We start from the raw sequence: 115,343 nt of genomic DNA on the forward strand, positions 1-115,343 counted from the left end.
GGCAGGAAGGCGAAATCGATAGCTTGCAACAGTGTGGCGAGATATGCAATCGGGCTGGATGTGACCCGGAATCATATCGGCATTGTAATCATTGACCTGAGCGGTGCAATCGTCAAGCATGTCAGGAACCACTTTCCCTTTGCTAACACGGAAGTCTACTTTCAAAGCGTGGGCAAGCTGGTGGATGATTGTGTGGAAGAATGCCGGATCGACAGCAGCAGAATTCTGGGGGTCGGGATTGCGCTGCCCGCTATCCTGTCCGATGACCGCCAAACGGTGAGTTATGCCACCGTCATTGATTTCAAGGGGGGGAGCGTACAGCGATTCGCCGAATTTATCCGCTATCCCTGTATTCTCAGCAATGAAGCGAACGCAGCCGGCTTCACCGAATTGTGGGGAGAAAAAGACATACACAATGCAGTCTATTTATCCCTTAACAATAGTGTTGGCGGCTCCATTATAGTCAATAATCAGATCTATGCCGGGCAGAATCACCGGGGCGGGGAATTCGGCCATATGACGATCATGCCTGAAGGCCGTACCTGCTACTGTGGCCAGAAGGGCTGTGTGGATGCCTATTGCTCAGCGAGAATTCTCTCGGACAGCACACAGGGAAGCATTTCTGAATTTTTCCGGCTGCTGCGGGAGGGGCATGAGCCGCAAAAGTCGATTTGGCGGGAGTACATCGGCTATCTGGTAATTACGGTTAACAACCTCCGCATGCTGTACGATTGCGATGTGATTCTAGGCGGCTATGCCGGCGCTTATATGGAGGAGTATATGGATATCCTTCAAGGGCTGGCGGCCCGGAAGAACACCTTCGAGCTGGACGGCACATACCTCCGGATTTGCAAATACAAGCTGGAGGCTACTGCCGTGGGCGCCGCCCTGGAACTGGTAACCGAATTTATTGACCGTATCTAGATTGCTGCCGGATAGGATAGCCGGCAATAACCCTAGCGTAATAATCCTAAGCGTAAATCTAACGGAATTGTATACTGCTCCTCCGGAAGAGGGACGATGCTGCCTTTGCGGCTTCGCCCTCTTCCGGGGGAGTTTTTAGTTTATTTGTTGACTTCAAAGCAAAACGGACTATAATCTTATTTAGATTGTTTTATAAAAGTGTTTTATAAATAACTGAACGCTATTGTCCCTGAGGAGGAGTATCTGATGAAGATTATGAAGAACAGAGCTTTTTACATGACGGATCTGAAGAAATTGGAAATGAATGAAATCGGCATGCCCGTGGCCAAAGAGGGCGAGATTATTGTCAAACTGGAGTATGTCGGCATTTGCGGTTCTGATGTCCACTATCTGGAGCATGGCCGGATCGGTGATTTCGTTGTCGAAGGCGATTTTATTCTAGGACATGAATGTGCCGGAGCAGTAGTCGGGCTTGGTCCCGGGGTGAAGAAGCTGAAGGTGGGAGACAGGGTCGCACTGGAGCCTGGAGTCACCTGCGGCCAGTGTGAATTCTGCAAGAGCGGAAAGTACAATCTCTGTCCGGAGGTGAAGTTTCTGGCTACTCCGCCTTACCATGGCTGCCTGATGGACTATATCGCCTTTCCGGAGAACATGGCCTTCAAGCTGCCGGACAGCGTATCTTCAGAAGAGGGAGCGCTGGTGGAGCCGCTGGCAGTGGGACTGCATGCTGCGGCCCAAGGCGGAGTCAAGCTGGGTGACCGTGTCGTTATTCTGGGGGCCGGCTGCATCGGGCTTGTAACGCTCCTGGCCTGCAAGGCTTACGGGGCAACAGATATTGTGGTCGTTGATATCATTGAAAAGCGGCTGGAAGCAGCGAAGCAGCTGGGAGCGAGCCGGGTAATCAACGCCAAGCAAGAGAATGTCCGGGATGTAATATCCCTGCTAACGGACGGCCAGGGCATGGACAAGGTGATTGAAACTGCGGGGAGCGAGCATACCGTTAAGCAGACGCCCTATCTGGTCAAAAGAGGCGGAACGATTGTGCTTGTGGGCCTGGCGGCCAAGGATATCATCGATTTCGACTTTATGCAGATCATGTTCAAGGAGGCTGACATCCAATCGGTGTTCCGTTACCGCAATCTGTATCCTGCCGCCATTGGAGCAATCGCAGATGGCAAAATTGACGTCAAGGGGATCGTGACGCATGAATTCAGCTTTGAGGATACCCAGAAGGCCTTTGACTTTGTGATTGATAATAAGGAAGAAGTGGTGAAGGCTGTGATCCGGATGGGGTGACGCACCAACTTACGCTCACAAGATTCCATAATATCTAAACGATTATGATCAATTTGACACTGAGGGTAGAACCCTAGCACCGTTAAGATAAATTTACTGGCCGCTTTAATCTATTACGCTGGTTAACCCTTTTTATCATTTGAAGCAGAGGTAGAAATCCCTCACTTCCTAAACATCCACCCCGCGTCATCCCTTAACAGCTCTTGGGATTTTATATTGATCATTAGTTCTTCTATGGCCGAGCAGCTGGCTAATCCGCAAATTACAATGGAGGCTGTGGTGAGTCCGAATATACTGTACAGCAGCGGGAAACTGAATAGCGCTAATCCTGTTGCCTTGTTGGCATAGGTGTGAAGAAAAGATAATGCGCGGTATTTTACATATCCGACCAGTAATGAGCTCAAGCGAACCAGAGCAATAGCGGCTATCCAGCAGATGACCCACAGGGAGAGCTGAAGGATCGGAAGGAAGACAGCCAGCAGCGCTGTTATGTAAACAACATCCGCGACACTGTCTATACTGGCGCCTAAAGGACTGGTGCTGTTGGTCTTTCTTGCGACATATCCATCGAGCACATCACTTGCCCCGCATACGAGATAGAGGCCAAAAAATATGGCGGATAACGGTTGCACCACGAGCAGCAGCAGCGCGCACAGTATCCTCAGGGCAGAGAGTATATTGGGTATATGTTTCATCTGTCCCACCTCATCACACTTGGATTCAAGGTATCGGTCAGCAATTAATGCTGCATAGGCGTTCATATTATATCATAGGCGTTATCGTTCATGAGGAAGAAATCCCCATTTTGCAGTATAATCGGAAAGGGAAATGGAGGGGAAAAGCCAATGAACGACACGATATTGATCATAGAAGATGAAGCAGGCATTGCCTGCATGCTGGAGCTGCTGCTGTCCAGGGAAGGGTATTCTTCCGTCCTTACCGCTTCTACCGGGGCGGAGGCGATGAGCCTGCTGGACAGCCGGGAGCCGGATATTATTTTGCTGGATGTGATGCTTCCGGACTGTAACGGCTTCGAGCTGTGTCTGGAGCTGCGCAAAAAAACAAACGCCCCGGTCTTATTTCTGACCTCGAGGGCTGCCGATTACGACAAGCTGACCGGATTTGCGATGGGCGGGGACGATTATATTACAAAACCGTTCAACTCCCTGGAGGTGGTGGCGCGGATCAAAGCCCAGCTTGCCAGAAAAAGGCTGTATCAGCAGGAGGCTCCGGCCGCCAGTTACGCTTTTGCTGATTTTGAGATCAGCAAGGATACCGGGGGGCTTACGGTGCGCGGCCAGCAGCTTCATTGTACGGCTAAGGAATTCGCGCTGCTGCTATTTTTTGCCGAGCATCCGGGGCGGCTTTTTACAACGTCCCAGCTCTATGAACAGGTCTGGGGTCAAATGCAGCTGGGCGATGAAAAAACGGTTGTGATTTATATTTCCAAAATCAGAAACAAAATAGAGCGGGACCCGAAGCAGCCCCGTTACATTGTTAACTTCCGCGGGTTAGGCTACAAATTTATTCCGGACCCCGTACCGGCTGGACAAGCATGAAAGGGGTTCTTCGTGTTGGCTTGCGGCTGCTGCTCTTTCTGCTGGCGCTGCTCGTAGGTGCTGTTGCCATCTGGCTCGTACTGTTTGTTCTTTTTCTTTTTTTGCGTGATCTGGTTCCATGGCTGAAGGGGCTCCGGTTCATGCAGTTTCAAATCTGGAGCTTCCTGGCTGTGTGCATGGCTGCGCTTGCCTTCTATCTGTGGAGCCTGACGAAGCCGGTTATTTATATGCTGACCTGGCTGAAGCAGCTGGCACAAGGCCACTATGACGAACCTTTGCGGAGCAATTGGCGCGGCCGCCCCCTTTCCGGAGATCAGCTCAAGCTGCCTTATGCTCTCTTTAGGGAAATCATCGGGCAGTTGTCCACGTTGACCCTTGCACTGCAGCGAACAGAAGAAGAAAGACGCGAATTGGATGAGAAGCGCAAAAGCTGGATTGCGGGCGTGCGGCATGATCTGAAAACCCCGCTCGCCTATATTCGCGGCTACAGCTCCATGATTGCGGCTGCCGACCAATATTCGTGGTCCCCTGCGGAAATCATCCAGTTCGGCTCCTTAATGGAGCAAAAAACGATCCAGGTGGAGCAGCTGATTGAAGATATGAATGCTTCCTACCAGTTGGACGGCAGCGGGGTTCTGCTCTCGCGGGAGACAACGGAGATGGCAGGATTTATCAGGCAGATCGTTACCGATGTCGCTGATCATCCGCTGGCTGCACAGCATACCTTTGCCTTCCATACCGCCGGGGAGAAATGCCTGGATATCGACCAGCGCATGATCCGGCGGGCACTGCACAATTTGCTGTGGAATGCAGTGGTTCACAATCCCGGTGGGTGCCATATTGAAACTGAAGTATACTGGGATCAGCACGGACTGACGGTTGAGATCCGCGATAATGGGACGGGAATCAATGCGGAGACGCTGGAGCGGCTGAACGCTGCTGAAGACAATGTGCTGTCGGCGCGGACCAGATTGGCGGGCTCCGGTCTGGGCATGGTGCTGTCAAAAGATTTTGTAACACGGCATGGCGGCACAATGACGGTACATAGCAAACCGCAGCAAGGAACACGCATCACTCTTTTTTTTCTGTTTTAAAAGCAGGCCGGACCCAGCTTTGGGGTGCTGGCCTGTTTTTTTACTTGTTTTTTACTTTTCTTTACCCCGCTGCTACTTCCAGCGGCTATGATAGTCTCCATACTACAGATATGAGGTGACAGGAGATGCCGCAACTTATAGTGGAGACCAAAGGGCTGACCCGCCGCTTCGGCGAACAGGTGCCGGTGAATGAAGTGAACCTGGAGGTTCCCGAGGGGAAAATCTACGGTTTTCTGGGGCCGAACGGTGCAGGAAAGACAACAACGATCAAAATGCTGCTGGGCTTGCTCCGCGCGGATGCCGGGACGATCCGCATGTTTGGACAAGAGATGCCGGAGAGAAGCCTGGACATTTTGCGCAAGGTAGGCTCACTGGTAGAGAATCCATCCTATTACGGTCATCTGACCGGGTACAAAAATTTAAAAATACTGAGCACCCTGCTGAAGCTGCCTGACCGGCGCATCGGTGAGGTATTGGAAATTGTACGGCTGACGTCAAGCGCGAACCGCAAGGTAAGCGGATATTCCCTTGGCATGAAGCAGCGGCTCGGCATAGCAGCAGCCTTGCTGCGGGGGCCGCAGCTACTGATTCTGGATGAGCCGACCAACGGCCTGGACCCCGCGGGCATCCAGGAAATACGGCATCTGCTGCTGTCCCTGGCCCATGATCAGGGAATGACGATCCTGCTGTCCAGCCATCTGCTGAGCGAGGTGGATACGATTGCAGATGAGATCGGGATTATCAGCAGCGGTAGGCTCGTCTATCAGGGGGCTTTGGAATTGCTGGAGCGGCGGAGGGGCAAAGTGCTGGAATTTGCCGTGGAGCGCCCGCAGGAAGCACTTCGCACGTTATTGCTGCAAGGATTCGCCGTGGAGCGGAAAGGCAATGTGCTGTCAGTTTCGGCAGAGAAGGTCAGTATGCCGCAGGCAGAATTGTTCAAACTGCTGGGCCCTTACGGGATTATGAATGTACGGGAGATCAGCAAATCGCTGGAAGAGCTGTTCATGGAGCTGACCGGAAAAGGAGTCAGCTTATGATGTGGCGGGCCCTGCGGGCCGAAGGCATGCGGCTCAAACCTGCGGCCCGCTGGCTGCCGGTGATCAGCTCCGGGCTGTTCATCGCATTTATGGCGCTGGAATGGTACCTCTATTTCAAAGGCCCGGCAGGGGTATACAGCGTGTTTAATGTGATGTATATGTTTCTAGGGTTCGTAATGCTGCTAAACACCGCGTTATTCGCTGGCATGATTACCGGTTTGGAACACGAATCCAACAGCTGGAAGCAGCTGCTGACCCTGCCTGTATCCCGCGCTGTTTTTTATTGGGCCAAGGCCTTGTGGGTTCTGATCCTGCTCTTATGTACCGTCTTACTGATTATTGCCGGCCTGTCCCTGCTCTGGATCTGCTACACATCCGAACCGCTGCCGTTCCAGTTCCTAATCAAGCAGATCGTGTACAGCTTTCTCGCCTCAACTGCGGTGCTGGGGCTGCAGATGTGGCTGTCTATCCAGTTCCCGAACCAGGCCATTCCGATGTCCATCGGCTTGCTGGGCGCCGTTTCCGGCCTATTCATCGCGCGGGACAGCGGCGCAGCATTGTGGACCTGGCTATGGCCATGGGCCTATCCGACCCTGTCCAGTCCGTTCATGGCACATCCCGGGAGGTGGATTGGCATCAGTGCAGGCCTGGGAACGGTGCTGCTGGCCGCCGGGGCCCTGCATTTCAAAAACAAACAATTTTAATTAACAGAGGTGTGATTATGGAAGATTTGATGAAAGCTGAACGAATGAAGCTGCAGTATCCAGTCCTCTTCATCCTGTTCCTCATCGGTGCGCTGGGAACGGTGATGCTCGGTATCAATAGTTTGAATTCAGAAAATTTCGCCGGTTTTTATGTGCGGGGCTGGAAAACCTTTTATCTGCATATGGCCAGCTTTCACGGCTTGTTTTTATATCCTCTTTATGCCGGGGTGCTGGCTTCTTTTCTCTGCCGTTATGAGCATATTAACGGGGGGTGGAAACAACTGTTTTGTCTGCCTATTCCCCGTTCCCGTGTCTATTATGCCAAATTGGGGACGCTCATGCTGCTGTTAGGTTTAATTCAATTGCTTTTTGCCGGATCATATCTGCTCGCGGGAGAACTGCTTCAATTGGGGAATGACTTGGATTTTACCGGATTAATCATCGGTACGGTTGGAGGGTGGCTGGCCCTGCTGCCGTTTGCGGCGCTGCAGTTATGGGTTTCCATGCGCTTGAAGTCGTTTGTGTCCTCTCTGATTTTATCGGCTTCGATTGTGATCGCCAATATTGTGCTTACCGGGCTTCATGCTTCGGTCGGCGCCTGGTTTCCTTCCACAACGGCCTACTACGCGATGTATCCAAGGGGGACCGCATTGTCGCCCCGGCTGGATGTGATCCCGTTCATTCTCATTGTGGCCGCAACCTCTGCTGCTTACATCTGGGCGGGCCGCCGGTCGCTTATGCGTGGAGCCCAGCTGTAGAGAAGTGTTGAGAAACCCCGCTGCTTTCGAGAAACGGAGCAAAAAAGAGCAAATCACCGGCCGCTTAAGAGCGAAACCAAAGAATGCGCCTTCATTCGTGAAGTGGAGGCATTTTTGGCTTCTTTTGTCATCCGCAACGTTTTACATTAAACGGCTACAGGCGTAAGATTCAAATCAACAACCGAAAGAAATATAACTGTTCTCAAATGGCTGAATTCCAGTAATGGGAACGGGGGAACCAATGGTGAATGCGGCTTTTGCTCAGATAGCTTCCGCTCACCTGGGGTGAATCCTTGCAGCGTGCTGATAAGCCGCTTCTTACAAGGTAGGGCAATCTCGCTGCCCGAATCCGTCAGCTAACCCCGTAAGCCTCGAAGAGAGAGGATGAGCGCCATGATCGATTGACCGACCACGGAGAGCCCTGCCGCTCCTGTGGTCTTTTTGCTGTGCCTGCAGTAAGGAAAGGCGGTATCTATAAGGAAGCTAAAATCTTATAACAACGAAAATTAGAGTGTTGGATGTGATCTGAAATGCTTAAAAAGGGGGGGGTAATATCGTTACGGTATTTATCGTGTGCTTCTGGGTTGGACTATTGCTCCTCCTCAGCGGCGGATTTCATGGGCATGGCCTGGCGGGTCATCTGCATATGGGAGGCGGCGATGCTGGTGGTCCGGGCTTTGTGCCCATACTCCCTCTGATGGTGTTTGTCACGGTCTGGGGGGGCACCGGTTATGTGCTTACCCGGTTCAGCGGAATGAATAGGCTTGCAGTGGTGCTGATTGGCACCGTGGTTGCTTTGCTGGTCGGCTGTCTGATGTATGCAGTGCTGGCCCGGGTGATGACCCGGTATGACAACAGCATGAATGAATTGGATTATGAGCAGGCGGGGCAACTTGGGTACATCAGCATTGCTGCAGCGGATGGCGCAGTTGGAGAAATGAAATATGTGCTGCATGGAACGATGCGCTCCATTGGAGTGCGGGCCGAAACCGGCCAGCAGCTTGTGAGGGGCGACAGGGTGATTATTCTGAAGGTGGATAAAGGAATAGCGTCTGTAACCCTCTTCGAGAGGGAAAGTGGACAATTATAAATAACGGGGAGTGTCGAACCGGATGGTTATGCTCTATTTAATTGCAGGAATTGTTGTTGTTATTCTGCTGGCTTTGTTCAGTATCGTGAACGCTTATAAAAAAGTTCCGCCCAATCAGGCAATGATTGTGTACGGCCTCGGCGGAAAAAGAGTGGTTCAGGGCGGCGGGACGTTCGTCATTCCCGGCTTCCAGAACAATAAGACCATCTCCATGATGCTGATGAGCTTCGATGTGATCCCGGCGCAGGCGATGTTCTCCCAGCAGGGCATCAAGCTCAACCTGGAAGCGGTAGCCCAGATTAAGATTAAAAGCGATCCTACCGCTATTCTGACTGCCAGTGAGCAGTTTATCGACCGGCCGGAAGAAGACCGCGAGACAATTATCCTGCATTCGGTGGAAGGGCATTTGCGCGGCTTGATCGGACAATTAACGGTAGAATCCATTCTGAAGACCCCTGACGAAATCAACAGCAAGATGCGGGAGACCTGCTCGGAAGACCTGGACAAGATGGGGCTGGAGGTAGTCAGCTTCACCATTAAGAAAATTACGGATGACAAAGGGTATATCGACAACATGGGGGTTCCGGAAATTGAGCGCATCCGCCGCGATGCCAGCATCGCTAAGGCGGAGGCGGAACGCGACATTCAGATCAAGCAGGCCGAAGCGGAGAAGGAGTCCTCCATCGCCAAAGCCAATGCGCATCAGGCCACCATTGAAGCGGGAACCGCCGCCCGCGCCAAGGAATCTCAGTTCGAGAAGGAATTGAACATTAAGCAGGCGGACTTTAAGCTGGAGACAGAAGTGAAGAAAGCACAGGCGGATCTTGCATACGAATTGCAGCAGAACAAAATCAAACAGTCGCTGGTTACCGAGCAGGTCAAGATCACGCAGATGGAAGCAGAGGCTAACCGGACTGTCCGGGAAATCGAAGTAGAGCTGAGACAGAAGGAGCTGGAGGCAACGGTGATTAAGCCTGCCCAGGCGGAGAACCAGGCTACCATTATGAGAGCGGAAGCAGCCAAGCAGCGGCAAATTCTTGAGGCGGAAGCAGAGGCGGCCACGACGACCAAGCGGGGGCTGGCCACAGCGGAAGCCGAGCTGGCGAAGGGGAGAGCCAACGCGGAAATTGTTCAATTGGCCGGAGCGGCGGAAGCGGGAGCGCTGGAGAAGAAAGCCGAGGCATACAAACAGTTCACGCAGGCTGCGCTTACCGTGGAATTCCTGAAAGTCCTGCCTGAATTGGCCGAGAAAATCGCTGCTCCGCTGGCCAAGGTCGATAAGATTACAGTGATTTCCCAGGATGGAGCTTCATCCGGCGTGAACAAAATTACCAGCGATATCGCCAAAATCATGGCCCAGGTTCCTGAATTGACCCAGACGCTTACCGGTATGAACGTGACTGAGGCGCTCAGCGGGCTGCTCGGGCGGGATAAAGAGCAGTAATCTGCAGCTTCGTAAGGTGTTAATTGTCACCGATAACATTAAGGAATAGGAAAAATAGATTGAAGGTTTTAAAACAGTTAAGAAGCTCAAGTATGCGGACATACTGCCGATACTTGGGCTTTTTGTTATTGTTCAGGAAATTATGTTTTCTTTCGCCTGTGAATAAAATTCGCATAAAGTTGGGGATAAAGACGTGATGCTGCGGATTAGTATAAAAGTTCTTTCTTTGAGAAGATCGCATAGCTGATTTTGTACATCATCAAGTTCCATGCCAGCGCTATCACCGGGGAACAGCACAGCAGGATAAATTTAAGCTGATCTGTGAAAGAAACACCAAAGAAGATAAGAATCTCATATACACCAAAGCAAATTACAGCGGGTATTATAAAGGAAACAAGTGATAATGTACGAGCCTTTTCTGTACCGAACTTAAATAAGAGAGGGATAGACATACTGCCTAAGATTTCCGCAATCACTAAACCAGCCATAGCCACAACCGGCAGGGTGAGGACGTCGCTCATGTTGCTGTAATCAACTTTACGGACGATGATGCCGCCAATGAAACCAATCACTAGACCGATGACAACACCGGTAATCGAGAAAATCAGCAGAACGATAAACTTGCTAGCCACTAAGTCTTTTTTGGTAACCGGGGTAACCATAGCATATTTCATCCACTTGGAGTTGTCATCAAAGCTGAACGTAGTCATAACCATCATGCTGCATAGAATCCCACTCGCGATAATATAGGCTTCCGGTCCACTGAAAGGGACAAAGATGAAGGCAAAAACCAGCAGCATAAAAAACATGGATTTTGCGTTGTGTCCAATGTTATATAAATCTTTTAAAATCAAGCTTTTCATTACACCTGCTCCCCCTTTACATAGAGAAGAAGAATATCGTCAATAGAAGCGTCGTCCACTACTGCCGTCTTATGCTTGCGGCGCGCTTGTTCCTTATCGGCAACCAGCACATCCCACTGATAGTCGCACTTCCGGTAGGCAAGGACCTCCGATTTGTCAATCTGTTCAAACAGCGCTGCCCCACAACGAATAATACCGTAGTTGTAACGCAGTTCGTCCTTTGCCTTACAGAACAGAACCTTTCCCCCGTGAATAAAGGTGATGTAATCAGCCACTTTCTCCAAATCCGTTGTGATGTGGGAAGACATCAGGATGGAGTGGTTTTCGTCCTGTACAAAATCCAGAAAAACATCCAACATATCGTCACGCATGATAGGATCAAGGCCGCTAGTCGCTTCGTCCAGGATCAGGAGCTTTGGCTTATGGGAGAGTGCCACAGCAATACAAAGCTTCATCTTCATGCCTTTGGAAAATGTTTTGATCTCCTTGTCGGGAGAGAGCTGGAACTTTTTTAAATAACTGTGGTATAAGGCTTCGTCCCATTGTTTATAGGCAGCCGCTGAAATTTTGCCGACCTTGGCCGGTGTGAGGGTTTCATAGAAGTTGATACCGTCAAACACAACGCCGATGTCCTCTTTGATTTGCTTGGGATTAGAGGACAGATCCTGGCCCCAAAATGTGACGGTACCTTCATCCTTTCGGATGAGTTCAAGAATGGCGTTAATGGTGGTGCTTTTGCCGGCACCGTTCTCACCAATCAGCCCCATGATCGTGCCTCTCGGAATAGAAAAGGACACCTGATCCAGCTTGAAATCAGGATATTGTTTGGTTAGGTTCTCAACCTGCAAAATAGATTCCATAGTTATTCCTCCTCTTGGTAAAACATAGTCAAAAGCTCAATCAGCTTGCTGAGTGGTATACCGCTGGTACGTGCAATATCTGCAGCCTCCTGCAAATGTCCTTCTGCTTTTCGCTGTTGTTCTTCTTGGAAAAAATCTTTGTTTTGCGAGGATACAAAACTCCCTCGCCCTACAGTCGTTTCAATAAAGCCATCCCGCTGCAAATCCTCATAAGCCTTTTGTACGGTAATGACACTGACATGAATAGATTTGGCCAATGCACGCATTGACGGAATAGGGTCGCCTGTCTGTAATTCTCCGCCCATAATCATTGCTTTAATCTGTGAGGTGATTTGTTCATATATAGGCTTGCTCGTATTACTGCTGATGATGATTTCCACAAGGCCCCTCCCTTATAGTGTGTTGCAATGTACTTATTGGATAAGTACATTATAGTTAGGTAGATTGCATTTTGTCAAAGGAGTTTCTAGCGGCCCTTTTTAAAAGTCTTAGGCCACCCCATGTTATTATTAGATAAGTTAGTCTATAAATCCCATTGGAGGATTGCCTGTATGGTCAAAATTCTTATCGTGGACGACGATCCGCATATTCGCGCCCTGATGCGCCTCTACCTGAAGAATGAAGGGTTCGATCTGGCTGAGGCGGACAACGGCATCGATGCGCATGCCATCGTCAAAGGTTCAGGAACCGATCTGGTGATCCTCGATATTATGATGCCGCAGATGGACGGATGGGAGCTGTGCCAGGAGATCCGGATAAGCGATCCCGACCTTCCGCTCCTGATGGTAACGGCCAAGGGCGAAGCGGGTCAGAAGATCAAAGGCTTCCAGCTCGGGACCGACGACTATATGACGAAGCCGTTCGATCCGGTGGAGCTTGTGATGAGGGTAAAAGCATTACTGCGGCGCTCCCGGATTGCCTCTTCCCAGGTCATTGTGCTGGGGGAAATCGTATTGAACCGGAAAACGTATAAAGTGACGCGGGGAGACGAGGAACTGACTTTGCCTCTGAAAGAATTCGAGCTGTTATTTGTGCTTGCCGGCCACCCGGGGCAGATTTTCACCCGGGAGCAGCTGATCACCCAGATTTGGGGCATGGATTACGAAGGAGACGACCGGACTGTCGACGTTCATATCAAGCGGCTGCGGGAACGTTTTGCCGGGGACGCCCGCCATTTCCGCATTGAAACGGCAAGGAGTGTAGGCTACCGTCTGGCGGTGAATCCGGGATGAAGACGTTATATGTCCGCGTCGTACTGACTTTTCTGGCCGTCATCGTCATCAGCTTAATCTCATCCCTGCTCATCTCCCTTGCTCTTTTTCAGAAGGCTCTTAACACTACGGGGAAAAACGATATGATCGCGGCCGGAAACCGCATTATACGTGTGTATGAACAAACGAATCCTCCGGATTTGGATACTTTAATGGATAACATGGCTGAATTGGTTTCCTATACCCTGCAGCTCTACGACAGCAATGGCGGGGTGAACTCCTATGTACCGGCCAAAGGCAGGAAGGCCGGGAAGATTAACCCGGAATCTGTCCGCAAGGTGCTGCAGGGAGAACTGTACCGTTCGCAGGGAAAAGATAACGGAACGTTCGTCGGCCTTCCCTTTCTATCTGAAGGGAACCGTTATGCCTTATTTGTGCATAGCTCTTTCAAGAACGAAGCCGCGCTCATCCGTTTGTTCTTTACCATCCTGCTTCTTATGCTCGGGCTCGGAAGTTTGGGCATTCTCGTTGCCGGCAGATACGTGGTGAAGCCTCTCCAAGCGATGACGGATGCGACTAAGCGGCTGGCTAAAGGCGACTTCGAGGTTGAGCTGAAAATAAACCGCAGAGACGAACTGGGAACGCTCTCGCGGAGCATTAACGATATGGCCCGGGAAATCAGGCAAATGGAGCGGATGCGGCAGGATTTTGTATCAAACGTGTCTCATGAAATCCAGTCCCCGTTAACTTCCATTTCCGGTTTTGCGAAGGCGTTGAAGGATGGCACGCTTGTTATCGGGGAGACCGAACGCCTTCAGTACTTGGATATTATTGTTACTGAGAGCGACAGGTTGTCCAGACTCAGCGATAATCTGCTGAAGCTCGCTTCCCTCGAATCGGAGCATCATCCCTTCAAGACGGAAACCTATAACCTGGATGAGCAGATTCGGCGGGTGATTGTCGCTTGCGAGCCCCAGTGGTCGGCCAAAAACATCCGCGTCGACATGGAGTCCCTTTCAGATGCTGCTGTCCGGATAACGGCCGACAAGGATCAACTCAATCAAGTATGGATGAATTTGCTCGGCAATGCCGTCAAGTTCACGCCTTGCGCCGGGCAGGTCTTCATCGCGATCAGCCAGCCCCAGCCGGGTGAGGTTGCCGTGGCAGTAAGCGATTCCGGGATCGGCATTGCGCCGGAGGAGGTAGGCTTTATTTTTGAGCGCTTCTACAAAGCGGACAAGTCGCGGGCTGAAGACCGGAGCGGCAATGGCCTTGGTCTTGCCATCTCCCACAAGATTGTTGCACTTCATCATGGAAGCCTAGCGGTGAAGAGTACGGCCGGACTGGGCACAACGTTCACGGTGACACTCCCCGTTGTTTTCCCTTCTGATTCTATCCTTTAAGCCTTTAAGTTCATGCTCCGTTCATATTTCTCCCATAAGCTCATTGCGAAAACATTGAACCGATTGGAGGAATATGAATGATGAGCTTTATGCTGAATATGTTCGATTCATTGAAATGGCTGACTGGCTGGGAAATGATTTTGTGCGCGCTGTACTTGTTTGTCCTGCTGGGGTATGCTTTTCTCAAGAATCACCGGTGGTTTTATTTTATTCCCGTCGCGGGTGTATTGATTGCGGTTATAAGTCTCATCACAGGTGATGACTCTATACTGGCTCTATTGATTTACTCCTCAACGGCCATACTGTTTTTATGCACTGTTAGAAGAATTTTTAAGCCGGCTATTAAGCCGCTTTCCCCAAAATTTCAGACTGTCATGGTTATCGTTTTCGTCCTCGGGTCCCTGCCAACGCTGCTGGCTTTAACTATTGCGGGTGAAGTCCGGTACAATCCGGTGAGCGATTTAAGCCATAAGAGCTATACCCAAGCTTTCAACGCGATGAACGAAAGATTGTCCACAGAATATCCCTTTGGTGACTGGAAACAAATCGATTGGGAAGCGAAAAAGAATAAATACGGGCCTATATTCCGCCAAGCCGAAATTAACCAAGATCCGAACCTCTACTATAAAACTTTAAGGGACTACCTCTTTTCTTTCCGTGACGGTCATATCCAAATCGTGAACGAACATCTGTATGATGATAATAGCGTATTTAAGCATGAAGTTGGCGGCGGAGTCGGAATCAGCACGATTCAATTGGATGACGGCAAGGTGCTGGTTAGCTTGCTGATACCCGGCAGCCCGGCTGACCAATGCGGCATCAAGCCCGGAGCCGAAATCATTTCATGGGCTGGGAAAGACGTTCAGAAAGCATTGGACGGTGTCTCTTGGAGTGAGAACCCGCCGGCAACGGAAGGGGACCGGATACAAAATCAAGGACGTTTCTTAGCAAGAGCCCCGGTCGGCCAAAACATCCAAGTTAAATTCCGGAATCAGGACGATCCGGCGGTCATAACTGCGACGCTTACAGCCTATGACGATCAGTACGAAACCTTGAAGAAAACGAGGGTCAAGCTGAAGAAAGAAGATCCGCCGGTGGAAGGCCAGATTCTTAAGGAGAAATACGGCTACGTAAAAATCAGATATTACCTTCCTGGTACCAAGCAATCCGATCCCGCGAAAGCGCTGGAAGATATAATAAAAGAGTTTCAGGAGAAACTAGTAAAGGGAATAATCATCGATCTGCGGGATAATCCGGGCGGGGATGATGACCTTGTTGCCCAAATGGCGGGACTTTTCGTGAACGGGAAAAGGATCTTTGAATACGTCAGTTACTACAACCGGAATACAGGACGTTTCGAAATCAACCGTGCCGAAACCAGAACCGTTCAACCTTCGCGGGTTTACTTTCCAGGAAAAATAGCCATTCTCATTAATCATAATACTGCGAGCTCGGGGGAAGGCTTACCTTTGTTTTTACAAGGAATGCCCAATGTCAAGATTATAGGCTTTACATCTACAAATGGTTCGTTCGGTGTCGTATCTGCTCCTATAGAAATGAACATGCCGGAAGGGTATGTCGTGCGGTTCCCGGATGGCAGATCCCTTGATCAAAATCAACAGATTCAAGGCGACAGCGATGAACGCGGACACGGAGGCGTGACTCCTGACATTAAGGTTCCCATGAACGGGCAAACATTTAAAATGAAGGTTATTGAAGGGCAGGACGTGGAATTGAATTATGCGTTAGCTTCCCTCAATGACTAAAAGGAGTGTTAACAATGAACTTGGAAATGGTTATGCAGGAGCTTGAAGCGCTAGGCAAGGAACGGACCAAAAAAATCTATCAATCCAATGGCGCACATGAGCCGCTTTTTGGTGTAGCTACCGGTCAAATGAAGCCGATTGCCAAAAAAATAAAAATAAACCAGCCTTTGGCTGAGCAGCTCTACGCTACAGGAAACTACGATGCCATGTATTTTGCCGGAATTATTGCTGATCCGCAATCGATGACTGAAGCGGATTTTGAGCGTTGGATAGATGGGGCGTATTTTTATATGCTGTCCGATTATGTGGTTGCGGTAACCCTGGCAGAAGCGGATATTGCGCAAGAAGTAGCGGATAAATGGATCGCAAGCGGCGAAGAACTGAGAATGTCTGCGGGCTGGAGCTGTTACTGCTGGCTTTTGGGGAACCGTCCGGACGATGAATTTTCCGAAACTAAGCTTGCCCATATGCTTGAGATTGTGAAGAATACGATTCATGATTCTCCCGAGCGGACGAAGTACGCTATGAATAATTTTATCTACACCGTTGGGGTATCCTATGTGCCGCTTCATGAGGCAGCGGTCGAAACCGCAAAGACAGTAGGTCCTGTTGAAGTTCAAAAAGACAAGAAAAAAAGCAGCTTTCTGCTCGCTTCGGAACGTATTCAAAAGGCGGCAAGTAAAGGGGAGCTGGGGTTCAAACGCAAACATGTAAGATGTTGAGCGGCCATAAAGACTCTGGGAAGTTGAGAATGTCCAAGGCTTGTTAAGCTATTGCAAAAAGGGCTAGGTGCCATCTTCCAAAAGGAGGATGCATTCTAGCCCATTTTGTACTCCGGTTAAATTAATCATCATCATACTTACATTCTATATACCGGTCTGTTCAGTCATGAGTCCCCAGCGAAAGCCAAACTTATCAATAAGTGAAACCATACAGGAGCTGTATGTCGTACTGCGCAACGGATGAATGATTGTCCCCCCGGCCTTCAAAACTTCGTAGGCTTTTTTTACTTGGCTGGCGGTATCAAAGGTGACCGTAAGAAATAAAGACGTGCTATCCGTTGGATGCAGCTCTAATTCATCGGCAAGCATAATGCGCTGTTCCCCGATATAAGCCTCCGCATGATACACATAGCCTTTTTGTTCTTCAGATAATTCGATATTCCAGTCGCGTTGGTTCGCGTCGTTATAATGCAATATGAAGTCAATTCTGATGTCAAAGGCTTGCTGATATAGACCGAGTGCCTCTTCGCATTGTCCATGAAAGTGCAGCGTAGGTGTTACGATCATCTCTTCATCCCAATCTTTAGTGACCGGCAGTGAATACTGCATTGGTTTAATCTTATATTATAGCGATATCATTCAATGGTAAATACTGGTCACCTGACTATTTTTGGCCTATAAGTTGTCTATGCCACGCTACAGCCTTCTCAATAGATCCTTTTTCTTCAGCCCGTTTTTCTTGGCGGTCGCGTTCCAGAAGGAATGGGTGGCTGTGAACTTCCAGGCGAAGCGCGGGAAATTGGGGCTCAGCAGCAAGGGTTCATCCACGCTACGCGAATGTATATTGCCTGCGAGGCCTTGCAGGGCATGGCCCAGATTCTTAAGCGGACCCCGGCCAACGGGAACCTTCTCCAGAAAGCCCATCATTTCACCGGCCCCCTGGCCGAGTCCCTGCCCGAAATGTAGGCCACAGCGGCTGCACCAGTGTTGAATGATTTCAAGCGCAAGGTGATTTTGCTGCCCCTCGAAAAAACCGTTGTTGACGATGGCGTATATGTAAATGTCCTGCTCACGCTCTGCTTTCATGTATTCCTCTAGGGCAACCAGCATCCTGAACAAATGTGACGGTATCCCGTCTACATACAGCGGGAAGGCGATAACCAGTACATCCATGCGGCACAGTTCGCTGTATTGCTCCGGGGTAAGCGGTTTTTTGTTCAGGTGATAGGTGGTGATCTCATGCCCGGTGCGGATAAGCGGCTCGAGTATGCCAAGCATTATGGCTGAGTTGCTTTTTTTCAGCTTCGGGCTTCCGTTGATCAGGGCGATCTTCATGCCAATACCTCCTTGACCGCTTGCAGGCTGTTATGGAAATACACCGTATTCCCTATCGAATACAAATTCATACTGTTCGCCGCGACCAGCGTTCTGGCCGTTTCCATCTCCGCTTCCGTAAGGTCTTCTCCATAAAAATGTACGGACAGGACGAATTGATGATCATAACGTTTCCGATGATGGGTTTCTCCATTCTTGGTAACAAAATAAGGAAGAACGTAGGAGATGCTCCGGTTTAATACATTGAGGATGAAGGGGCTGTAGCTTCCGTATACACATTTGCTGATAACCGTCAGTTCGTCGCATTTCGAGAGAAGTTCACCCATATTGTGATAGCCGTCTTTGAGAACACACACTCCGGGTGTCCTGATCCAGCATCCGAAGCAGCCCGTACAATGGCGGATAGTGCCATTATCGGATATGACCGTTACGTCCTCCTGGGGAGCCTCCACCCATGCTGCATATTCCTGCTGATCCAAGTCGTGAATGATCATTTTCATTTGTCATCCTCCTTATCGAGTACCGTTATGATCGAGAAAGAATCGCGCCAGTTGCCGGAATACCGGACACCGTTATTGGTGAGCAGCGAGGCGATGCCATGCACCATGGACCACAGCGCAAGCAATTGATGCGAATAAGAGGCTTCCGGCAGACCGGTGCTGCGGAACATGTGATATGCCGTTGTCCGGAACAAAGCGAATGGCGGGTAATTATCGGAATTGTAGTTATCCAGATCAATGGTTATGCCTGAGTGATAGAAGAGGAATTGAAAGTACTGTGGATTCTCTATGAAGAAGTCTATGTATGCCTGCCCCAGCAAAGAAATAGCCTCGCTGCTGTCCTCCTTTCCCATAATGGATATGCGCAATCTCTCCATAAATTGCTCTGTGACATGCTCGCCCATGGCGGCAATCAGTTCATCGACATTCTTGAAATGGCTGTAGGGGGCAGTGTGGCTGACATTACACTGTGAAGCGACCCTGCGCAGGGAAAAGCTTTTTATACCTTCATCGTTAATCAGGCTAATGCCAGTTTCGATGAGCTGCTTGCGTAAATTGCCGTGGTGATAGGGTTTTTCTCTCATCGTATGAGTGCTTCCTTCCATGAATCTTAACACTGTAAAGATTTTAACATGAAATCTTAACGGTGTAAATATTTGTTAATTTAAGGATGAAGGCTGTTAGCTATCTGGTATAGTTCCTGCCAGTTCTAAGTTATTCATAGGGGTATGTTATAATACCCTTAAAAAATTATTGAAGGAATCAGGGAGGAAATAATGAAAGTAGGCAGAAATGATCCTTGCCCTTGCGGCAGCGGGAAAAAGTATAAAAAGTGCTGCTCTCCGAAGTATGACCAGCCGGGTTCCACAGCTAAAACATTGTTTGAGCGCGCCTGGACGGCTGATAAGCTGGCAGCCATGAGTGAGGCGGATATTGTGGACAAGCTGGATGAAATGGGCATCCGAACGGATCAGGCGCAATTTGTGAAAGACGCTCGGGGACATATTAGTGCCTGCGAAATTAGCGACAAATGGATGAGCCGGATACCGCCAGCCCCCCATGTTCTTGATGAGGAGTTCCCTTTGCTGGCTGCAACCGAGCTTTGGAACCGGTGGCTGCCGGATCAATTTGCCATGCACCATTTGGAGGCCAAGCTGAAGAAGTATTTGTATGAGGAGCTAGACGGGGCAATTCTGGAACAGTTCTGGGGCATTTGGACGGCGATCCGGGATCATATTCTCATTCCCTTCAAATACCGTTCCTTTGTGCAATTTGTTGAGCCATATGATTTTCCTTATGAAATGGACGCTGTCTTCTTCGACACGGAAGGTAAGATGGTCCGGGAGTGCCGGAAACGGAAGGATCCCGAAGCTTGGGACCGGTTGATCCAGCTATACCGGGAGATGATGGAGTATTTGCCGGATATGGACGAGCACAACAGATTGAACCTGCGCCGCTCGTATGCCGAAGCGCACTTTTATAAGGGCGAAGCCGGTACGGCTGATACGCTTTTTGAGCAGTTGACAGAAGAGCATCCGGAATGGGTCTGGGGATATGTAGGCTGGGGAGATTTGTATAATCCCCAATTTGACTCTTCTTCAGCAGGCAGTAAGGACAAGGCTTTGCGCTTGTATCAATCGGGGTTGGACAAGGCTTCGTCCGATAAGGATGTTCTGGAAGAGCGGATCGTGGAGCTGATAATGCAATAAATAGCAGAAACCGGCCGTTGCCAGAGCCTGAATTAAGGCTATTCTGCGGGCTGCCGATGAGATCATTGCCCAAGACGGGCGGACGCTTCTTTCCAAGATATTAAAAGGCTCAAAAGACCGGAGCAGGAATTGGATTCAGATACCGGATGTGTAAGGGATTACGAGTTATGACTCAAATGGATATAAGAAGCCCCCGGTTCCAAGAACCGGGGGCTTCTTTCTGCTCATGGAGCTTTCCTGTATTCAAGCTTCCATCTTCTGCGCTGTATAGAGCCTGTGGTAAAGGCCCTGGCGTGCAATCAGCTCCTCATGCGAGCCGCTTTCGGCAATGCCTTTGTTCGAGACATACATGATGCGGTCGCAGTTCTTAACGGTGGAGAGCCGGTGCGCGATGATGAAGGAAGTACGCCCCTTGAGCAGTTCGTTTAAGCCTTTCTGCAGCAGACGTTCTGTCTTCGCATCAATGGACGAAGTGGCTTCGTCCAGGATGAGAATCCGCGGGTCGGCCAGAAGGGTTCTGGCAAAAGAAATGAGCTGCCGCTGTCCCTGTGACAGCTTGGAGCCGCGCTCATTGACCTCGGTCAGGTAACCCTGATCAAATTCACGGATGAAATCGTCGGCACAGACTGCCTTGGCGGCGGCAATGACCTCTTCCTCTGTAGCATCGAGCTTCCCGTAGCGGATATTGTCCAGAATGGTACCGGAGAAAATGAAGCTGTCCTGAAGCATAATCCCCATTTGGCTGCGCAGGGACTTCAGCGTAATCTCCGAGATATCCTGGCCGTCAATTAGAATTCTGCCCCTGGTCAGGTCATAGAAGCGCGAGATCAGATTGACGACGGTTGTTTTGCCTGCGCCTGTCGGTCCTACCAGGGCAATGCTCTCCCCGGGCTTAACATCGAAGGAGATATTCTCCAGGATGTTGAGCCCCGGATCATAGGCGAAGGTTACATTGTCAAAAGTAACCCGGCCTTGAACGGACGGAAGCTCCCGCGCACCCGGAATATCACTGACAGTAACCGGTTCATCCAGCGTTTCAAAGATGCGCTCCAGGTAGGCTACAGCATTGATGAAGCTGTTATACAGGTTCGACAGATTCAGAATCGGCTGCCAGAAGCGGGCGGCGTAGCTGCTCATGGCCAGAATGACACCAAGGGTTGCATCCACGGGGTCCAGAGTCAGCAGTCCCACAAGGAAAATCAGAGCCGTAACGATGGTGGAAAGGTTGTCTACCGAAAAAGGAATCAGCATGTTATAAGACACCGCCCGCATCCATTCCTTGCGGAAGTTGCCGGCCAGGCGTGTGAAAATCCCTGCATTCTGCTGCTCGCGGGAAAAAATTTGGGTCACACCAATACCGGTGATGCTCTCCTGCATGTAGGCGTTCAGATTGGAGCTTTTATTGGACACGGCCTGCCATGCGCGCCGCTGCCGGGTTTTGATCAGCAGCATGATGCCGAAGAAAACAGGCAGTCCGGCAAGAATGACGAAGGACAGCCTTACATCCACAGCGAACATAAATGCGGCGATAAAGATTAAATTGACAATTTCCAGAATAAAGTTGATGATCCCGTTCGATAACACATCCGAAACGGAGTTGACATAGTTTACGACCCGGATCAGAATCTTGCCCTGCGGACGGTCGTCGTAGTATTTAAAGGGAAGCTGCTGCAAATGCGCAAACAAATCTGTACGGATGTCAAAAATAATATCCTGTCCGACGCTTGTCATGATGCGCGAGCGGATGGTAGCGAGAATGACGCTGACCACAATGGTCAGCAGCATCAGCAGCGACCAGCCAAGCAAGGCCAGCTTCTCCTTGGAGGGAATGGTAACGTCAACGACATGCTGTATGATTAGCGGCGCCGACAAGGCGATGGCTGCCGAAAGAGCGCTTAGGATAAACGCGATAATCATCGGTTTCTTTTTCCGCTTGATATAGATCATTGCCCGGCGGAAATGCCTGATGTCAAAAGGCGATTCCAGATTCTCGTCGACGTCGAATTTATTTCTGGCCATGAGCCATCACCTGCCTTCCAATACCCTCGTTCTGCAGCATAAACACATCGTAATAATAACCCCGCTTAGCCAGCAGCTCGGCATGGGTGCCTTCTTCGATCAGCCGTCCGTTATCCAGAATCAGGATGCGGTCAGCCTCTGCCGTAGTGGATACCCGCTGCGCAATAATCAGCTTCGTGCAGGGATAATCCAGCCCGCGCAGACTGTTCTGAATGTGCTCCTCAGTCTCCAAATCGACGGCAGAGGTAGTATCATCCAGAATCAGGATGGAACGGTGGACCGCCAGGGCGCGTGCGAGCGCGATACGCTGCTTCTGGCCGCCTGACAGGCCGACCCCGCGTTCTCCGACCACCGTGTCATAGCCTTCAGGCATTTTGACTATGAAATCGTGGGCGGCTGCAAGCCCGGCATAGGCCACAACCTCTTCTTCCGGTAGCTCAGGGTCGCCATAGGCGATGTTTCCGTCGATAGTGTCGGAGAACAGGAGAACATCCTGGGTGGCCATCCCGATGTTGCCGCGCAGCTCGTCAAGCTCCAGCTCGCGGACATCAATCCCGTCTACCAGCACACGTCCGCCGGATACATCATAGAAGCGCGGAATCAGATTAATCAGTGTTGTTTTCCCTGCTCCGGTTGAGCCCATAATGGCAATCGTTTCGCCGGGTTCCACCGTAAAGCTGACATCGTCGAGTACTGTAGCGCTGTCATATTTGAAGGTGACATGCTCGAACGTGAGCCGGCCCTCGTAACGCCGCTTGGTCGTGGCCTGATGCTCATTGACAATAGCCGGCCGGGCGTAATAGATTTCGACGATCTTAGTCAAGCTGGCAAAAAAACGCTGAATGTCGTTGATAATGATGCCGATGTTGCGCATCGGGTTCGATACAGCCCAGACGAGCGAAGAAAAGGCTGCGAATTCACCAAAGGTGATCCGGCCTTCCATCAGGTACAGCCCGCCCGCCAGCATCAGAATAACGTTGAAGGCCTGAGCGAAGGTTTCGAGATAAGGAAAGTAATCAAGCCACACAAGTGCGGCTTTTTTATTCGCTGTCGAGTAGTTGACGTTCTTTTCCGTGAATTTCTCGATTTCGTACGCTTCGCGGGCAAAAGCCTTGACCACCCGGTTGCCGGAAATGTTCTCCTGTGTGGTTGTATTGAGCTGGGACAGCCGCTCGCGGAGATCCACATACATGGGGCGGACATGCTTGGCAAATATGTAGGCCACGACAAAAATAAGCGGGGACAGGGTAAGCATCCATAACGTCAGGCCGGTATCGATACTGAAGAAATAGATCACGGCCGCCGCAAAAATCGTAAATGATTCAATGATCGTTTTGAAAATCCACGCCATTGAGTGGCGGACCATGTCCAGATCCCCTGTCATCTTGGTCATGAGGTCGCCGGTGCGGTTATGATCGTAATATTCCCTGTCCTGCCCTTGAATCTTGTTGTACAGATAAATACGGATACGGTACAGCATGTTCTGGGAAGACCGCTCATACTGCATGGTCGTAAAATAGGCCAGACCTGTGCGCAGCAGCGAAAAGCCGATCATTCCCAGACAGAGTGCGATGAGCAGCCCCCGTTTGTCCGTCAGATTCTGCACGGCATTGTCTCCGGCAATAAACGTATCCACAATACGCTGGCTGAGGTACGGATTCACAATCGTCAGAGAGGAGCCAACCACCGATAGGCATAGCGCCAGAATGTACCGCGCCCGGTTTCCCTCCAGATTCTGCCACAGCCATTTTAGTTCAAACATCTGATCACCTGTTTCTGCGTGTTCTTTCACCCTGCCATACAGGAAGGAGTGAACAAATCAACGTGATTATATCACTTACAGGCAGCCAGCAACTGGAATTCCAATATTTTTTGTTACAATCGATTGAACTTTTGAATGCGTAACCATAGTTGTCAGCCAGAGGAAGAAGCCGCTGCAGCCGATGCCGCAGCAGCAGCGGCAATGGCGGCCTGCTGTGCGATTACAATGTTAGTAATACTGGTCGAGAGCGTCGTGGTGACTACACCGCTTTTGGTTTCATCTACATAGTTGAAGGCCACCAGGGCAGCCGACAGCAGCAGCAGCTCCTGCTTCGTAACGGACCAATTGCCGAAGCCTTTTTGAGTACGCAAAAATTCATAAGTTTCTGACACATCATTCACGATGTCTTCTTGAACGCAGGGCAGCAGCGACAGCACGCCGAGCGAGGATAAGGTATATTCTTTATCCATCCGTAGGACTCTTGCCCGGAAGGCATCCCGAAGGGCAAGCACGCGGGACGCTGTTTCTGAAGCATTGTCCCCAACCACCAGCACCTGTGTCAGCGCCTGCACGCTGTTTCCGGACAGAAACTCAGGTTTGAGTGCAGCATAAAGCTCCTCCATGCGCAGAAGTCCGCTCTCAACAGGAATACCGGAAAGGCCGAGCAGGGCAGCAAAGATATAGTCGTCCCGTCCTGTAAGGAAAGGATGTCTGGCTTTCATGCCGTCATAGAATGCTTTTGCCCGTTCTACTGTCTGCAGGTATTGATCCGATGCTGTATTCACAGCAATCTGATAGGCGGCAATTACAAGATAATCTGATCCTCTGAACTTGGCGTCCTTAAGCAGCTCATAGACAGCCAATGTGTCCACCAGCTGCTTCTCGTGATTAGCAGACAGGGAGAGCAGGGCAGCAAGGCCAATTGCGGAAGTGCCCCGAAAGGAAGAAAAACCTCCGGTATGCTCCTTAATCAGCTCATGGCTGGAGCGGATTGCATCGCAATCGGCTATTTTGTTCCCGGCAGTATACAGCAATGCCGCCAGGCGGTTGACCTGCGCATTTTTCCAGGCAAAATCTTTTTTGACCCTCTGTGCATTTTCAGCAAACAATTCCAGTCTGGCTGTGTAGGACTCTTTCATGGGATACCCTCCTTAATCGGCTGTATTGAACATCATATCATCTCTTACGTAAGTTCCTTCTTCGCCGTTCCTGTTCATTCCTGCGTAATTTTCATCAAATTTTCAGATTGGACCCTTATACTGCTGTTAAATAGTCAGGCATGTGATGATCCGAACGAAGCACTGCCGTATGGAGGTTTGTCCATGGTAAAGGGAATCCAACGAACACTGTATGTGATATTGGCTTTTTTCATCGGGCTTTTTATTGCTTCGTCTTTTTTTCTCCGGGCGGAGTATAACTATTTCGCTTACGGCGACACACCGGTTCTGGAAAAGCAAAACCTGCTTCTTTTTATTGTGCTGATCGCCGCCGTCCTCGCCTTAAGCGCCGTTCTGTACAGAATGTGCCTGAAGCTGGATAAGTACAGCCCCAGGATTGTTATTCCGGCTACGCTGCTTTTGTCTTCGGCTATCCAGATCGTAATCATCTTCCTGTTCACCCGCTTGCCGACGGATGATTCACAGACGGTGCTGTCGCTGGCCAGGGATATGCTGTACCGGAACGATTACTCCTCCTTTGACACCAGTGGTTATCTTCACATGTTCCCGTTCCAATTCTCAATCGTCCTGTACTTGAAGACGCTGCTGTACCTGTTCCCGGATAATTATCTGGTGATCAAAAGCTTCAATATCCTGTTTTCGCTCATCACTACACTGATGATCTACTTGCTGTACAAAGAGCTCAACACTACATCCAAGCGGCAGGACTATGGGGTCCTGGTCTTTGCTGCCACTTACCTTCCTTCGTTGTTCATGAGTAATCTCATCTATAATGATGTGATTGCTACCGCTTTTCTGACCAGTGCATTATATTTTGCGGTAAGATTTATCAGAACTACTTCATTTAAAGATATCGTGTTTGCAGCCATTCTGCTGGCGGCCGGGAATTATTTCCGCAGCATCGGCGTTATTTTTCTGATAACGGTTCTGCTTACCCTTCTATTTCATATGCGGACTCTCGGACTCCAAAAATTCATCATCTCAGTGCTCCTAACGGCTCTGCTGTTCAATGTTCCGGGCTGGACGCAAAATGCTGTGCTGCAGGGAACGCATGCCGTGGAGGAGTCCGTCAACCAAAATTCAGCACCTGTCTACATGTGGCTCAACATGGGGGTCAACCTGGAGACGTTCGGGTTCTGGGACAACCGGGAGAGCTACAGCATCTATCAGCAGGATGCGGGCTATAACAAGGCGGAGAGCACCAGGCTGTTCAAGGCGTCGATTGCCGATAAGCTCTCCGGGGCCACCGTAGGCGAATTAGTGAATATGTATTATAAAAAGCTCATATGGACCTGGACGGAAGGCACGTACCAGATGGAGAGATATGGTATAGGAAATGACAGTTCGTCCGGCAGCGGAGGCAGAATGGGCTTTGTCCTGGACCGCTATGTCTACCCTACATTTGCTTCGGACTGGTTCAAGGGAGATTCGAATGCCAGAAGCGGGCTGCTCTGGATGCTGTATGTCCTGAATATCCTGATGTATGCCTGTATTCTCGTGCGGTTAATCGGTGGCATAAAAGCAAAACGGTATGCGGAAACCCCGCTGATTCTGGTCATTCTGGGGTTCATCGGATTCTATTTGTTATGGGAGATCAAATCCCGCTACATTTACCCGGTGTATCCGCTGCTGATCGTATTTTCCTATATGGGATTTAAGGACGTATATGATTATACGTTGGGAAAGAGGGGGGCTTAGGATGCGGACTCCAAAAGGGTATATCTCATTGCTGGCCGCAGTGCTCAGCTGTTCCATGCTGCTGGCCTCCTGTGACGCCATCACCTCCCAGAAAATTACGGATACAGACTCCGGCTCCAGGATGAACGGATTTCCGGGAAGAAATGGCGGCATGAACTTTAACGGTGGAGGCAGAGGCAACGGAAACGGCGGCTTTCCCGAGATGAATGACGGGACGCAAAGGAACGGCGGCTTACCGGGCATGAATGAAGGGAGCCAAAGGGATGGCGGCTTACCGGGCATGAATGGCGGAACGCAAAGGGATGGAGGTCAAGGGACAGGCAGCAGTCAGGGAACTGGCAGCGGCCAAGGGACGGACGGCGGTCAAGGACCTGACGGCGGGTCCAGTGGCACAAGATGAAGGTTTTTCTTCCACTTTCTGATTTTGGCCCGGAAGCTTGAGAACGGGGCCGCCGAATTGATATGAATCCACCGGGCCATCGGCCAGTTCTCCTTGCTGCCTGTCCATTTGCGGATTCCCTGAATGAACAGCTCTTCTTCCGTCAGCGCGCCCACCCAATCCAGCCACTGCTGTTCCTTGAGCCGGAATAAATCCCGCAGCTCGAGGAGGGATAACGCTGCATATTGGTCATAAAAGGATTGATACAATCCGCCGAGCTGGTTCCACTTGTAACCGGGCGCTGGCATTTGTACCTCCCGGCCTTCCCGCTCATCCTTGTCCCAACCCATCACAAGCTGAAGCCAGCCCAGCTGGTAGGCGATAATCTCGGCGGGCGTTTTGTCCACCCCGGGGAGCCTCACATCTTTTTGACTCGTATCGACGTCTTCAAATTCCGCATCCAGCAGCACATACTTGCTGTGGATGGCCTCCAATAAATCCTTCTTGGACGAATATTCATAGCTCGCCATAGCGGTGCACCTCGTTTTTATTTTTGTTATATCATAGAGCAGTGACAGCTGTATGTCATATTTCTTGGTTTATCCTATAACCCGTATATAATTATTTTTACTTTATAAAACGTATTATGGTATAGTGTGGGTAGAAAAGACGTACAATGCAAAGAGAGCCGTGCGGCTAACACGACTCTCGGAGCAATAGCCGCTTTTAAGGGCGGCGGCTTTTAAAAGGCTTACCTACCGAAATAGGACCGCTACCTTTGACCAGGGCGGCCTATTTCTTTTTGTGGAAAGAAAGAATCAGCACAACCAGAGTCGCGAATGAAATCATCAGCGTCAATGCTTGGTATACCTCCACAGGCTTCACCTCCCTTCCGGGAGATTAGCCGACCGCCCTTGCAAGCCTTCCATTGCTGATGTGATTATATCACGTAGTTGTACAACCTGGATATACTTACCTATTTGATGGAAAGACGTTTAGGATTCAGAATTAGAGCAGCCATGGCTAGATATTAAAGTCCGCAGACCCTGGTCTATCCTCATAAACAGTATAATACTCTGCGATTACGAGTCCCCCGTCTTCAACCGCGAAGGTCAGGCTCTCTTGTGTTTTTCCCTTAATACGGATTTCGTAATCGGCCGCCCAGGGGCTGGATACGCCGATGTTATAGTTCCAATTCTCTCCGCTTCTGGCGGCTTGCTCTTGCTTGAATTGTTCCTTCATGGCTGCCGAAATCATCTCATAGCGGGGATGACCGTCACGGGAGATGAGGGCATCGGCCCAGATGGAAGCAAGCTTGTTGATTGAGCCACTGCCCCCTCTATTTACCGACCGGATTAGCCATAAATCCCTCCACAATTGAAGTAGACCTGTTTTGTCAAGCCCGGGGAGTAAGAACCTGGACTGTGAAAATAAAAGGAGGGTGTAACAATGAATCAGCAAGAACCATGGAAACAACTTGAGGCAGAGTCCTCAGAGTTTCTGGATATCTCCATCCGGGAAATGACGGCTGAGGATCTGGGCTGCTGGACGGACATGGATGATTCCTTTATCGTAGATTCGGCTCTTGTTCTCTCCTATATAGAGAATCAGTTCACATATACCGTAAAAGACATCCCAAGCTATGAGAAAAGTTACTCAGAAGAACCCACCGAGCAGGCGGATGACATAGACGATTCTGAGTACATCAATAACCCTGATCAAGTGGTTTATTTGGCTTTTGCGGAACAACAGGCGGTGGGGCGAATCGTATTGAAAAAGAATTGGAACCGTTATGCCCTTATCGACATGATTCAGGTAGACAAGCAATTCAGAAGGCATGGGATCGGCCGGCAATTGATGGAACAGGCCAGGCGCTGGGCGCTGGAGCGGGGATTACCAGGAGTGATGCTGGAAACGCAGAGTATTAATGTGAGGGCATGCAAGTTCTATGAACGCTGCGGATTTGTAATAGGCGGGTTTGATCAATATGTGTATAAAGGAATCCCTGCCGTCAGTGGAGAGGTTGCGGTGTACTGGTATCTGCATTTTGAATAATGAGGTTCGCGGTATGCTTTCGGATGGCTCCAGGGGAGTGAAGTGGAATTAGTGAACCTAAATAGGCTCATTAAGCGTTCCATAGAGGGTTATGTTGGAAAAAGTAAACTTAAAATGGAGCAAATCCACCTGTAAGCTGTTTATCGGCTGAATTAGGTTTACTTTCTTTCTCCCACTAATTCTGAAGAAGAGTGGTATAGTGGTGATTTAAGTTCACTTTTTCCACTAGCGTTTGGCCCCATTGCTCAAAGCAGCTAGAATCACTGGTGCAGCAAAGTTCAATCGCCGAGCAGCGATTCAGCAATTCTAGGCATATTCGAGCCCCGAGCGCTCAAGCATAAGACGGCTGCGCTGTCCAATTAAGGACGGAGCAGCCGTCTGCTTACAATCGCCCTACTTCGTAAGCTCAATGAACTTGCTGGCCGCAGTTGTCAGCGGCATGTTGCGCATGGTCATCATGCCCACCTGGGCAGGTGGAAGCTGTACGTCGAGCTTAATCTCGAAAAGCGAGCCTTCTTCCAGCTCCTTGGACACGAATTCCCGCGTGACGAAGGAGATGCCGAGTCCTTTGCGGGCAAACTCGATCAGCAGGCCCACGCTGCCTACCTCGAATTCCGGCTTCAGCTCGTAGCCGTAGCCCCGGAACAAGTCCGTGATAGCCATACGTGCACGGCTGCTGCGGGAGAAGAGGATGATGGGATATTGAAGCAGCTCTTCAATAGAAAGGACCTTCTGGTTCAGCCCGGCATAGTGGCTGCCCGCAATGAAGCAGTCCTGGAGCTGAAGCCCCTGCCGCACTTCAAGCTGGGGATCGGAGATAGGCATACGCACAACGCCCAGATCAACGAGGCCTTCTTTTAAATAAGAGATGACTTCGGGTGTAGTCCCATGGATCAGATGCAGGCGGATGCCGGGGTAGCGCTGGTGAAAGACTTCAATGAAGGGCAGCAGATAATGCTTGAACAGGGAATCACTGCCGCCAATCCGCAGCTCGCCGTTGTCGAGGTTTTTGAGTTCGGCCATCTTCTTCTCGGCCTGGGTGATGAGAATGTGCGACTGCTCGATATAGGAGTACAAGGTGGCCCCCTCCGGTGTCAGTACCACGCCTTTGGAATTCCGGGTAAACAGGGTCAGGCCAAAGCTGTCTTCCAGCTGCTTGATCGCATGGCTGACGCTGGGCTGGGTAATATAGAGGGATTTGGCAGCCTGGGTCAGGCTTCCGGTCTTCGCTGCCCAGTAAAAAACCTTATATAGCTCAAAGTTGTTCATAGACATGGTCTATAGCTCCTGTGAAATATATTAATTACTTGTATGGATCGTATTTGTATTATAGTGTACTCAGGAAAGATAAACCAGAGCAGAAGGAGAATGGAGATGGAGGCAACTACATTTGTTTTGTTTGGAGCGACAGGAGATTTGGCCCGAAGAAAGATCTATCCTGCGCTGTATAATTTATATCTCGACCACAAGCTGCACCATTCATTCTCTGTGATTGGTCTTGGCAGAAGAGAAGTGGCTGATGAAGCCTTTCAGGCTATGGTGGAGCGGTCGATCCGGGACTTTTCCCGGCGGGAAGTGAATGATTCTGCGTCCGTGCGCGGCTTCCTGAAGGCCTTCCGATATAATGTGCTGGATGTGGGGCACACAGAGGATTATCTTAAGCTGCTGCAGCGGGTGGAACAGCAGGAAGAGAGCATGGGCGGCTCCCCGAACCGGATGTTCTATTTATCCGTCGGGCCTGAGTTTTTTGAACCGATTGCTTTGAATATTAAGGAAAGCGGACTGGGCAGCGCCAAAGGCTGGAAACGTCTGGTGATTGAAAAGCCCTTCGGCCATGATCTGCAGTCGGCCCAGGAGCTGAATTTGAAGCTGAGCGAGGCTTTTACCGAGGATGAAATTTTCCGGATCGACCATTACCTGGGCAAACCGATGGTGCAGGAGCTGGATGTGTTCCAGCAGACGAATCCGGTGCTTCATGCCCTGTGGAACAACCGCTACATTGCCAATGTGCAGATTACCGCAGGCGAAACGGTGGGTGTGGAAGAAAGAGCGGGCTACTACGATCATGTGGGTGCGCTTAGAGACATGTTCCAGAATCATATGCTGCAGCTGCTGATGATGCTGGCGATCCGCCTGCCGAAAGACAGCACCGCAGAAGAAGTGCGCTTCAAAAAGAAAGAGGTTATGGAGTCCCTTGAGCCGCTGGAAGAAGCTGATGTCCGGTTCAATGTAATCCGCGGGCAGTATACCGCAGGTACTATTCAAGGTAAGCCGGCCGCAGGCTATACCGCTGAACCGGGAATTTCCGCCGATTCGCAGAACGACACCTTCATTGCTGCCAGACTTACGATTGATGATCCCTTCTGGAAGGGTGTGCCCTTCTATATCCGGACCGGGAAGAGAATGAAGGAGAAATCGACGCGCATTGTCATTGAGTTCAAAGAGCCGCTCAAACAGAACTCGTCAGCCGCCGAGGATGATATCCCTAATCTGCTGGTGTTCGAGATCAGCCCGAACGAAGGGATTACCCTGCAGCTCAAGGCCAGAGATCCTCAGCACAAAGGGAAGTTCAAAGCGATGCACATTGATTTTCATACCAACCATATTGATGTGCCGGAGGCTTATGAGAATCTGATTTATGATGCGCTGCACGGAGATCCGTCGTTCTTTGCGCACTGGAATGAGGTAGAGCTGTCCTGGAAATGGGTGCAGCCGATCCTGAATGCTTTTGCCAAGAATAGTGTTCCTCTTCATTACTATGCCTCCGGTACGTTTGGACCTGCCGAAGCAGACCAGCTGCTCGCGGAGAATGGGCATCACTGGTGGCTCGACTCTGCCGTGGAAGAAGAAAGCGGGCTTATCCTGCCCGTTGCTTCAAATTTTTAATACTGCAATTAGTTCAACTAAAAATGGAGGTTTATGCATATGAAATTTTTTATCGATACCGCTAATGTGGAAGACATCAAAAAAGCATACCAAATCGGCGTTCTGTCCGGAGTCACAACGAATCCGTCCCTGGTTGCCAAAGAAGGCGTGAAATTCGAAGACCGTATTGCAGAAATTCTGCGCACCGTGCCTGAGGTAGAGTCAGTGTCTGCCGAAGTTACGCCGGATGCGGTTACCGCTGAAGAGATGATTGCCCAGGCCAATGAGCTGATCAAGATCAACAACTATGACAAAAACATCACGATCAAGCTCCCGATGACGCTCGCGGGTCTGGAGGCCTGCCGCTACCTCACTCAAAAAGGTGTAAAAACCAACGTGACGCTGATCTTCACTGTGAACCAGGCGCTGCTTGCTGCCCGTGCAGGAGCTACCTATGTATCGCCGTTCCTGGGCCGTCTGGATGATATCTCCGAGGATGGCGTCCAATTGATCGTAAAAGTTGCCGAGCTGTTCCGCATTCACAACCTGGACGCACAGATCATTGCCGCTTCGGTCCGCCATCCGGACCACGTAACCCGTGTAGCCATGGCCGGTGCGCATATTGCCACCATTCCGTTCAGCGTGATCGAGCAAATCTCCAAGCATCCGCTGACCGACCAGGGGCTGGAGAAATTCGCCGCCGACTGGAAAAAGGCGCCGCAGGTTTAATACGCTAAATTAAACAAAAAGTGATCAAGGGGCTGAAGTGACGGAGGAGAAGTTTGAAACTGGGGGAGGTCTCTTGATCACAGATTTGGTTCAGCACATATCATTGGGAGGGTATTGAACAATGGGTAAACAGCAGATTGGTGTGGTCGGCTTAGCTGTCATGGGTAAGAATCTGGCCTTAAATATGGAGAGCAAAGGGTTCTCGGTAGCCCTCTACAACCGTTCCCGGGAGAAGACAGATGAACTGCTTGCAGAAGCAGCAGGCAAAAATTTTGCAGGTGCCTACAGCATCGAAGAATTTGTGCAATCGCTGGAGACGCCGCGCAAAATCATGATTATGGTCAAGGCCGGCAAGCCGACAGATGATACAATTCAGCAGCTGGTGCCGCATCTGTCGCCAGGGGATATCCTGATTGACGGCGGCAACGCCTTTTTTCCGGATACACAAAGACGGAACAAGGAGCTTCAGGCGCAAGGCTTCCGCTTCATCGGCGCCGGGGTATCCGGCGGTGAAGAAGGGGCGCTAAAAGGACCGGCCATTATGCCAGGGGGACAAAAGGATGCCTACGAGCTGGTGGAACCGATCCTGACCGCCATTTCGGCCAAAGTGGACGGAGACCCTTGTTCGACCTACATCGGCGAAGATGGGGCAGGGCACTATGTCAAAATGGTGCACAACGGCATTGAATACGGCGACATGCAGCTCATTGGCGAAGCATATCAACTGCTGAAGGATGTCCTCGGCCTGGATACCGCTGAACTGCATGAGATTTTCTCGGAATGGAACCGCGGGGAGCTGAGCAGCTATCTGATTGAGATCACGGCTGATATTTTCGCCAAGGCTGACCCGGATACAGGCAAACCGATGGTTGATGTGATCCTGGATTCCGCCGGACAAAAGGGAACAGGCAAATGGACGAGCCAAAATGCCCTTGATCTGGGTGTTCCATTGTCCATCATTACCGAATCCGTCTTTGCCCGGTTCATCTCAGCGATGAAGGAAGAACGTGTGGCTGCAAGCAAACGCCTGAAGGGTCCTGAAGTCAAAGGCTATGACGGCGATGCTAAGGAGTTTATCGAAGCGGTCCGCAAAGCGCTGTATGCGAGCAAAATCGCCTCCTACGCCCAGGGCTTTGCCCAAATGAGAGTGGCTTCCGACGAATATAACTGGAACCTGAGCTATGGCAGCATTGCGATGATTTTCCGCGGGGGCTGCATTATCCGCGCAGGTTTCCTGCAGAATATCAAGGACGCCTATGACCGTGATCCGGAGCTGAAGAACCTGTTCCTGGACGAATACTTCAGCAGCGTGGTGCACAACTACCAGGAAGCCTGGAGAGATGTGGTGGCGATTGCCGTCAAAAGAGGAATTCCGGTTCCGGCGTTTGCCTCCGGCCTGGCCTATTATGACAGCTACCGTTCCGAACGTCTTCCGGCCAACCTGCTGCAGGCGCAAAGAGATTATTTTGGAGCGCATACCTTTGAGCGGCTGGATCAGCCGGGAAGCTTCCATTTTCAATGGATGGACCAGAATTAATCAGATAGGATTAAACCATGAAGTCCGGGCGCAGCCCGGGCTTTTTTGAAATAGGAGCATTTATATATTTTTGGGGTCCCTTTTTTTAGCAATCCATAAGAAATTATGCCGGCTCCTTGGTCTATAATGAAGAGGAGCGTCTGACAGCGGAGCATTCCAGCTCTGCAAAAACATTCAGGAGGGATCTGTTATGCCGAAAATTGTTACGAATCTGTGGTTCGATACGGAAGCGGAAGAAGCGGCGAAATATTACACCTCTGTTTTCAACAACTCCAGGATCATCCATACCGCTTATTATGGAGAAGGCGGCAGGCGTCCGGCCGGGACGGTGCTGACGGTGACGTTTGAACTGGACGGACAAGTATACACCGCGCTGAACGGCGGCCCCGAGTACAAATTTACGGAAGCGATTTCCCTATTGGTGAACTGTGAGGGGCAGGAGGAAGTCGACGAGCTGTGGGAGAAGCTGTCCGAAGGCGGCACGGAAGGGCCGTGCGGATGGCTGAAAGACAGATACGGCTTATCGTGGCAGATTTTCCCCACCGTTCTGGGGAAGCTGCTTAGCGATCCTGATCCTGTCAAAGCGCAAAGAGTCATGGAGGCTATGCTGCAGATGAACAAGCTGGACATTGCCGCTCTAAAGCGGGCGCATGAGGGCAGTGATTTGCACTAATCAACCGTCGAACCGGGACTTTCCTGACCCTGGGCCTTCCCGCCCAGCCGGCTCACTACATGTTTACCGTACGGATTACACCGGAAGTACCAAAACTACCCCTTTACCTTCTTTTTTACAAAGAAATAGTTTATCATTGCTTCATTCCAAATTCTAGGAGGATTCATGATGCGGGGGTTAGTAAGTAAGGTAAGCCGGTTGTGCGCGGGTCTCATGTTGATAGGTGTTGTATCTTATGTGGAGGGACAGCAGGCGCTGGCCTTGCCTATCCAGGAAGAGCAGATTGCCGCTGTGGCTCCGGACGTTAGTTCATCCATGGCGGTGCTGGGCAGCCCGTTCAAGAAAGCGCCTTATGCGCGCAACGTCTGGGATATGCAGCTTTTTAACGGGAAAATCTATCTGGGTCACGGCAACAGCAGCAATGAAACACCTTCGCCCAATGCTGGACCAGTCCCGATCTATTACTGGGACCTTGCCCAAAACAAGTTTTCAGTTCAGGATGTTACGTATACCAACCCGTCCACGGGCAGGGTAACCACTAATGTCTATGTCATGGACGAGCAGATCGACAACTTCAAGGTGCTGAATGGAGAGCTGTATATCCCCGGGAATGACTCCAGAGTGCCTGGTTGGGCCTATGGGAATTTTTATCGCCTGAACGGGGATCACTGGGACCAATACATGAACATTCCCGGCGGCATCCATGTATATGATATGGCCTACTATAAAGGCAAGCTGTACGCTGCACTCGGGGCTATTGAAGGCCCCATGATCTATGTATCCTCTAACAGAGGCAATACCTGGACCCGATTGGATTCCGTCTCCCAATTCGGTATTATGCGTGCCTACAATCTGTTCGAGCTGGGCGATACGCTCTATGCTTCTTCAGCCACGGCGGGGAAGACACAGGGGGTTGCGAATGAAAAAGGCTACATGATATCCATTAAGCAGAACAGCAGTGGGACAATTCAGACCTCCAAGCTGACCTTTACCAGCACCCAGTTGTTCCCCGGACTTAGCTTTGTCACCAAACCCGGTGAAGTGAACGTTCCCGGTGTCAGCGGGCAGCCGTGGCTGAAGCTCCTCCGCACGACGCCGGTTAACGACCGGCTGCTCTATATTCCAGGCGTTATCTATAATGACCATCAATCCATTCCGCAAGGCCTGTTCTCGGCCGGGGCCAATTTCCAGAATGTGCGCAAGGAGCAGCTGCCTAACCCTACTGTAGTGCCTATCGACATTCTGGAGCGCGGGGAGACGGTGTATGTGCTGGGTTATATCAAAGAAGCCCCGGGCAAATATACGAATTACGTCTACCGCAAAAGCACCGGCAGCTTCGGAGCCAGCGGGGAGGGCTGGAGTGAGGTTTTCCACTTCGGCCGGGATACGTTCGCCCGTTCTTTCGAGGAACAGAACGGTGATTTTTATTTTGGACTCGGCAGCTATGCGGACGTGGTCCCGGCTTCAACCGGCACAATTCTGAAGCTGAGCGCAGGAGCTTATTAAACAATATACCGGCAAACGTAATCTAGATACTGAGAATAATGAAGACCCGAGTCCTCCGCTTATCGGAGGGCTTTTCGAATTTCCATAATCATCTAAGTTCTCCCGGTAAAAGGAGTATTGTATTTCCTTGAAGATTCCCGTACAATTTTGTGGGGTAATTCTGCATTGCGTTAATGTATATCACAGCAGCCGGATATACTCACATATTATGATAGGTATGCGTAACGAAGGTGGAGGCGTTCTGCCTACATCATTACGGACTGCAAGGAACACATATGAAGGGGAGCGTTCTTGTTGGAAGCAAAGCAATTGAACAGAGGACTTAAGACAAGGCATATTGAGCTGATCGCACTCGGGGGGACGATTGGTGTAGGACTCTTCATGGGGTCGGCAAGCACGATTAAATGGGCGGGGCCTTCTGTGCTGCTGGCTTATCTGCTGGCGGGAATCATCATGTTTTTTGTTATGCGCATTATGGGGGAAATGCTGGTCCTGGAACCGGTGACCGGTTCATTCGCTACGTTCGCCCATAAGTATATACATCCGCTTGCAGGCTTCATGACCGCTTGGAGCTACTGGTTCCTGTGGGTTACGGTAGGCATGGCGGAAGTTACGGCGATTGGGATCTATGTAGGCTACTGGTTCCCGGGGATTCCGCAATGGCTCCCGGCCTTGGCGGGTGTAGGGATTATTGCGGCGGCAAATCTGGCAGCGGTGAAGTTCTATGGGGAATTTGAATTCTGGTTTGCCATGATCAAGGTGGTGGCCATTGCGGTAATGCTCGTGCTGGGCACGGGGATGATCTTTTTTGGTCTGGGCAATGGGGGGCAGCCCATAGGCCTTTCCAATCTATACAGCCACGGTGGTTTTTTTGCCGGGGGCTTGAAGGGTTTTCTGTTTGCGCTCTGCATCGTCACAGCCGCCTATCAAGGAATTGAACTGGTGGGGATTACGGCCGGAGAAGCAGAAAACCCGAAATATACCCTGCAAAAAGCGATCAAAAATATCATCTGGCGCATTCTGATTTTTTACGTGGGCGCGATCTTTGTGATTGTCACGATCTATCCTTGGGATGAGGTGGGTGAGATCGGCAGTCCGTTCGTTTTGACCTTTGCCAAGGTGGGCATTGTGGCTGCGGCGGGCATCATCAATTTTGTAGTGCTGACCGCTGCCATGTCCGGCTGCAACAGCGGAATCTACAGTGCGGGAAGAATGCTGTATACACTGGCTAAGAACGGACAGGCTCCGAAATTTTTTGGCAAAGTCTCGAAGAGCGGAGTGCCCAGGAACAGTATTATCACGACGATATCCCTGCTGCTGCTGGGGGTGCTGTTCAACTATCTGATGCCTGACTCCAAACTGTTTCTGTATATATACAGTGCCAGTATTCTTCCGGGAATGGTGCCGTGGTTTGCGCTTGCAGTCAGCCAGTTCAGATTCCGGGCGAATTGGAAAAGCGAAATGGGCGCTCATCCGTTCAAGTCACTGTTCTTTCCGTTCAGCAACTATATCACGGTAATCTTTCTGTCGCTGGTGCTGGTAGGCATGTGGTTTAATCCGGATACGCGGACCTCGCTGATTGTCGGCGCAGTCTTTATTCTGACCGTTATTGCCGGTTATTTTGTGTTCGGGCTTGGCAGGGACAGGGAACGTTAACAGGGAATACCATGAAATTCAATAATAAATCCCGATTGACTGGTTCGCTTTATTTAGCAGCTCAATACAACCGATATTAATATGGAGCCTTAGAAAACTCCATGAAAGGAATTATTGAGCTTGAAGACTACGATGAAAGCAGCCTTTTCCAGAACATTGCCATTTTTAGTGGTGGCAGCAGCCTACTTTTTGTACACAAAAATCAATACAATGTCCAATCCGCAGGTAGAGGCCATAGGTTTATCACCGTATGCGATTTTTTTTGTAGGGGCCGTATTATCCTGGAAATTTAACCGGAGCCGGGAATTTTACATTCTGCTGATTCTTGCGATTTGTATAGCGTCCATGGCCTATTTGCCGGAGATTTCAGGTACAGCTCTGCGGAGTGGGGATATTTATTCCATTATCTGTCTGGCGATTCCGTTGAACATTGCGCTGTTTTCCTTTTTTAAGGAGAGGGGCATCATCAGCTTATGGGGAAGCCTCCGGATGGCTCTGATCCTGGGGCAATGCCTGTTTCTGTTCTGGCAGGTGAAGTCGGGAGAAAGAGAATGGCTTCATCTCTTGAATAAAGAGGTAGTACCTGTAGATCTCCACACCGTAACTCCCGTACCGCAGCTGTCTGTGATTGCGTTTGTGGTCACCTTTGTGATCCTGATAGTCAGGGGAATTGTATACCGTTCCTCTTCGCAGGAGATTTCATTCATAAGTGTCTTATTAGCCATATTTTACGTGCTGCACCAGAACAATAGTCCGCTGCTGTATTCGATCATTTTTGCTGCTTCAGGGCTTGTTTTCATTATTTCGATCATTCAGGATTCGTACTCGATGGCTTTTTCCGATGAGCTAACGGGTCTGCCTTCCCGGCGGGCGCTTAAGCAGGACATGATGAAGCTGGGCTTTAACTATGCCATCGCTATGCTGGACATTGATTTTTTCAAAAAATTCAATGATACCTATGGACATGACACGGGAGATGAAGTGCTGAGACTGGTGGCTTCCAACATAAAGGAGGTTACGGGCGGAGGGAGAGCCTTCCGCTATGGCGGGGAGGAGTTTACTATTCTTTTTCCGGGTAAAAACATAAATGATGTGCTTCCCCATCTCGAAGAACTGCGGGAGAAAATATCCAAACAGGCCTTCACCATACGCGCCAAAGGCAGATCCAAAAACAAGTCTTCAAAAAGGTCCTCCAGTGCCAGGACCTCCAAGCAAATATACATAACCGTAAGCATCGGTGTCTCCCAAAAGAATGAGAAGTACAAAACCACAGAAAGCGTAATGAAATCGGCAGACACTGCTTTATACCGCGCGAAGAAAAAGGGCAGGAATTGTGTGAGCAAATAAAAGGGGATACGGCAATGGAAGATAACCGCTATAAACTAGACTTTGCAAAGCTATACCAGTAGAAGCATACATATTATTAAGAAGCGAACAGCAGAGAAGGTAGAGATACCCTAGCGGCTGTTCGCTTCTTTTTTATGCGTAATATGAATATATATATACCAATAAAAATATCACATGTAATTAACATGGTTAAATCAAACGGCTGTTATCAAAACTCTCTTTATTTTAACTTTTAATGGTATTAATGATTGAGCCCGGAAATACATTGGAATGAAAAGGGATTATACTACATTATATTGAAATAAGACAAGGTAGAAAACGCATAAAAAAGATATTGACGTAAGAAAATTTAACATGTAATATAAACCATAATTTATATGGGAAAGCTAGTTTCCCGACATGAGTTGTTTCTGTTGGTAATTGACCTTTGGTCTATTTCAGGGGATGACGACTTAATAGTAAAAGGTTTTTTTGTGAGGTATTGTTACATACCTTGAAGGCTGTTGGACTGTTTTGATTTGCACAAGGGAGGTTGAAAGCTTCAGCAGAGAGATCATGATAGAACCCGGCAACGCTGGCGGTTCACCGTACACGAACCTAACTAAGGAGGAGTAAATCGAATGGCAAAAAAGAGAAAATGGTGGTCTGGGTTACTGGTTTTATCTCTAGTAGGGGTTTTATTTACAGGTTGCAGTACAAATAACAACGCAACTAAATCACCTAATGCTACGGCAGAGAGCTCTGCTTCAGCCGCAAGCGAAGCTCCCGCAGCTTCAGAACCGGCTGCAGGCGCCCCTGTTGATGGCGGGACGCTGGTTATGAGCACATTCTCCGATATCGTCAATCTTAATCCTCTTATGATCAACGATACTTCTTCCGGTGATTTGGCAGAATTCGTATTTGCCAAACTTTACAATTTGGACCGCGAAGGAAATGTAAAGGCAGAACCTTGGTCTCTGGCAGCGGATGTGCCGGAAATCTCTGCGGATGGATTAACTTATACTGTGAAGTTGAAAGACGGCATCAAATGGAGCGATGGCCAGCCGGTCACTGCAGACGATGTGGTATTTACGGTTGATATGGCGAAGAATCCGGAAACCGGATCGCCGCTTACAAGTCTATTCGACAAGGTAAAGACCGTTGAGAAAGTCGATGACAAGACAGTGAAGTTCACAATGAAGCAAGTGTACGCGCCATTCTTGTACTCCTTGGTTCAAGCTGTAGTACCTTCCCATGTTCTGAAGGATGTCAAGCCTAAAGAAATGCAAACTAATCCATATGGTACCGACCCGGCCAAAACCGTTACAAACGGACCCTGGAAGTGGACCTCCTGGAAACAGGGCGACAGCCATACCCTTGATGCTGATCCAAACTATTGGGGCGAAGTTAAACCTCACATTGCACAATTGGTTTATAAAATCTATGCTGACCAGAATACCGAGGTTCAAGCTCTCCTGAAGGGCGACACGGACCATATCAGTGCTATTCCGGTTACACAGGTTGAGGCAGTCAAAGCCAACAAAGACATTCATATCATTCAAAAGCCGGGCGCCCAGTATGAATATGTAATGTTCAACTTCGATGCCAAGAACTTCAAAGACAAATACGGTTTATTCACGGGACAGAAGACCAGACAGGCCATTGCTCATGCACTGAACCGTCAAGGGATGGTCGATAACATTCTGAAGGGTGTCGGTGCGGTGATGAATGCACCGTTCCTGCCGGATACCTGGGCTGATCCTGGCGATGCAGCCGTTAACTATGATTACAATGCAGAAACGGCCAAGAAACTGTTGGCGGAAGACGGATGGGTTGCCGGGAAAGATGGCATCCTGACCAAAGACGGACACCGGTTCTCCTTCGAACTGCAATATAATGCGGGCAACAGCCGCCGTGAGCAGGTTGCTGCAGTCATTCAGCAGAACCTGAAGGAAGTCGGCATTGAAGTTACACCGAAGGCCATTGACTTTGCGGCCTGGATTGACCAGAACGTAACGCCGGGTAAATTCCAAGCCCTGCTGTTAGCGTGGTCCCTGAACACTCCTGACCCGGATTCAGAGAGTGTCTTCTCCTCCAAGTACTTCCCGCCTGCCGGACAGAACAGCGGCTGGTATAAGAATGAGAAGCTGGATCAGCTGTGGGTAGACGGATATTCTACGGTTGACCAGGCCAAGCGTAAAGAAATTTATAAAGAAGTAGGTAAAGAAATCTCTACCGACCTGCCTTACGTGTTCCTGTATCAATATGGGCAAGCCATTGGTACGGGGCCTAGAGTTCACTGGGCAGAGGAAGACGCTCCTGAACCTTCACTGGGTTATGGACAGTACTTCCATGCGATCAAATGGTGGGTAACCGACTAATTGAACAGACACAGGAAATAGAATTGCGGGGGAGGAAAGAGAATTCTCTTTCCTCTTCTCCTTTTGTCATGAAGGAGGCCCGTGATCCTATGCCTTACCATCTCTAGGAGGACGACTTTTGATGACAGAATATCTGATCCGCCGCGTACTGCAATCGGTGCTGGTGATCTTTTTGATTACTATACTTACCTTTCTTCTAATTCATGCGGCTCCCGGAGGGCCGACCCAGATGATGCTGTCTCCGGGACTTTCACCGGAAGTCTTCAAGCAGCAGGCGCATAATCTCGGCCTGGACCAGCCTGTCCCTGTGCAGTATGTGCGCTGGATTAGCGGCTTGCTGCAGGGAGACCTCGGTTATACTTTTAAAAATCATCTGCCGGTTGCGGATTTGCTATGGCCCCGTATCGGCAATACCTTCATTCTCATGGGAGCAGCCTGGCTGTTATCTCTAATCATTGCAATTCCCTGGGGGATTTATAACAGCACCAAAGTATATGGATTGTCCGATCAGTCGGCCTCCTTCATCTCTTATCTCGGCTTTGCGATGCCGACGTTCTGGTTCGGAATCCTGTTGCAGCAGTGGTTTTCCCTGAAGCTGCGCTGGTTTCCTCTGTCCGATATGCATACAAGGGGCAAAGAAGGGGATATCGGCGACTTGTTCATGCACCTTGTGCTGCCGGTAACGGTGCTGTCACTGGGTTTTCTTGCATCCTATATGAAGTATGCACGCGCAAGCATGCTTGAAGTGCTGGATCAGGATTATATCCGTACCGCACGCGCCAAGGGTGTCAAAGAACGCAGGGTTGTCTTCCACCATGCGCTGCGGAACGCGCTTATTCCGATTATCACCATTCTGGGGCTGGATCTTCCTATTCTGGTGGCCGGGGCCGCGCTAACGGAGAGTGTGTTCAACTGGCCGGGTATGGGACGCTGGTTCGTACAAATGGCGACCCAGCGCGAGTATTCTGTACTCATGGCTATAACTATCGTAACGGCGGTTATGGTTGTGCTGGGCAATCTGCTTGCGGATATTTTGTATGCGATAGTAGATCCCCGCGTCAAGCTCGGCAAGCAGGGAGGTAAAGCAGCATGAGTACTAATCCTTCACCATTGCCCGCTGATGCCATGTCTTCAACGAAAACGAAAAAAGCGGCTGAATTGAAAAAACCTCCGGGTCCCTGGGCCATCTTGTGGAAAAAGTTCTCGCACAACCCCTACGCCATGGGCGGACTTGTCGTGCTGCTTTTTTTCATAGTGATTGCTGCACTCGCTCCTCTTCTCACTAAGTATAAGCCGGAGGCCATTGATTTGATGTTTGCCAACCTGAAGCCTGGAGTGGACGGGCATCTGCTGGGAACAGACGAGCTGGGCCGGGACATACTCACCAGACTGCTCTACAGTGCGAGAATCTCCCTGATGATCGGGTTTTCAGTAGCCTTTGCTTCAGTGGCTATCGGTTCGATTATCGGTGCGATTTCAGGCTATTTTGGCGGCTGGGTGGATACCGTCTTCATGCGTATTGTGGACGTGATGAACTCCGTTCCTACGCTGTTCCTGAATATACTCGTGCTGGCGATATTCGGCTCCAGGATTGAGTATATGATCCTGATTCTGGCCTTGACCAGTTGGATGAGTATTGCGCGGCTGGTGCGGGGGAACTTCCTGCAGCTTAGGGAAATGCAATATGTCGAGGCGGCCAAAGCGATCGGGGTATCGAGCTGGGGGATTATTTTCCGGCATCTGCTCCGAAATGCAAGCTTCCCGATTATTGTGAATGCGACTCTGATGGTTGGCGGTGCGATTCTAAGTGAATCGGCATTGTCCTATCTGGGCCTTGGCATCCAGGCTCCGGCCACAAGCTGGGGACTGATGCTCAGCAACGCGCAGGAGTTCATGCTGGTAGATCCGCTGCAGGCCGTATATCCCGGTCTGTGCATCCTGCTGGTGGTGCTTGCGGTTAACTTTATCGGCGATGGTATCCGGGATGGACTGGATCCCAGACAGCAATTGACCAAATCCCGGAGGAGGCTGGACAAATGGCGGAAAAATTACTCGAAATCCGGAAACTGACCACCGGCTTTGTAACGGAAAAGGGGCTCGTGAAGGCGACCGACCAAATCTCCATCCGTGTGGATAAAGGGCAGACGGTGTGTCTTGTCGGTGAGTCCGGCAGCGGAAAAAGTGTGACCTCGCTTGCCATAATGCGGCTGATTGATTACGCCGGCGGAATGATTCTTGAAGGCAATATTAACTTTCATGGACAGGATCTGGCTGTGAAAAAGCAGGAAGAGATGCGGGATATCCGCGGCAATCAGATTGCGATGATTTTTCAGGACCCGATGTCCTCGCTGAATCCGGTATTCACGGTTGGCGAGCAGATCGCCGAAAGTCTGCAGCTGCACCAGAATAAAAGTTCCAAAGAGGCTATGCAAATGGCCATTGATCTGCTGAAGCTGGTCGGGATTCCCGCACCGGAGATCCGGGCAAGACAGTATCCGCATGAGCTCTCCGGCGGGATGTGCCAGCGGATTGTTATTGCTATTGCTCTGGCCTGCAATCCCGAGCTGCTGATCGCCGATGAGCCGACAACTGCCCTTGATGTTACGGTTCAGGCGCAGATTCTGGATTTGCTGCGCAAGCTTCAGGCGGAGCTAGGCATGTCCATTCTGCTGATCACCCATGATATGGGCGTGGCTGCCGAGATTGCGGACCGCATCGCTGTTATGTATGCGGGAGCTATTGTAGAAGAAGGTACAGTAGAAGAGATTTTTGATCATCCCAGCCATCCGTATACGATTGGCCTGCTGCAATCCATTCCCGGCTTTGCGGGAGGGCGTGGCGGAGAACTGTATACTATTAAAGGAACGATTCCGCCCATCGGCCAGCTTCCGCCGGGCTGCCGCTTTCATCCGCGCTGTCCGCATGCGATGGAGGTCTGCAGCATGAAGGAGCCGCCGGATTTCATGATTACGGATGATCACCGTACCGCCTGCTGGCTGTTTCAGGATAAGCCGGTCCAAGCTGACAACAAAGATGGGGTGAGACAGGCATGACCAATGAGACAGCAGCCAAACCGTTAAATAATACAACCTCCGCCGAAGTTTTGGTGGAAGTGAAGGATATCAAAAAATATTTCCCGATCACCAAAGGCCTGCTTAACCGGACGGTTGGCCAGGTGAAGGCCGTTGATGGTGTTTCTCTGTCTATTCGCAGAGGGGAAACGTTTGGCCTGGTTGGTGAATCCGGCTGCGGCAAATCCACTTTTGGACGGGTTCTGCTCCGGCTGCAAAGCGCCACCGGGGGGGAGGTGCTGTTTGGCGGCCGGGATATCCATTCGCTGGGCCATCAGGAGCTCAGGAAGCTGCGTGAGGAGATGCAGATTATTTTTCAGGACCCGTTCGGTTCTTTGAATCCGCGGTTTCTGGTTAAGGATATTATTGGCGAGCCGCTGAAGATTCACCGGAACATGACGGCAAATGAGATCGATGCCAGAGTTGTGGAGCTGATGGAGCTGGTTGGTCTGGATGCTACGCGGAGAAACCGCTACCCGCATGAATTCTCGGGCGGACAACGCCAGCGCATAGGGATCGCGCGTGCGATTGCGCTGAATCCGCAGTTCATTGTCGCCGACGAAGCAGTATCCGCGCTCGACGTATCCGTGCAGTCCCAAGTGATTAACCTGCTGATGAAGCTGCAGAAGGAGCTTGGGCTGACGTTTCTGTTCATTGCGCATGGGCTGAATGTCGTCCGCCATATCTCGGACCGTGTAGGCGTCATGTATCTGGGCAAGCTGGTTGAGGTCGCGGAGACGGAGGCGTTGTTTGCCGCCCCGCTGCATCCGTATACGGCAGCGCTGCTCTCGGCGATTCCCAAGCCGACGCCAAGACGGAAGCAGGACCGGATTGTACTGCAAGGTGATGTTCCTTCACCGGCGAATCCGCCGTCCGGCTGCCGGTTTCATACCCGTTGTCCGCTGGCCCAGGAGAGATGCCGCCAGCAGGAGCCGCTGCTTGAAGAACTGCATCCCGGACGAATGGTGGCCTGCCATTTTCCGCTGGCATCATCGTAGTACCGGTTTACTCTATCTGAAGCATAAATAATGTGAAAAAGGGATGCTCCTGAAGCCGCTGGCCGGCTGCGGGAGCATCCCTTTTTGGCCGTTTCTACTTCTACAGCGGAAACCGGAAGTGTACAGCAGTTGTTAACCTAAGTGAAATTCCGGGCCGTTTTAAAAGTAAGCAAACCTGCGTTCGGCCGCGCCCTTGAATTGGCTGGAGCTTTCTTAGGGGCTGGGCTATTTGGCATCGGTGAATCCGTGTTAAACTTAAGGGAATTCATCAACCTTACAGAAACGATGGTGGCTATGCAGATTCAACTCGGGGATCAGACCCTGCAGCTTCATGTTCAATATGCCAAACGGAAAAAAATCTCCCTGCAGATCGATATGGTAGGGCTTATTACAGTCAAGGCGCCAACGGGTACAAGCGAAGAGATGATCCGCAGCGCAGTACAGCGGCATGGTGAATGGATTCTGGAGAGCCTGCGCAGGAATGCGGCGGCCCGGCAGCTCCCGGCTCCCAAGGAATACCAGGGGGAGGGCAGGTTCCTGTACCTTGGGAAGGAGTATCTGCTGCACGAATTAATTAATACCGGTGAGCAGGATGCGGAGAAGCTGAAGCTTGAGCTGAAAAAGTTTTATTTTGCCAGCCTGAAAAAGATTGCCGCCGAGCGGATCACCCGTTATCAAACGATGCTGAAGGTGAAGCCCAAATCCATTGAAATCGTTGAATCCCGAACCAAATGGGGGAGCTGCAGTGCGGATAAAAAGCTGACCTTCAATTACCGGCTCGCCATGGCGCCGCCTGAGGTCATCGATTATGTAATCATTCATGAGCTGTGTCATCTGCTGCATATGAATCATGACCGGTCCTTTTGGCGCCGTCTCGGAAGTGTGATGCCGGACTACAAGGAGAAGGAAGCTTTTCTCGCCCGGCAGGGGCAGTTTATGACGCTTTAAGCAATGGATGTAGCCGGGTGCTTAACGTGATGAGGGAATATATTATCACCGCCCGCCCGTATGAATAAGCCGCTGTGATGCGGGGTGCTTGTGACAGGAATCCCTTCGTAATCCGGAGTAAAGTGGAAAAGTACTTTTTCAGTATCCCTGCCTGCCAGCTTAGTTAGAATCTCTTCAAGGTTGATCTCTCTGTGGCTAATGATATCAAAAAGCTCCAGCTGTTTGCCTTCGTTTTTATATATAACGATAACGTCCTCGTTCTCCAGATAATAAATGTCTTCATTAAAGACCTCCAAGCAATAAAACATAAGCAAGCCTTGCGTACGTCCGGTTCCGAAGCGCTTGGATACCGGGAGCCTGCCCTCTGCAAATTTGGCAATGAAGGCTAAATCCTCAAGGCTATTTATATCTAATTTTCGAATCCCCCCTGCCCCCGAAAGGGGGGCGCTAAAGTCCATACTGAAAAGATGCTCCTCTTCTGGAATAAAACCAAACCGTGGATAGAAATCGAGAACCGTATCGTTGGCGAAAAGGTACATAAAGTCCGCGCTGTCCCCATACTCTGCCAGCACAGCATGCATTAACCGGGCGGATAAGCCCCTATGCCGGTAACCGGGATGTGTCATCACTGTACCGATTTGCACGGCGCTTTTCTTCACGCCATTAATAATCCAATCAAGCAGGGTCACCGATACATTGGCAATTACCTGATCTTCCTGAACGTAAGAAAAAGGGATATACCGCTCACTCCAGAAGCCTTCCCGGTACCAGCGTTCAAAGCTTATGCCAAAAGTGCTTTCGGCAAGCCCGGACAGGCTTTTACGGAGGGGGTCATTATGTTTGTAATCCTTCATTAAGGTTAGCTGCTGCATGTAACCGCTCCTTAGTAAATATTTTTTCGTGTGGGGCTAAAATAACTTGTGACGCTTAGCTACCCGTGTAATTGGCTCCATCTGATCTGGTTCCATGGTCTCAATTCCTGGAAAGGGTCTTCAATTCAATAGATTATAGTCTTTCTGCCTATGTTCATAACAAATATAAAATATATTGTCAATACGCTAAAGGATACCAAAAAGTAGTCGGTGGTGTTATTCACAATTAATGGGAAGGGCGTTATCTTATATATAAAGAAACGTTCTTAATTAAGAACCAGTAAAAAAGCTCCAATCGGTGCTTTCCAGAAGCACGAGGGAGGCTTTTGAACCAGGTGGGGGCTTGCCATGAGCGCGATTGCGGGAATCTATCATTTACAGCATCAACCTCTGGACCCTAAGCAGGGGCCTGATCTTATGCAGCAGCTCAGCCGCTATCCGGCCGATGAGATCAGGACATGGCAGAGCACAGATGTATTCCTGGGCTGTCTGTCGCAGTGGATTACGCCGGAATCCCTTGGGGAGACGCTTCCTTATTATGATTCCCTGCGGAAGCTGGCCATTACGGCTGACGCCATTATTGATAACCGTGAAGAGTTGTTCGAGCGGCTTCAGGTGCCGCGCGGGGATAGAGTCTCTATGCCGGACAGTCTGCTTATTCTGCTGGCTTATGAGAAATGGGGCGAGCAGGCACCGGTTTATCTTGTCGGTGACTTTGCCTTTATGATCTGGGATGAACGGAAGCGGGCACTGTTCGGGGCCAGAGATTTCTCCGGGAACCGGACGTTGTACTTCCTGCGGTCCAGGGGGCTGTTATCTTTCTGTACCGTCATTCATCCGCTCCTGTCGATGCCGGGGGCAGACCGGACTCTGAATGAGGGTTGGGCCTCCGAGTTCCTGGCGATTCATACACGGACCGATGTTTCGGACCAGTATTCCACAGTCTATCAGTCCATCGAACAACTGCCGCCGTCCCATTCTATTTCCGTAAAGGACGGGAATATCTTCTTCTCCCGGTACTGCACCCTGCAGGCTCCACCCGAGCTGCGGCTGCGGTCAGACCAGGAGTACGAGGAAGCGTTTCGTGAGGTGTTCGGGCAAGCGGTCCGGGACAGGCTCCGGACGCATCGCGCGGTTGGAGCCAACCTAAGCGGAGGCCTCGATTCCGGATCGGTAGTCAGCTTCGCCGCTAGAGAGCTTCGCCGCCAGGGCCAGCCGCTGCATACCTTCAGTTCCTATCCGGTGGATCACTTTGTCGATTTCAACATCGGCAAACGTATCGCCGACGAGCGTCCCTATATCCAGGAAACCATCGATTATGTCGGGAATGTCCGGCCTAACTTTCTGAACTTTCCCGATCTGAGTCCGTACAGTGAAATTGATGACTGGCTGGATATTATGGAGATGCCTTATAAATTTATCGAGAATTCCTATTGGCTCAAAGGGATCTTTGAGCAGGCGCAAATGAAGAACATCGGCGTGCTGCTCAGCGGGCAGAGAGGCAACTGGACCATTTCCTGGGGTCCTGCACTGGATTATCAGGCTAAGCTGATTCGTGAATTCCGCTGGATCTCCTTTTACCGGGAAAACCGGAAGTACAATGAGTCGATGGGGGCAAACCGCAGAAAGGTATTTCAAATTGTCGGCAAAAAAGCCTTCCCGTCGCTGACTGGACTGCTGCCGGCTAAGCACGAAGCTCCGCCTGATCTCATCCACCCTGATTTCGCAAGGCGCACAGAAGTGGACGAACGGCTTAAGGCGCTGGGGATTAACAGTGGCTCTTCCCAGACCATCTACGATATCCGGCGCAAGCATTTTGAACAGCCGCATGTCTGGAATGTGAACGGGACGATAGCAACGAAGCTGTCACTGAAATACCGGGTGTGGGATCGTGATCCTACGAATGATCTGCGGGTTATCCGCTTCTGCCTGTCCGTGCCGGAAAGCCAGTATGTGCAAAATGGGGTGGACCGCTCGCTGATCCGCAGAGCGATGAAAGGACTGCTGCCGGACGAGGTGCGTTTGAACCGGAAACGGCGCGGCGTTCAGGGGGCGGACGGGATTTACCGTATGCTACCGAAGTGGGACGATTTTCTTCAGGAGCTCAGAGAGATGATCCAGGACCCCCGCACCTCTGCTTACCTCAATAATACCGGGCTCGCCGGATGTTTGAACCGGCTGGGTAGTGAGCCCGCACCAAATATGATTTTCAACTCGGATTTTCGCCTTCTGACACGTGGACTTGTGTTTTACCGTTTTCTGAAGCGTTTATCCTGATGAGGGAATGCTTGAAAGGGGGTGAAAATATGAAAAAGGAATACAGCAAGCCTGCTTTGGAAGTACTCGATGTGAAAATGACTATGGCTGGACCTGGTGTTGCTATCGTCGACGCGTTCCAAGATGATCCGGATGAAGTACAACACTACTCCTAGGATGGTTTTGTTCGCCTGGCCCTCGTCTCCCTAAGCTTGCTGAGGGGGACCAGGGCTATCCTTTTACAAACAGTTCCCCGAACCCGGGCAAATCGAAGATATGGAGTGAATCGTATGGCGAGTACCGTTCAAGGTTTGGCTTACAAAGCATTTGGTCTGCAAATCCACAGCGAATTCCCTTTGCCGGAGCTTCCTCTTACCGGTGAGCCGGGGCTTATTGGCAGCGTATCAGTTATTCAGGGAGATCTGAAGGAACGCTGGGAAGCTATGCCGAAGATCACGCCGAGCCTTGGGGTATCCGGGCATGAGGTTATGTTCGAAGCTAAGGATACAGCCCTCTTTGCTATTCAGGACGGCAATACGATTACAGTATCACCTGCTCCCGGAGCAGATCCCGATTGTATCCGTCTCTTCATTCTGGGAAGCTGCATGGGTATTCTGCTGATGCAGAAACAGATTCTTCCGCTTCATGGAAGCGCGCTTGTTATTGAAGGCAAGGCATACGCGCTGGTTGGGCGTTCAGGGGCAGGCAAATCAACGCTGGCCTCGTATTTGATGGATCAGGGGAACCCGCTGATCAGTGACGACGTTATTCCCGTTATGGTGCACAATGGATATCCATTTGCAGTTCCAGGTTATCCGCAGCAGAAGCTGTGGCAGCAGAGCCTGGACTATTTGGGAATGAATTCGTCCCTCTACCGTCCGCTGTTTGAGCGGGAAACCAAGTTTGCCGTACCGGTGCATGACCGCTTTCACGGCGAACCTGTGCAGCTTGCAGGGTTGTTTGAATTATCTGCCGCCCCGGAGGCTCCGGTCAGTCTGCAGCCGATTCAAGGCATGGAGCGGTTCCACACATTGTACAATCATACCTATCAAAGAGCGATTGTCGACCGGATCGGGATCCGCGAGTGGCATTTCGGCATGCTGGCTTCTTTCGTGGGGCGGCTGCCGATGTACCGGTTGACCCGGCCTGAGCAGGGCTTTAGCGCTCCGCAGCAAACGTCGCTTATTCTTGAAGCATTACAGCAGCAACTAGTGAAGGAGATGAACTCATGAATATGAATACGGCGGATGTCTTATCCCTCGAATCAGTGCTGGTACAGCGTGAGGGAAATATTGCCAGTGATATGGACGGCGAAAAGGTTATGCTGAACGTAAAAAATGGCAAGTACTACAACCTGGGTGAGGTTGGCGGAGAAATCTGGACGGCGCTGGCGTCGCCTGTAACCGCTGGTAGGGTGGTGGAGATCATCCGGGAAACTTTTGAGGTTCCGGAAGAGATTGCCCGCCAGGATGTGTTTGTTTTTTTGCAGAGCCTGCTGGATGAGGATCTTGCGGGTATTGTAAGCCAGCCATGATTACCTTACGGCGCATACGCCTGCTGCTGACGGTAGATAAAGCCGCCTTGGCGCTCCTTCCCGAGGCGCTTTGGAGGCTTTTTCTCGTTCGGATTCAACTGTTGTTCCCGTTCGCCAAAACAGCTCCACAGCTTGGCCTACAGGCGCAGGAAACGCCTACGCTTTCCAAAGAGGGCGATATCGCCCGCATCCAGCATGTTACCAAGGCGATCCGGGTCATGAGCCGCGTTACACCCTGGAAAAGCACTTGCATGGTCAGAGCGGTAGCGGGACTCAAAATGCTCGAAAAACGCGGGATTGAGAGTACTTTGTACATGGGGGTTGCCAAGGACAAGCAGGGCCAGATGATTGCCCATGCCTGGCTGCGCAGCGGGTCGTATTATGTCTCGGGCGATGATGCCATGAAGGGCTTTGTAGTGGTGGAGAAATTCGCCAAAGTGTTACATGCCGATTGATCGAGGTGGGTCCATGCAAGCGATAATGTATTACATCCGGCAGCTTCAGCGCTTGTCCGGAGTCAAATTATATCTGAATCTGCTCGGTATGGTGATCAGCGGCCTGCTGGAGAGCTCTGCTGTTCTGCTGCTGGTGCCGATGCTGGGTATGGCTGGGATTCAGCTTGGCGGAAACGCAGCAGGCATCGATCTCCCTATGTTCGATTTCATATCGGAGCTGCCGCAGACCTCAGCGCTTGCGCTGGTGCTTGGTGCGTATGTGCTCATTGTGCTTTGCCAGAATCTGATCTCCCGTTTTGTCGCCATCCGCAACGTGGACATTCAGCAGAGCTACAGCCGGAAGCTGCGGTATGAGGTGTATGGCGCACTGCTGCGGGCCGAGTGGTCTTTTTTTCTGAAAAAGCGCACTTCGGACCTGATCAATGTAATGACGACTGAACTCGCGAGGGTGCTTGCGGGAATCAGCAGCTTTCTGCAGTTCTTGACTTCGCTGCTGTTCACGCTGGTACAGATCGGCTTCGCGTTCTGGCTGTCTCCCCAAATGACTCTGGCTGTTCTGGTCTGCGCGGTTCTGCTGTCCCTGTTCTCCCGGCGTTTCATCCGCAAAGCCAAGAGGCTGGGCAGCCGCAGTTCCGAGCTGGGCAAGCAGTATCTGGCTGGCATTACTGATCAATTGAACGGGATCAAGGACATCAAAAGCAACAATCTGGAGGATTCCCGGCTGAGCTGGATGCATGAATTCACCGGCGAAGTCAAAAGCGAGCAGCTGGATTATACGCGGCTTCGCACGAATTCCCAACTGCTGTACAAAATGTCGTCGACCCTGCTGATTGCGGTGTTCATCTTCGTGTCGTTCCGCTTCCTGCATGTGGAGGGGCCTTATCTGTTCCTGGTTATTCTGGTGTTCGCCCGTCTGTGGCCGACCTTTTCCAACCTGCAGACCCTGCTGGAGCAGCTTGCTTCCGTACTGCCTGCCTTCAAGCAGCTGCAGCTGCTGCATGAGGAATCTCTGCAGGCTGCGGAGCATGGTGCGCACGCTCAATCCGGTACTGTGGCTGCTCCTATGACATTGAAGCGTAGTCTTGAAGCACGTGATGTGAATTTCCGCTACAACCCGCAGGAGGAGAATTATTCATTGCGCAGTGTGGACGTGGTGATCCCGGCGAACCGCATGACAGCCATTGTGGGACGTTCAGGTGCGGGAAAAAGCACACTTGTTGACCTGCTCATGGGATTGATTCAGCCGGAATCGGGTGAGATTCTGGCAGACGGAGAGCCGGTTACAGGGGAGAGGCTTCTGCCTTACCGGCGCTCCATCGGCTATGTAGCGCAGGACCCTTTTCTCTACAACGCAACGATCCGTGACAATCTGACGATGATTAAGCCGGATGCAAGCGAGGCTGAGTTGTGGGAGGCGCTGGAGTTCGCCTCGTCGGCTGACTTCGTCCGCAAGCTGCCGCAAGGGCTCGATACGCTGCTTGGCGACCGCGGCGTCCGCCTCTCCGGCGGAGAACGGCAGCGCCTTGTGCTGGCGCGGGCGATTATCCGCAAGCCGTCGATCCTGGTGCTGGACGAAGCGACGAGCGCGCTGGATACCGAGAACGAGAAGCGGATTCAGGAGGCGCTGGAGCGCCTGAAAGCAACAGTTACGGTCATTGTCATTGCGCACCGCCTGTCGACCATCCGGGGCGCGGACCAGATCCTGGTCATCGACCAGGGCAGGGTCATCCAGCAGGGAGTGTACAGCGGCCTGGCCTCCGAACAAGGCGGCATGTTCAGCCGCCTGCTCAGCAGCCAGGAAGAAGCGATGTAGCCTATTGCGCTGCGGAGTTAGGTGAAGTTTGCTGGAGCTAGCTTGAAGTGTTGTGAGTGCTATGTAAGCTAGTAGAGCATCAGACTCTAAATGGTGGATTTGGAGCACAACTCCGGCGGAACGAATGAAGGCGTGGAGAGATCACACTTCAGGTGTACCGATTCCCAGCTTGATTGATATCTGGACCGGGGGAGTCTGGCTATGTCTAACGGACTGAGGAGCACTTATTTCTATTGAAAATCATTTGTTCCGCAAGTTAACGGACACCAGAGCCTTTAAAGCTCTTTCTTGAAAATAAAGGTTTTACGGTCCGTAAGGAGCAGACTCGCTTGATGTTGTTTCTCTTCACGGAACTACAGAGGGTTTGGCCTTATTCACAGAAACTGCATTCTATTGCACTTCATGCAATCAAATGAGGTCGAATAGCCTCTGGTAGATAAAAGCAAAGGATTCTATCGCACAAAACGCAATAGAATCCTTTTTTGCGTGCAGAGAGCTGAAATCTGCTGCACGTTCTGCAATAGATGCGGCAGGGGGGGCCGCCTGTCTGCGTCTTCAGCAATCCGCCCGCCTGTCTGCGTCTTCAGCAATCCGCCCGCCTGCTGCGTCCCCCGCAATCCGCCCGCCTGCTGCGTCCCCCCGCAATCCGCCCTCTTGAGCGCCCCGAACGGCTAAGCCCTGGTAGCTCCAGTCTTCGAACCCTTGAAGCCCCTTATTTCTCCTGGCCGCTTACTTTGCGCCAGGTCCACAGAAAGGGGCGCAAAGGGAAATAAAGTACATGCAGCGGCTTCGGCAGCGGCAGTGTCTTGGCATCTACCGCATAAGGATACAGGAAGCCGGCTACATACAAGAACTGGTGCCAGCGCGTCAGAATTGCCGGCTGATAATATTTGTAATGCCGCTCGGCCTCAGGCTCCAGGGGAGGATTATGCAGATTGATCATGCGCGCCACATAGAAAAGCGCCAGCTGGGCAATCCGCCGGGCCTTAGGCCGCTTGGTGAAGCCCTCCAGGGCGGGCTCAACCGGCGCTGCCAGCAGATCGGCAGCCAGAAGCAGTGTCTGGCCGCCAACATCGGCGTAATTATACTGCTGTATGAGTCCAGCCAGTTTGCCGGAGTCAGGCTTTTGCAGCAGCAGCTGACGGATATCCAGCAGCCATCTTAGCCTCGACCAGCCGTGGCGTGCGCCATGGGCCGCCAGAAAAAGAAACAAGTCTTCGCTGCCCAAATAATGAACATTCTGCCCGAAGTGGCTGCTGGTCCGCGCACATTTCCACAGCTCGTCGAACTCCGGTTCCTTGGAAGGGCCGGGGCTTAGGCGCCAATGCACCTCCACCTTAATCCCTTTGTCCGGGTGATTGAACGTGGTATGATGCTCCCGCCATTTCCAGTCGCCCAGTATACTTTCGAAGTCTTCCTCCTTCACATAACCAAGACGGACCAGCAGCGCTTCGGTTTCGGCCAGTTGTGCCATCGGCACCAGGAAGTCAAGGTCACGGGAGGTCCGCAGCGAAATATCGCCATACAGCTCCTGGGCAAGCACCGGTCCTTTCAGGAACAGGGAACGTATTTGCAGCTTTGCAAGCTCTTCCCCGAGATAGCCCATTTCCCCGCTGAGCTGGAGCATCTGAACGGTGTTTTTCCGGTATTCCCATTTCAGGCGCTGGGTAACCGCATCCGGCACATGCTCTTCACGCATCCGGCTAAGCTTAGGATATATATAAGGAAATACACGATGATGCAGGGACAACCGTACCCATAGCTCCCAGTCGATATCCGTGAATAGTTGCGGATTTCGTTCTGCCGTTTCATCGATGTCATCAGTTTTGAGCACTTCAAGAAGAAGCCTCAGTTCCTTGGAAAAGCCTTTTTTATCCAGGGCATACCCGTCGGTCATAGGAAATCTCCTTACTTGGATTTGTACAGCTTCCTTCAAATAATTGTTCGGTTTAAAGAACGCACTGTGAGCGTACCATCGAAACCCGAAATTTGTCAATTTCCCGGCTGATGCCAAATTTAACTTTCTGAATTCCTGCCGAATTCCCCTAGAAAGTATATAACATAACAGGCAGACTATTGACGCAGTCAGCGTGGTTGATAGACTAAGAAGAGTACTTATAATACTGGGATAGGCAAAATATCTTTTTAATGGAGGAAGCAATATGCAGCATCTAATAGAATCTATCAAATACAACAAGGACCGCCGGTTTCCCCGCGAAGAGCTGGAGGAGATCATTAGCAGAAAAGAGGAGGCCATTCCCCATTTGCTGGAGATTATGCGTGAACTTCAGGCACATCCCCAGTTGGCGGAGGACCCGGCGCGATTAGATTTTATGTACGCTGCTTATCTGCTTTCGCAGTTCCATGTCACGGCATTATTCCCCATTCTGGTTGAGCTGTTCTCGCTCCCGGAGGAATTATTAGATATGATCTTCAGCGACATTTTGACGGATGCCGGAGGAAGAATGCTGGCATCCGTCTACGATGGCGACCTTCATTTGTTGAAGGGGCTGATCGAAAACAGAGAAGCCGGTGAATATGCCCGGGCGCAGGGGCTTCGGGCGCTTACCATACTTGTGTATGAAGGCCGGATCTTAAGAGAGACGGCAGTAGGCTATGTGAAGGAGCTGCTGACCAGCAAACGGGACGATTACGATTACTATTTCAATGCGGAGATGGTGTGCACTGCAGTTGATTTATATCCCGAAGAGGTATACGCAGAAATTGAAAAGCTGTATGAAGAGGAGGCACTTGACCCCTATGTCATCCTTCTGGATGAGGTGCAGGCCACCCTGCAAATGAGTCAAGCCGTAGCGATGCAGCATAAACATGAGCAAGTGTCTTATCAATACATTAATGATATCCATGCCGAGATGGAAAAGTGGGTGTGCTTCCAACCTGAAAGCTCAGGGAAAATAGAATTGCTAGGCGATCAGTTGAAACAAAAGTCAGTTAAGGTCGACCCAAAACCCGGACGTAATGACCCATGCCCTTGTGGAAGCGGAAAAAAGTATAAGAAATGTTGCGGGAAATAGGAGGATGAAATAGTCCGCTGCCCCCAGGCTCGAACTCCCTTTTCCAAAACTTCCCATACTATGCTAAGATAGCTGCAAAATATCCAGAGACAGGAGTGTTTCTCTGCCCATGCCTTCGAACTGGAAAAAGAACATTGTGCTCTTTCTGACCAGCCAGACCATCTCTTTATTCGGCTCTTCACTGGTTCAGTATGCGATCCTCTGGTATATCACCCTGAATACCCAGTCCGGCCTTATGATGACAATTTCGATTATTTGCGGGTTTGTGCCGACGTTCCTGCTGTCTCCTTTTGCCGGAGTGTGGGCGGACCGGTACAGCCGCAAGCTGCTGATTGTCCTCTCCGACACCTGCATCGCGGCGGCGACGCTGGTTCTGGCGCTGCTGTTCCTGATGGGCTATGACGAGATGTGGCTGCTGTTTGTGGTTTCTGCGGTGCGGGCACTCGGAACCGCAGTGCAAACACCGGCTGTAGGTGCAATGCTGCCCCAACTTGTGCCGGAGGAGCAGCTCACGAAGGTAAACGGGACGAACGGGAGTATTCAAGCCCTGATCATGCTGCTGTCCCCGATGCTGAGCGGCGCGCTTCTCACTGTGGCTTCGATCGAGGTGATCTTTTTTATCGACGTGATCACGGCGGCGCTGGCGGTGGCTGCGATGCTGCTTTTTGTGAAGGTGCCGCTGCATGCCAAGGCTGCCGCAGAACAGACCCTGAGCTACTTCAGCGATATGCGGCTAGGCTTCAGCTATATTAAGCAGCATAGCTATATCCGTACGTTTTTTATTTTCATGGCCTTTTTCCTTGTATTGGCTGCCCCGGTTGCTTTTCTGACCCCGCTGCAGGTCACACGGACCTTTGGTGATGATATTTGGCGGCTTACGGCGATCGAAATCGCGTTTTCCATCGGGATGATGCTTGGCGGTCTGATCCTGGCCGGATGGCAGGGATTCCGCAACAGAGTGTATACGATGACGATGTCTTCACTCGCGATGGGAGCATTCACGTTTGCGCTGGGCGTTGTCCCCGTGTTCTGGATTTACTTGCTCTTCATGGGGCTGGTTGGTCTGGCGATGCCGTTCTTCAATACCCCTTCTACCGTGCTGCTGCAGGAAAAGGTGGAGCCGGATTACCTGGGCAGAGTGTTCGGCGTGCTGGGGATGATCTCAAGCTCCATGATGCCGCTCGGAATGCTGATCTTCGGACCGCTGGCCGATGTGGTGAAAATTGAATGGATGCTAATGCTCACGGGGCTGCTCATGTTTATTCAGGGCTTTTTCCTGCTGGGCAGCAAGGTGCTGGTGAAGGCGGGCGAACCTGCACCAGCGGAAGCGGATGTGAAGCAATAGAATGCAAGGGGGGGGAGAATATCATTATGGATTTCGTGAGCGGAATACCGGGTGCGGAGTCGTGGACAACGGTAGAGCCGGTGCTGAAAGGCTGGTCGAGTGACCGGAAGTTCTACGTTGAGGATCAGGCGGGGCGCAGGCTGCTGCTGAGACTCTCGGCAGGCCGTACGTTTCAACGCAAACAGCAGGAATATGAAGCCATTCAGCGGTTTTACAGGCTGGGTTTTCCGATGTCCCGGGCTGTCGATTTTGGAATATACGGTGAGGGAGAAGGCGGGGAGCAATACGTTTATATGCTGCTTACTTGGGTGGATGGCGTCCCTCTGGAGGAGCGTCTGCCTGGACTGCCGCCGGAGGAACAGTATCGCCTGGGCGCAGAGGCTGGAAGAATATTGAAGCAGATGCATACGATCCCGGTTCAAGAGGAACTCCCTCATTGGGAAGCAGACATGCAATCTACAATCCTCTCAAGGATCAGGGAATACGAAAACTGTCCCTACCGCCTGGAGGACGACCAGCAAGTGATCGCCTTCGTCAGGCAAAATGTCGGCCTGATCCATAACGTGGAGAAAGTGCATCATCACGGTGACTTCCATGTCGGCAATTTGATTTACACCCCTGAAGGCAGGATTGGTGTGATCGATTTCAACCGCTGGGATATTGGAGATTATGCGGAGGAATTCTATAAGCTGCAGATCTTCGACAGGGAGCGGAGCATCCCGTTTGCAGCAGGCAAGCTGGAGGGATATTTCGGCGGACCGCCGCCGGAGGCCTTTTGGAAAAGACAGGCGCTGTATGTGGCGTATGCCTCGCTGTATTCCATCAAGTGGTCGATACCCTACGGCGCAGCCGACGTTCACGATATGATGGACCGCTACCGTCTCGCGCTTTCGGATTATGATCATTTCCGGAGAACTGTTCCCGGGTGGTACCTGGGAGACGGGGAGTGATATTTTGTCCAAAAGATTGAAATGAAGGAGTCCAGTACGGTAGAATTGCACTTATAAGCGGCGCCTTGGAATGTTTAAATCCCGGGCCTGCTATACAACCAGCAGATTTAACCAAGAAGGGGATTGTAACGTTTGAATAATGAAGAATTGAACAACGGGCTGCCGGAGAATTATGAGGAACTGAAGAAGGCTGCCGGACGCTCCGCCGATTGGAGATCGCGTCTTGAGGCCGTGGAGGAGCTTGGCCGCTTCAACCATAAACAAATTATTGATATTCTGAATCGCCTCATGGTCAGCGATCCTGTATATACCGTCCAAGAAGCTGCATATGAGAAGCTAAAGGCCTTTGGTGAAGATGTCACAGTGCCGTCGAAGAACAAAGCCGAGCTGTTCAGAGGTATTTCCAAGATTGTGCTGCGCATCAAGAAGAGCCTTCCGCAGGACCATTCGTATGAAGAGTTCAAGGAAAAGCTGAAGAAGATGCGGATAGACGTCTACGACGCTTACGAAGGCGAGAAGGGCGAGAATTTTGACGCCTGGCTGCAGAAATTGTGGGCTTCGGCCACGAAATAAGGATGGACCATAGAGCGGAGAGACGGGGAAGATTCCCTATCGCTCCGCTTTTTTAAGCGTACCCCAATCCAAGGAAGCAAAGGAGATCACATGCAAAACTCTTCAGCTAATGAACCATTAACACGCTTATTTCAGGAATATCTTGAACTGTCTGCCCATTTGCGCCCCGACTATACCGCCAGCTTAGGGAGTGGACACAGAGAGGGGCAGCCTGCGATCAGCGACATCGTACCGGATGCGCCAAAGCTTTTGCAGGCCATTTACAGCCAGGTTTCCGGTACAAGCAGCGACGAAGAAGAGCCTAGTCTGATCGAGTTCATCCCGGGCTACCGGCTGATTCATATTCAGGAGTATGTGCAGGAAATCAAGGTGCTGGAAAGCATCCTGAAGGAAAAGGGCTGCAGCGGCGGCGGGACTGTGCTGCCCATTCTGACCAATTACGGAAGTGATTTCATCTGTTATTACCAAAGTGAGGACGGAACAGAGCGGATCTGCGATCTGCTGCATGATTACGGCGACCTGGCCGTGATGTATGATTCCCCGGAGAAGTTCCTGGAGACTCTGTGTGAATTCTATAAGCAGGAAGTTTATTTTTTGGATGAGGAAGGTTATCTGGACTGCGATCTGGTGCTGGAAGGGGAAGTTGGGGCGGCACTGAATCCGTCGGCAAACTATTGGTCGGAATAATTGGTGAAGTGCCGCAGTGTTTTTTCCTGTTAATCTAACAGACAGTTCAAAAAGGAAGGTGAATTGCGGTGCATTACATATTCAGAAATAGAACGCGCCAGCTGCGGGCGGGATGGGAGATCCTGCTTGCAGCCGCGGCTATTTTTATACTTACCATGCTGATGTCCTTTGGTTTATCTCTGCGGGTGAATTCCAGGCAGCTGTTTGATCCGGACGGCTGGGTACGGGTGTTCAAAGCAAGCGGGCTCTACATGCTGGTCGTTGTTTGTTTTACGGTGCGTGTTGTCCGCCGGCTGCCGCTGAGCAGTATAGGCCTGTCACGGCCGGATGTGAAGCGGTTCGCACAAGGGTTTCTGAGCGGTGCCCTGTTAATGGCTATTATTGTTATGGTTCTATGGGCGCTGGGGAATGCGGCCTTTCAGAATGAAGGATGGAAGCCCCGGTTCAGCCAATTGGACCTGCCCGGCCTGATGCTTACTGCTTGTATAGCGGGAATCTGCGAAGAAGTTTTATTCAGGGGATACATACAGCATTTGCTGTCCGGCCGTCTGGGAACTACTGGGGCCGTAGCTATAACCTCAGTCTTGTTTTCGGCGGCCCATATGGCCAATCCCGGCTATAATTGGATCAGTGCCCTGAATATTGTGCTGATAGCCTTGATTTTTTCGTGTGCAACCCTTCGGACAGGGAATCTGTATTTTGCAATGGCACTGCACCTTTCCTGGAACCTGGTTCAGGGTTATGGGTTCGGTGTCTCAGTCAGCGGAAAGATCCCGCAGGGATTATACTCCGTCCTCCTGGGAGGGCCTGACTGGATTACGGGCGGACGCTTCGGCCTGGAGGCGAGCATCCTGACGACAATCCTGCTTGGATTAATCTGTGCTGGCTTGCTGCTGGTGCATGTGATGAAGCCGCGCAGAAGAACGCAGCAGACGGAATTTTCAAGCCGTTATTAGAGCGTTTCTCAAATATAAGAAAGTATATGTACGGGTGCCATCCGGAAAAAGGATGGCACCCGTTTTATTGGAGTATTCTCCGTATGTCTACTGCTGCTGTTACTGCTGATGTTACTCCTGCACAGCCTTCTTTTCCTGCTCCCGCAGTTCTACACGCCGGATTTTGCCGGAGGCAGTTTTGGGAAGATCTGCGATAAATTCAATTTTGCGCGGGTATTTGTAAGGTGCAGTCCACTCTTTGACATGGGACTGCAGCTCTTTTACCAGTTGAGGTGTACCGGCGCTGTGGTCCTTCAATACAACAAAGGCCTTAACAACCGAGCCGCGAATCTCATCAGGGCTTGCTACCACGGCGCATTCCTTGACCAGGGCATGTTTCATTAAGGCTTCCTCCACTTCAAACGGTCCGATGGTATAGCCTGAGCTGATAATGATATCGTCGCCCCTGCCTTCGAACCAGAAATAGCCGTCCTCATCCTTGCGCGCCCGGTCCCCGGTGACAAAATACTCGCCATGGGAGCAGTTCACCTTGCGTTCAGGGTCCTTGTAGTAATTCTGGAACAAGGCCGGCATGCTCAAGTGCACGGCAATATCTCCAACGACTCCCGCAGGCAGCGATTTTCCCTCCCCGTCAATCACTTCGACAATCCCCGGGGCAATGGATTGGCCCATGGAGCCTACCCGGATCGGTTGATCCTTGAGTGCTGCGATAATCAGTGTGCTCTCCGTCTGGCCGTAGCCGTCACGGATGGTAATGTCAAAATGCTCCTGGAAGGTGTTGATGACCTCCTGGTTCAGCGGCTCGCCTGCGGATACGGCGCAGCGCAGCTTCGACAGATCATACTGCGCCAGACCTTCGGTTTTGGCCATAAGGCGGTACTCGGTCGGTGTGCAGCACAATACCTGGATGCCCTGATCCTGGAGCAGCTGCAAATAACGGTCCGGGTGGAACGGTCCGTTGTAGACAAAACCGGTTGCGCCGTTGCCGAGAACGGTCAGGAAAGGACTCCAGATCCATTTCTGCCAGCCGGGTGCGGCTGTGGCCCAGACGGTGTCGGATTCCCGGATATCGAGCCACAGGGACGACACAATTTTCAGGTGGGCATATCCCCAGCCATGCGTGTGTACCACAGCTTTGGGATTGCCCGTGGTGCCTGAGGTATAAGCCAGAATGGCGATATCGTCGCGGCGGCTGGCAACGGTCGGGAAAGATTCCGGCTGGCCTTCCATCAGTCTCTCCAGGTCTGTCCATCCGCTGCCAAGCTCTTCTGCATTGCCGCCAACAGAGAGACGGTAATCGAGTGCAGGCAGATCCTCGGTGATTTTATTGACTTCCCCGGTCACTTCAGACCAGACAATGACGGCTCTGGCTTCGGAATGGCGCAGCCGGTAGGCCAAATCCTTGGCCCGCAGCATTTCGGAGGAAGGGATGACGGCAAGCCCGAGCTTCAGGCAGGCCAGATAAATAACGTAGGCAATAATGCGGCGCGGAACCATAACGAGCACACGGTCCCCCTGCGTAAGGCCCAGCCCGGACAATCCGCCCGCCAGGCGGTTGGCCTGCTTCATGAGGTCACCGTAAGTGATTTCTTCGTAGTTTCCGTTCTCCTGCAGCCATTTCAGCGCAATCTTATCGGCTGGATGATGCTCCATTTCCGAAGTGAGATTGTAGAATTCAGGTGCAATCCACTGCTGATTATCCAATTGAATCTCTCCTAATGTGAACGTGATGGTTTTCTTCAATAGGTATAGTATAGCACGTTATCCTAGTACCAGATGCTAAATGAGGCGATTAGCAGTAGAGAATGTTCTGTGTCTGTTTTTTTGTTTGGAAACTTATACAAAGTTGAAACAACTTGCCCGGAGAAACCTTCTATAATAGTGGAATCTAAGTGCAGACAGTCATGAAGGAGAGATTATCCACTATGCATCGGAAAAAAACCTTCCGGGCGGCGCTATGGATTGCCTGCCCGCTAGTAATAGCCTTAACGGCGGCCTGTAACGATCAGCCGTCTACTGCTCACCCTGCGGCAGAGGCTTCGGCCGCTCTAACCGGCTCCCCGGGCATGTCTAATCCGAGCGCTCTCCCCACTCCGGCTGCCTCTGCCGTACCTTCAGCACGGGAGAATTCCGCCGTCCCATCCCCGGCTGCCCCGGCCACTTCAGCGAGTCTTCCGGCGGTACGGCATTCAGTTTCAATTGATCTGCAGGGGAAATCCTATGATTTTCCTGCCGGCATTCCGGGAACGGAGCGGTATAACTTCGCCACAGTCACTGCCAGGGGCATTGTCTGGTCTCCGGCGCCGAAACTGGAAGGGGAGGGAAGCAATCCGGTATGGATTCCGCTTGAGCCCTTCAGTCTCTATCTAAGTGATCCGGCCAATCCGCAGTTGGACACCTCCACAGCCCGCAAGCTTTTTACGCAGACGCTGCCTGAGAAGTCCAATGAATATACGAAGCTGAGCAGCCTGCAGGGAGCGGGCGATTACATTATATACCACACGTATACGATGTTTCGGGGTGGTGTTCAAGCGCTTAAGAGCCAGGCATGGGCGATGAAGGTTGGCGATTCTGCACAGCCTGCCGAGATTCTTTCGTACCACGCAGCAGGCGGCTATCTCTATTTTTGGGGAATAGAAGAACAAGAGAAGCTGTACGTTTCGGTTAGCCAAATACCTGGCAATGCAGATGGAAGCTATACTTATGAGGTGTATGTATACTCCCTGGCGGAAGGACGTAAGGAGAAATTACATACGTTCTCTCTGGAGGGCAATCAGCTTAAGTTCAGCTATCATCACCACTCTTACGAAGTGAAGCTGCAGCAGGGCTGATCCTGCTTCCGATTATACCAAGCGCCAGTAAGGGTAAAATACGTTTAAGAATCCTGAGCCGAAAAACTGTAACTATCCAGAAAGTGGGGAACGACTATGAACGCTACAGCGTTTGACGAGATATATGCAATTATGGAAGCTTCCTTTCCCGACAATGAGTTTAGAACCTATAGCGGACAAAAGGGATTGCTGAGCCTCCCCCACTACCGGCTGTACACCGAGCGCGGTGCGGATAACCGTATCCTGGCTTTTTTGGCCGCATGGGAGTTCCCGGAGCTGAGGTTTATCGAGCATCTTGCGGTCAATCCGGACATCCGCGGGGGCGGTATCGGCAAAAAGCTGATGCAGGATTATCTCGCACACTCGGACAAGACGGTTGTGCTGGAGGTGGAGCCGCCGGTGAATGAGCTGGCAGCGCGCAGAATCGGTTTTTATGAGCGGCTGGGCTTTCACCTAAATCTCTATGATTATGTGCAGCCTCCACTGCGGGAAGGACAGGCGGATCTGCCGCTGCAGCTCATGACTTATCCCCGTCCGGCAACACAGCAGGAATTCCGGCAGTTCCGGGATATCCTCTACAGCGAGGTATACAACATACCGCTTCCTGGCCGCCGCCGTTAGATAGGATTCTTAATAGCTGTACCACAGCCCGCACTATCTTCTTGGATAGACGGGCTTTTTTCAAGGAGAAATGAACGCCGGCTTGGAATTACTTCTTTACAATCACGATACAAGTTGGAAACAAGTTCATGATTAAATGAATCTATAGCAAGAGACATACAACAAACGAACCTACAAGGAGACGATAATAATGAAAAGCAAAAAAATGATCATAGCAACCATGGTATTCGGGATGGCAGTCACTGGCTCAGCGGGGGTGTATGCAGGGACCAACCTGCAGAAGATCAGCGCCTACCTCAACCACAGCATCGGGTTCAAAGTCAACGGAGCCGCATACACACCGGCAGACAACAATGGCAAGAAGCTTGCGCCAATCACTTATAATGATACAACGTACCTGCCTGTCCGGGCGATGGCGGATGCGCTCAAGGTACCGGTAACCTTCGATCCTTCGACCAATCAGGTTGTACTGGGCTCAGGAGCAGGGACAACGGCGCCTGGTAACGGTTCAGCGGTCACTTTAGCTGCCGTTCAATACAGTGCGGCACAAAAAGAAGCCATCACCAAGGCGTTTTCCGCCTTCCAGGGCTTCGAAACTGCCTATGCGCCGCTGCAAATGACCGGTGGAGACAGCTTCCAGAAGGTGGCCGAAAGCTCCGATGGCGTCAGATTCCTCTTCAGCCACATGAGCGTGGATATCTCGCCGCGGGATTACTCCTATGAGTACGATGGCACGACAGTGAAGCTTTCGACCGGGGCTGCAGGCAAATGGTATACGCCTTCGGATATCCCGATGCTGACCTTTAAGCTGGATGACCGCTATGTTACCCTCAGTTCGCCGGACAAAACGCTGAGCAAAGCCCAGCTTGAAAACGTAGCGGCAAGTGTAGCGAAATTAAGCAAATAAACTAAATTACTGCAGAGCACAGTGAAAAGGGGATGTCCGTCCAAGCCAACCGGCTTGCGGGCATCCCCTTGTGCGTTGACTATTTATTCGTGCCGTGCTGCTTGGTGGCCAGTCTGGCTTCCGGTGAACCTTTGCCGCGGCGCTTGTTTTTCTCCGCTTTTTTCATGTTCTCCTGAAATTTCTCCACGAACTCATGAGTATCCATTGACATCCTCCTGAACGTTTGTAAGCTGCAAAAGCGTACACTTTAAGTTTTGTGAACAGTATTTCTCAGACCTGCTGTTACTGTGTCCACTTTTGCGGAGGATCATTCCTGGCTTGACTGTGTCTGATCCGGGGAGGCTTGATAGAGGGCCAGCGCCTTCAACGCGGATTCCCGCATCCGTTTTTTTAGCCAGCTCCCTTCCACGATCTTTACCCGTTTGCCCAAAAAGCGCATTTTGGACAGGACATATTCCCCTTCATTGCCCAGATAGGTTAAGGAGATGGAATAGCTGTCCTTCTCCTCGTCATACCGGACCTCCTTCTCAAAGCAGGAGAAGGCGTAGAGAATCCGCGACAATTCCTTGTTGTAGCCCGGAAGAATTTCAATTACGGCGCACTGTCTGCGGCTTTCCAGGATTCGCTGAATCTCGGCTTGAGTCGTGCGGACAAGCTCGGGAGAGGCAGGGATTTCGCATACTGCTGCTATTTTTTGGAGACGGATGCTCATGAAGTCCCGGCGTGTCCAGCTGTACCACAGCAGATACCATTCCCTTTTGACCATGGAATATTCGAGGCGGTAGGGGAGACCGGACTGCTCCGGCCCGGGTTGCCCGTTGTTCAGACCCATGCTCACCTGAATGCCCTGGTGGTTCTGAATACTGCGGCGCAGCACGCGTACCAGCGGATGATAGACCTGTACCTCCTGGGTCGAACCTTTATGGATCAAATCCCCGGCAAGGTTCAGCGGAGCCTCCTGCGCCAAAAGCGTCTGCAGCTTCTCAAGCGTCACTCCGGAAAAGGCAGCGGCCGCAGACGGATGGCCCAGCATCAGCTTCAGCCAGGAGCGTTCATGCGAAGTGGAGAGAAAAACTCCGGTGTCCTCCATACGGGAGGTGACGCGGTAATTAAAGATTTTTTCAAAAGGGTTCATAATAGTCCAGAATCTCCTTCCATTCGGCCATCAGCTCCTCCCGGAGCTGTCTTGGAGCAAGCACTTCACAGCTTGAGCCAAAGCTGCGCAGCCAGGGCTTGATTTCTGTCGTTCCGTTCACAGTGATTTCATAGATGAAAAAGTGCGGAGCTTCCTCCGTAATTGTCCCCCACTGTCCTTGCAGCAGCACACGCTCCTTCACAAAATTACGGGTAGTACTGCTGCGCTGCGGATTCAGGAATTTGGCCCGGACCGTAACGGGGCGCCCGGTGTCGATTAGCCAGCTGGTGGAGATTTTTTGCTCCAGAGCAGATTTTTCGGCCAAGAATAACTCCCCGGAGACGGCTTCGCCTTCCTCAATCTGCATCATGCCTTCCAGCCGGTATTTGCGGATACCCTGGTGTTTGCTGTGGGTGAGTAAATACCATCTGCCGTACTGGTGATCGTAGACGATCTTAAGCGGCAGCGCCGTCTCGGTCCGGCCGCTGGATTCACGCTCGAAGAGCGGATTGGTGTTTTGGGAGGCATAGCTGGTGCTGGCTTTTGGTGAAAAGTAGAGAAACTGAATTTTGCGTCGGCCTCTGATCGCTGAGAGCAGCACAGACAAGTGGGCTTCATCCAGAATTCTGGAATAATAATGGTACTTATATAAAAAAGGCTCGATCGCCTGCTTTTTTTCATCCTGCCGGACCAGCTCTTTTTTCAGACTGTCGCGCAGCAAATAGCCTTGTACAGAGGGCAACTGGGTATTGGCCATAATATCCACGAAGTCGAAGAGATCCAGCAGCTCTTCCCTGGATAATTGCCTAACCAGATCATTGTTGAGCCGGTAGCGGTAAGGGCGCGGGCCTGCCCCTTTGACAACCGCCCCTACTTCCTCCAAATATTTCAGATCGCTGCGGATTGTTTTTTCATCGGGAAAAGCGCTGTCCAGGTCCAGGCCGCTGCAGCAAATGTCCAGCAGATCTTTCATGGTCAGCTCTTGATTGTCGCTCAGGGCGGCAAGAATCCGTGAGATTCTCAGACTTTCGGTTTCCTTGAGCGACTTGGCCTGAAACAGAAACAGCAGCAGAGGATCGGCGGATTCATAGTAATTAGACCGGAACGCATCGGTGAAGACCTGGCCTTGCGCTTCCGGCGGCTGTTCCAGCAGAGTGTTAGCAACTTCCTTCAGCTTCTTCAGGGTTTTATCGAAGGTATGGACCGAGATGCCGAGACGTTCGGCAAACTGCTGGCGGCTGTAAGCACCGCTGGTCAATACCAGCATCCGCAGAAACTGGATTTCCTTATCAAAGCTTTCCTTGGCCATGGCAGCCTCCGATCTTACGTAATAGACAACTAACTTCTATTGTACCAGCGGTGGCAAATGGAGAAAATGGAGAAGTTTCTCTTTGATCGTAATACTTACACCATGTTCGCCGGGAAGGAAATAAGCGAAGATGGATACAAGAAAGCCGAAGCTGCAAAGCGGAGCTGACTTGAAAAGATTCTCCGAGGCGCACGGACGGGGTACTTCGCCTTCTAAGCGACCTGTCGCTGGTTCGACTCCAGCTTCCTTCAAGAAGGAATAGCTCAGTGGTAGAGCAGTCTGTGCCTGTCCAATCTTGTTTTCCTCGGTTGATTAAGCTATACGCAAGGCGAGGCGTCTGAAAGGGATCCTTCGACTATTAAGGGAATAGAAGTGACGGTGCCTGCGGCACTGACAGGCCTTTTCAACCCTATTCCTCGCTTTGTGCAAACCATCAGGCCGGTGAGGCGCCGGGTCGGGTTACTTCACACTCCAACGTGACCAAATGAACTACCCTGGGCAATACGGCAGGTTCGACTCCTGCAAGACACCTGTCCCACCTTTTCCTCACCGGCATTGAATTTAGGAGGTTATGAATATGAGCTTTGCTTCCAAGCTGTTTAGTTCCAAGAAACCAAATGCCCGGAACCAGGAAGGATATCCTGCTTATACGCGTTCTGTGGAAGAGCAGTATCTGCAGATGCTTTTGACTAACACAATGCATAACACGTTCTATGCGGACCAGCAGGAGCTTCTAGATAATGCGGCGGAGCTGCATGAGCAAATGGCTCTTGAACAGCCGGAGTTTATGGCTAAAGCGCTGGTCTATGCCCGCAGCGAAGGGTTCATGCGGCTGCAGCCGCTGTTCGGGCTGGCGGTGCTGTCCGGTACCCGTCCGGATTTGTTCGCCAGAGTCTTCATGAAGGTTGTGCAAATCCCGTCAGACCTGTCCGATTTCCTGACGATCCTGCAGGGATTGGGACGTGGGGAGGGCGGCCGGGCGGTGAAGCGGCAGGTCAGCCTGTTCCTGGCGGGAATCAGCGAATACTGGGCGCTGAAATACAATGGCCGCGGCCGTGGCTACAGTCTCGGCGACGCCATTGCCACGGCTCATCCGAAGCCGGCCGATCTCAAACAGCAGGCCTTGTACCGTTACCTGCGCGGCCAGGAGGCTAATTTGGGGCTTCTGCCCCAGGTAGAAGCCATGGAGAAGCTGAAGCAGGCCGGGTCTGCCGAGGAGCAGATCGCCTGGATCGAGCGGGGCAAGCTTCCTTACTCAGCCGTAACGGGGGCGATCAAACCTTCACAGGAAGTCTGGAATGCCATCCTGTATCAGATGCCGACATTTGCGCTGCTCCGCCATTTGAATACGCTCTTGCGGTCCGGCGTGCTTGCAGACCAGAAGAACTTGGATTATGTTGTGGGCAGGCTGGTGGACCAGGATGCACTGCGCAAGGCAAGAATTTTGCCTTTCCGCTTTGCCACGGCGTTCCGTCAGGTCAACGAGCCCGAGCTTCGGGATGCGCTGAGGGAAGCTGTTGACCTGACTTTTGATAACCTGCCGGACATGGGCGGACGAACCGCGATATTTCTCGATATTTCCGGCTCGATGCAGGGAGAGTACTTGGAGATTGGTTCGGTATTTGCTCTGGCTCTGTATAAGAAAACCCAAGGGAAGTCGCTGTTCTGGCTCTTCGACACCGCCGTTGCGGATGCCAAGCCTTCCCGGCGGGACAGCATTCTGGGACAGGCGGAACAGATCCATGCCCGTGGAGGAACCGATACCGGTGCGCCGGTCCGCAAGCTGCTGGAGCAGCGCACGAAGGTGGATCAGATCATCATCATCACCGATGAGCAGCAGAACAGCGGAAGCCCGTTCTATCAACAGCTCAAACTGTACCGCAAGAGGTTGAATCCCGATGTTAAGGCATTCGTCGTCGATATCGCACCTTACCGTCATGCCATGGTGCCTGAGCAGGATGAGCAGACCTATTATGTCTATGGCTGGAGTGACACAGTGTTATCCTATATCGCCCGGTCAGTGCAAGGATATGGGTCAATGACAGAGCGGGTGGCGGCGATGGAGATATAAAGTAAGGCTGTAAGCGTTGGAAGAGCAAACCGCTCCTCCGGCGTTTTTTGTTATTCAGGAAATTATGATTTCCCTTTCTTGTGGATAAGATGTGTATAAAGTTGGGGATAAGTAGACGGGAATTCGGCGGATTCAGCCAAAAGGGTGGAAATCAGCCGGATTCGATAGCCTTTTCCAACTAGTGCTTGCGAAAGAAGCAGGTGAGCAGTGCTAGTTGGAAAAAGGGAACTTATTTTCTCCCAAAAATCAACCATTGTAAGGCTGAAGTGGAAAAAGGAAACTTAATAGGGTCATATTACTTCGTCAGGAGCGAAATGAGCTCAATTAGTTACCCTTTTTCCACTTGGAATTGCCGAAGGATTCATAAAGGGTTCTCCAGGCAACGCTAAACTGAAGTCTATCCAGTCAAGGACGGCATAGCCGGTGTGTTCAAATATAAGAATTTATATGTTTCCCGCTATAAATTATCTTCTATTTCTCGCTGAAACGGATACTACCGTCCTTATAAGGAAGGCGTTAGCCGTTTCCGCTTGTTTGTCTTTTTTAGATGGGGTGAAAGCCTTAATCTTTAATTTGTACAGTAAACCTTTAGATTTCACCCTGTTTACACATCTGGCCTTACCTTATTGTTGAAATAGAATGATGAACGTAGGAGTAACAAGATAGCGAGGAAAACTCAACTTCACATATAAACTATTTGGCCTGACGTATCTAACCCATGTCCAGAGTGAACTGAATAACGGCAGAAATACCGTTGTTGGGCGCGCCGCGGCCAGAACTGGCGGAAACAACGGCAGAAGTGCCGTTGTTGGACGCACCGTGGCCGGAACTGGCGGAAACAACGGCAGAAGTGCCGTTGTTGGGCGCGCCGCGGCCGGAACTGGCGGAAACAACGGCAGAAATACCGTTGTTGGACGCGCCGCGGCCGGAGTTGGCGGAAACAACGGCAGAAGTGCCGTTGTTGGACGCGCCGCGGCCGGAGTTGGCGGAAACAACGGCAGAAGTGCCGTTGTTGGGCGCACCGTGGCCGGAACTGGCGGAAACAACGGTAGAAATACCGTTGTTGGACGCACCGTGGCCGGAACTGGCGGAAACAACGGTAGAAATACCGTTGTTGGGCGCACCGCGGCCGGAGTTGGCGGAAACAACGGCAGAAATACCGTTGTTGGACGCGCCGCGGCCGGAGTTGGCGGAAACAACGGCAGAAGTGCCGTTGTTGGGCGCACCATAGCCTCCCGCCCTAGGCCTTCTCCTGGCCCCGGGCCTCTTTTATTCTTTAAGGCCAGGACTTTTCCGGAGTCTGAACAACCTGTGGTCTGTCCGAAAGAGCCGATTCTCCGGGCAGGCTGTATTTTTCATAAGCAGACCTTTGTTCCGGCATAAGCCCCCGAAGTCGCGTCAACCATGGTCTTACTATTATCAATGATCTTACTATCTGAATGAACAGACGCCGTCCTTGTACAAGAACAGCCCAGCCGGTTCTTCCTGCGTGATATAATGTGGCAATCTGGTAAAATATAAGGCTGAAGTGTTGCAATTGAAACACGAGGCTGCATGAGTAGGAGGTTAGGGACATCATGCTGTTCCCGGGGAAATGGTACAAGAAACATTTTAAGAACAATCTGTTTATGAAGATCATCCTGACTTTCTCCATTATAGCTGTGGTTACTACAATTACGTTCTCCTATCTGATGTTCCTGCTGATGTCGCAATCCGTTGTACAAAGACAGCTGGAAATCCAGAAACGGACTGTGGAGAGCGTGAATGACTATATGCAGCGTAAATACGATGCTGTGCAGACGATGATGCGCGATGTGTACCGGGACAGCGAACTCACGGCTAATACATCCTACCTGCTGGAGCATCCCTATCAGGATTATGTCACCTACCGGCTCGACCGGTATCTCCATGAGAGCAGCGCCACCACGGACAGCGTACAGTTTTTCCGCAACCAGATGGAGGATGATCCCGATATCCGCAGGCTGCTGCTCTACAGCTCTGCCAAACAGCAGCTGTACGTATTCAATGACCGGGAGAATTTCAATATTATCTCCACCAACGCGGCGCATTCCCTGGTGCCGGATGCTTTGTACCTGGAGGAAGCCAGCAGTGTGACGCTGCCGAATATCTGGGTCCGCAAAACCATATCCCTCGCAGATTCCCCCATGTTTTCCGTCCGTGTGCCTATCAATGATAAGCAGTCATTGCGTAATATCGGCCAACTGCTGGTCTTCTACGACGCAGATCATATCTGGGAGAGCATAGGGGATTACAAGGATGATTTCAAAGGCGATATTATCGTGCTGTCGGCGGACAATGATGTATTGTTTGACAGCTCAGGGACCTTTTATGGCAAGAAATATCCATATCCTGAACAGATCCAAGCCATCTATGCGGATGGTGAGAAGGTGAACGGCATGCTGATTACGAAGCTGACGCATACCCAAGGCGGTTTTACCGTGCTCAGTGCGGTGCCGGAGCGGGAGCTCGCCGCAACTTACAGAGGTCTGCGCAACATGATTGTTACCATTTGCCTGATCTGCATTCTGTTCGCAGTGATCACCCCGTCGCTGTTCATCAGCAATTTTGCCACCCGGGCGCATAATATTATCCGCTTTACCCGCAAGGTGAAGAACGGGGATCTCGATGCCCGTATCGCCGATGTGAAGGAGGATGAGCTGGGCCAGATCTCCAAAAGCTTCAACGATATGCTGGACGAGCTGAACCTGTACATCGACAGGGTGTTTAAGGCGGAGATCAAACAGAAGCACAGTGAGATTTCGGCGCTTGAAGCCAGGGTCAATCCGCATTTTCTCTACAATACGCTGGAAGTCATCCGCATGCGCGCTATTTCACAGGGGGCGGCGGATGTCGGAGAGATGATCTACAGCTTATCCGTTTTATTCAAAAGCTATGTCCATCCCAAGGCGAAGCACACCATGAAAGACGAGCTGGAAGCCTGCCGGCTGTATCTGGAGCTGTTCCGCATCCGGTATAAGGACAAGTTTTCTTATGAGCTGCACTGCCCCAAGGAGCTGGAAGGACGGGTTGTACTAAAAATGTCGCTGCAGCCCATCGTGGAGAATTATATTCTTCATGGTATGCGGACAGACCGCAGCGATAACCATATCTCGATTCTTCTGGCTAAGGAAAATGTGATTCTGCGGGCCGTGGTTACCGATAATGGCCGCGGCATCAAGCAGGAGCGGCTGGAGCAGATTCAGCACGATCTGCTGGATAAGGACAGCTCATCGCAGTCTTTTGGCCTGCGGAGCATTAATGAGCGGATGAAGCTGCTGTATGGGGAACCGCATGGTTTAGCGGTCGATAGTGAAGAAGGCAAGGGTACGACTGTGACTGTAAGTTTCCCTGATCTGGGTGAGGAGGAGCCAACCTATGTATAAGGTATTCATTGTGGACGATGAGCCTTTTATCATTGAGGGTCTGTATGATATTGTCGATTGGGCCGGAATGGGGATGGAGATTGTCGGCAGGGCGGAGAATGGTCAGGAAGCACTGGAAGCGCTGTCCTCGCTCCGTGCGGATATTCTGATTACCGACATTTCCATGCCGCTGATGAACGGGCTGGATCTGATCCGTGCTGTCCGCAAGCTGCAGCCGGGAATGAAGGTGATTATCCTCAGCGGGTATGATGAATTTGGCTATCTTAAGGAAGGCATGACACTCGGCATCGAAAATTATCTGCTCAAGCCGATCAATCTGGAGGAGTTCAGGGCTACGCTGAACAATACCGTGGAGAAGCTTCATATGAGCAGAGTCGAAGATGAGCTGAATGCACAGAGTATTTCTATATTAAGAGACAACATTATGCACCGCTGGCTCCGCGAACAGATTGGGGCGAATGAATTCCGGGAGCGCTCGGAACTGCTCGGCATACAGCTGGACAAGCCGCTGCTGCTGGCGGTACTGCTGCGGCCGGGGAAGGGGGCTGGCAGCGGGGAGTTTTTGAAGGCGGTTTCGGATGCGCTTGTAGACAGCAGATCCATCATTCTTTTTCAGGATATGGAAGGGGATACTGTGCTGCTGCATGGCTTAAGTGAATACCAGCGCGGGAAGGAGGAGGTCGAACGCTGCCACGAGCGGCTGGCTAAGCAGCTGTCGTCCTTTCAGCCGCTGTGCTTCTCGCTGGGTTCTGTTGTGGAGACAGAAGGGGGAGCGGCACAGAGTTATGCCCAGGCGAAGAAAGCCCAGGAGTATTTCATGCTCTTCCCGGAGCGGACCGTGATCCGTTATGAGGAGATTGAGAGCCGCAGTGAAGCTGCCGGGCGGGAGGTCACACTGAACTGGGAGCAGGTGCAGAAGCTGATTCTGGCCAAGGATAAGGAAGGGCTTCTGCAGCGGATTGACGAGCGGTTCGAGCAGCTCCGGCATATGGAAGGGGTCACCCCGGAGGTCCTGCAGGATTTCTCCATGGAATGGATGATCCGCTTTAAGATGCAATTGAAGGAAATCAGGCACTGTGAAGAGCCGGAGCTGTACCAGGAGGGCTTCCGCAGACTCCGCGAGACGACCTCGATTCATGAGTGGATTCATATCCTGAAGGAAGCGGCCTCGCTTACAGTCGATCTGCTGATCCGCGACGTGAAAAGTCCGGTTGTGCAGCAGGTGCTGAATTTCATCCATGAATCCTACGCTGAGGATATTTCGCTGAAGACGCTCGGGGCACAGTTCAATATTCACCCGGTATACCTGGGGCAGCTGTTCAGCAAAGAGGTGGGCGATACTTTCACAGAATACATCAACCGCTACCGGATTGAGAGGGCCAAGGAGCAGCTGCGGGGAACCTCCTCGAAGGTCCACGAAATCGCCAGGAATGTCGGCTACTGGGAGACCGGATATTTCTATAAGCAATTCAAAAAATACGTGGGGATTTCCCCCACCGAATATAAAGGACTTGTGTAGCGGCTGTCTGCCGGGCAAGTTCTTTTCTTTATTTTCTACATGATTTTATTTAGTTTAGCTTCTGTCTGAAAATGCTTACATCAACTAAAGTTAAGATAATCCTTGAAAGGACAGAGGCCAGCAAGGGCTTCGGAGATCCTGCAGTTTCGAGGTGAACAAAAGGGGAGGTTATAAAGAATGAGCAAGAAAAGCAAACGGTTGTCTCTGTTAGTAACATCCATGATGGCATTCTCGGTGCTGCTCAGTGCATGCGGCGGCTCGAACAACAATGCCGGGACCAAGGATTCTGCTTCGGGCTCGGGGGAGAAGTCGGAGAAACCAGTAGAGCTGATTTGGTACACCATCGGTGCACCGCAGAAGGACCTGGATACAGTCGTGGCCGAAATTAACAAATATACCAAAGAGAAAATCAATGCAACCCTGAAAATCAACATGATCGATTTCGGCGATTACTCGCAAAAAATGCAGGTTAAGGTAGCCTCCGGCGAACCTATGGATATCATGTTTACGAGCTCCTGGGCCCTGGATTATGTGCAAAATGCCCGCAAAGGCGCCTTCCTGGAAATGGACAGCCTGATCGACCAGTACGGCAAAGGCATCAAGGATGCCATTGACCCTGCCTTCCTGGAAGGCTCGAAGATAGACGGCCACAATTACGCCATTCCTGCCAACAAAGAACTCCCTGCCCAGGAAGTATGGCGCTTCAACAAAGAGCTTGTGGACAAGTACAAGCTTGACATCAGCAGCGCAACCACAATGGAAAGCATTGAGCCTATGCTCAAAACCATCAAAGAAAACGAACCGGGTATTACGCCATATGCAATGGTGAAGGATTTTATGCCGGTGATGCCGTTTGACTATATTATTGAAAAAATGCCGATGGCCGTCTATCTGGACACCAAGGACTATAAAATCGTCAACATTCTGGAAACTCCAGAGCTGAAAGCGAATCTTGAAACCGTACACAAATATTACAAGGCAGGTTACCTGTCATCAGAAGTAGCGACGACTACCTCCGTAGATGACCTTTACAAATCGGGCAAATGGTTCATGGACCGTGCCTCTACACAGCCAATGGCTGACAATCTCTGGTCAGCGAGCTACGGCTACCCTGTAGTCTCCACGCCAGCAGGCAAATCCTATATATACAACTGGTCCGTTATGGGATCGATGCAGGCCATTTCCGCCAACTCCGAGCATCCGGAGAAAGCCATGGAATTCCTGAACCTGCTGAACACCGATCCGGTCCTGCGCAACATGGTCGATTCCGGTATTGAAGGCGTGCACTATGAGAAAGTCAACGACAACACTGTGAAGTTCCTGCCGGAAGCCAAAAATTATGACATGCCGACCTTCTCCCTGGGCAATGTCATGATCACTTACTTGAACGAAGGCGACCCTGCGGACAAATGGGAGCAGTTCAAGAAATTCAACGAAGCGGGCATCAATGCTCCGCTGCTCGGCTTCAACTTTGATACCTCCAAGGTAACGAGTGAAATCGCCGCTGTGCAGAACGTGAAGGAAGAATTCTGGGCTCCGCTGATGACGGGAACTGTAGATCCTGACGAATACCTGCCCAAAGCGATTGAGAAATTCAAAGCTGCCGGACTCGATAAAATCATCGCAGAAGCACAAACCCAAATCGACGCCTGGAAAGCCGCGAACAATAAATAATTCATTCCCTTAAGGAAGACCGGGCGGGTGCCAAGCCCTTTGCCCGGTCTTTTCTTTTACAGTTTAGGAGGGCTCACCGTGAAAATGATTGGCGGATTCATCCGAAATATCATCAAAGATAAAGTTATGCTGCTCATGGTTCTGCCGGGCGCGCTGTGGTTCCTCTTTTTCTCCTATCTGCCGATGATGGGGACGGTTATTGCCTTTAAGGAATACCGCTACAGCCGGGAGGGCTTCTGGGCCAGCATTTGGGGCAGCAAATGGGTAGGCTGGGACAACTTCAAGTTTCTGTTCACCACGAATGACGCCTATATCATCACCCGCAATACGCTGTTATACAATGCGGTCTTTATTCTGCTGGGGCTGGTACTGTCAGTGGTGATGGCCGTTGTTCTTGCGGAGATTGCCAACAAGAAGCTGGCCAAGGTCTACCAGACCGGTATGTTCCTGCCGTATTTTCTGTCCTGGGTGGTTGTCGGCTACTTTGCCTTCAGCTTTCTCAGCTCCGAGAGCGGTGTGCTGAACCAGATCCTGAGCTACTTTGGGGCAGAACCGGTCAACTGGTATTCCGAGAAAAAATACTGGCCGGTGATTCTCGTGCTGGTATATCTGTGGAAGGCGCTAGGCTATAACAGCGTGGTCTATCTGGCGGCTATTATGGGGATCGACAAATCGCTGTATGAAGCGGCGATGATTGACGGTGCAGGCAAATTCCAGCAGATCAAGAACATCACGCTGCCGCTGCTCAGCCCGATTATTACGATTATGACCCTGCTGGCCATCGGGAAAATCTTTTATGCCGACTTCGGCCTGTTCTATCAGGTGCCCCGCAACTCCGGGACGCTCTACAGTGTTACGAACGTTATCGATACCTATGTCTACCAAGGCCTCAAATCAACAGGCGAGATTGGCATGAGTACTGCGGCAGGCCTGTACCAATCCGTGGTCGGCTTTGTGCTTGTCATCACCTCGAACTATATCGTGCGTAAATTCAATAAGGACAGCGCCTTATTCTAGTCAGGGCGAAAGGAGTGAACCAGATGTCCACATTAGTCAAAAAACAACGCGATTTCCATAAGCTCTCCAAAACCTGGAACGTGCTGTTTAATCTGTTTGCCGGTATTTTTGCATTCCTGTGTGTATTTCCCTTTATCTTTGTCGTGATCATTTCCTTCACGGATGAAGGGGTCCTGGCGAGAGACGGGTACAGTCTGTTTCCGGCCAAATGGAGTCTGTCAGCGTACCGGTATGTATTCGAGTCCGGGGATATGCTGCTGCGTTCCTATGGGGTGACCATCCTGGTGACCTTGCTCGGCACCTTGCTCAGCCTGCTGTTTATTTCTTTTTATGCCTATGCCATTTCGCGTAAAAGCTTCAGATACCGCAATTTTTTTGCGTTCTTTGCTTTCTTCACCATGCTGTTCAATGGCGGGCTCGTTCCGACTTATATCATTGTTACCCAGTTTCTGGGCCTGAAGGATACGATCTGGGCACTCGTGATGCCGCTGGCGGTCAACGCTTTTTACATTATGATCCTGCGGACCTTCTACAGCACCAGCGTTCCGGATGCCCTCATTGAATCCGGTAAAATCGACGGCGCGGGCGAATTCCGCATTTTCCTGACACTGGTGCTGCCGCTCTCTTTGCCGGGTCTGGCCACGATTGCCCTGTTCAGTACACTGGGCTACTGGAACGACTGGTTCAACGCGCTGCTCTACATCGATGATCCGAATCTGGTGCCGCTGCAGTCCATGCTGATGCGGATCGAGACCAGCATGCAGTTTATTATGCAGAACTCTACCAACAGCTCACTCAGCCTGGAGGCGCTCCGCTCCATGCCGCAGGATACTTCGCGGATGGCAATGGTGGTGCTGGCAACCGGGCCGATTATTTTTGCTTATCCATTTTTCCAGCGTTATTTCATACAGGGTCTTACGGTAGGAGCCGTGAAGGAATAAGACGTGAGCAGAGAGGGAGTGCAGAGAATGACCTATAAAGATCCAAGCAGGCCGTCCGCAGAACGGGCGCAGCAACTGCTGGGACTGATGACCTTGGAAGAGAAGGCTGCACAGCTGGTTCAGCCCTTCGGCTGGCAGGCCTATGAACATACAGATGGAGAGATTACCCTCACGGAAGATTTCAAACGCCAGGTGGCGGAGACGGGCATCGGCTCGTTATATGGAATGCTTCGCGCCGACCCGTGGACCGGAGTGACGCTGGCCAGCGGGCTGTCCCCGCGCCAGGGTGCGGAGGCGGTGAACGCCCTTCAGCGTTATGCGATTGAGAATTCCCGGCTGGGGATTCCAATCCTGATCGGAGAAGAATGCTCGCACGGCCATATGGCAATTGGAGCTACCGTGTTTCCGGTTCCGCTCTCGCTCGGAAGCTCTTGGAATGTGGACCTGTACCGGGAAATGTGCCGGGCCGTAGCCCTGGAGACGCGGAGCCAGGGCGGAACGGTAACCTATTCGCCTGTACTTGATGTAGTGCGTGATCCCCGCTGGGGCCGCACCGAGGAGTGCTTTGGCGAGGATGCTTATCTGATCAGCGAGCTGGCCGTTGCCTCTGTAGAGGGGCTTCAGGGAGAATCGCTGAGCAGCCAGGAAAGTGTAGGCGCCACGCTGAAGCATTTCGCCGGCTACGGCAGCTCCGAGGGCGGCCGCAATGCTGGGCCGGTGCATATGGGCTGGCGCGAGCTGCTTGAAGTCGATCTGCTGCCGTTCAAGAAGGCGGTTGAAGCGGGCGCAGTTTCCATCATGCCCGCCTATCACGAAATCGACGGGGTACCCTGCACGACGAATACTGCACTCATGGAGGATATTCTCCGCAGGGCTTGGGGTTTCAATGGCCTGGTGATTACCGATTGCGGCGCCATCGAGATGTTGGCCGCAGGCCATGACGTGGCCGAGAATGGGCTGGATGCGTCCGTGCAGGCCATTTCCGCAGGCATCGATATGGAGATGTCCGGGGAAATGTTCGGCAAGCATCTGGTGAATGCCGTCCGGACGGGCAAGCTGGCTCCTGGGATTCTGGACCGTGCCGTGCAGCGGGTGCTGGAGCTGAAGTTCAGGCTTGGCCTGTTTGAGCAGCCGTACGCCGATCCGGATGCGGCCGAGAAGTTCATCGGCAGCGGCAAGCACCGGGAGCTTGCCCGCAAGCTGGCCGCAGAGAGCATCATTCTGCTGAAGAATGATGGAGGCACGCTGCCGCTGACCGGCGGCTCCGGGGGCAACGGGGACGCTGGCAGCATCGGCAGCTCAGGCAAGGCAGGGGATGCAGGCAGCAGCAGCAGCTTCAGCAGCTCCGGCAAGGTTGCCGTGATCGGCCCGAACGCGGATGCGCCTTACAATCAGCTGGGCGATTATACTTCGCCGCAGCAGCGCTCCAGCATCGTTACCGTGCTGGACGGCGTCCGCAGCAGGCTGGGGGCGGAGCGGGTGCTGTACGCACCGGGCTGCCGGATCAGGGGCGACTCCAGGGAGGGCTTCGAAGCAGCGCTCGCCTGTGCAGAGCAGGCCGATACTGTAGTGATGGTGCTAGGCGGGTCAAGCGCCCGTGATTTCGGCGAAGGCACGATTGATCTGAAGACCGGCGCTTCGAAGGTGACAGAGCATGCCTGGAGCGATATGGACTGCGGAGAAGGCATTGACCGGATCTCGCTGGCCCTTTCGGGTGTGCAGCTGGAGCTTGCGCAAGAGATTCATAAGCTGGGCAAGCCGCTTGTTGTGGTCTATATCAATGGCCGTCCCGTCAGCGAGCCTTGGATTGAAGAACATGCCGATGCCATTCTGGAGGCCTGGTACCCGGGCCAGGAAGGCGGACATGCGGTGGCGGATATTCTGTTCGGGGCCGTGAATCCTTCGGGCCGGCTGACGATTTCCTGGCCGAAGGATGCAGGCCAGCTTCCGGTGTACTACAACGGCAAACGTTCGCGCGGCAAAAGATATCTTGAAGCAGATTCGCAGCCCCGTTATCCGTTCGGATTTGGACTGAGCTATACAAGCTTCAGTTACTCTGATCTCAAGGTGGAGCCGCAAGTAATCACTGCGGACGAAACAGCAAAGGTAACTGTGCGGGTGAAGAATACAGGTGAATTTGCCGGAGCTGAAGTGGTTCAGCTGTATATCTCAGATGTTGCCAGCAAGGTTTCAAGACCTGCTAAGGAATTGAAAGGTTTCCGCAAGATTACCCTGTCTCCCGGCGAGTCGCAAATCGTGGAATTTGTAGTCGGCGCGGAGCAGCTGCAATATATCGGTCCGGACTATCAGCCTGTCGTAGAACCGGGAGCCTTTAAGATACTGGTGGGCAGCCATGTTAACGATGTGCTGGAACAAGACTTAAATGTCATGGAGGGTACACATGGAACGGATTAGAAGATTTATCCGTGAGTTGTCTGAACGACAGTGGCTGGAACAGCAAACGCTTGAGGGTTGGGATATTCAAGCCTCAGTGTATACCGTGCCGGGGCAATATGACGGAATGCGGCCGTATACCGAGGGCGGGGATTTCACCCTGTTTCCAAGCGTTCAAGGAACTACTTACTTTTTTCGGCGTACTCTTGCGATACCTGCGGAATGGGCCGGGATGCGTGCAGGCCTGATTTTTGAGTCGGGAGGCGAGGGGCTGCTGCGGGTGAACGGAGAGTCACGCCAGGGGCTCGACCGGAACCATACCTTTGTAACCCTTGAAGCATCCCCGGACGGAAGACCGCTGGAGCTGGAAATCGAATTGTTCGATCCGATTCCTGAGCCGGTGGACCCGCTGAACCAGCAGGCGGTGATCCAGCCGCCGATCCGGGCGATCCGTACTGTGCTTGTACTGGTGAATGAACCGATCCAAAGCTTGATGTACAGCGCCGTAATCGTCCGTGATGCGGCTGTTCTGCTGCCGGAAGCGGATATGCGCCGGACCCGGATGCTTGAAGCTTTGTACAATATAATAGATGGATTTTTGAATTTGAATGAGACCGCAGTCCGTGAAGGCAGTGCTGTCGCAGCCCTTGAAGCGAAGCTGCGCACAGAGATTGCAGGGATTGGCGGAAATGCAGAGGGCACCATCCATATGGTCGGCCAGTCGCATATCGATATCGCCTGGCTGTGGCCCGCGCGGGAAACCGTGCGGAAGACCAGCCGGACCTTCTCAACCGTGAATGCTTTAATGGAGGAATACCCGGAATATCAATTTGCCCAGAGCCAGCCGCAGCTGTTCGAATATCTCAAGGACAATGATCCGTCTCTGTTCACCAAGGTCAAAGAGAGAATCCGCGAAGGCCGCTGGGAGCTTGTGGGCGGCATGTGGGTGGAGCCGGACCTGAACATTCCGAGCGGAGAGTCGCTGATGCGCCAGATGCTCTACGGTCAGCGTTTCTACCTGGAGGAGTTCGGCAAAACCTCGGACATTGAATGGCTGCCGGATACCTTCGGCTACTGCGCATCGCTTCCGCAGATATTGCGGCATGGCGGCGTGCGGTATTTCATGACTACGAAGCTCGGCTGGAACGATACCAATGTGTTCCCTTACGATCTGTTCCATTGGGTCGGCATTGACGGCACCTCTATGCTGTCATATCTCAATCATGGCGTGAACGAAAATACCCTGCCGAAGGATGTCCACGATCACTGGCAGTCCTTCCGCGAAAAGAAAAACCATAACGAGCAAATGCTGCTCTATGGTCATGGTGACGGCGGCGGGGGCGTGACCCGCGAAATGCTGGAATACATCCGCCGTGCAGAGCTGATGGTCGGCCAGCCTGCCAGTACGTTCAGCAATGCTGCCGGGTTCTTCTCCGGCATAGGGAAGCGGCAGCCGCAGCTGCCGGAATGGCGCGGCGATCTGTACCTGGAGCTGCACCGGGGCACCTATACTACTCATAGCCGGAACAAACGGAACAACCGCAAGGCGGAGATCCTGTACCGTGAGGCAGAGCTGTGGCAGACGCTGGCAGCTTCGTCTATGGCGCCGGAGGTGCGGGACAGCATTGCCGGACAGCTGCACAAGGGCTGGAAGCTGGTGCTGCTCAACCAGTTCCACGACATTATTCCCGGCTCGGCTATCACCGAAGCCTATGAAACCTCAGAGCAGGAATACCGCGAGGCCTTCGCCCTTGGGGAATCGTCGCTCCAGCCGGGGCTGGAAGCCTTGGCATCCCAGGTGGCAACAGCAGGCGAAGGCACACCTTACGTGCTGTTCAACAGCCTTGGCTGGGCGCGGGATGCCATAGTTCCGCTTCACTTGCCGGCAGGCCGGACTTGGGCGGCTTATGACGAGGCTGGAAGCTCACTGCATATGGATCTAGCTGCCGGTCTGTCAGCTGCAGATGAAGCTGCAGAACGAGCAACAGAACGCGCAACAGAACAAGTAACAGAACGAGTAACAGAACAAGCTCCAGAACGAGCAACAGAGCAAACAACTCGTGCAATCACCGCTTATATTCATGTCCCGTCAATTCCGGGTTTTGGCTATAAAACGGTATGGCTTAGACAAGAGGACAAGAGCCTGTCGGACAGCTTAACGTGCAGCTCGACCGGCAGTCTGACTGGCGACTTGACTGGCAGCCTGACTGACGACTCGACGGGCACGACTTACGGCTCGACCGGCAGCCTGACTAGCGACTCCACGGGCAGCTCGACCGGCAGCCTGACGGAAAGAATGGAACTGAAGAATGGCTGGGAAACGCCGCACTATCGCCTTGCCTTTAATGAAAGAGGCGAAATCACCAGCCTGTTCGACAAATCGGCAGGCCGTGAAATCGTGCAGCCGGGCGGACGCGCCAACCGGTTCCACTTCTTCCATGACCGTCCGACGCTCTGGGATGCCTGGGACATTGACAGCCGTTATGAAGCCCAGCCCGCCGGTGAGGCGGAGCTGGTGGAGAAATACGTGCTTCATGCCGGCAAAGTCCGGGATGTGCTGAGATTCCGCTGGAAGCTGGGCCAATCGTTGATTACCCAGGATTTAATTTTGTATGCCCATGACCGGCGGATCGATTTCAAAACGCATGTGGACTGGAACGAAGCCCACAAGCTGCTGAAGGTCGGCTTCCCCGTCGATGTCGTTGCAGACAAAGCGACCTATGAGATTCCTTTTGGGGCGCTGGAGCGTCCAACGCACCGCAATACCAGCTGGGAGCAGGCGCAATATGAGGTCTGCGGGCACCGTTTTGCCGATGTATCCGAACATGGCTACGGCGTCAGCCTGCTGAATGATTGCAAATACGGCTACGATATTCAAGGCAGCACCATCCGCCTGTCCCTGCTGCGTGCGCCGAAATGGCCGGATAGGGTTGCGGACCAGGGAGCCCATGACTTCACGTATGCACTCTATCCTCACACCGGGGATTGGCGCAGTGCGCATACGCTGCGCAAGGCGGCAGAGCTGAACCATGAGGTTCCGGTCATCGCCGGTGATGAGAAGACGACTGGACAGCTGCCGTCCACCGGCGCTTTTATCGGCTTTGGCGGGCAGCATGTTGTGCTGGATACCGTTAAGCCTGCTGAGGATGGGCGCGGCAGTGTACTGCGGCTCTATGAATCCTCCGGCGGGCGCGAAAGCGTGAAGCTGGCCTGGAATCAGCCTTTTAGCGAAATTTATATATCCAATGCCCTAGAGGAGGAATTGGAGCCTGTAGCCCACCACGAAGGGGAGTTCGAGCTGCATTTTGCTCCTTTTGAGATCAAGACCATTTATATCCGATAAACGCATACCTTGCCGTGCCCATAAGTGGTTAAGTGGAATTTCTCCAACTATTTTACTCAAAATCCCTTTCTCACCCGCAATTAGTGGGATTTTGTCCACCTAAATCGGTGAATTTGGTTGTTAGTTAGCCAAGGAGGGCTGATTAGGTTTACTTTTTCCCACTATCCATTTATATAGGAGCCAACGGCGGTAAATAGTGGGAGTTTTTCCACTTCGCTCAAGGATCAGCCGCAACAAAAACAGCAACCAAACTTTAAGCCGGGTCCACATAGACCGTTCCGCTGATCCGTCCGGCTCCCCGGATTGTAAAGCTTACACATGACTATTCTATCTACCATGAACATAAGGAGTGTACCTTACTTGGAACAATTCAGACTACCGAAAATCCCGATGCCAAAGCTTACGCTGCCGCATGCCGTACAGGAGGTGCTGGCTGAAGCTGAAGAGAAGCTGGCCCATCGTCCGAAGCTGCTGCAGCTGTTCAAGAACTGTTTTCCCAATACGCTGGAGACGACCACCAAGCTGCTTGATGACGGTACGACCTTTATCATCACCGGAGATATCCCGGCCTCCTGGCTGCGCGATTCTGTGGAGCAGGTCATTCATTATGTTCCCTTGGCCAAAAATGACCCTGACCTCCAGCGCATCATCGGCGGTCTGATCAAACGTCATATCCAGTACATCCACATTGACCCTTACGCCAATGCTTTTAATGAGTCGGCCAACGACTGGCACTGGAACACCACCGATGTCACGGAGATGTCCCCGTGGGTCTGGGAGCGGAAGTTCGAAATTGACTCGCTGTGCTTCGTTGTGCGGCTGGCCTATACCTATTGGAAGGAAACGGGGGTTACCGATTTCTTCAATGCGGAGTTCAAGTCTGCCCTGCGTGCAATTATTGATTTGTTCCGGAGAGAGCAGCGCCACTTCGAGCAATCGCCTTACCGCTTCACCCGTAACAACGGTATTCCTGAGGACTCGCTGCGGAACAGCGGACTTGGCATGCCGGTGAACTATACAGGTATGATCTGGTCCGGCTTCCGCTCCAGTGATGATGCCTGTGATTTCCACTACAACATCCCCGGCAATATGTTTGCTGTTGTAGCCCTGCGCCAGATGCAGGAATTTGCGGAGTGGGTATTCCGGGACATGGATCTGCTGGCTGAACTGAAAGAGCTGGAGTTTGAGGTGGACTATGGCATCAAGCTGTACGGAATTTACCGCCACCCTGAGTTTGGGCCGATTTATGCCTATGAAACAGACGGCTTCGGCAACTACTGCCTGATGGATGATGCCGGAACCCCCGGGCTGATCTCCATTCCGTATCTGGGCTATACCACGGCGGATGATCCGGTTTATCAGAACACCAGACGGTTTGCACTCAGCAAAGAGAATCCTTTCTATTATGAAGGAACCGCCGCAAAAGGGATCGGCAGCCCCCATACGCCGCAGAATTATATCTGGCATATGGCCCTGTCCATGCAGGGAATTACTGCACAATCTGTGGAGGAAAAGCTGGAGCTGGTCGCTCTGCTGGAAAGCACTGACGCGGATACCGGCTTTATGCATGAAGGTTTCCATGCGGACGACCCCTCCGTGTTCACCCGCAGCTGGTTCGCCTGGTCGAACAGCCTGTTCTCCCAGCTGGTGTACCGGATGATGAAGGATGGACAGCTGTGAGTGCGGGCATTGTCGTTCTGTTCAGCGACCCGCTGTTCCCCGGCTATACCGCCTCGGCAGAACGGATACAGGAACAGGCGGAGCGTCTTGGCGGATTACAGCATGCCGCCCATGGTGTCCATGCTGTCCGTACTGCCGATGCAGGGCAGCTGGCAGCGGCGCTGGATGCAGCCGGGCCTGGCGCATGTTTCATCAATCTGCACGCCCCTTATTTCCCGAAGGAGGCCTGGGGCTCCATTCTGGCCTACCTTCAGCGCGGCGGCGGGCTGTTGAGCATCGGCGGCGCACCGTTCAAATATCCGGTGCGTGCGCGGGATGGCGTCTGGCAGGCCGAAGCCGAGCAGACTGCCTACCACCGGCAGCTTCATATTCATGAAGCGCTGCGGGTGGACGGCGGGCGTGTTCGGTCTCACGCCGCCCTGGCAGACATCCCTCTGTTCGCAGGCCGCGAGGGTCTGCTTAAACCCGCGGACACCTGGAATCTGGTGCCGCATGTGACCAAAAGCAGCGATCTGCCGGAACAAATGGGCGCAAGCGGCCCTATGGATACCCGGATCTATCCGCTGCTGAAGGGCATCTCGGCGGAAGGCCGTGAGGTGTCTGCTCCCGCTGTGCTGTGGGAGCATGTCGGCGGCCCCTTTGCCGGAGCGCGCTGGATCTTCATCGGCCAGATGCTTGCGCCTGAGTACTGCGGTGACGAAGGGCTAAAGCTGCTTGCGGCCTGCGCGGCCTTTGCCGCCAAGGGTGTCACCGAGCTGTGGCTGAAGCCCAATTACGCCTCCTATGAGCAGGGCGAACGGCCTGTAATTAGCCTGCAAAGCCAGCAGTTGAGCCGTATCCGCACCGGGACAAGCCAAGAAACCTGGCAGCTTCAGTTTACCTTGCAGAAGGACGGATCGGCGTCCCCTTGTTTCGAGCACAGCTGTGAGATCCTGGCCGGCAGCGAAATGAACTTTCTTCGTCTGCCCATCCCCGTCGAGCTTGCGCCGGGCCTGTATCACCTGATCTGCCACGCCGAGGCGGAGGACGGCGAGCAGCGTGTGCTGCGCCAGGGCTTCTGGGGCTATGATGCCGCACTGCTTGCGCAAGGCGAGCCAATCATAGCTGGAAGAGACTATTTCCAGAAGAATGGACGTCCGCTGCCGGTCGTAGGCATGACTTATATGACCTCGGATGTGGCACGGAAGTTTCTGTTCCTGCCGAACGCAGCCGTGTGGGACCGCGATATGGCGCAGATGAAGAAAGCCGGGATAAACTGGATACGTACCGGCATCTGGACCGCGTACCGCAATATCATGCAGGTCGACGGCCATGCCTCCGAAGAGGTGATGCGGGCCATCGATGCTTTTCTGCAGACCGCCAAAAAGCATGACCTTCAAGTGACCTTTACCTTCTTCTCCTTCACACCGGAGACTTGGGAGGGGCGCAATCCTTATCTCGACCCGCGCAGTGTAGAGGCCCAAAAGCGGTTTATCCGCTCCATTGTTGCCCGGCATGTCCACACCACGCATGTGGATTGGGACTTAATTAATGAGCCGTCGATGTTCGATCCGCCGCGTATCTTCTCGGATGGGCCGAGCACTGCGGGCGACAGCTATGAACAGCAGGCCTTCTCTGCCTGGCTGGAGCAGCGCCATGGCAGCATCGCTGTTCTTCAGGAGCGCTGGAATATGACACCGCTGGAGCTGCCCGATTTCGTGTCGGTACGTCCCCCGGAACAAGCGGAGATCAACTTCAGCATCCAGGATATTCATTCCGGCAAACGCGGAACCCGCTGGCTCGATTACTGCCTGTTCTCCATGGACATGCATAACGTTTGGGCCAAGGAATTATATGGAACCATCAAGGAGCTGAATCCCGCGCAGCTGGTGACCGTAGGCCAGGACGAAGCGCTGGGCGCGCAGAGACCATCGCCGTTCTTTTACGAACAGGCCGTAGATTACACAACTGTCCATAGCTGGTGGCTGAACGACAATCTGCTGTGGAGCGGGATCTTTGCCAAAACAGAGAACAAACCGAACCTGGTGCAGGAAACCGGAATTATGTATGTCGAAACCCCCGACGGGCGCGCCAAAAGAACCGAGGAAGAACTGCGTTCCATCCTGGAACGCAAGTATGCGTATGCCTTTGCTGCGGGCGGAGCGGGAGCGGTTCAGTGGATCTGGAACACCAACTTTTATATGGATAATGCCAATGAATCGCAGATCGGTGCACTGCGCGCGGATGGAACTGAGAAGCCTGAGGCGGATGTCTCGTATGATTTCGGACGTTTCATGGCGGAGGCCGGGGGCTTGTTTGCGGGCCGGAAGCTTGAGGATATCGCTGTGATTTTCCCGTATTCCAACGATTTCTCCAACCGCAAGCTCGCCTATGACGCCACTACCCGGCTGACACGCATTCTGTCCTACCAGCTGCGCCTGCCGTTCCGTGGAGTTTCGGAATATGGCCTGGAAGCGCTGGAGGCCCAGCCGCCGAAGCTGATTCTGCTGCCGAGTGCTCATAATCTGGATGACAGCGCAATGGAGAGGCTGATTGCATTCGTGGAACGGACTGGCTCAGTGCTTCTGGTGACCGGTACGATGGGCCTCAATGCCTACTGGCAGCCTTCTGAACGTCTCGTGGAGCTTCTCGGCACGCGTGAACTGAGCAATGTGCGGCGCGAGGAACGTATGGAGCTTGGCGGTAGAACCTTTGCCGTTTCCTACGGGCAGCGCCGGATTGCTGAACTGGTAAAAGAAGTACAGGTGCGGGATACCGCCGTAGCCGCTCACCCGGCAGAGCCTGGAGATACCGTAACCGACCTTCCGCTGGGGAAGGGACGCCTTATCTGGTGCCCGCTTCCGCTGGAATTGAATGAACGCGACGAACCCATCGCCGAACTTTACCGCTATGCGGCAGAATGCTCAGGCGTTTCTGCCGGAATGGAATGGATCAGCGGGGGCGATTTGCCGGGCGTCTACGGACGCAAACTGGATTTTGCCGAAGGAGCGCTTTACATTTTCGTATCCGAATACGCTTGGGACGCTGACATAGAAGTCAAAGACCCGCAGACAGGTGTAAGCTACAGCTTCCGGCTTGGCCAAGAACGCTCCGTACTGTTTGCGGCAGATAAGCAGGGGCAGCTGGTTTCTGTGTACAGAGCGGAAGAAACTGCAATTACAATACACTGAGCAAGAACTAAGGGGAGAGATGGGGTTCATGACTAGGAAAAAGACCGCACATATCGTTTCCCACACCCACTGGGACCGGGAATGGTATCTGCCTTACGAGAAGCATCATGTCCGTCTGGTGCAGCTGGTGGATGCATTACTCGATAAATTAGACAGCAGTACAGCCTTCCGCAGCTTTTATCTGGATGGCCAGACCATTATTCTGGAGGATTATCTGCAGGTACGCCCCGAGAACAAGGAACGTCTGGAGCAGCACATCCGGGCTGGGCGGATTCTGATTGGCCCGTGGTATATCCTGCAGGATGCATTTCTTACGAGCGGCGAGGCTAATGTACGCAATATGCAGATCGGCCATCAGGATGCTCTAAAATACGGCGAACCGTCCAAAATAGGCTACTTCCCCGATACCTTCGGTCTCGTCGGCCAGACGCCGCAGCTCATGCTCCAGTCCGGCATTAAGAATGCCTTCTTCGGCAGAGGCGTGAAGCCTACTGGCTTCAACAATACCGTATCGGACGGCGGCTACGAATCATCGTTCTCCGAGCTGATCTGGGAAGGGCCGGACGGTTCACGTATACTTGGCATTCTCTTCGCTAACTGGTATTCCAACGGCAATGAAGTTCCGGCGGACGAAGCAGCTGCGCGGGAGTTTTGGGACCGGAAGCTTGCAGATGCCGAGAAATATGCTTCCACAGGCGAGCTGCTGTTCATGAACGGCTGTGACCATCAACCCCTGCAGCTCGATTTGCCGGAGGCGATAGCCACCGCGCAGGCGCTCTATCCCGGGGTGGAGTTCGTTCATTCGAACTTCCCGGATTATCTGGACGCCCTGAATGCGGAACTGGAAAAGGGAGGCGAATCCGGCACGCTGGAACTGTCCTCCGTTACCGGGGAGCTGCGCAGCCAGCGGACCGATGGCTGGGGCACACTTGTCAATACGGCTTCGGCCCGTGTGTATTTGAAGCAGATGAACCAGAAGGGCCAGACCCTGCTTGAAAAAGTAGCCGAGCCGCTGGCCTCCATTGCAGGGCTTGCCGGCAAAGAGTATCCGCATCATCTGTTCACCTACGCCTGGAAGACGCTGATGCAGAACCATCCGCATGACAGCATCTGCGGCTGCAGCGTGGACGAGGTGCACCGCGAGATGGTGGCCCGTTTTGATAAAAGCCGTCACGTAGCAGAAAGCATCATAGAAGACAGCGCCAGATTTATCGCCGGAGCTGTAGATACCTCTGTTTTTGGGGGCGCTGTGGAAGCTGTTCCTTTTGTGGTAATGAATACTACAGGCTGGAACCGCACGGGCACGGTCAGCATTGAGCTCGACGCTGCCCGCTTGTACCTGCGCGAGGGCTATGGCCTGGAAGAGACCTCACGCAGAATGCGGAAATTTGATCTCTCCGGCCGGGTATTGCTGGACGACAGCGGCAAGGTGCTGGCCTGCACTGTGGAGGATCTGGGCCTTGAATTCGGCTACGATCTGCCGGACGACAAGTTTCGCCAGCCTTTCATGTGCCGCAGAGTCAAGCTCACCTTCGAAGCGGCTGAAGTTCCGGCGCTTGGACTTCGCGCTTATGCCTGGACCACACAGCAAGCGGCAGCAGCTTTGGCTGAGCCTTCGCTCTTAAGCGGTGGGCATGTACTGGAAAATAAGGCAATTCGTATTGAAGTTGCCGCAGACGGCTCCTTCAGCCTGCATCACAAGCTTAGCGGGGCAGTATACCATGATCTGGGCATTTACGAGAATACCGGGGACATCGGCAACGAATATATGTACAGACAGCCTGATGGTGAACTTCCTTTGACGACCAAAGGACTGGATGCAGCGGTCTCTGTCCTGGAAGATACCCCTTTTCGTGCGGCTATTGAGATTATACATGAATGGGAGATTCCCGCTTCGGCAGATGCCGGACTGAACGAGGAACAGCGTGCACTGGTGTATTATCCGGAGCGCAAGGCACAGCGCAGCAGCGAGACAGTGACTTTGCAGCTTCGTACAGTGATTTCACTGGAACGTGAAGGCAAAGGGCTGCATATTGAATCCACAATCAACAATGTTGCGAAAGATCACCGTGTACGTATGCTGTTCCCTACAGATCTTCAGACTTCTGTGCATCATGCCGACTCCATGTTTGAGATTGTCAAACGGGACAACGAGCCAGCGGCAGAATGGCAGAATCCAAGCAATACCCAGCATCAGCAGTCGTTTGTGGATGTTAGCAGTGCTGAGGCTGGCCTGACTGTAGCCAATCTCGGACTGAATGAATATGAAGTGCTGCGTGATGGGCGTAATACAATTGCCGTTACCCTGCTTCGCAGCGTAGGCGAACTGGGGGACTGGGGCTGGTTCCCGACACCAGAGGCACAATGCCTCGGTGAGCATACCGTACAACTGATGCTGATTCCGCACACCGGAGACGGTATTACTTCAGGCGCATATGCTCAGGCATACCAGTTTCAGGCTCCGTGGACCATCTTCCAGACGGGTATCCATACCGGTACCATTGCTTCGGGGTATTCTCCGCTGAGCTGGAAAGGCACAGAAGCCGCATTCTCTTCCATGAAAATGAACCAGACCACCGGAGACCTTCTGATGCGCTGGTACAACATGAGCAGTTCGCAGACACAGCTGGATGTACAACTGAAGCTGTCTCATAAGCATCTGTATCGCACAGGCATCCTGGAAGAAAGTACAGCTCCATTACCGGATTCGGGGGAGGCCTGGCATCTGCTGGAGCTTGGACCTTGCGAGATTGCCACATTCGGAGTTCATTTAGAAGCTTGACCTTCTACTCATAAAGATCCCCCGGCGCTTCCCTGCCGGGGGATCTTTAAATGTTCGTCCTGCTAATTTACTTCCATGGTTCGCAGATGTCTGTAGTAGTCTAAGCTCACTATGTGATTTGAATTGGCTTGGTTTACTTCCCTTTGTACATCTTATACCAGTCCCTGACAGCTTCAGCTAGTGAGGGATTTCTGTGTCTCTGCCACTCAGAGGTTTCCCATTCGAGAACAGCAAGCCGCTTCGTTTTGTAATAGCTGTAATCGCGGATATTCCAAGGGGAGTAGACTTTTCTATACCATTTGCCATTTGTGGTTTCGCGCGCGTAACGTCGGACGGCTTTGCTCGCCTGTCTTTTAACCCAGACAGAACCGGGGGAGCATTGATCGTTCCATACCGGATGTTTTTTTGCACTTAGGCTCATCGTGACTCTAACCTCCTTATAGAAAGGGAAGCTAGAGGTCGTGAAGGATCTTCATAAGTGCTTACCTCTTTCGGAAGCAGGCATAAATAATCGGGGATTGGACACCATACAGTCTAGACGCTAGTGATCGGGAAGAGTTTCGTAGCAGAACGAAAACAACGCACCTGCAGGTGCTTAGAGTAAATTTAAAAAAAACAAAATAATGCTTGCAATGAATCTCTATACATGGTATATTCTTATTCCGGCCAAGAAAGCTAAACGCCGAGCTCGATAAGAAGTTAAAAAAGAGCTTGCATTAATCGGCCGAACATGATATATTATAAGAGTTGCTGGTGACGAGATAATCGACACCGACGACGAGCTTGATCTTTGAAAACTGAACAACGAGTGAGTGGGATTTCACGCAAGTGAGATCCAAATTAGAGAATATTTTATTCTCGTCAGATGTTTCAAAATGAGCAATCGCTCTTTTCAATATCTTTTTCGGATGGTTATTTTCTCGGAGTAATTCGGGTGAAGTAACCGCTCGAAAAAACCTATTTGGAGAGTTTGATCCTGGCTCAGGACGAACGCTGGCGGCGTGCCTAATACATGCAAGTCGAGCGGATTTACTGGAGTGCTTGCACTCCAGTAGGTTAGCGGCGGACGGGTGAGTAACACGTAGGCAACCTACCCTCTAGACTGGAATAACTACCGGAAACGGTAGCTAATACCGGATAATTCCCTGACCCACCTGGGCTAGGGATGAAAGGCGGAGCAATCTGCTGCTAGAGGATGGGCCTGCGGCGCATTAGCTAGTTGGTGGGGTAACGGCCTACCAAGGCGACGATGCGTAGCCGACCTGAGAGGGTGAACGGCCACACTGGGACTGAGACACGGCCCAGACTCCTACGGGAGGCAGCAGTAGGGAATCTTCCGCAATGGGCGAAAGCCTGACGGAGCAACGCCGCGTGAGTGATGAAGGTTTTCGGATCGTAAAGCTCTGTTGCCAGGGAAGAACGTCCGGTAGAGTAACTGCTGCCGGAGTGACGGTACCTGAGAAGAAAGCCCCGGCTAACTACGTGCCAGCAGCCGCGGTAATACGTAGGGGGCAAGCGTTGTCCGGAATTATTGGGCGTAAAGCGCGCGCAGGCGGCTATTTAAGTCTGGTGTTTAAACCTTGGGCTCAACCTGGGGTCGCACTGGAAACTGGGTGGCTTGAGTACAGAAGAGGAAAGTGGAATTCCACGTGTAGCGGTGAAATGCGTAGAGATGTGGAGGAACACCAGTGGCGAAGGCGACTTTCTGGGCTGTAACTGACGCTGAGGCGCGAAAGCGTGGGGAGCAAACAGGATTAGATACCCTGGTAGTCCACGCCGTAAACGATGAGTGCTAGGTGTTAGGGGTTTCGATACCCTTGGTGCCGAAGTTAACACAGTAAGCACTCCGCCTGGGGAGTACGGTCGCAAGACTGAAACTCAAAGGAATTGACGGGGACCCGCACAAGCAGTGGAGTATGTGGTTTAATTCGAAGCAACGCGAAGAACCTTACCAGGTCTTGACATCCAACTAACGAAGCAGAGATGCATTAGGTGCCCTTCGGGGAAAGTTGAGACAGGTGGTGCATGGTTGTCGTCAGCTCGTGTCGTGAGATGTTGGGTTAAGTCCCGCAACGAGCGCAACCCTTGACTTTAGTTGCCAGCAGGTAAGGCTGGGCACTCTAGAGTGACTGCCGGTGACAAACCGGAGGAAGGTGGGGATGACGTCAAATCATCATGCCCCTTATGACCTGGGCTACACACGTACTACAATGGCCGGTACAACGGGAAGCGAAGCCGCGAGGTGGAGCCAATCCCAGCAAAGCCGGTCTCAGTTCGGATTGCAGGCTGCAACTCGCCTGCATGAAGTCGGAATTGCTAGTAATCGCGGATCAGCATGCCGCGGTGAATACGTTCCCGGGTCTTGTACACACCGCCCGTCACACCACGAGAGTTTACAACACCCGAAGTCGGTGGGGTAACCCGCAAGGGGGCCAGCCGCCGAAGGTGGGGTAGATGATTGGGGTGAAGTCGTAACAAGGTAGCCGTATCGGAAGGTGCGGCTGGATCACCTCCTTTCTATGGAGAATCGTTTCCTGCAACGGAAACATTCAAATCGGAAGCTTGACTTCCATTAGAACCCTTGGGTTCGAACACTCACTCGTTGCTCAGTTTTGAGAGTCCAAGCTCTCAGAGGCATATTTGTTTCCAGAACTTGCTTGTAGCCAAGCCGCTCTGAAACATGATATGATCTTCTTCCGGAGTTAATCCGGAACACCTTGATCCTTGAAAACTGGATACCGAAACGAAAATGCGTTTTAGAACATCTTTTAGCTGAAACTTGTGTAAGCAAGTTGAAATAGTTATTAGTTGATACAGCGATTTTCCCTACGGGAAAACGCATGGTTAAGCTAATAAGAGCACACGGAGGATGCCTAGGCGCCAGGAGCCGACGAAGGACGTGGCGAACAACGAAACTGCCTCGGGGAGCTGTAAGCAAGCTTTGATCCGGGGGTGTCCGAATGGGGAAACCCAGCTGTGGTAATTCGCAGTTACTCATACCTGAATACATAGGGTATGCAGAGGCAGACCAGGGGAACTGAAACATCTAAGTACCCTGAGGAAGAGAAAACAATAGTGATTCCGTCAGTAGCGGCGAGCGAACGCGGAACAGCCTAAACCAGGGGGCTTGCCTCCTGGGGTTGTGGGACGTCTCACATGGAGTTACAAAGGAATATGGTAGGTGAAGAGGTCTGGAAAGGCCCGCGATAGAGGTAAAAGCCCTGTAACCTAAACTGTGTTCCCTCCGAGACGGATCCCGAGTAGTGCGGGGCACGTGAAACCCCGTATGAATCCGGCAGGACCATCTGCTAAGGCTAAATACTACCTGGCGACCGATAGTGAAACAGTACCGTGAGGGAAAGGTGAAAAGCACCCCGGAAGGGGAGTGAAATAGAACCTGAAACCGTGTGCTTACAAAAAGTCAGAGCCCAATTTAGGGGTGATGGCGTGCCTTTTGTAGAATGAACCGGCGAGTTACGTTTAACATGCAAGGTTAAGGTGAGAAGCCGGAGCCGCAGCGAAAGCGAGTCTGAATAGGGCGACTAAGTATGTGGACGTAGACCCGAAACCGTGTGATCTACCCCTGTCCAGGGTGAAGGTGCGGTAACACGCACTGGAGGCCCGAACCCACGTATGTTGAAAAATGCGGGGATGAGGTGGGGGTAGCGGAGAAATTCCAATCGAACTCGGAGATAGCTGGTTCTCCCCGAAATAGCTTTAGGGCTAGCCTCGGTGAATGGAGTCGTGGAGGTAGAGCACTGATTGGGTGCGGGGCCCGCAAGGGTTACCAAGCTCAGTCAAACTCCGAATGCCATGGACTTCTTGCCGGGAGTCAGACAGTGAGTGCTAAGATCCATTGTCAAAAGGGAAACAGCCCAGACCATCAGCTAAGGTCCCCAAGTGTGTGTTAAGTGGGAAAGGATGTGGAGTTGCACAGACAACCAGGATGTTGGCTTAGAAGCAGCCACCATTGAAAGAGTGCGTAATAGCTCACTGGTCGAGTGACTCTGCGCCGAAAATGTAACGGGGCTAAACACACCACCGAAGCTATGGCTAGATACGTATGTATCTGGGGTAGGGGAGCGTTGTGTATACGTTGAAGGTGTACCGTAAGGAGCGCTGGAGAATACACAAGTGAGAATGCCGGTATGAGTAACGAAAAGATCAGTGAGAATCTGATCCGCCGAAAGCCCAAGGTTTCCTGAGGAAGGCTCGTCCGCTCAGGGTAAGTCGGGACCTAAGGCGAGGCCGACAGGCGTAGTCGAAGGACAACAGTTTGAAATTACTGTACCACCGTAATCCGCTATGAGCGATGGGGTGACGCAGGAGGGTAGTGACGCGGACTGATGGATGTCCGTCTAAGCAGTGAGGCTGGTGTGCAGGCAAATCCGCACATCATAAGGCTGGGCTGTGATGGGGAGCGAAAATTACAGTAGCGAAGGTCATGATCTCACACTGCCAAGAAAAGCCTCTAGCCAGGAGAAGGTGCCCGTACCGCAAACCGACACAGGTAGGCGAGAAGAGAATTCTAAGGCGCGCGGAAGAACTCTCGTTAAGGAACTCGGCAAAATGACCCCGTAACTTCGGGAGAAGGGGTGCCTCGGTAGGGTGAATAGCCCGAGGGGGCCGCAGTGAAAAGGCCCAAGCGACTGTTTAGCAAAAACACAGGTCTGTGCGAAGCCGCAAGGCGAAGTATACGGGCTGACGCCTGCCCGGTGCTGGAAGGTTAAGGGGAGCGGTTAGGGGCAACCCGAAGCTGTGAACCGAAGCCCCAGTAAACGGCGGCCGTAACTATAACGGTCCTAAGGTAGCGAAATTCCTTGTCAGGTAAATTCTGACCCGCACGAATGGCGTAACGACTTGGGCGCTGTCTCAACGAGAGATCCGGTGAAATTTTAATACCTGTGAAGATGCAGGTTACCCGCGACAAGACGGAAAGACCCCATGGAGCTTTACTGCAGCTTGATATTGAATTTGGGTACGATCTGTACAGGATAGGTGGGAGCCGTAGAAACCGGAGCGCAAGCTTCGGTGGAGGCGCCGTTGGGATACCACCCTGATCGTATCTAGGTTCTAACCTGGTACCCTAAACGGGTACGGGGACCGTGTCAGGCGGGCAGTTTGACTGGGGCGGTCGCCTCCTAAAGAGTAACGGAGGCGTTCAAAGGTTCCCTCAGAATGGTTGGAAATCATTCGAAGAGTGCAAAGGCAGAAGGGAGCTTGACTGCGAGACCTACAAGTCGAGCAGGGACGAAAGTCGGACTTAGTGATCCGGTGGTACCGCATGGAAGGGCCATCGCTCAACGGATAAAAGCTACCCTGGGGATAACAGGCTTATCTCCCCCAAGAGTCCACATCGACGGGGAGGTTTGGCACCTCGATGTCGGCTCATCGCATCCTGGGGCTGAAGTAGGTCCCAAGGGTTGGGCTGTTCGCCCATTAAAGCGGTACGCGAGCTGGGTTCAGAACGTCGTGAGACAGTTCGGTCCCTATCTGTCGTGGGCGCAGGAAATTTGAGAGGAGCTGTCCTTAGTACGAGAGGACCGGGATGGACGTACCGCTGGTGCACCAGTTGTTCCGCCAGGAGCATGGCTGGGTAGCTACGTACGGACGGGATAAGCGCTGAAAGCATCTAAGCGTGAAGCCCCCCTCAAGATGAGATTTCCCAATTAGTAAGACCCCTTGAAGACGACGAGGTAGATAGGTTGGAGGTGGAAGTGCAGCAATGCATGGAGCTGACCAATACTAATCGGTCGAGGGCTTATCCAAAAAAGTAAAACGCAGATTCGTTTCGGATTCAGTTTTCAGGAATCAAATTGTAAGTCATGCGGTCCAAGTGGCCACATGATGAAGATTTGCTTTCAGCATTTGGCGATGCTGAGACCTGAATTACGCATTTGTACCGCAAGTGCCCGTTTGGTGGCGATAGCGGAGGGGTTCCACGCGTACCCATCCCGAACACGACCGTTAAGCCCTCCAGCGCCGATGGTACTTGGACCGAAGGGTCCTGGGAGAGTAGGACGCCGCCAAGCGGACAACCACGCTCTGTGGTATTTTTTTTGCCCATAATAACTACATAAGATAGAAGGGCCTTTAGCTCAGCTGGTTAGAGCGCACCCCTGATAAGGGTGAGGTCGGTGGTTCGAGTCCACTAAGGCCCATCATTTTCCCTGATAGCTCAGTTGGTAGAGCACTCGACTGTTAATCGAGTTGTCACAGGTTCGAGTCCTGTTCGGGGAGCCATCTGGAGAGGTGTCCGAGTTTGGCCGAAGGAGCACGATTGGAAATCGTGTAGGCGCCACAAGCGTCTCGAGGGTTCGAATCCCTCTCTCTCCGTAGCAACACTTCCCTGAATAGGGATTAGAACCCTCAATGGTTCGTTGAAGCATAAGCTTCGTTAGGGCTGCATCGCAATCTCGAATGAAGTGAGAGTATCCCTCTCTCTCCGTAGCAACACTTCCCTGAATAGGGATGAGAACCCTCAGCGGTTCGTTGAAGCATAAGCTTCGTTAGGATTACATCGCAATCTCGAATGAAGTGAGAGTATCCCTCTCTCCGTAGCAAGTTTTAAATGAATCATGGCCCGTTGGTCAAGGGGTTAAGACACCTCCCTTTCACGGAGGTAACATGGGTTCGAATCCCATACGGGTCATATTATGGAGGCTTAGCTCAGCTGGGAGAGCATCTGCCTTACAAGCAGAGGGTCGGGGGTTCGAACCCCTCAGCCTCCACCATTGTACTTTTCAAACGAATACAACTTTTACTGACGCGGGGTGGAGCAGCCCGGTAGCTCGTCGGGCTCATAACCCGAAGGCCGCAGGTTCAAATCCTGCCCCCGCAATTTATCCCCAAAAAGTGAAGATATGCTATGTAGCGTATTCCGAGTACTTTCCGGGGGCCCCTTAGTACTTAATTTGGAACCGTGGTGTAGTTGGCCTAACATGCCTGCCTGTCACGCAGGAGATCGCGGGTTCGAATCCCGTCGGTTCCGCCATCAAAATTTGCTTCAGGGATGAGAATCCATCATAGGGTTCGTTGGAGCATAGACTTCGTAAGGATTACATCGCAATCTCGTAACGAAGTGAAGAGTATCCCGTCGGTTCCGCCATTACTATGGCAACAAGGCATCTGGTATTGAGAACCCTATATCTCGAAGTATAGAGCATCCACCCGATTCCGTAGTTATGCTAATTATTCATATTGGGGATTAGCCAAGCGGTAAGGCAACGGACTTTGACTCCGTCATTCATAGGTTCGATTCCTATATCCCCAGCCATGTATGAGAGCCATTAGCTCAGTTGGTAGAGCACCTGACTTTTAATCAGGGTGTCGAAGGTTCGAGTCCTTCATGGCTCACCATTTTCTTCTAAAGTGTGCGCGTGTGGCGGAATGGCAGACGCACCAGACTTAGGATCTGGCGTTTCACGACGTGGGGGTTCAAGTCCCTTCACGCGCACCATGTTTTTGCGGACGTGGCTCAGCGGTAGAGCATCGCCTTGCCAAGGCGAGGGTCGCGGGTTCGATTCCCGTCGTCCGCTCCATATAGATTTTGCGCCCTTAGCTCAGCTGGATAGAGCGTTTGACTACGAATCAAAAGGCCGGGAGTTCGAATCTCTCAGGGCGCGCCATTTTTACTTCTTGCATCTTCAAAGTGTCCTCCAGATTCGAACGGGTTCGTTGGAGCATAAGCTTCGATAGGATTACTTCGCAATCGGACGCGTAAGCGGCCGTATCTCTCAGGGCGCCATTATTACGGGATGTAGCTCAGCTTGGTAGAGCACCTGGTTTGGGACCAGGGGGTCGCATGTTCAAATCGTGTCATCCCGATTTTACACCTGTGCGGGTGTAGTTCAATGGTAGAACTTCAGCCTTCCAAGCTGATAGCGTGGGTTCGATTCCCATCACCCGCTTAAATAGTAATGAGAAGAATCCTTGCAATGGGCAGGGGTTCTTTTTTGTTGTTTAGGAAACTGTGGATTCTTCTATCTTCCACTTTAGGTTATTGCCATTCAAGCGTGCTTTCAGCTTAAATATTTTCTGCTTATAGATGATTGTGCATATGACTTTTTTTCCTTCATTTTATTGATGGTTTTCACTGTATTGTATTTTTGCTGGCGGTCAGGGAGTGGGGGAACTGATATTATTAGGATGGCGAGCACAACGACCATGAATATCAGGAAATTAAGGAGCTTACAGTAATGACTGACAAAGTAATTCGAATCTTCAAAATTATTAACGCCATCCAATCCAATCCCGGAATTACCGCCTCGGCTCTGGCAATCAGATGTGAAGTGAACATTAGGACTGTCTACAGGGATTTGGAGATCATTAGCCATTTTGCACCTGTAACGAACGAGGGGAGGGGGACTGGCTATAAGTTTCTGGGAAAGTTTTTTCTCTATCCGCTGGATTTCTCCGAACAGGAAGCATTGGCCTTCTCTCTTTTACCCTCATTTCTGAACCAGGACAAAATCCCCCCAGGGTTTCATACTGCTTATGATAAGGTCATGGGCACCCATCTGAAGGAAAAATCCAAGCAGAACGGAATACTTGAAAATATTGCCGATATTATTCAAATGGGCAAACCTGCATACCGCAAAAAAAGCCGGAATTTCCTACAGCCGATTATTGGTGCCATTCTGGAGCAGCGGAGCATCCGGGCCGTCTATCATTCCCAATCCCGCAATGCGCTCACACAGCGCGAGATTGATCCGTATTATCTGATTCCGCGGGACCAGCGTTTTTATCTGATTGGGTACTGTCACCTGAAGCAGGCGATCCGCACCTTTCGCATCAGCCGTTTTCAGGAGGTGGAGGTGACTGACCGGAGCTTTGATAAAGGCGATTTTAATATAAAAAAATATCTGAAAAACACCTGGTCCATTGACCGTGGCAGCAAAAACATCAAGTTCAGGGTGCGGTTTCATCCCGAAATCGCCCGTTACATTAAAGAAGAAGAGCTATTTGTTCATCCCTGGATGAGCGATGAGAATGATGGCAGCCTGCTGTTTGAAGTGACTGTCAATAATGAAAAGGAATTCACCAAGTGGATCCTGCAATATGGGCCGAACGCGGAGATTCTCGAACCGGCCTCGGCCAGAGAAGGGCTGAAGGTGCAGTTGGAGCAGTGGATGGGGCTTTATCAAAAGTGAGCAGATCCGGTTACCGCATCTTGGACAGGTATTCATCTTGAATATGAACTTGCCGGAAAGCTAATTAATAGCGTAGAGAGCCTGTATTCGATACATAAATAACCCCTGGTCATACGACCGGGGGTTATTCGTGAATAGGTATAGAAGAGTTACTCGCCCTGCTGTGGTACAGCCAGACCCAGACCGGCGGCTATACGCTGGCCGAATTCAGGATCTGCTTTGTAGAAATGGCTGATCTGCCGGAGCTTGATCTCATCCTTCTCAACAGGTGTCATTGCACCAACGATATTGCGGACAAGGCGTGCACGTTCTTCTTCACTCAGCAGCCGGTAGAGATCGCCGGGCTGGGTGTAGTGATCGTCATGATTATAGGACACGCTGTCGGCTTTCCCTGAGACGTCATAAGGTGCCGGCTTGTGCGCCGGGGACTCTGTCGCTCCGCCGAAGCTGTTCGGCTCGTAGTAGACGGAACCGCCGCCGTTGTTCCCGTGAATCATAGCACCATCGCGCTGGTTATTGTTAACCTCAGCAACAGGCCGGTTGATAGGCAGCTGGTTGTGATTGGCGCCTACGCGGTAACGGTGGGCATCCCCATAGGCGAAGAGGCGGCCCTGCAGCATTTTATCGGGTGAAGCTTCTATTCCCGGCACAAAGGAACCAGGAGAAAAGGTAGCTTGTTCCACCTCCGCGAAATAATTCTCGGGGTTGCGGTCCAGTACCATGCGGCCTACTTCAATGAGCGGATAATCCTTCTGCGACCATACTTTGGTTACATCGAAGGGATCGAAACGGTACGTGTCGGCATCTTCTACAGGCATAATCTGCACATGCAGTCTCCAGGCAGGGAAATTTCCTTGATCGATCGCATTGAACAGATCCTCAGTGTGATAATCCGGATTCTCCCCGGCAATTTGAGCGGCAAGATTCACGTCGAGATTTTTAATACCCTGCTCTGTTTTAAAATGGTATTTGACCCACACTGCTGCACCCTCGGTGTTCACCCATTTGAAGGTGTGGCTCCCAAAGCCGTGCATGTGGCGGAGAGTGGCCGGGATGCCGCGGTCCGACATCAGAATCGTCACCTGATGCAGCGACTCCGGCGAAAGGGACCAGAAATCCCAGACGGCATTGGGGTTTTTGAGATGGGTCTGCGGGTGGCGTTTCTGGGTATGAATAAAGTCCGGGAATTTGATCGCATCGCGGATGAAAAAGACAGGCGTATTATTGCCGACCAGATCATAATTGCCTTCTTCGGTATAAAATTTCACGGCAAAGCCGCGTGGGTCGCGCACAGTATCGGAAGATCCCAGTTCTCCGGCTACTGTAGAGAAGCGAATGAACATCGGCGTGCGTTTGCCCACTTCCGACAAGAAGGCCGCCTTAGTATATTTGGACAAATCCTGAGTGACTTCAAAATAACCATGAGCTCCGGCGCCTTTGGCATGAACCACACGCTCCGGAACACGCTCCCGGTTGAAATGGGCCAGCTTTTCCAGCAAATGAACATCCTGCAGCAGTGTTGGCCCACGGGAACCGGCAGTCATAGAGTTCTGGTTATCACCTACAGGGGCTCCCCAGCTTGTTGTAAGTTTGTTATGGCTCTCGCTCATGAATAATTCCACCTCGTATTAGGATTTGATTTTAGAATAAGTATAAATATTATATTAACAAAAAAATTAGAAATATCAATACTTATTTATAATTATTTTAAATAAGTCTGGAGCAGCCTCATTTTTCTGTTGTGCTCAGGCTTAAGGATGAACGATAATAATTCTGTTGGAATTTCGTGGAGCCCATGCGGTGAGGAGGAGACAACATGCTGGACCGGCTGATCAGACTGCCGTTTGTGCTGACAGAGGAGGAACGCAGAGAGCTGCGTATGCTTACGCTTAGCGAAAATATTTCCAGGGGCAAGCTGTTTGCCAGAATCATCATAGGCATTGAATCGGCTCTGGCAGTAATTGATCTGGCAGCATCCATTGCCAAGCTTCATGACAGCTTTCACTTCAGCTTTTACTTTATAATGTATGTTTTTATGATTGGACTGAATGTGGCTTTCTTGCTTGCAGCCACCGCCTATGAAAGAGATGCCAAGCTGATGGAGGGCGGCTACCGGTTGTATGAGAAGCTGTTCACCGTATATGCCTACACATTTGTAGTCTGGGGTACTGCCGTCACATTATCGGACCAGCGGCTTTACGGGCAAGTTATGGCTTTTGTGATTAACGTGGTGGGGATTTCGGTCATTTTTTATTTCAATAACAAGATGGTGCTGCGGCTGTATATAGTCTCAGGAGGGCTGTTGTATATCGGACTTCCTTTTTTTCAGTCATCTTCGAATGTGCTGATCGGCCATTATATCAATCTGACGTTGTTCCTGTTCTTTACCTGGATGGCCTCAAGAATTTTGTATGTGAATTTCTGCAGCAATTATTACAACCGGATTCTGCTGGGAACCAGCCACCGGAAGCTGGAGGAGCAAATTAACCGTAATGAAAAAGTGCATTTGGAGCTGGCCCGGGCAAACGAGGAACTGCAAAGGTTATCGCTTGTCGATGCGCTGACGGAAATTCCAAACCGCCGGGCCTTTGACCAACAAATGCAGCGGCTGCTAAACCAAAGTGAAGAACCTTGCAGTCTGGTTGCCATTCTCATGATAGATATCGATTATTTCAAGCCGTTCAACGATAACTATGGGCATGCTGAAGGGGACCGGATCATCAAAGAAGTGGCACAGGCGATTCATGCGGAAATGGAGGGAGAACGACAATTTGCCGCCCGGCTGGGGGGCGAGGAGTTTGTGGCTGCAGCGTTTGATACCGGGGTGGACGGGGCAATGGAGCTTAGTGAAAGAATCCGCGCGCGTGTTCAGCAGTTGGCGGTTCCACATGAGTATTCCGGGGTCAGCGTCTACCTTACGGTCAGCATTGGTGCAGCCGCAGGTGAAGCTGCGAATCCGGAGGAGATTGCGCGGCTTATGGAACGCGCCGATAAGGGGTTGTATTTGGCGAAAACCAGCGGACGCAACAGAGTATCCAGCGCCAGCAGCACATAAAAAGAAGCCCCGCCGCAGCCATAGAAGCTGCAGGCGGGACTTCGGATAACAGGTTAACCCTTGATGTACATTCGTTTGTAATATTCTTCCAGCATACGTTTGCTCGCGAACTCGGTACGCGTGGTTTCGATGCTTTTGTGCATCATTTGTACCCATTTATCCTTATTCTCGTAGAAGGTTGGGAGTACGCGGTTCAGAAGGGTGTCGTACAAGGCATCGCTGTCATGCTTATCCAGGACCGTAAAGTCTGTAGTCTCAAAGCCGCCGCCGATCTGCCAGCCATTCTCACCGTCGATACAGGCTTCCGGCCACCAGCCGTCGAGGACAGAGCAGTTCAACACACCGTTCATGGCGGCCTTCATACCGGAGGTCCCGCTGGCTTCCAGCGGACGGCGCGGATTGTTGAGCCAGATATCAGAGCCGCGTGTCAACATGGCACCAATTGTCATATCGTAATTCTCAAGGAAGACAACGCTCTTCGGATATTTTTTCATCATCGCTACAAGGTTGCTGACGATTTTTTTGCCGGTGTCATCCAGCGGATGGGCTTTGCCGGAGAAGACGATTTGAATACGTCCGCTCTCCAGATAAGGCTCGATAATCTCCGGCTGGGAGAAAATCAGGTCGCTGCGTTTATAAGGTGCAGCCCGCCGGGAGAAGCCGATGAGCAGATTGTCCGCATTCAGCGAGATGCCGGAGCGTTCTTTAATGAAGCTGATCAGCTCGCCTTTGATTTCCTTGTGGGTGGCCCACAGGTCGCCGCCTTTCTCAAAAGCGCGGGTCATCCGTTCATCTACCCAGGTAGGCGTATGAATGGCATTGGTGATGCCGATAATCTCCGATCTGCCGGCGACTTCCTTCCACATTTTATTTGATGTATCGGCATGGAGCTGGGCAACAGCATTAGAAATACGCGACAGGCGCAGACCGGCCACCGTCATATTGAACGGATCGCCGCCGATACGCTCCATTTGGTCACGGGTCAAGCCATTAAAAGCGCCCATGTACTCCAGACGGTCCAGCGGGTGCGTCTCATTGCCTTCCTTAATCGGTGTATGTGTAGTGAACACAACCTCTTCGCGGGTAGCTTTCCAGGCTTCTTCAAAGGAGCTGCCGCCGGACATCTTCTCCCGGATCAGCTCGATGGCTGCCAGCGCTGCATGCCCTTCGTTGAAATGGTAGACGTCGATTGGAATCTGCAGCGCACGCATGGCTTTGACTCCGCCAATCCCAAGCACAATCTCCTGCGCAATCCGCTCTTCCCCAAACCAGCCGTAAAGCTGGCCTGTAATCCAGGCGTCGCCATTCTCGGGAATATCCGTATCGAGCAGATACAGGGGATTGTTGCCGAAACGGTCGGTTTTCCATACTTTACAGACCACATCAATCTTGCGGACCTTAACGGTAACCTTCACTCCAGTGTCCTCAAGGAAATCATAGACATTGTTGTGATAGGTGTCGTAAGGATTGCCGGCCGCATCGATCTTCTGGTCCGTATAGCCCTGCTTCCATTTGAGACCGATGGGGATGATCGGAGCCTGTATATCCTTGGCGCCCTTGATGTAGTCTCCGGCCAGAATGCCCAGGCCACCGGCGTACATTTTGAAGTCGGCGTGCAGTCCGTACTCCATGCTGAAATAAGCTACTGACGGTAATTGGTTCTCATTCACTTGATAAGCCTCCTAAATAATAATTAGAATAAAATCTGGTATAACTGCAGGCTTGATCTAAGGTGCAAACGTTTGCTCAAATGACTAAAAAACTTTGTGGAATCGATTGCACACCTATTTTAGCACATTTCCAGAAAAATGCATATCGAACTTTGTAAACCGGATAATCTAATGAAATGTAATTCATAAGACATGAAGGCCTGTGTAAAGTAGGTCCCTTTAGCTAGTACGAAAGCAGCGTTGCAATTTACGGCCCGAGCTGATTTTACCAAAAGTCCTTTTTTTCTTATAAAGTTGGAGCCGGCAGCCGAAATAAAGGATGAAACACACCACAACACAGGGGGAACCGATCACATGAAAAAAATCCTTAGTATCCTGGCAAGTTGTTTCCTGGCCATTAGCATGATGTCGGGAGCGGCACTGGCAAAATCCGAAAACAGTAACGGAAAAGGCGACAGCAATGGCAAAGGCAAAGCAGAAGCTGCAACTGAAGCTGCAGTTGGCGTGCCGGCTAATGCATTAACGGCAGCAGACAAGGACAAAGACAAGGACAAAGACAAGGACAAGGACAAAGACAAAGAGAAAAGCAAAGAAGTGAATAAAGAAAGCGTTACTACCGCTACATATGCTACGTATGGAGATAAGGGTCACAATGGATATAAGGGACTTCTGCATGCGATTGAAAATGTAAAGGATAAGCCGGCAGGAGCAGTTATCGCCGAGCTTTTATTAACCCGGTACAATACTGAACTGACACCAGAAATGAAGGCAGAGCTGGAAGCGATTCAAGACAAGGATGCCGCGCTGACGGCGCTTGCGGAGATGCTGAACCAAAAGGGAAGCGTAACCGATGCGGTGTACGTACAGAAAGAAGCCATTTTGGCCAATGTGAAGAATCTGAATTCTTATAAAAGGCTGGGCAAGCTGTATGCGCAAACCGGCAAAAAAGGGATAAAGCTCTACGTTAACGGTGAAGAGTCGACTTCTGGCGCCGCTCCCCTTCTGACCGGGGGAAGCACATTAGTGCCGTTCAAAGCCATCGCTGAGGCCTTGCAGGCTGAGGTAGTCTGGAACGCGCAGGAGCGCTCTGTTACCATGACCCGGGAAGGGACTACAGTGAAGCTGTTTATTGATAAAAAGACTGCGTACGTCAACGGACAAGCAGTTAGTCTTCAGGTGGCCCCGGCGATCGTAAAAGGCAATACGGTAGTCCCAGCCCGCTTTGTCAGTGAAGCCTTGAAAGCTACTGTAAAATGGGAGCCGGAATCCCAATCCGTAGTCATCTACGAAGAGTAGGCCTTGCGCAGCCTCGGGTAAGGCAGTATTCTTTTGCAGGCTTTGAACTGCTATACATTCAGGAGAAGACACGGCAACTTTTGCCGTGTCTTTTAAGTGTATGAGGATGCACTGGTCCATAAGGAAAGCAGACAGATTCTGCCCGATCAAGCGGAATGGGGTTTGATAAACCTTAGTCATCCCGAGTAAGATAGAGAGTAACAAGTCAGGATGGTGAAAAGATTGAGCATAGTGATAATTGGAAGCCTAAATATGGATATGGTGGTGCGGACAAGCCGGGCTCCGAACGCCGGAGAGACATTGTTTGGACAGGATTTTGCCCTGTCTCCAGGCGGAAAGGGTGCGAATCAGGCGGCAGCCGCAGCCCGTCTCGGCGCAGATGTGAGGATGATCGGCAGAGTGGGCAGAGATACCTTCGGCAGCGAACTGCTTGAAGTGATGCGCAAAGAGCGGATCGATACCGAGCATATAGGGCAAAGTGAAGCGCAGACTACAGGGGTGGCCTCTATTGTTGTGGACGGAGAAGGGGAGAACCGGATTATCGTTGTGCCTGGCGCGAATACCGAGATGGGACCAGCGGATATCGCAGCACTGGAGCCGGTCATCAGCCAAGCGGAAATTGTGGTGATGCAGCTGGAGACGGATCTTACGATGTGTGCACATGCTGCGGCTATCGCACATAGACATGGGATTCCAGTGATCCTGAACCCGGCTCCGGCCAGGGAGCTTGACGATGATTTTCTGCAGCATGTAACCTATCTGACTCCCAATGAGACGGAAGCGGGCATCCTGGCGGGAATGGACGTGAACAGCGTTGATGAGGCAGGGCAGGCGGCGCGTATTTTATTGCAAAAAGGGGTGCAGAACGTAATCGTGACCCTCGGCTCCAAAGGGGCGTTGATTGTAAATAAGGAAGGCTGCCTGCATATTCCCGGATTTCCAGTACAAGCTGTGGATACGGTAGCTGCCGGAGATTCTTTTAACGGAGCACTGGCCTGGCAGCTTACCCAAGGCAAAGCACTGGCCGAAGCAGCCAGATTTGCTAATGCGGTCGGTGCACTGGCGGTAGGCAAGCAGGGGGCAATTCCTTCGCTGCCGTACCTGCCGGAGGTTGAACAGTTCCTGCTGGACGCTGCTGAACAGTAAATTGAATATAGCTATATAAGCTGAACTGTAAAATGAAATCATAAAAAAGGGCGAACCTAATGGAGGGAAAGTGACCAGACCCCCAATATGAAATTCTTAAGTTCCGCTTATATAGACGCTGATATATTAAGGAGCTGAAGAAATGAGCGGCACAGTGACCGTTAGAAATGTAACCCTCGGTGAGGGGATTCCCAAAATCTGCGTTCCGCTGGTCAGCGCTGCGGCGTCTGAGCTGGTGGCAGAGGCCAAAGCGCTGAAGGAGCTGGCACCGGATCTGGTGGAATGGCGGAGTGACCTTTTTGCAGAGGTGGAGGATCTTGCGGCAGTTCAGAAAACGTTGGCCGAAATCTCTTCCGTTCTGCCCGGCATTCCGCTGATCTTCACGTTCCGCAGCGCCAGGGAAGGCGGCGGGCGGGAGATTTCGGAGGAATATTATATCCGGCTGAACCAAGCGGCCGCAGAAAGCGGTCATGTGGATATTATCGACGTAGAGCTGTTCAATAAGGAGAACGTTGTCCGCGGACTGATTGCCGCTGCCCATGCCTGCGGGGTATTCGTGATCGTTTCGAATCACGATTTCAACGGAACGCCGTCCGTGGAGGAGATTGTCTCCCGGCTGCGCCAGGCGCAGGCCCTTGGCGGGGATCTGCCGAAGATTGCTGTGATGCCGCAGCATGCAGGCGATGTGCTGACCCTGCTGGCGGCGACGAATACGATGCGGGAGCAATATGCGGACCGTCCGATTATTACGATGTCCATGGCTGGGGAAGGTGTAATCAGCCGTCTGGCCGGGGAAATCTTCGGCTCGGCGCTGACTTTTGGCGCGGCACACAAACCTTCGGCCCCGGGCCAGGTCGCTGTAGCCGAGCTGCGGAGGGTGCTGGAGCTGCTGCACCGCAGTCTGTAGCAGCGGGATGGGCCTCAGCCTGTTGCGGATGAGCTGCAGGCGAATTAGCTAAATTGGGAACAGATTGTTACGACAGAAATTGGGATAGATGCCTACACGGCAATGTTCTGTATACGGATGAGAATTAGGACGGTGAAGACGATTGAGACACTGCAAATAGCATTTGCTTGCAGATCAATCAATATATGAAAAGGGAGCTGCCTTGGTTTATGGGGCAGCTCCCTTTTCTGTGTTAAATTACATGCATCAATCTTGCTAACCGGATATCCCGAGAAGTCACTGCTGTGTGGCTATTGTCAGCCCGCGTTCCTGAAAAACCTCCTTGGCCACAAAGGTGGCGTTGAGTACCCGCGGAAAACCGGCGTAAGGCGTGCAGTGCAGGATGGCTTCGACAATCTCTTTGGGGGAAAGCCCCACGTTAAGTGCAGCATTGATGTGAACGGTAAGCTGAGGTTCGCAGCCGCCAAGAGTGGTAAGTGAGGAAATGGTGATTAATTGGCGCTGCTTCAAGTCCAGCCCTTCACGGATATAAATATCGCCAAAAGCAAACTCAATCACAAATTTGCCGAGATCGGGAGAGATGTCTTTCAGCGATTCAATCACTTTTGCTCCTCCAGTGCCATCCACCTCCATCAGCTTCTCCCAACCGCGGTCATAACGTTCTGTAGTCATAAGTTAACCTCCGTGTAATATGGATTTCGTGTTCTATCTCCAGGTTACAGCTTAGAGCGCGCTCTAATGCAACCCTTGATTGGGTGTGGTATGATTTCGGCATGGATAACTTACTTACGATTCAGGAAATGTCCCGCCTGACGGGACTGTCTGCGCATACGCTGCGGTATTACGAGAAGGAGGGCATGCTGGAGGGCGTAGTACGGAATGAACAGGGCTACCGTGTCTATTCGGAGGCGGATGTGTCCTGGGTACAATTCCTGGTCGTTCTGCGGGAACTGGATATCCCGATCCGGGAAATGAAACGTTATTCCAATCTGCGCAGCCAAGGGCCTTCTACCGTCCATGAGCGGCGGTTGATGCTGGAAGCCCACCAGAGCAGGGTGGAAGAGCAGAGACGGAAGCTCAGCGGCAGTCTGGAGAAGATTGCCAGGAAGATTGAGTATTACAAAGAAATGGAGGAAGCCTTGGTTATAAAAAGAAATTCGTAACACTGGGCAATATTACCGGAACTGTAGTCCGCATTAGTTGTAATTGAGCACAAGCGAAAAGCAGCGGTTCTCTAATGATAGAGAATCGCTGCTTCGCAAAATCCTTCACTTATGGGAACAGCTGCCTATTCCTTCAAAGCTTCCGTGTATACATGCACGGCATCTCTCAAAAACTTAGCTACGCCGGGGCGGGTTTTGTCGTAGTAGGCGGTAAACCGCTCATCGTCGACATACATTTGTGCCACTCCCGCATGCGCTTCTTTGGTATAGGTATCCCAGTAGAAGGTTAGCCACTGACGGTGGAGATCGGCGGCTTTTTGGGCAAGCACACTTGCCGGATCACCATCCTCCATCGCCTGCTCCAGCATAGCAAACATCTCTGCCTCAAGCTGCTGGATGGCGGCGTGCTGCTCTTCCGTCATATTTTTCAGCTTGCGGTTCGACTTCTCCACAGCCTCTTCGCCATATTTCTCGCGGATTTCCTGTCCGTACTTCTGCTCATTATCGTCAATCAGCTTTTGTTTAAAGCCTGCGAACTTTTCTTCATTGCTCATCGTTATTCTCCCTTCGGTTTGGGCCAGTGTTTTTTCGACGTTCAAGATCAGCATCTCCAATTGTTGTTTCCGCTGAAGCAGCTGCTCATGGTGCTCGCGCAGGGCCCGGGCTCCGTCAAAGGACGGTGCGGTGACAAGCTCCTTAATCCCTTCAAGGCTTAATCCCAGCTCCCGGTAAAAGAGGATCTGCTGCAGCCGGTCCACTTCTGCCTGCCCATAGATACGGTATCCCGAGGAGTTGATTCTGGCCGGCCTCAGAATGCCAATCTCATCGTAATACCGCAGGGTCCGCGTGCTGACTCCCGCAAGTGCCCCCAGCTTCTGCACGGTGTACTCCATAGTCTTATTAGCCCCCGTCTCTTTTTCAGCGTGTGTTCATGGATAGCCTCTCATCAACGTTGTTGCAAGCAGCTGCTTACAAGATCACTGTACACCTTTACGTAACGGCAATGTCAAACATTAATTTACAGCGGGCAGGACCGGTTTACAGGGTGACGTATACGGATTCTTATATTTGAAACAGACAGCGGCACTCTCCCCAGGATGCCCACTAAGGAAACTGCCGCTGACCAGTTACGGGTATGGAGTTGTGTTATTTCTTACCGAGCTGTGCCGCAAAATAGGCTTGGAGTTCCGCCAGCTTCCGGGGATCAGCCAAAGCGTCTTCTCCCGGAAAATAGTGCTCGGCCACCAGCTCCCAGGTGGGAACGATCTTTTGCGCGTTCATGGCTTTGATTGCGATCTTGACGGTCTTGCGTTCTCTGGCATTGGAGAAGGTGTCCACATAATGCTGGGAACGCCCGAAGTCGAGATCGGGGAAGACGGCGCGGAAAATATCCGCAGTCATCTTGGCATCGTCCAGCGCGCGGTGCGCAGAACCGGACGGCTCCAGTCCGAACAGGGCCATCGCTCCTTCGACGCTGATATCGTTGCTGAGGCCGCGGGCGCGCAGCACGCCTTTGAGCAGATCGAAATAGGTGGCGGAGAGCCAGTAGGCATCGTCCATTTTATGCATGCGCACATCCTGAATGATCCGTTTCATATCCTCGCCGCCCCAAGTCAGGAGCAGCACGCCGTCCGCGCTCTGATCCAGCCAGGCCCGGAAGGCGGTAATCACCTTGGGGAACCGGTCGGCAACGTCGATATCCTCTTGGGGGATGCCGGTTTTTTTCTTAATGAATGAATTGAGGGTGGAGAAGTATATGGGTCTGATCAAAGCCGAGAATTCATCCTTATATTGCAGTGAAGCATCTAACCGGACGGCTCCAATCTCTATGACCTCCATAGGATGTTCACTGGCAAATTTGCGGCCGTTGAATTCGATGTCCAGAATAATATAATCCACAGGTAATGCCTCCGTTTCAGTGACTGGCGCTAGGATTGCCTTAAAATGCGCCGACTATTCTATTTTAGCAAAAAAAACGCATGAATGGGGAATTCGGTGGGAAACGGGGAGTTGTCTGCAGGGGAATAGGGACGGAGCTGTCGAATAGTCAGATAAGACGGAGAGCAGAAGCTAAAGTATCCGGAGGCGGACGACTCAAAAGGAGGCTTGAACCGCAGGAGGAGGATTCTGGTTGCTGAAGCAACAATTGTTGAAAGGAGAGGAACCGTCCCGGTCAGTGAATCCGTTATATTGCTCCTAACCTATTTCTGAGGGGATTTCCGGCAAATAAGCGCTTGTGAGCCTTAGTCCCGGATTACATGACCTTGTCCCAGTGTGATTTCTGCGAAACCGGCCATCTGCCGGGCTTGATAACGGATTGGCTTGCCGCTGCCCATGATGAGAATGTTGCGGATATCGGCCGTGCCCCCGGAGGGGAGGGCAAAAGCTTTGACGTAGGGGAATGCCTCGCTAAGGGTCGTGTGAATGGCACCCATCAGGCGGTCCTTTTCGCTGCGGCCCATCAGGTTCATGATGATCGACCCGCGGCTGTTCAGCCTGGAACGGGCCAGGGCGAAGAATCCGCTGGAGATCAAATGCCGGGGCGTTCCGTCAGCGGTGAAGGCATCCAGAAGGATGTAATCATAGCAGTGTTCCGGCTCACCCTCAAGAATGCTGCGCCCGTCCCCGACGATGACATTATCCTGGCTGTAACCAAAATGCTGCCTGCTCAGCTCCACAACCTCCGCACTCACCTCGGCAATCTTAAACCGCTTCTCCGTGAAGTAACCGGCGATCGTCCCGATTCCATGTCCAATAAGAAATACATCCTCGAAAAAAGGCCCGCCCGCCTCCATTAAGTGGATCATCGCCCGCGGGTATTCAAAGACCACCCGCCGGGGGTGGTCCAGATCAAGGGCGCCCTGAATGGCGTCCCCGGAAAACTGCAGCACACGGAATCTGCCTGTCTCGCCATATAATTCTGTCGTATCGTAAACCTGGATTCCCTGCTGCTCATCCGATAGGTGTGACCGTGGTTGCAAGAGATCAATCTCCTTAAGCAAGTGAAATGCGTTTATATTCGTTCGGGGTGACGCCGACAATTTTTTTGAACAGTTTGTTGAAATAGGCGGGATCGGGGTAGCCGACCTCGGCCCCGACCTCATGAATTTTTAGATCAGGAGCATTTTTCAGCAGTAACTTGGCTTTCCGGATGCGGATTTCAATCACATAATCAGTCAAGGTCAGACCGGTCTCCTGCTTGAACAGCTTGCTCAGATAGCTTGGTGTCAAATACACCATGCCTGCCAGCATGTTCAGATCGGGATGCTGATTGTAATGGGCCGATACCCAGCGCTTCACGGTTTCGATGGCCGTTCCAGACAGCTCCAGACGGTGGACGCGGATGCTGCCCAGTGCGGCTGAGAAGGCGGAGATGAAGGCCTGCTCAATCTCGCGGAAGCTCATGCTGGACATTATCTCTTCCTCAAGCGGAGGCTCACCGTTCACGCGGTACACCGCTTCGAATTCCTGAAGCTCCTTACGGGCCGTGTCCTCAACCTCGCGGCAAGCCCGCAGAATGTGTCCGGGACAAGCGCGCTGCGATTCCAGCACGGAGAACAAGGAATGGATGTGCTCCAGCACCCCCGGCACATTCAGAATTTGCAGATCACGGATCAGCGGCTCACGCAGCGCCGGGAAGGGATCGCTCAGGCACAGCTCCGCAGCCGCAAGCTCTTGAGCAGTAATATAATGGATCCGCTGCGAATTGTAAATCCCAGCATCACAGGCCCGCTTAGCTTCCAGGTAGGATGCTCTAAGCTTGGATGGATCGCTGCAGGAGCCGCTGACCCCGGCATGAAGGCGCTGTCCGCCGCTTGCCGTGCGGATATGCCCGCCGATACTATTCAATTCTGCAGCGGTTAAGGGCTCAGCAGAATACCAAATCCATACGTACAACCCCTTGCGTATTTCCAGAGAGTCCATCAATAACTCCTTCTCTTGCCGCAGACTGTCTGAGCAGGCGCAGACGGTATCCCGGGAGCTTCCCTTGAGCACAAACACGGAGAAGTAAGGCTGGGGCAAAATAAGGCTGCTTAGCAGGACTGAGGATGGCTGCTCGACATGCAGCAGCGAGAGAAGCAGTCCGGAACGATGGCGTTCTTCCTTTTCCCGCAGCTTCTTCCGTTCTTCATCCAGACGGTAGAGCACTTCAAAGAGCTGCTCTTTGTTGATTGGCTTCAATAAATAGTCCACCGCGGAGCTGCGGATCGCTTCCCGGGCATAATTAAATTCTACGAAACCGCTCATCAGCAGGGTGCTGATATGGGGATGTCCGGCTTTGAGCTGCTTAATCAGCTCCAGGCCGTCGACATGCGGCATCCGGATATCTGTAATGACCACATCAATCTGAAGGGAGGGCAGGGCGTCCAGCAGCTGCTTGCCGTCGGCATACGTTCCGGTGACAAGAAATCTTCGGCTCTCCTTGCTGATCATCCGGGCCAGGCCTTCGCGAATCAGAATCTCATCATCTACAATCACTATACGCAGCAATCCGGATATCCTCCTTTAGTCAACTCATTTTATTCCTCCCGGAGATGACCGGAGAGGTCCTCAATCCGCAGGGTGACACGGGTGCCCTTTCCAATCTCGCTGCTCACGCTAAGTCCGAACGAAGGCCCGTAAT

At 51.8% G+C, this 115,343-nt stretch carries 92 protein-coding genes, 14 tRNA genes, 3 rRNA genes, 1 pseudogene and 1 riboswitch (2 of these 111 cut by a window edge); of the genes and pseudogenes, 80 read left to right on the top strand and 30 right to left on the bottom strand.

All coding sequences use genetic code 11. From position 1 onward, the window contains the following. Nucleotides 1-924, top strand: partial view of an ROK family transcriptional regulator gene (locus PGRAT_RS04160; RefSeq protein ID WP_025703769.1) — the 3' portion only. Its footprint begins 204 nt before the window's first position; 924 of the gene's 1,128 nt are visible here — the last part of the coding sequence; the start codon falls outside the window, past its left edge; its stop codon occupies nt 922-924. 246 nt (nt 925-1,170) lie between these two features. Next, nucleotides 1,171-2,220 carry an NAD(P)-dependent alcohol dehydrogenase gene (locus PGRAT_RS04165; protein WP_238326741.1) on the top strand — a complete coding sequence of 350 codons (1,050 nt, stop codon included), beginning with the start codon at nt 1,171-1,173 and terminating at the stop codon, nt 2,218-2,220. A gap of 161 nt (nt 2,221-2,381) precedes the next feature. Here PGRAT_RS04165 and PGRAT_RS04170 read toward each other — a convergent pair whose 3' ends face one another. Beyond that, complete coding sequence (locus PGRAT_RS04170; RefSeq protein WP_025703771.1) at nt 2,382-2,915, bottom strand: CDP-alcohol phosphatidyltransferase family protein; 534 nt, start codon at nt 2,913-2,915, stop codon at nt 2,382-2,384. 150 nt (nt 2,916-3,065) lie between these two features. Between PGRAT_RS04170 and PGRAT_RS04175 the strand changes: the two genes are divergently transcribed. The 7 genes from PGRAT_RS04175 to PGRAT_RS04205 all read left to right on the top strand — a co-directional run bounded on the left by PGRAT_RS04175 (nt 3,066) and on the right by PGRAT_RS04205 (nt 9,906). Further along, nucleotides 3,066-3,779 carry a response regulator transcription factor gene (locus PGRAT_RS04175; protein WP_025703772.1) on the top strand — a complete coding sequence of 238 codons (714 nt, stop codon included), beginning with the start codon at nt 3,066-3,068 and terminating at the stop codon, nt 3,777-3,779. Next, on the top strand, nt 3,776-4,873 hold the full coding sequence (locus tag PGRAT_RS04180) for a sensor histidine kinase (protein ID WP_081758587.1): 1,098 nt from the start codon (nt 3,776-3,778) through the stop codon (nt 4,871-4,873). The genes PGRAT_RS04175 and PGRAT_RS04180 overlap by 4 nt, the downstream gene beginning before the upstream one ends. 125 nt (nt 4,874-4,998) lie before the next feature. Beyond that, nucleotides 4,999-5,910: an ABC transporter ATP-binding protein gene (locus PGRAT_RS04185; protein ID WP_025703774.1), complete on the top strand. Its 912-nt coding sequence runs from the start codon at nt 4,999-5,001 to the stop codon at nt 5,908-5,910. Then, nucleotides 5,907-6,614, top strand: coding sequence for an ABC transporter permease (locus PGRAT_RS04190; protein WP_025703775.1), 708 nt, complete (start codon nt 5,907-5,909; stop codon nt 6,612-6,614). Before PGRAT_RS04185 ends, PGRAT_RS04190 begins: the two co-directional genes overlap by 4 nt. A 17-nt stretch (nt 6,615-6,631) precedes the next feature. Continuing rightward, nucleotides 6,632-7,372: an ABC transporter permease gene (locus tag PGRAT_RS04195; RefSeq protein ID WP_025703776.1), complete on the top strand. Its 741-nt coding sequence runs from the start codon at nt 6,632-6,634 to the stop codon at nt 7,370-7,372. A 198-nt stretch (nt 7,373-7,570) separates the two neighbouring features. After that, nucleotides 7,571-7,758, top strand: a riboswitch (cyclic di-AMP (ydaO/yuaA leader). Between the two features lie 167 nt (nt 7,759-7,925). After that, nucleotides 7,926-8,462 (top strand): NfeD family membrane protein, encoded by a 537-nt coding sequence (locus PGRAT_RS04200; protein ID WP_475102751.1) that lies wholly within the window; start codon nt 7,926-7,928, stop codon nt 8,460-8,462. A gap of 22 nt (nt 8,463-8,484) precedes the next feature. Beyond that, complete coding sequence (locus PGRAT_RS04205) at nt 8,485-9,906, top strand: flotillin family protein (protein WP_036703226.1); 1,422 nt, start codon at nt 8,485-8,487, stop codon at nt 9,904-9,906. Nucleotides 9,907-10,112: 206 nt separating this feature from the next. Here the strand turns inward: PGRAT_RS04205 and PGRAT_RS04210 are convergent, their stop codons facing one another. From PGRAT_RS04210 to PGRAT_RS04220, 3 genes are read right to left on the bottom strand one after another with little or no spacing between them, the layout of a single operon-like run. Next, on the bottom strand, nt 10,113-10,769 hold the full coding sequence (locus tag PGRAT_RS04210) for an ABC-2 transporter permease (protein WP_025703779.1): 657 nt from the start codon (nt 10,767-10,769) through the stop codon (nt 10,113-10,115). Next, complete coding sequence (locus tag PGRAT_RS04215) at nt 10,769-11,629, bottom strand: ABC transporter ATP-binding protein (RefSeq protein ID WP_025703780.1); 861 nt, start codon at nt 11,627-11,629, stop codon at nt 10,769-10,771. The genes PGRAT_RS04210 and PGRAT_RS04215 overlap by 1 nt, the downstream gene beginning before the upstream one ends. Before the next feature lie 2 nt (nt 11,630-11,631). Further along, nucleotides 11,632-12,009, bottom strand: coding sequence for a GntR family transcriptional regulator (locus PGRAT_RS04220; RefSeq protein WP_025703781.1), 378 nt, complete (start codon nt 12,007-12,009; stop codon nt 11,632-11,634). Between the two features lie 171 nt (nt 12,010-12,180). On the opposite strand from PGRAT_RS04220, the gene PGRAT_RS04225 reads away from it, so the two are divergent. The 4 genes from PGRAT_RS04225 (at nt 12,181) to PGRAT_RS04240 (ending at nt 16,731) form a co-directional block, all read left to right on the top strand. Continuing rightward, nucleotides 12,181-12,861, top strand: coding sequence for a response regulator transcription factor (locus PGRAT_RS04225; RefSeq protein WP_025703782.1), 681 nt, complete (start codon nt 12,181-12,183; stop codon nt 12,859-12,861). After that, on the top strand, nt 12,858-14,243 hold the full coding sequence (locus tag PGRAT_RS04230; RefSeq protein ID WP_025703783.1) for a sensor histidine kinase: 1,386 nt from the start codon (nt 12,858-12,860) through the stop codon (nt 14,241-14,243). Before PGRAT_RS04225 ends, PGRAT_RS04230 begins: the two co-directional genes overlap by 4 nt. A gap of 80 nt (nt 14,244-14,323) precedes the next feature. After that, nucleotides 14,324-16,009: a S41 family peptidase gene (locus tag PGRAT_RS04235; RefSeq protein ID WP_167337218.1), complete on the top strand. Its 1,686-nt coding sequence runs from the start codon at nt 14,324-14,326 to the stop codon at nt 16,007-16,009. Nucleotides 16,010-16,023: 14 nt separating this feature from the next. Continuing rightward, a complete protein-coding gene (locus PGRAT_RS04240; protein ID WP_025703785.1) occupies nt 16,024-16,731 on the top strand; it encodes a DNA alkylation repair protein in 708 nt (235 codons plus the stop codon). Nucleotides 16,732-16,875: 144 nt separating this feature from the next. Here the strand turns inward: PGRAT_RS04240 and PGRAT_RS04245 are convergent, their stop codons facing one another. From PGRAT_RS04245 to PGRAT_RS04260, 4 genes are all read right to left on the bottom strand, one after another. Further along, a complete protein-coding gene (locus PGRAT_RS04245; RefSeq protein WP_025703786.1) occupies nt 16,876-17,340 on the bottom strand; it encodes a VOC family protein in 465 nt (154 codons plus the stop codon). Between the two features lie 87 nt (nt 17,341-17,427). Then, nucleotides 17,428-18,066 (bottom strand): NAD(P)H-dependent oxidoreductase, encoded by a 639-nt coding sequence (locus PGRAT_RS04250; RefSeq protein WP_025703787.1) that lies wholly within the window; start codon nt 18,064-18,066, stop codon nt 17,428-17,430. Then, entirely contained in the window at nt 18,063-18,566 is a 504-nt protein-coding gene (locus PGRAT_RS04255; protein WP_025703788.1) for a flavoprotein, read from the bottom strand. Before PGRAT_RS04255 ends, PGRAT_RS04250 begins: the two co-directional genes overlap by 4 nt. After that, complete coding sequence (locus PGRAT_RS04260) at nt 18,563-19,150, bottom strand: TetR/AcrR family transcriptional regulator (RefSeq protein ID WP_025703789.1); 588 nt, start codon at nt 19,148-19,150, stop codon at nt 18,563-18,565. Before PGRAT_RS04260 ends, PGRAT_RS04255 begins: the two co-directional genes overlap by 4 nt. 192 nt (nt 19,151-19,342) lie before the next feature. Between PGRAT_RS04260 and PGRAT_RS34840 the strand changes: the two are divergent. Beyond that, nucleotides 19,343-19,414: pseudogene (locus tag PGRAT_RS34840) on the top strand (SEC-C metal-binding domain-containing protein); the annotation flags it as partial. A gap of 1,104 nt (nt 19,415-20,518) precedes the next feature. Here PGRAT_RS34840 and PGRAT_RS04270 read toward each other — a convergent pair. From PGRAT_RS04270 to PGRAT_RS04280, 3 genes are all read right to left on the bottom strand, one after another. Then, entirely contained in the window at nt 20,519-22,294 is a 1,776-nt protein-coding gene (locus PGRAT_RS04270; RefSeq protein ID WP_025703791.1) for an ABC transporter ATP-binding protein, read from the bottom strand. After that, nucleotides 22,281-24,056: an ABC transporter ATP-binding protein gene (locus PGRAT_RS04275; protein WP_025703792.1), complete on the bottom strand. Its 1,776-nt coding sequence runs from the start codon at nt 24,054-24,056 to the stop codon at nt 22,281-22,283. The genes PGRAT_RS04270 and PGRAT_RS04275 overlap by 14 nt, the downstream gene beginning before the upstream one ends. A gap of 152 nt (nt 24,057-24,208) precedes the next feature. Beyond that, the gene (locus tag PGRAT_RS04280; RefSeq protein ID WP_042266083.1) at nt 24,209-25,195 is read right to left on the bottom strand and encodes a DUF4003 family protein; all 987 of its coding nucleotides are present in this window, start codon (nt 25,193-25,195) and stop codon (nt 24,209-24,211) included. A gap of 183 nt (nt 25,196-25,378) precedes the next feature. On the opposite strand from PGRAT_RS04280, the gene PGRAT_RS04285 reads away from it, so the two are divergent. Continuing rightward, a complete protein-coding gene (locus tag PGRAT_RS04285; protein WP_025705292.1) occupies nt 25,379-26,932 on the top strand; it encodes a glycosyltransferase family 39 protein in 1,554 nt (517 codons plus the stop codon). Between the two features lies 1 nt (nt 26,933). Continuing rightward, on the top strand, nt 26,934-27,332 hold the full coding sequence (locus tag PGRAT_RS04290; RefSeq protein ID WP_025705293.1) for a hypothetical protein: 399 nt from the start codon (nt 26,934-26,936) through the stop codon (nt 27,330-27,332). Here PGRAT_RS04290 and PGRAT_RS04295 read toward each other — a convergent pair. The 3 genes from PGRAT_RS04295 to PGRAT_RS04300 form a co-directional block, all read right to left on the bottom strand. Then, the gene (locus PGRAT_RS04295) at nt 27,296-27,841 is read right to left on the bottom strand and encodes a ClbS/DfsB family four-helix bundle protein (protein ID WP_025705294.1); all 546 of its coding nucleotides are present in this window, start codon (nt 27,839-27,841) and stop codon (nt 27,296-27,298) included. The two genes, PGRAT_RS04290 and PGRAT_RS04295, sit on opposite strands and share 37 nt — an antisense overlap. A 262-nt stretch (nt 27,842-28,103) precedes the next feature. Continuing rightward, nucleotides 28,104-28,196: a putative holin-like toxin gene (locus PGRAT_RS34845; protein ID WP_372238078.1), complete on the bottom strand. Its 93-nt coding sequence runs from the start codon at nt 28,194-28,196 to the stop codon at nt 28,104-28,106. A gap of 138 nt (nt 28,197-28,334) precedes the next feature. Then, nucleotides 28,335-28,688: a hypothetical protein gene (locus PGRAT_RS04300; protein ID WP_025705295.1), complete on the bottom strand. Its 354-nt coding sequence runs from the start codon at nt 28,686-28,688 to the stop codon at nt 28,335-28,337. A 123-nt stretch (nt 28,689-28,811) separates the two neighbouring features. On the opposite strand from PGRAT_RS04300, the gene PGRAT_RS04305 reads away from it, so the two are divergent. Continuing rightward, nucleotides 28,812-29,366 carry a GNAT family N-acetyltransferase gene (locus tag PGRAT_RS04305; RefSeq protein WP_025705296.1) on the top strand — a complete coding sequence of 185 codons (555 nt, stop codon included), beginning with the start codon at nt 28,812-28,814 and terminating at the stop codon, nt 29,364-29,366. 393 nt (nt 29,367-29,759) lie between these two features. Here the strand turns inward: PGRAT_RS04305 and PGRAT_RS04310 are convergent, their stop codons facing one another. Beyond that, the gene (locus PGRAT_RS04310; protein WP_025705297.1) at nt 29,760-30,641 is read right to left on the bottom strand and encodes a LysR family transcriptional regulator; all 882 of its coding nucleotides are present in this window, start codon (nt 30,639-30,641) and stop codon (nt 29,760-29,762) included. Nucleotides 30,642-30,740: 99 nt separating this feature from the next. Between PGRAT_RS04310 and zwf the strand changes: the two genes are divergently transcribed. From zwf to PGRAT_RS04375, 13 genes are all read left to right on the top strand, one after another. Further along, complete coding sequence (gene zwf / locus PGRAT_RS04315; protein WP_025705298.1) at nt 30,741-32,252, top strand: glucose-6-phosphate dehydrogenase; 1,512 nt, start codon at nt 30,741-30,743, stop codon at nt 32,250-32,252. Nucleotides 32,253-32,291: 39 nt separating this feature from the next. Then, nucleotides 32,292-32,960, top strand: a complete 669-nt coding sequence (fsa, locus tag PGRAT_RS04320; protein ID WP_020428805.1) for a fructose-6-phosphate aldolase — start codon at nt 32,292-32,294, stop codon at nt 32,958-32,960. Nucleotides 32,961-33,081: 121 nt separating this feature from the next. After that, a complete protein-coding gene (gene gndA / locus PGRAT_RS04325) occupies nt 33,082-34,497 on the top strand; it encodes an NADP-dependent phosphogluconate dehydrogenase (protein WP_025705299.1) in 1,416 nt (471 codons plus the stop codon). A 190-nt stretch (nt 34,498-34,687) separates the two neighbouring features. Then, nucleotides 34,688-35,170: a VOC family protein gene (locus tag PGRAT_RS04330; protein WP_025705300.1), complete on the top strand. Its 483-nt coding sequence runs from the start codon at nt 34,688-34,690 to the stop codon at nt 35,168-35,170. A 165-nt stretch (nt 35,171-35,335) separates the two neighbouring features. Next, a complete protein-coding gene (locus PGRAT_RS04335; protein ID WP_155990375.1) occupies nt 35,336-36,676 on the top strand; it encodes a hypothetical protein in 1,341 nt (446 codons plus the stop codon). Between the two features lie 294 nt (nt 36,677-36,970). Continuing rightward, on the top strand, nt 36,971-38,332 hold the full coding sequence (locus tag PGRAT_RS04340) for an amino acid permease (RefSeq protein ID WP_025705302.1): 1,362 nt from the start codon (nt 36,971-36,973) through the stop codon (nt 38,330-38,332). Nucleotides 38,333-38,452: 120 nt separating this feature from the next. Continuing rightward, nucleotides 38,453-39,679 (top strand): GGDEF domain-containing protein, encoded by a 1,227-nt coding sequence (locus tag PGRAT_RS04345; protein ID WP_025705304.1) that lies wholly within the window; start codon nt 38,453-38,455, stop codon nt 39,677-39,679. A gap of 620 nt (nt 39,680-40,299) precedes the next feature. After that, on the top strand, nt 40,300-42,039 hold the full coding sequence (locus tag PGRAT_RS04350) for a peptide-binding protein (RefSeq protein WP_025705305.1): 1,740 nt from the start codon (nt 40,300-40,302) through the stop codon (nt 42,037-42,039). Between the two features lie 121 nt (nt 42,040-42,160). Beyond that, nucleotides 42,161-43,132 carry an ABC transporter permease gene (locus PGRAT_RS04355; RefSeq protein ID WP_025705306.1) on the top strand — a complete coding sequence of 324 codons (972 nt, stop codon included), beginning with the start codon at nt 42,161-42,163 and terminating at the stop codon, nt 43,130-43,132. Nucleotides 43,133-43,164: 32 nt separating this feature from the next. After that, the gene (locus PGRAT_RS04360; protein WP_042267808.1) at nt 43,165-44,109 is read left to right on the top strand and encodes an ABC transporter permease; all 945 of its coding nucleotides are present in this window, start codon (nt 43,165-43,167) and stop codon (nt 44,107-44,109) included. Continuing rightward, a complete protein-coding gene (locus PGRAT_RS04365) occupies nt 44,076-45,092 on the top strand; it encodes an ABC transporter ATP-binding protein (protein WP_025705308.1) in 1,017 nt (338 codons plus the stop codon). The genes PGRAT_RS04360 and PGRAT_RS04365 overlap by 34 nt, the downstream gene beginning before the upstream one ends. Then, complete coding sequence (locus PGRAT_RS04370; protein WP_025705309.1) at nt 45,089-46,108, top strand: ABC transporter ATP-binding protein; 1,020 nt, start codon at nt 45,089-45,091, stop codon at nt 46,106-46,108. Before PGRAT_RS04365 ends, PGRAT_RS04370 begins: the two co-directional genes overlap by 4 nt. A 294-nt stretch (nt 46,109-46,402) precedes the next feature. Continuing rightward, nucleotides 46,403-47,056, top strand: coding sequence for a M48 family metallopeptidase (locus PGRAT_RS04375; protein WP_025705310.1), 654 nt, complete (start codon nt 46,403-46,405; stop codon nt 47,054-47,056). Here the strand turns inward: PGRAT_RS04375 and PGRAT_RS04380 are convergent. Beyond that, nucleotides 47,053-47,928 carry a GNAT family N-acetyltransferase gene (locus PGRAT_RS04380; protein ID WP_025705311.1) on the bottom strand — a complete coding sequence of 292 codons (876 nt, stop codon included), beginning with the start codon at nt 47,926-47,928 and terminating at the stop codon, nt 47,053-47,055. The genes PGRAT_RS04375 and PGRAT_RS04380 overlap by 4 nt on opposite strands. Nucleotides 47,929-48,276: 348 nt before the next feature. Here PGRAT_RS04380 and PGRAT_RS04385 point away from each other — a divergent pair, with 348 nt between their 5' ends. The 6 genes from PGRAT_RS04385 (at nt 48,277) to PGRAT_RS04410 (ending at nt 53,986) form a co-directional block, all read left to right on the top strand. After that, complete coding sequence (locus PGRAT_RS04385) at nt 48,277-50,205, top strand: asparagine synthase-related protein (protein ID WP_025705312.1); 1,929 nt, start codon at nt 48,277-48,279, stop codon at nt 50,203-50,205. Nucleotides 50,206-50,234: 29 nt separating this feature from the next. After that, a complete protein-coding gene (locus tag PGRAT_RS32995; RefSeq protein ID WP_020426161.1) occupies nt 50,235-50,360 on the top strand; it encodes a paeninodin family lasso peptide in 126 nt (41 codons plus the stop codon). A 114-nt stretch (nt 50,361-50,474) separates the two neighbouring features. Continuing rightward, nucleotides 50,475-51,416 (top strand): phosphoenolpyruvate carboxykinase (ATP), encoded by a 942-nt coding sequence (locus PGRAT_RS04395; protein ID WP_025705313.1) that lies wholly within the window; start codon nt 50,475-50,477, stop codon nt 51,414-51,416. After that, nucleotides 51,413-51,718, top strand: coding sequence for a lasso peptide biosynthesis PqqD family chaperone (locus PGRAT_RS04400; RefSeq protein WP_025705314.1), 306 nt, complete (start codon nt 51,413-51,415; stop codon nt 51,716-51,718). Before PGRAT_RS04395 ends, PGRAT_RS04400 begins: the two co-directional genes overlap by 4 nt. Then, nucleotides 51,715-52,173, top strand: a complete 459-nt coding sequence (locus tag PGRAT_RS04405) for a lasso peptide biosynthesis B2 protein (RefSeq protein WP_025705315.1) — start codon at nt 51,715-51,717, stop codon at nt 52,171-52,173. Before PGRAT_RS04400 ends, PGRAT_RS04405 begins: the two co-directional genes overlap by 4 nt. A gap of 13 nt (nt 52,174-52,186) precedes the next feature. Further along, on the top strand, nt 52,187-53,986 hold the full coding sequence (locus PGRAT_RS04410; RefSeq protein WP_025705316.1) for an ABC transporter ATP-binding protein: 1,800 nt from the start codon (nt 52,187-52,189) through the stop codon (nt 53,984-53,986). Between the two features lie 712 nt (nt 53,987-54,698). Here the strand turns inward: PGRAT_RS04410 and PGRAT_RS04415 are convergent. Beyond that, nucleotides 54,699-55,883 carry a nucleotidyltransferase domain-containing protein gene (locus PGRAT_RS04415; protein ID WP_042266087.1) on the bottom strand — a complete coding sequence of 395 codons (1,185 nt, stop codon included), beginning with the start codon at nt 55,881-55,883 and terminating at the stop codon, nt 54,699-54,701. Nucleotides 55,884-56,148: 265 nt separating this feature from the next. On the opposite strand from PGRAT_RS04415, the gene PGRAT_RS34190 reads away from it, so the two are divergent. From PGRAT_RS34190 to PGRAT_RS04445, 6 genes are all read left to right on the top strand, one after another. After that, nucleotides 56,149-57,021: a DUF1186 domain-containing protein gene (locus PGRAT_RS34190; protein ID WP_025708739.1), complete on the top strand. Its 873-nt coding sequence runs from the start codon at nt 56,149-56,151 to the stop codon at nt 57,019-57,021. Between the two features lie 109 nt (nt 57,022-57,130). Continuing rightward, nucleotides 57,131-58,366: an MFS transporter gene (locus PGRAT_RS04425; protein WP_042266090.1), complete on the top strand. Its 1,236-nt coding sequence runs from the start codon at nt 57,131-57,133 to the stop codon at nt 58,364-58,366. Between the two features lie 26 nt (nt 58,367-58,392). After that, nucleotides 58,393-59,316: a phosphotransferase family protein gene (locus tag PGRAT_RS04430; protein ID WP_036703872.1), complete on the top strand. Its 924-nt coding sequence runs from the start codon at nt 58,393-58,395 to the stop codon at nt 59,314-59,316. Between the two features lie 132 nt (nt 59,317-59,448). Beyond that, nucleotides 59,449-59,889, top strand: a complete 441-nt coding sequence (locus PGRAT_RS04435; protein ID WP_025704412.1) for a HEAT repeat domain-containing protein — start codon at nt 59,449-59,451, stop codon at nt 59,887-59,889. 90 nt (nt 59,890-59,979) lie between these two features. Further along, on the top strand, nt 59,980-60,576 hold the full coding sequence (locus PGRAT_RS04440) for a hypothetical protein (RefSeq protein WP_025704413.1): 597 nt from the start codon (nt 59,980-59,982) through the stop codon (nt 60,574-60,576). 68 nt (nt 60,577-60,644) lie between these two features. Further along, nucleotides 60,645-61,532, top strand: coding sequence for a CPBP family intramembrane glutamic endopeptidase (locus PGRAT_RS04445; RefSeq protein WP_025704414.1), 888 nt, complete (start codon nt 60,645-60,647; stop codon nt 61,530-61,532). Nucleotides 61,533-61,643: 111 nt separating this feature from the next. Here the strand turns inward: PGRAT_RS04445 and PGRAT_RS04450 are convergent, their stop codons facing one another. After that, nucleotides 61,644-63,185 carry an acetate--CoA ligase gene (locus PGRAT_RS04450; protein ID WP_042267810.1) on the bottom strand — a complete coding sequence of 514 codons (1,542 nt, stop codon included), beginning with the start codon at nt 63,183-63,185 and terminating at the stop codon, nt 61,644-61,646. Nucleotides 63,186-63,457: 272 nt separating this feature from the next. Between PGRAT_RS04450 and PGRAT_RS04455 the strand changes: the two genes are divergently transcribed. The 3 genes from PGRAT_RS04455 (at nt 63,458) to PGRAT_RS04465 (ending at nt 65,891) form a co-directional block, all read left to right on the top strand. Continuing rightward, nucleotides 63,458-64,363: a hypothetical protein gene (locus tag PGRAT_RS04455; RefSeq protein WP_042266094.1), complete on the top strand. Its 906-nt coding sequence runs from the start codon at nt 63,458-63,460 to the stop codon at nt 64,361-64,363. A gap of 96 nt (nt 64,364-64,459) precedes the next feature. Next, nucleotides 64,460-64,984, top strand: coding sequence for a GNAT family N-acetyltransferase (locus tag PGRAT_RS04460; RefSeq protein WP_025708799.1), 525 nt, complete (start codon nt 64,460-64,462; stop codon nt 64,982-64,984). A gap of 190 nt (nt 64,985-65,174) precedes the next feature. Then, a complete protein-coding gene (locus PGRAT_RS04465) occupies nt 65,175-65,891 on the top strand; it encodes a stalk domain-containing protein (RefSeq protein ID WP_025708801.1) in 717 nt (238 codons plus the stop codon). A 79-nt stretch (nt 65,892-65,970) separates the two neighbouring features. Here PGRAT_RS04465 and PGRAT_RS32165 read toward each other — a convergent pair whose 3' ends face one another. From PGRAT_RS32165 to PGRAT_RS04475, 3 genes are all read right to left on the bottom strand, one after another. Beyond that, complete coding sequence (locus PGRAT_RS32165) at nt 65,971-66,096, bottom strand: DUF4023 family protein (protein WP_074084383.1); 126 nt, start codon at nt 66,094-66,096, stop codon at nt 65,971-65,973. Nucleotides 66,097-66,198: 102 nt separating this feature from the next. Next, the gene (locus tag PGRAT_RS04470; RefSeq protein WP_025708802.1) at nt 66,199-67,026 is read right to left on the bottom strand and encodes a WYL domain-containing protein; all 828 of its coding nucleotides are present in this window, start codon (nt 67,024-67,026) and stop codon (nt 66,199-66,201) included. Then, nucleotides 67,013-68,335, bottom strand: a complete 1,323-nt coding sequence (locus tag PGRAT_RS04475; protein WP_036707047.1) for a helix-turn-helix transcriptional regulator — start codon at nt 68,333-68,335, stop codon at nt 67,013-67,015. The genes PGRAT_RS04470 and PGRAT_RS04475 overlap by 14 nt, the downstream gene beginning before the upstream one ends. Before the next feature lie 577 nt (nt 68,336-68,912). Here PGRAT_RS04475 and PGRAT_RS04480 point away from each other — a divergent pair. From PGRAT_RS04480 to PGRAT_RS04535, 12 genes are all read left to right on the top strand, one after another. Beyond that, the gene (locus PGRAT_RS04480; protein WP_042266095.1) at nt 68,913-70,406 is read left to right on the top strand and encodes a TROVE domain-containing protein; all 1,494 of its coding nucleotides are present in this window, start codon (nt 68,913-68,915) and stop codon (nt 70,404-70,406) included. A gap of 754 nt (nt 70,407-71,160) precedes the next feature. Further along, nucleotides 71,161-71,637: a hypothetical protein gene (locus PGRAT_RS04485; protein ID WP_042266097.1), complete on the top strand. Its 477-nt coding sequence runs from the start codon at nt 71,161-71,163 to the stop codon at nt 71,635-71,637. Between the two features lie 346 nt (nt 71,638-71,983). Next, nucleotides 71,984-73,810, top strand: coding sequence for a sensor histidine kinase (locus PGRAT_RS04490; protein WP_036704398.1), 1,827 nt, complete (start codon nt 71,984-71,986; stop codon nt 73,808-73,810). Next, entirely contained in the window at nt 73,803-75,329 is a 1,527-nt protein-coding gene (locus PGRAT_RS04495; RefSeq protein ID WP_042266101.1) for a response regulator transcription factor, read from the top strand. The genes PGRAT_RS04490 and PGRAT_RS04495 overlap by 8 nt, the downstream gene beginning before the upstream one ends. 177 nt (nt 75,330-75,506) lie before the next feature. Next, nucleotides 75,507-77,003, top strand: coding sequence for an ABC transporter substrate-binding protein (locus PGRAT_RS04500; RefSeq protein WP_025705051.1), 1,497 nt, complete (start codon nt 75,507-75,509; stop codon nt 77,001-77,003). Between the two features lie 84 nt (nt 77,004-77,087). After that, the gene (locus tag PGRAT_RS04505; RefSeq protein ID WP_036704418.1) at nt 77,088-78,020 is read left to right on the top strand and encodes an ABC transporter permease; all 933 of its coding nucleotides are present in this window, start codon (nt 77,088-77,090) and stop codon (nt 78,018-78,020) included. Between the two features lie 23 nt (nt 78,021-78,043). Beyond that, on the top strand, nt 78,044-78,961 hold the full coding sequence (locus PGRAT_RS04510; RefSeq protein WP_025705053.1) for a carbohydrate ABC transporter permease: 918 nt from the start codon (nt 78,044-78,046) through the stop codon (nt 78,959-78,961). 27 nt (nt 78,962-78,988) lie between these two features. Then, complete coding sequence (locus PGRAT_RS04515) at nt 78,989-81,376, top strand: glycoside hydrolase family 3 N-terminal domain-containing protein (RefSeq protein WP_042266103.1); 2,388 nt, start codon at nt 78,989-78,991, stop codon at nt 81,374-81,376. Beyond that, entirely contained in the window at nt 81,363-84,698 is a 3,336-nt protein-coding gene (locus PGRAT_RS04520; RefSeq protein ID WP_042266104.1) for an alpha-mannosidase, read from the top strand. The genes PGRAT_RS04515 and PGRAT_RS04520 overlap by 14 nt, the downstream gene beginning before the upstream one ends. Nucleotides 84,699-85,058: 360 nt before the next feature. Next, complete coding sequence (locus tag PGRAT_RS04525) at nt 85,059-86,378, top strand: glycoside hydrolase family 125 protein (protein ID WP_025708937.1); 1,320 nt, start codon at nt 85,059-85,061, stop codon at nt 86,376-86,378. Continuing rightward, on the top strand, nt 86,375-89,548 hold the full coding sequence (locus PGRAT_RS04530; RefSeq protein ID WP_081954729.1) for an alpha-amylase family protein: 3,174 nt from the start codon (nt 86,375-86,377) through the stop codon (nt 89,546-89,548). The genes PGRAT_RS04525 and PGRAT_RS04530 overlap by 4 nt, the downstream gene beginning before the upstream one ends. Before the next feature lie 28 nt (nt 89,549-89,576). Beyond that, a complete protein-coding gene (locus tag PGRAT_RS04535; protein WP_025706684.1) occupies nt 89,577-92,330 on the top strand; it encodes an alpha-mannosidase in 2,754 nt (917 codons plus the stop codon). A gap of 133 nt (nt 92,331-92,463) precedes the next feature. On the opposite strand, the gene PGRAT_RS04540 is transcribed toward PGRAT_RS04535, so the two are convergent. Next, nucleotides 92,464-92,751, bottom strand: a complete 288-nt coding sequence (locus PGRAT_RS04540) for a hypothetical protein (protein WP_025706685.1) — start codon at nt 92,749-92,751, stop codon at nt 92,464-92,466. 537 nt (nt 92,752-93,288) lie between these two features. On the opposite strand from PGRAT_RS04540, the gene PGRAT_RS04545 reads away from it, so the two are divergent. From PGRAT_RS04545 to PGRAT_RS04630, 18 genes are all read left to right on the top strand, one after another. Beyond that, nucleotides 93,289-94,847 (top strand): 16S ribosomal RNA (locus PGRAT_RS04545). Between the two features lie 325 nt (nt 94,848-95,172). Then, nucleotides 95,173-98,099, top strand: a 23S ribosomal RNA gene (locus PGRAT_RS04550). 146 nt (nt 98,100-98,245) lie between these two features. Continuing rightward, a 5S ribosomal RNA gene (rrf, locus tag PGRAT_RS04555) occupies nt 98,246-98,362 on the top strand. Together the 16S, 23S and 5S rRNA genes with 14 tRNA genes alongside form the textbook arrangement of a ribosomal RNA operon. Nucleotides 98,363-98,417: 55 nt before the next feature. Further along, nucleotides 98,418-98,491 (top strand) — tRNA-Ile (locus PGRAT_RS04560). Nucleotides 98,492-98,497: 6 nt separating this feature from the next. Beyond that, nucleotides 98,498-98,573 (top strand) — tRNA-Asn (locus PGRAT_RS04565). Between the two features lie 3 nt (nt 98,574-98,576). After that, nucleotides 98,577-98,666: transfer RNA gene (locus tag PGRAT_RS04570), tRNA-Ser, on the top strand. 244 nt (nt 98,667-98,910) lie between these two features. Further along, nucleotides 98,911-98,982: transfer RNA gene (locus PGRAT_RS04575), tRNA-Glu, on the top strand. A 6-nt stretch (nt 98,983-98,988) separates the two neighbouring features. After that, nucleotides 98,989-99,064 (top strand) — tRNA-Val (locus PGRAT_RS04580). A gap of 33 nt (nt 99,065-99,097) precedes the next feature. Beyond that, nucleotides 99,098-99,171 (top strand) — tRNA-Met (locus PGRAT_RS04585). 75 nt (nt 99,172-99,246) lie between these two features. Next, nucleotides 99,247-99,324 (top strand) — tRNA-Asp (locus tag PGRAT_RS04590). A gap of 207 nt (nt 99,325-99,531) precedes the next feature. Continuing rightward, nucleotides 99,532-99,606, top strand: a tRNA-Gln gene (locus tag PGRAT_RS04595). A gap of 7 nt (nt 99,607-99,613) precedes the next feature. Beyond that, nucleotides 99,614-99,689, top strand: a tRNA-Lys gene (locus PGRAT_RS04600). 16 nt (nt 99,690-99,705) lie between these two features. Next, nucleotides 99,706-99,789: transfer RNA gene (locus PGRAT_RS04605), tRNA-Leu, on the top strand. A 7-nt stretch (nt 99,790-99,796) separates the two neighbouring features. Continuing rightward, a tRNA-Gly gene (locus PGRAT_RS04610) sits at nt 99,797-99,871 on the top strand. Nucleotides 99,872-99,881: 10 nt separating this feature from the next. Beyond that, nucleotides 99,882-99,958 (top strand) — tRNA-Arg (locus tag PGRAT_RS04615). Between the two features lie 125 nt (nt 99,959-100,083). Beyond that, nucleotides 100,084-100,157, top strand: a tRNA-Pro gene (locus PGRAT_RS04620). A gap of 12 nt (nt 100,158-100,169) precedes the next feature. After that, nucleotides 100,170-100,240: transfer RNA gene (locus PGRAT_RS04625), tRNA-Gly, on the top strand. Nucleotides 100,241-100,528: 288 nt separating this feature from the next. Continuing rightward, complete coding sequence (locus tag PGRAT_RS04630) at nt 100,529-101,482, top strand: helix-turn-helix transcriptional regulator (protein WP_025706658.1); 954 nt, start codon at nt 100,529-100,531, stop codon at nt 101,480-101,482. A 149-nt stretch (nt 101,483-101,631) separates the two neighbouring features. Here the strand turns inward: PGRAT_RS04630 and katA are convergent, their stop codons facing one another. Continuing rightward, nucleotides 101,632-103,092, bottom strand: a complete 1,461-nt coding sequence (katA, locus tag PGRAT_RS04635; RefSeq protein ID WP_025706657.1) for a catalase KatA — start codon at nt 103,090-103,092, stop codon at nt 101,632-101,634. A gap of 206 nt (nt 103,093-103,298) precedes the next feature. Between katA and PGRAT_RS31450 the strand changes: the two genes are divergently transcribed. Then, a complete protein-coding gene (locus tag PGRAT_RS31450) occupies nt 103,299-104,537 on the top strand; it encodes a GGDEF domain-containing protein (RefSeq protein WP_025706656.1) in 1,239 nt (412 codons plus the stop codon). A gap of 53 nt (nt 104,538-104,590) precedes the next feature. Here the strand turns inward: PGRAT_RS31450 and glgP are convergent, their stop codons facing one another. Then, nucleotides 104,591-106,207, bottom strand: a complete 1,617-nt coding sequence (glgP, locus tag PGRAT_RS04645) for an alpha-glucan family phosphorylase (RefSeq protein ID WP_042266107.1) — start codon at nt 106,205-106,207, stop codon at nt 104,591-104,593. Nucleotides 106,208-106,561: 354 nt separating this feature from the next. Between glgP and PGRAT_RS04650 the strand changes: the two genes are divergently transcribed. From PGRAT_RS04650 to aroD, 3 genes are all read left to right on the top strand, one after another. Continuing rightward, the gene (locus tag PGRAT_RS04650) at nt 106,562-107,503 is read left to right on the top strand and encodes a stalk domain-containing protein (RefSeq protein WP_025707170.1); all 942 of its coding nucleotides are present in this window, start codon (nt 106,562-106,564) and stop codon (nt 107,501-107,503) included. Nucleotides 107,504-107,734: 231 nt separating this feature from the next. Beyond that, nucleotides 107,735-108,649 (top strand): ribokinase, encoded by a 915-nt coding sequence (gene rbsK / locus PGRAT_RS04655; RefSeq protein ID WP_244884074.1) that lies wholly within the window; start codon nt 107,735-107,737, stop codon nt 108,647-108,649. 142 nt (nt 108,650-108,791) lie between these two features. Continuing rightward, on the top strand, nt 108,792-109,556 hold the full coding sequence (aroD, locus tag PGRAT_RS04660; protein ID WP_025707167.1) for a type I 3-dehydroquinate dehydratase: 765 nt from the start codon (nt 108,792-108,794) through the stop codon (nt 109,554-109,556). A 276-nt stretch (nt 109,557-109,832) separates the two neighbouring features. On the opposite strand, the gene PGRAT_RS04665 is transcribed toward aroD, so the two are convergent. Then, nucleotides 109,833-110,228 (bottom strand): carboxymuconolactone decarboxylase family protein, encoded by a 396-nt coding sequence (locus tag PGRAT_RS04665; protein WP_025707166.1) that lies wholly within the window; start codon nt 110,226-110,228, stop codon nt 109,833-109,835. Nucleotides 110,229-110,329: 101 nt separating this feature from the next. Between PGRAT_RS04665 and PGRAT_RS04670 the strand changes: the two genes are divergently transcribed. Next, nucleotides 110,330-110,719, top strand: a complete 390-nt coding sequence (locus PGRAT_RS04670) for a MerR family transcriptional regulator (RefSeq protein ID WP_025707165.1) — start codon at nt 110,330-110,332, stop codon at nt 110,717-110,719. A 125-nt stretch (nt 110,720-110,844) separates the two neighbouring features. On the opposite strand, the gene PGRAT_RS04675 is transcribed toward PGRAT_RS04670, so the two are convergent. The 5 genes from PGRAT_RS04675 to PGRAT_RS04695 all read right to left on the bottom strand — a co-directional run. After that, a complete protein-coding gene (locus PGRAT_RS04675) occupies nt 110,845-111,612 on the bottom strand; it encodes a MerR family transcriptional regulator (RefSeq protein WP_025707164.1) in 768 nt (255 codons plus the stop codon). A 253-nt stretch (nt 111,613-111,865) separates the two neighbouring features. Next, on the bottom strand, nt 111,866-112,618 hold the full coding sequence (locus tag PGRAT_RS04680; protein WP_025707163.1) for a 3'-5' exonuclease: 753 nt from the start codon (nt 112,616-112,618) through the stop codon (nt 111,866-111,868). Between the two features lie 344 nt (nt 112,619-112,962). Continuing rightward, complete coding sequence (locus PGRAT_RS04685) at nt 112,963-113,700, bottom strand: spermidine synthase (protein WP_025707162.1); 738 nt, start codon at nt 113,698-113,700, stop codon at nt 112,963-112,965. 13 nt (nt 113,701-113,713) lie between these two features. Further along, nucleotides 113,714-115,210, bottom strand: a complete 1,497-nt coding sequence (locus tag PGRAT_RS04690; protein ID WP_025707161.1) for a response regulator — start codon at nt 115,208-115,210, stop codon at nt 113,714-113,716. Between the two features lie 29 nt (nt 115,211-115,239). Next, nucleotides 115,240-115,343 carry the 3' portion of a sensor histidine kinase gene (locus tag PGRAT_RS04695; RefSeq protein WP_025707160.1) on the bottom strand. The gene runs 1,711 nt beyond the window's last position, so only the last 104 of its 1,815 coding nucleotides appear in the window; its start codon lies beyond the right edge, outside the window; its stop codon occupies nt 115,240-115,242.

Source organism: Paenibacillus graminis (assembly GCF_000758705.1).
Lineage (GTDB): Bacteria > Bacillota > Bacilli > Paenibacillales > Paenibacillaceae > Paenibacillus_AQ > Paenibacillus_AQ graminis.

Bases quoted from the DNA above. Each gene is read 5' to 3' on its own strand.
- PGRAT_RS04165 (WP_238326741.1), top strand. From the start codon at position 1,171: ATGAAGATTATGAAGAACAGAGCTTTTTACATGACGGATCTGAAGAAA.
- PGRAT_RS04170 (WP_025703771.1), bottom strand. From the start codon at position 2,915: ATGAAACATATACCCAATATACTCTCTGCCCTGAGGATACTGTGCGCG.
- PGRAT_RS04175 (WP_025703772.1), top strand. From the start codon at position 3,066: ATGAACGACACGATATTGATCATAGAAGATGAAGCAGGCATTGCCTGC.
- PGRAT_RS04180 (WP_081758587.1), top strand. From the start codon at position 3,776: ATGAAAGGGGTTCTTCGTGTTGGCTTGCGGCTGCTGCTCTTTCTGCTG.
- PGRAT_RS04185 (WP_025703774.1), top strand. From the start codon at position 4,999: ATGCCGCAACTTATAGTGGAGACCAAAGGGCTGACCCGCCGCTTCGGC.
- PGRAT_RS04190 (WP_025703775.1), top strand. From the start codon at position 5,907: ATGATGTGGCGGGCCCTGCGGGCCGAAGGCATGCGGCTCAAACCTGCG.
- PGRAT_RS04195 (WP_025703776.1), top strand. From the start codon at position 6,632: ATGGAAGATTTGATGAAAGCTGAACGAATGAAGCTGCAGTATCCAGTC.
- PGRAT_RS04205 (WP_036703226.1), top strand. From the start codon at position 8,485: ATGGTTATGCTCTATTTAATTGCAGGAATTGTTGTTGTTATTCTGCTG.
- PGRAT_RS04210 (WP_025703779.1), bottom strand. From the start codon at position 10,769: ATGAAAAGCTTGATTTTAAAAGATTTATATAACATTGGACACAACGCA.
- PGRAT_RS04215 (WP_025703780.1), bottom strand. From the start codon at position 11,629: ATGGAATCTATTTTGCAGGTTGAGAACCTAACCAAACAATATCCTGAT.
- PGRAT_RS04225 (WP_025703782.1), top strand. From the start codon at position 12,181: ATGGTCAAAATTCTTATCGTGGACGACGATCCGCATATTCGCGCCCTG.
- PGRAT_RS04230 (WP_025703783.1), top strand. From the start codon at position 12,858: ATGAAGACGTTATATGTCCGCGTCGTACTGACTTTTCTGGCCGTCATC.
- PGRAT_RS04235 (WP_167337218.1), top strand. From the start codon at position 14,324: ATGAGCTTTATGCTGAATATGTTCGATTCATTGAAATGGCTGACTGGC.
- PGRAT_RS04240 (WP_025703785.1), top strand. From the start codon at position 16,024: ATGAACTTGGAAATGGTTATGCAGGAGCTTGAAGCGCTAGGCAAGGAA.
- PGRAT_RS04245 (WP_025703786.1), bottom strand. From the start codon at position 17,340: ATGCAGTATTCACTGCCGGTCACTAAAGATTGGGATGAAGAGATGATC.
- PGRAT_RS04250 (WP_025703787.1), bottom strand. From the start codon at position 18,066: ATGAAGATCGCCCTGATCAACGGAAGCCCGAAGCTGAAAAAAAGCAAC.
- PGRAT_RS04255 (WP_025703788.1), bottom strand. From the start codon at position 18,566: ATGAAAATGATCATTCACGACTTGGATCAGCAGGAATATGCAGCATGG.
- PGRAT_RS04260 (WP_025703789.1), bottom strand. From the start codon at position 19,150: ATGAGAGAAAAACCCTATCACCACGGCAATTTACGCAAGCAGCTCATC.
- PGRAT_RS04270 (WP_025703791.1), bottom strand. From the start codon at position 22,294: ATGGCCAGAAATAAATTCGACGTCGACGAGAATCTGGAATCGCCTTTT.
- PGRAT_RS04275 (WP_025703792.1), bottom strand. From the start codon at position 24,056: ATGTTTGAACTAAAATGGCTGTGGCAGAATCTGGAGGGAAACCGGGCG.
- PGRAT_RS04280 (WP_042266083.1), bottom strand. From the start codon at position 25,195: ATGAAAGAGTCCTACACAGCCAGACTGGAATTGTTTGCTGAAAATGCA.
- PGRAT_RS04285 (WP_025705292.1), top strand. From the start codon at position 25,379: ATGGTAAAGGGAATCCAACGAACACTGTATGTGATATTGGCTTTTTTC.
- PGRAT_RS04290 (WP_025705293.1), top strand. From the start codon at position 26,934: ATGCGGACTCCAAAAGGGTATATCTCATTGCTGGCCGCAGTGCTCAGC.
- PGRAT_RS04295 (WP_025705294.1), bottom strand. From the start codon at position 27,841: ATGGCGAGCTATGAATATTCGTCCAAGAAGGATTTATTGGAGGCCATC.
- PGRAT_RS04310 (WP_025705297.1), bottom strand. From the start codon at position 30,641: ATGTCTATGAACAACTTTGAGCTATATAAGGTTTTTTACTGGGCAGCG.
- zwf (WP_025705298.1), top strand. From the start codon at position 30,741: ATGGAGGCAACTACATTTGTTTTGTTTGGAGCGACAGGAGATTTGGCC.
- fsa (WP_020428805.1), top strand. From the start codon at position 32,292: ATGAAATTTTTTATCGATACCGCTAATGTGGAAGACATCAAAAAAGCA.
- gndA (WP_025705299.1), top strand. From the start codon at position 33,082: ATGGGTAAACAGCAGATTGGTGTGGTCGGCTTAGCTGTCATGGGTAAG.
- PGRAT_RS04330 (WP_025705300.1), top strand. From the start codon at position 34,688: ATGCCGAAAATTGTTACGAATCTGTGGTTCGATACGGAAGCGGAAGAA.
- PGRAT_RS04335 (WP_155990375.1), top strand. From the start codon at position 35,336: ATGATGCGGGGGTTAGTAAGTAAGGTAAGCCGGTTGTGCGCGGGTCTC.
- PGRAT_RS04350 (WP_025705305.1), top strand. From the start codon at position 40,300: ATGGCAAAAAAGAGAAAATGGTGGTCTGGGTTACTGGTTTTATCTCTA.
- PGRAT_RS04355 (WP_025705306.1), top strand. From the start codon at position 42,161: ATGACAGAATATCTGATCCGCCGCGTACTGCAATCGGTGCTGGTGATC.
- PGRAT_RS04360 (WP_042267808.1), top strand. From the start codon at position 43,165: ATGTCTTCAACGAAAACGAAAAAAGCGGCTGAATTGAAAAAACCTCCG.
- PGRAT_RS04365 (WP_025705308.1), top strand. From the start codon at position 44,076: ATGGCGGAAAAATTACTCGAAATCCGGAAACTGACCACCGGCTTTGTA.
- PGRAT_RS04370 (WP_025705309.1), top strand. From the start codon at position 45,089: ATGACCAATGAGACAGCAGCCAAACCGTTAAATAATACAACCTCCGCC.
- PGRAT_RS04375 (WP_025705310.1), top strand. From the start codon at position 46,403: ATGCAGATTCAACTCGGGGATCAGACCCTGCAGCTTCATGTTCAATAT.
- PGRAT_RS04380 (WP_025705311.1), bottom strand. From the start codon at position 47,928: ATGCAGCAGCTAACCTTAATGAAGGATTACAAACATAATGACCCCCTC.
- PGRAT_RS04385 (WP_025705312.1), top strand. From the start codon at position 48,277: ATGAGCGCGATTGCGGGAATCTATCATTTACAGCATCAACCTCTGGAC.
- PGRAT_RS32995 (WP_020426161.1), top strand. From the start codon at position 50,235: ATGAAAAAGGAATACAGCAAGCCTGCTTTGGAAGTACTCGATGTGAAA.
- PGRAT_RS04395 (WP_025705313.1), top strand. From the start codon at position 50,475: ATGGCGAGTACCGTTCAAGGTTTGGCTTACAAAGCATTTGGTCTGCAA.
- PGRAT_RS04400 (WP_025705314.1), top strand. From the start codon at position 51,413: ATGAATATGAATACGGCGGATGTCTTATCCCTCGAATCAGTGCTGGTA.
- PGRAT_RS04405 (WP_025705315.1), top strand. From the start codon at position 51,715: ATGATTACCTTACGGCGCATACGCCTGCTGCTGACGGTAGATAAAGCC.
- PGRAT_RS04410 (WP_025705316.1), top strand. From the start codon at position 52,187: ATGCAAGCGATAATGTATTACATCCGGCAGCTTCAGCGCTTGTCCGGA.
- PGRAT_RS04415 (WP_042266087.1), bottom strand. From the start codon at position 55,883: ATGACCGACGGGTATGCCCTGGATAAAAAAGGCTTTTCCAAGGAACTG.
- PGRAT_RS34190 (WP_025708739.1), top strand. From the start codon at position 56,149: ATGCAGCATCTAATAGAATCTATCAAATACAACAAGGACCGCCGGTTT.
- PGRAT_RS04425 (WP_042266090.1), top strand. From the start codon at position 57,131: ATGCCTTCGAACTGGAAAAAGAACATTGTGCTCTTTCTGACCAGCCAG.
- PGRAT_RS04430 (WP_036703872.1), top strand. From the start codon at position 58,393: ATGGATTTCGTGAGCGGAATACCGGGTGCGGAGTCGTGGACAACGGTA.
- PGRAT_RS04440 (WP_025704413.1), top strand. From the start codon at position 59,980: ATGCAAAACTCTTCAGCTAATGAACCATTAACACGCTTATTTCAGGAA.
- PGRAT_RS04450 (WP_042267810.1), bottom strand. From the start codon at position 63,185: ATGGAGCATCATCCAGCCGATAAGATTGCGCTGAAATGGCTGCAGGAG.
- PGRAT_RS04455 (WP_042266094.1), top strand. From the start codon at position 63,458: ATGCATCGGAAAAAAACCTTCCGGGCGGCGCTATGGATTGCCTGCCCG.
- PGRAT_RS04460 (WP_025708799.1), top strand. From the start codon at position 64,460: ATGAACGCTACAGCGTTTGACGAGATATATGCAATTATGGAAGCTTCC.
- PGRAT_RS04465 (WP_025708801.1), top strand. From the start codon at position 65,175: ATGAAAAGCAAAAAAATGATCATAGCAACCATGGTATTCGGGATGGCA.
- PGRAT_RS32165 (WP_074084383.1), bottom strand. From the start codon at position 66,096: ATGGATACTCATGAGTTCGTGGAGAAATTTCAGGAGAACATGAAAAAA.
- PGRAT_RS04470 (WP_025708802.1), bottom strand. From the start codon at position 67,026: ATGAACCCTTTTGAAAAAATCTTTAATTACCGCGTCACCTCCCGTATG.
- PGRAT_RS04475 (WP_036707047.1), bottom strand. From the start codon at position 68,335: ATGGCCAAGGAAAGCTTTGATAAGGAAATCCAGTTTCTGCGGATGCTG.
- PGRAT_RS04480 (WP_042266095.1), top strand. From the start codon at position 68,913: ATGAGCTTTGCTTCCAAGCTGTTTAGTTCCAAGAAACCAAATGCCCGG.
- PGRAT_RS04490 (WP_036704398.1), top strand. From the start codon at position 71,984: ATGCTGTTCCCGGGGAAATGGTACAAGAAACATTTTAAGAACAATCTG.
- PGRAT_RS04495 (WP_042266101.1), top strand. From the start codon at position 73,803: ATGTATAAGGTATTCATTGTGGACGATGAGCCTTTTATCATTGAGGGT.
- PGRAT_RS04500 (WP_025705051.1), top strand. From the start codon at position 75,507: ATGAGCAAGAAAAGCAAACGGTTGTCTCTGTTAGTAACATCCATGATG.
- PGRAT_RS04505 (WP_036704418.1), top strand. From the start codon at position 77,088: ATGATTGGCGGATTCATCCGAAATATCATCAAAGATAAAGTTATGCTG.
- PGRAT_RS04510 (WP_025705053.1), top strand. From the start codon at position 78,044: ATGTCCACATTAGTCAAAAAACAACGCGATTTCCATAAGCTCTCCAAA.
- PGRAT_RS04515 (WP_042266103.1), top strand. From the start codon at position 78,989: ATGACCTATAAAGATCCAAGCAGGCCGTCCGCAGAACGGGCGCAGCAA.
- PGRAT_RS04520 (WP_042266104.1), top strand. From the start codon at position 81,363: ATGGAACGGATTAGAAGATTTATCCGTGAGTTGTCTGAACGACAGTGG.
- PGRAT_RS04535 (WP_025706684.1), top strand. From the start codon at position 89,577: ATGACTAGGAAAAAGACCGCACATATCGTTTCCCACACCCACTGGGAC.
- PGRAT_RS04540 (WP_025706685.1), bottom strand. From the start codon at position 92,751: ATGAGCCTAAGTGCAAAAAAACATCCGGTATGGAACGATCAATGCTCC.
- PGRAT_RS04630 (WP_025706658.1), top strand. From the start codon at position 100,529: ATGACTGACAAAGTAATTCGAATCTTCAAAATTATTAACGCCATCCAA.
- katA (WP_025706657.1), bottom strand. From the start codon at position 103,092: ATGAGCGAGAGCCATAACAAACTTACAACAAGCTGGGGAGCCCCTGTA.
- PGRAT_RS31450 (WP_025706656.1), top strand. From the start codon at position 103,299: ATGCTGGACCGGCTGATCAGACTGCCGTTTGTGCTGACAGAGGAGGAA.
- PGRAT_RS04650 (WP_025707170.1), top strand. From the start codon at position 106,562: ATGAAAAAAATCCTTAGTATCCTGGCAAGTTGTTTCCTGGCCATTAGC.
- aroD (WP_025707167.1), top strand. From the start codon at position 108,792: ATGAGCGGCACAGTGACCGTTAGAAATGTAACCCTCGGTGAGGGGATT.
- PGRAT_RS04665 (WP_025707166.1), bottom strand. From the start codon at position 110,228: ATGACTACAGAACGTTATGACCGCGGTTGGGAGAAGCTGATGGAGGTG.
- PGRAT_RS04670 (WP_025707165.1), top strand. From the start codon at position 110,330: ATGGATAACTTACTTACGATTCAGGAAATGTCCCGCCTGACGGGACTG.
- PGRAT_RS04675 (WP_025707164.1), bottom strand. From the start codon at position 111,612: ATGGAGTACACCGTGCAGAAGCTGGGGGCACTTGCGGGAGTCAGCACG.